Consider the following 112,212-nt stretch of genomic DNA (forward strand, 5'->3'; position numbering starts at 1 on the left):
AATGCTGAGTTGATCTTCCCGATCAGTTTCGTATTCCCCCGCTGTAGAAGGCGAATTTGCGGTGCTGTCTGGAGGGCCACCATGCGGGCCAAATCAAGATCATATACGCGTTCTTCCAGCGTTTGGATAGCACTCTTTAACGTATCGAGTTGCAATTGGGCCATCTGGTCCCCGTTCATCGCTTTTTGTTCATATTCCGGAAGCGTGTTCTTCAGTTCGTCCAATTTGATTTGACCGGCCACGACGTATTTTTCCAGCTCCATATAATATTGGATGTTGTTTTCATACATTTCTTCAAGCGTCATCGTCGAGCGAGTCATTTCATCTTTGTACTTCGAGATTTCAACGTGGACTTTCTCGATTTCGCCGCCCAGTGTCTGGTATTTGCCGAAGATCTTTTCGATCATGTCGTTTCCACGGTTGAACAGTTTCCCGAGCAATCCGCCTTTTTTCTCTTCGAAATCCTTCTTATCAAAGCGATCCATGATCTTGCCGAGCTGCTTCAGCATGGCTCCTGAGTCCGTCACTTCCGTCGTTCGCATCATGGATAGGATGCGGTCTGAGAACTGGGAGATCTGCACGGCCGGTTCTTTCCCGAACTCTAACAGTTCCATTTGGTTTCGTGTATCCACTTGCTGGGACAGGCGGATGACTTCTGGATCCTGGCGAAGCTCCTTGCGAATGTCCTCGGCCTTTTTCTCTGTGATCACTTCATTGTTCTCAAGAGTTGCAATGTTCGTTTCGTTTACCATCGTTTCTTCACTCCTATTTATGGGATTTGATTGTCTTGAAAATTCTTCTTACAATCGAAGGTTCTTTATACTCAAGCTCAAATGACATTTCCTCCAGCCAATGGGTATCGAATACCTTGGACTCGATAAATTGTTCGATGCAATTATGGCCCGGTGGATTATAGACGACGATATCCACTCCCAGTTCGTTAAAGAAGAGAAGCCTTGCTGCATCTGAGCGTGATAGCATACCGTTCATTTCATTATTGAACAGCACCAGCTTCGGAACATCCTGTGAATAATCAAACTTCTGGATGAGTTTCAAGTCTTCCGGGGAAAGATCCGTCGCTTGAGTGAATAGATAAAGTTTTACGTCCTCCAGTCGTTCATGATTGAACGGAAGCAGCCGGGGGCTTTCACACATTTTTGAGATGACATGGGCAATGGCACGCTGAACTCCTTCAGGAAGATGCTTATATTGCCACCAGTTGCCGGTCATCATTTTCTCTACATCCAGGGTTCCGTCACTCGCCAAGGAATGTTGATAATGGAAGGTATGATTGGCTTTCACTTCCGTCGTGAACGGAAAACGCTGGATCAATACCGCATTCTTGTCTTCTGCCAAACTATGTAAACGGCTCCAATATTCCTTGTGATTCTCTGAAACCCCCATAATTTTAGCGAAAATCGCCGGGATCTCGACTTTCTGCCTGGTGGCTTGGAAATTCGGACGGACGAATGCCTTCTCTTTACTGATTAAGAACAGTTCATCATACGTTGTTTTCAAGGTGACCGACGAAGGCAGACTGTTGCGGAATTGCCACGGTTTATACAGTTGGGATCCGTCATGGAACAATACATCATTCAGCTCCTGCGTTGCACGGTATGCGACAGTCGACTGACGATCCGGCTTCTCCGTCGGGAACGGTTCCAGTTCTCCCTTGCTTGATTGCTGAATAACCTTGGAGCATAACTGATCAGGGTCCAGATCCGCAAACTGATCTTCACCACCGGGATGGAAGATGAGGACATCACACCCGATGCTCATCAAGTAATAAAGAAAATACAACTGACTCTTCGTTGCGTCTCCGTACCAAATGACCCGGGGCATTTCAATTTCCGGATCAAGCTCTTTTAACCATGGGTCCAGGTGATTCCAAGACCATTTCACAATGTCCACTAACACCCTCCGGAAATCGGGACTTCCTAAACCGGCGGGATGTTTTTTCTCAAAAGTACCCAGTACCGAAATAAGGGATTGTCTCAGCAACCTGTGAAACTGCTGATTGCTGTGACCGGGAATGAGTTGCTCACCTTCCATGAACGCGACAATCCTGTTGACGGACAGCCCTTTTTCTTTTTGATTGATCATGATAATCTTCTGAACACGCTGAAACATTTCCGGTGTGATCTCTTTATTTAATTCCTCACTTAAGACGTGGATCCCATCGGACGTATAAAGTTCATAGAGGGACAGATAATAATCCGTTTCATCGTATCCAATTCCGACAATCCTCCCCGTGACCTGGCAAAAGCTTAGCTGTTCATCTTTCTCATAAGGAGTCCGTTCAGGGAGTTTTTTATATAATATTTGTTTCCATTTATCAGAGTCGATCTCTGCTTGAGTCATGTTGATACTGGAATAATCACTCATGATGTCACCCCTCACATACTTTTTTCAGCAGAGGTCATCAGCCGGTGACCTCCATGTAATGCATAATTCCTATTTTGCCTCTACGTTCCCATAGCGGCTTTGTACGAAATCGACGATTTCCACTGAAGCGTTGATTCCAGCTTCCCTCGTCTGATTGAGTATAGGAAATTTCTCCAGAACCTCTCCATGAAGGGGGGCAATCCCATACGTCCCGTTCGTAATCAGTTCAAAATCCAGGATGGAATCACCTGCTGTGCAAATATCATCTAATCCGAGCGCCACTCGTAAATAGCGAAGGGCGGTCCATTTCGTAAGGACCTTTGGAATAAAATAAAGTTTCCTTCCCTGAAGTGACACTTGCCATCCTAAATGATCCGCAAGTGCCCTTAACTCTAAGAATCGATCAGAAGAAAAACGGTCCGTATGGAGGATGATGTAAAAAAACACAGAGTCTCCCGGTTTGATTTTCTTGATCCAATTTGTGTCGTTAAGGGCTGTGACTTTCTTCATTATCTCTTTAAGGGGCGTGGAGTTCTGTAGCAGCTGCTCGACATGAATCGTCCATTCCTTCCACACCTCACCCCTCTTCAAGATCGTTCCCCCATTGCTGGTGATCGCATAGTCGGGCTTGATTGTATCTTGAAACAGCTGGATCCTCTTATACTGCTCGATTGTCCTTGTTGTCACCGGGATAAAAAGCATGTCATCATTGATCTGCTTCAGGATCGCTTTCGTTTTGGTTGAAATATAGGAAATGGGTTTCCCGTCGAGGAGCTCAATGCATTCCTCGTTGCCGTCCGACCCATACGCTGCGAGCATTCTTGGTGAGAAAATCAGGGTACGGTCCAGGTCACTTGCGAATGCGTTCATGTCTCTTTGTCCATCTGCTTGATCAGGCCGCAGCAGCTGTACGACATGTCATTATACTCTTCAACGGGAACCCCTCTGTCCTTTGCAAGCATGAGGATATGCTCTAGATAATGTTCTTTCTCCGTATTGATCAGAATCTTCCACGGCACCCTTCTTAACAGAACACGTGTCGTTTCCCCGACACCCGGCTTGATATGATTGATATCGGGAATATGAAACTCTTCCTGAATTCTCCTCACCGAATTCAAGCCTTCCCAATTCATGTCTGTATGGTTTTCCCGCAGCCCGGCAAGCTCTCTTTCCACTATTGATGATATCCCTTTAAATTCAGACGTAATCGTATCCACATAGAACAATGACAAGTCTTCCGGTAACAATTCCTTATAGTATTTTGCCCCGTGGAAATCATCAGGACCAATCAACGAGTCATTCAATACCGTACGGCTTACAAGACCGGAAACCGTCGAATTCAAGCCGGCACTGGGAATCAGGAAATCCTCCCGGGTGCCGTACAGATTAGAGCAGTGACCGGGATCGGCCAGGACGGCAAGCTCAGGGGAAAGATCCGTTCCATGCTTCTTGTTGTAGCGGTTGATAGATGATGTCAGCTCTTTCGTAATCGCACCCTTTCCGGTCCACCCGTCCACAAACACCAGATTCTCTCCAGGGTGTTGGTCCAGTATGAATGAAAGAGCATTTTCATCGATGCCACGGCCCCTGATGATCGATATACTGTAATGGGGGACCGTCACACCATATTTGTAGCCGATATACCTTTTCATCAGAACACCTATAGGGGTCCCTGCCCTGGCCAGACTGCAGAGGACGATATCCAGCCCACGTGAATGTACAATCTGTTCAGCGGCAAGGGCCACATATAAAGCGATGTCCTTTTTGGTTTTTTCCAATGAATCATGAAAAAGCTTGATGTATTCTTTGGAAGGCTGATATTCGACTGGAAGCATCTCGGAATAGTGGACTCCGTTCTGGATCGCCCTTTCCCGTTCAAGCGTACTTTTTTCAATATCGGCCCCAGACAGATCCTTTAGGAGGAAGGTAACGTCTTCCTTTGTGTAACTGCCCAGATTATCTATTGTTTTGACCATCATCATCACTCCTTTCCATAGTGGAAAACATAACGACATTCAAAGTCCCGATGCCCCTGTCCTTCGCCAATTGTTTAATTTCGTTCAGCGATTCCTCTGAAACCTCTCTTTCAAAGAAAATGAACAATTCATCATACTCATCCCGGGGGATATTGTAGATATAATGAACCACTGCATCGTCTTCTGGATTCTTGAATGAAAAACCGCTCTTTATCGCATACCCCTGCTTCTCTATGGGAAGAATCGGGCTCCTTGTGGTGGAGTGATAGAGTACTCCTTCTCCCATGAGTGAAGCGATCTTCATCGGGAGGTACATCATTTCACCGGTACCGAGACAAAGAGTCTTCTTATTAACCCGGTACTGTTTCAAATAATCTGCTGCCTTCCCGCAGGCTGCGTCCACGTCCTCTTTATGGTTATGGGCAATCCCGAATCTTCCTGTTTCTTTGATATATGGAATCCCGTCTTTGTTATTAACATATGGAGTCCGGGTGAAATACGGTGCGAGGTTGAACCTTTCTACGTGAAGTTCATTCCCCTGATCTATCGCCTGATAATCATACTCCGCTTCCCCGATGGTTTCTCCGGAAAATGTGATATGTCCCGACAAGAGGGATGTCGTATGGATCTTCACTTCTAATTCTCTTTCCAACTGGCGGAACTGCTTTCTATTGTCATCCGATCGCCAATCCAGAATCGATACGACAGTATACTGTTCACGTGGAAATTTGGAATGAATATCTCTGATGATATTCAAAGCCGTCTTACCCGTTGTCATTTCATCATCAATCAGTACGATCGGTTTATCGTTTCGTATGCTGTGCTCATCTAGATAGCAAAATTGGTTGACCGCATGTGAGTGTTCTTCTTTGAAATTCAACAGGGGAACGAGGTCCTTGATTTCTTCCCTTGTGGTATGGATATATTCAGCGTCCCCGATACTGTCAAAAAATGCATGTCCGAGCGAAGTTGCGGTTTCGGCAAACCCGATGATTAGGGGATTGTTTGGTAAACAGAGCTTTAAACCGGACAGTATATGATAGGCTTCCTGGATTTCCAAAGGTTCATCAGAGAAAGTACCTTTTATGATACAGTCTTTCTGTTTCACACTTTTGCCTGTGATTTGTTCGTAATATTCAATTGCCAATAAACCCGATGCAAGCAGTGACTGTGAAGGATTTAACGGTAAATGTTTTCCTAATAGTTTACTAACAAATAGAAATCCTCTCTTCTTATTCACCCTCGCTGCCATCAGGAATAAGTCGTCGAGCGTGAGGTTCAGGGGATTTTCCAAAACCTCTATTTCAATGGTCATATTAGGTAACAGTTGAAGTTTGTGCTGTGTCTGACAATAAGTCGATGTAGTTGTGATTTTCATTGTACACCCCATAAATCATTGATTTTCTCAAAACCTTCTGTGCCCATAAATAATGGGGTTTGATTTCGTTCATTTTGTTGGCGTATTCACTCTTTTTCACTCCAACATTTCCATTTGCACTCTCCGTGATAGACAGTGCATCCAAATAATCCTCTTTCGAAACGGCATTCAGACTTTCCACAATTTTGATGTGATCCGGATGGATGACCGTTTTGCCATTCAATCCATTGGCCAGGTCCAACAAGGTCTCCTTGATTAATCCATCATGATATTCACTCAATAACTGCGACCTGAACCGTAATCCTTCTTCTCCGTAAGATTCTTTAAAAGGAGACTGTCGCAACTCAGGCTTCAAGATCCTTGAAGAGGAATGCTCAAAATACTCCCACACAGGCCCGGAAATCGTGTAGTCCCTTCCGAAATAGTTCATCACATCCATCATAAAATCTTTCACGAGCGAAATATCATATATCGTTGTATGGCAGTTGCGTCTGACTCCGTAAAGCCCGCAAAGATCCGTGGCACCGATACGAATATTCAGTATGTACTGCTTATATTGATGAAGTAGCTTCTTTATATCGGATAGATGACTGTACCGGGTCTCTTTTTCGAGGAGGTCAGCTGTTTCAAAGATCGGCATCCCGTATAAATGAATCCCATTTTCCTTTCCAGCTTGAATCAAGTGATTCAAATAGGAAGAAGCATTACCAAGTGAAAACTTAGGAAATACGAACCCGGTTAAACAGGAGATCGCCTCTCCCAGGGCGCTGCTCATAGTGGAGATTTGCTCAGGTGATCGTACTCGAAGAAATATCAAGGGGAGATCTGTTGTAGACAGTCTTCCGTTTTGTAAAGACTCATAAATCGATTGAAGATGGTGGATCACCATTTTTTCCGCATGTGCTACTTCACTGTCACCAATGGCATCCTCGAGACATAGGACCATGGAACATAATTCAGGGTATTTCCTTTCGATGACCAAATCTGAAATATCTGCCCTTGTAGCCGGCATATATAATGTGGCTCCCAAGCTGTATTCCAGCAGGTCTTTCGGTGACTCTTTCGTAATGTCCGCCGGTTTAATATAAAAAACCCCTGCAGTCTGCAGAGCCGATAAATAACTAAAATGCCTCATCTATTACACCTCATATTTAGAAAAAAGAAGGAGAGTCAGAGTCTCCTTCTTTCCATTATTCTTCTTTGGAAGCTGCTGTTTGCTCGCTGGCAACCATTCTAGCCTTGTTAATATAATGAACGACGAATGTAGCAAGAAATGCCACAATCAATATGACAAAGAACACGACATGATCCAGATGGAATCCGAAGATACTTGCAAACATCTTCGCCGAAATCAATCCAATCAGAATGAACGCTGTGGTTTCAAACTCGGGAAACTTATCGATTAATCTCAAGAAGACACCGGCAACGGTACGCATCATAAGGATTCCTAGCATACCGCCAACAAGCAGTACCCAGACCTGATCTGAAATGGCAAACGCTGCCAGGATTGAGTCCACACTGAAGGTGATATCGACCATTTCAACAGTAAATACAGTTGCCCAAAAAACACCTATTGTACGAACCAACCAGCTGCCTTTATTGAATTCCTTCGTTTCTTCCTCATCATTCTCACTGTTCTTTTTGCGGAAGAAGTCAATGACGATCCAGGCAAGGTATGCCGCCCCAATCACCTTAACAAATGTAAATTTAACTAAGTAAACACCTACTCCGATAAATAAGAAACGGAAGAAATAGGCTCCAAACAATCCGTACATCAACGCTTTTTTCCTTTGTTTTTCCGGCAAGTGTTTCACTAATATTGCAAGGACAAGGGCATTATCCGCGGACAGTAACCCCTCAATGACGACAAGCGAGCCGATTAATCCCCATGCTACAGGATCGGTCAACACTTCTCCCCACATCTCAAAGTCAAAAAACATCGCATACGTTGAAAGTATTTGTTCTATAATTTCCAATTATTGATCCTCCTAAAGCTGAACCATAAGTTTCAGCCTGCTTTAAACCTGCAAACCATAATTTCGGCATAAGTCTGCCAATCCACCAGAAAAGCCACTGCCAATTGCACTAAACTTCCATTCATTCCCGTGTCTGTATAGTTCACAAACGACCACTGCTGTTTCAATCGAGAAATCTTCCCCTAAATCAAAACGGAGCAGTTCATTATCAGATGCATCATCCACCAAACGAACGAATGCATTGGACACTTGTCCAAAGTTCTGACGGCGCGCGTCAGCATCATGGATGGTGACAGTGATACCAATCTTATGAACATACGAAGGAATCTTCGAGAAATCCACGATTAACTGTTCATCGTCACCATCTCCCTCCCCTGTCAGGTTATCACCTGTATGTATAACAGACTCAGAAGGGTGGGATAAATTGTTGTAAAAAATAAAATCCTGATCATTTACACATTTATCATTCTCATCCACCAGAAAAGCAGACGCGTCCAGGTCGAAATCATGCCCGCCTTGATATTTATTAGTATCCCATCCCAGACCGATAACTGCTCTTATCAATCCAGGATTCGTTTTGGTCAAATCAATTCGTTGACCTTTCGATAACTGAATTGCCATTTTTATCTCTCCAATCATTATTCATAGAGTAGATGTTTTATTAGATTGAAAGACCATAATCTGTAGCGATTCGTGCTAAGCCGCCCTGGTATCCGGAACCGATTGCAGAGAACTTCCATTCTCCATTGTGGCGATATAATTCACCTACAATAATTGCCGTTTCAATCGAGAAATCCTCACCCAAATCATAACGGATGATTTCCTCATTGTTATCCTCATTCACGATTCTTACAAACGCATTAGACACTTGACCGAAGTTCTGGTTGCGCGCCTCTGCATCATGGATCGTGATGACAAATGAAATTTTTTCAACCGCTGCTGGAACAGCACTCAGGTTGACTTTCACTTGCTCGTCGTCTCCATCCCCTTCACCAGTAAGGTTATCACCAGTGTGCTCAACAGAACCATTTCCACCAATCAACTGATTGTAGAAAACAAAGTCCTTTTCAGAAGAACATTTACCGTTTGAATCAAGCAAGAAAATACTCGCATCCAAATCGAAGTCATTTCCACCATCGTACTTATTTGTATCCCAACCAAGACCAACCATTACTTTGGATAGACCAGGATTAGTTTTTGTTAAATCTACTTTTTGACCTTTTGATAATGTGATTGCCAAAATAATTCTCCCCTATCTTTAAGTTAAATTTTTTATCAGATTGTTTATTACGCAAACTTTTGAACGAGGTCTCCTACTTTCCCATCATTGGTCCCTGTTCCGACTGCAGCAAACTTCCACTCGTTTCCGTGTCTATAGATCTCTGCCACAATCAAGCTTGTCTTGCCTGAGTAGTTTTCTGTTAAATTAAACTTGATCAGTTCTTGCTTATCATTCATATTCACCACGCGAATAAATGCATTTTCAATCATACCAAAGTCTTGTTTACGTCTGTGGCAATCATAGATATTTACAACAAACACAAGCTTATTAATATGTTGAGGAACTTTTTGAAGGTCTACAAGGATTTGTTCATCATCCCCATCTCCAGCACCGGTCAGATTATCACCGGTATGATTGATACTTCCGCAATTACTTTTCAAGTTGCCGAAATAAATCAGATTTTTATTCTCAGTGAATCGATCATTCTCCAACATTAGGACAGATGCATCACAATCAATATCCGGAGTTCCACCGCCTAAACCGAAGAATCCGCTTTTCTTGACTTTAATAGGATCCCAACCAAGACCAACCATTAGTTTGGATAAACCGGCATTCCCTTTTGTTAAATCAATCCTTTGTCCTTTTTGTAAAGAAATTGACATTCCTCTTCACTCCTCTTCATTAGCAATACTACTAAACAATTTTTCGCTTTTTGTAGAATGATAGTGGTTTTTTTAGAAAATTGTAACACACACTATCCACATTCTACTAAAAACCTTTCATTAAATCTAGGATTCACTATATATAAATGAATCATGGGGACGGTTCTGTTGCTTCTTCGTTATGTAAAGGAAGTACGGAAACCGTTTTTAAATATGCGAATTGCCTGCTGATTCTTCGTAGACCTTCATTGAATTAATATAAAACTTCCTCCTCTTATTAGGCCTTACTATTATCTACGATTGAGACTGGGGTTGGTTTCATTATTTTTTATTGATTTGAAGATTGAGGGGATGCTGCGGATTTGGTAGATGGAGAAAAGGGTGGCTAATGTTCGTATTTAGAACTGTCTGAATTCATTCACAGGAAAGAATCCGTGTTGAAACTACAACACAAACAACCTCTTCTTTCCGAGAATGATATCTCCACTATTTCCCAAGCCTTCCTTGAGGCTAATATTACTGATCTTGAGGTCCGTGAAGAACACGTTCAGGCGTTAAAAGGCGCCACAACACCAAAATCAAATTGCGTCATCTGCCATAAAGCTGTGTCTGATAAAGTGAAAGCTTATTGTTTTGATCATCAGAAGAATATAAAAAAACTAGAATGAAAGTTTGGGGACGCTCCTTGTGAAAATAAAATATAGGAACCGTCCCCATATTTCTCACCGATGCCTCACCCTATAAATAACCGCAGCCAACAAATTTGCCAAAAAGAACAGCCCATTCCCCTGCATATTCTCATGAAGGACCAACTCGCCCGCATTCATCTCATCATACATCTCACCCTGCTTCTTCCCTTTCAACCTGTTCTTTTCTTCTTCCGCTTTCAATGCAACCAAGAAGCGGTACTGGATTGGTAAGATCAAGAGGGATATCAGTACATACAAACCGAAGACAGCTAAGAATATTGTCAATGTCATTTTTAACAACTCCTTGATTGAAATAATGATTCATATATGGATATACGTTTGACCTTGTAAAAAGTTCCAATACCAAAATATTTTTCGAGTTTGAAATTCTCCGTCTCAAAAAAAGAAGCACGGGAACCGTCCCCGCGCTCACTCCTCAATATAAGGCTGCTCCCTCAAATGGCTCGTGTGCTCCACCATCGCATAATAGAAGTGGTCATACTCGACCCATTTCAAAGGCACTTTCAATTGAAGCCCATTTTCTTTGTTGTAGACGCTGATATGCTTCTTATCATATGTCACTTTCTTGATGTCTTTCAATGGGATGCTTTCTTTCTTGGCTCCGCTCATTTTGATCAGGTCCCTGCCAACGATGGAGACGGTGCTCCTTTTATTCTTCCAAATTTCATAGATGGTGAGCATTCCGCCCAGCAGTGTGAAGGCGATGGAAATGAAGATTTCACCTGAGGTTATGCCATTGGTGAATGCCCGGATCCAGTGGCCGATAAGCAGGGCATAGAAGAACCACAGTCCTTTTGACAGCTTGGGAGAGCTGTCATAATAGACGGATTGTTCATGCTCCTGGGCGTTTTCTTCCCGTTTTTTCATGAACAGTTGTTTGTGCTCTTCGACTGAACGGCTGTTGAACGGTTCGAAATCAGTGTATGTTCCTTCCCACATGTCGGCACCGTCATCCTCTTCTTCCAGGACATAACCGCCGACCCACGCTGCCATTACTTCATCCCCGTTTGAGAAGCTCATGAGGAAGTAACGGAGGGGCTGGCCATAGGAATTCACGGTGTCGATGGAATCGACGACAGTGATTTCTTCCGGATAGAGTGTCATATGCTCCCCTTCCTCATCGGTCATGAATGCAAGATGACTGAACAGATGGGATTTGGCGAGGACCTGCTGTTTCGGTTCCACGGCAAAGACATGTTCTTTGTTATTCTCCGCCAAGCCCCAGTACAGCATTTCTGCACTTTCCACATTTGCAGAAAGAAATTGGAGCGTCTCCAGTTCGACCGGAATATTCTTATTCAGGCAGACCAAAGCAGCAATCGTGCTGATGCGTGGGTCCTTGAAACCGACTGCCTCTTTCAGCAGTGCTTCCGTCTCATCTGAATAATAGAAGTTCATCAGGTCTAGCAGCGTGTTGATCCGGTACCTCAGGGTGAAGTAGGAATCCCTCCACGAACGATACACGAATTCTGGCTTGTACTGTCTGTCATAAACAAGATATTCCTCACGGAGCTTCTGATAGTCTTCTATAAGGATCGGAAGGATGGTAGTTCTTTTGTAGCCGGGATCGACGCCTGAGTCGTTAATCGATGTCAGAAAGTCATAATACATATATTTATAATGAGGTGACTTCAGATTCTCCAACGTCTTCTCGACGATGCCCTTCACGAGTACCGGAAATTCACACAGCTCCTCGACTGGCAGATGGGCATCCCCTTCTTTCATCATGGAAATCGTCTTCTCTTGAAGCTCGTGGAAGATCCCCTCATCTTTCGTCGATAACAAACAGAGAAGGGCCCGTACCTTCGCATCCCTGTCCAATCCGTCGAAGGACTTCATGAGCTGGTCAATGATTTCCGGCATCGGGTAATCACAGACGAAATCAATCAGGGCAAGGGACGGATTATCCCAGCTGTCGACACGCTCCGGGAAAGGGGCAGCCGCCGACTTTACCATCTCCTCCAACAAATCAATCCGGATCTGCAGGTTGTCGTTTTCCTTCAATTCATACAAACTTCCTAAAGCATTGTACCGCTTTTCTTCATCAGGAATGTGCAGCTGCTTCATCAAACTTCTTATTTTCAACTCACTCATACGTTTCCCCTTCTCTAATAAATCCAGCATGTTTCTTAGTCATTTTATTATGGAAAAATACGGAGTACACGTGTCTTTGTACCTAGTAAACTAAAATATTTTTACAGTGGTACGAAGCGGTCTGAGGAGCATCAATCCTGCCTGCCATGCTACAATATGGTAGAAACTGTTCTTTCACACTAAAGGAGGAAATGATCATGTTCACAACCGTAAATGATTTCGTACAAGAATGGAAACGTGAAGCAGCCACAACCCAGAAAGTACTGGACGCACTCACCGATGAGTCGTTGAAGCAGGAAGTCGCTCCTGATATGTACAGCATCGGAAGCGTAGCCTGGCACATCACAGGTTCATCCTACTACTTCCCCGCTCAGCTCGGCATCATGTTCGAAGCACCGGACCTTCGCAAGGACGCTCCTGCTTCAGCTGCTGAAATCAGTGAAACATACAAATCTGTCAGCGACCGCCTTTCAGAAGCCGTTTCTGAGCAGGTAACGGATGAAAGAATGAACGAAATGGTGAACCTGTTCGGAATGGATATGCCGGTCCAGGCAGTCTTCCGCCTCTTGATCCAGCACCAGGCCCACCACCGTGGACAACTGACAGTCCTGATGAGACAGGCCGGAGTAAGAGTGCCTGGCGTATATGGCCCTAGTAAGGAAGAATGGGAAGCGATGAATGCCCAGAAGAGTTGATGGAGATGGGGCAGCCGGCTTTGGGCCGGCTGTTTTAGTATAACGATTGGTGATTGATGGATTCTCTTTAAGTTGAACGATGAACTTTTCATTGAAAGGGTGTATTCCATGGTTGGCTGCCAAACACATGAGAGCCTGGTGATTCTCATACATGAAATACATGGCGTTAATGATCACATGCATGATATAACCAAGAGAATAAGGAATTTAGGTGTAGATGTCTTGTGCCCGAATTTATATCCTTCTGGAACACCTGAGGGAGAAAGTGAAGAAGATCATTATAAGAGTTACTTTCAGCATATTGGAATTAAAAAAGCGAAAAATACCGTCATAGAGTTGGTCGACGAAAACAGAAAAAATTATAGAAACATTTATGTCATTGGTTTTAGTGTCGGTGCCACCGTTGCTTGGTTATGCAGTGAGCACCAGTATATTTCCGGGGTGATCTGTTATTATGGTTCGAGAATTAGAGATTATGTTCATATAAACCCAACCTGCCCCACACATCTATTCTTTTCTGATGTGGAAAAATCATTTGATGTACGCCATCTTTCAAAAGAAATTGAGCAAAAAGAGAATGACTATATCTCCCTTCATCTCTTTCATGCTTTCCATGGATTCGCAAATCCCTATTCACAAACGTTCTGCCAAAACGCCTTTCATCAATCATTTGCTCTATTAGAAAATGTATTAAATGGGCAAAAGATGCAAAAGTGATTTGGCAGAGATAAAATGAATAGTCGAAATGGCGATAAACCTTTTTCTTCTTCCTCGATGAATCCTAAGACATTTATGAATGTATTTCGAGCATGTTTCATCGTAAGTAAAGAATGCATAAAAGAACAAACCACCTAGAATGGTTTGTTTTTTATGGTTAATGTACTGAAGCAAACCCGTACATGAAAAAAATAAGAAATGAAACGTCAAAATGACTCCCTTAAAATTCTGTGCACTGCTGCTTTTTTCTTCCTTTAAATTTTTCAAAAAAGAAATGAAATTCACAAACCATAAAACTCCTAATATCGGAATCACAGCTAAGTATAAAAATAGCATATATAACCCCTTATTACCTGTTTATTGTCATAATCCCTGCCGGCCCCTCAACCCTCGCCATTTCCTCCCGAAGATCCCCAACCAGCAACTCTGCATCCTCCATATAAATCAACGCCTTCTCAACGATCTTCCTCTGTCCGAAATACCCTCTAGCGATCACTGGTTCCTTAAAGACGATTTCATACTTCAATTCATCCATCATCCCGAATACCCGGGTGAACACCCTTGGAAGCATGGCGACATGGAAGACGTTCTTTTCATGAATGATGGCCCCGCTTTCCTTATACTGCGTTCTGGCAGCCTGGATGAGAGCGATATCCTCTATATAAAAACGGAGTGACCTTCTTAACCCGATATCCATGATGACCTTATGTTTCAGGATCCTGATTGGGGAATTACGCACTAGGTTATAATCACCGAGCATATAAAGGACCGTGTAGACATGCAGGACGACCAGAATCTGCGCCCTTAATGGATCCACTTCCTTTAAGTAAATATGAAAGACGATGCCCTCGATGATTTGTTCGTGAAGTAGCGCGATGAACAGCCAGAAATAGTTCGATCCTTTATGGTAGGAATAGCTCCGGACTTCCGGGCTTCTTTCAGGTTTCACTTTCCACCTGAAGAGTGCATGGAAGAATACCAGTCCCTCTTTCTTCAGGATGGTCACAAACGGATTATGTTCCATATCTCCCCTTCTGTATTTCACGAACAGGATGACGGCACCTGCTTCAGCGAGAATGATGAGGATAACGAGTGAGATGATGAGTTGAGTGTCCATTGGCGGCTCCTTTGGGCTACTTTTTTTATCTGGAAAGCACTTGTTAAATATATTATATTATGTAATATAATGGTAGCACAAAAGAGGTATTTTACTAGTATTAAAGAAACGAGGACCAACACATGCCCATCGCAGAAAGAGACTACTGGAGAGACGACCGTTATCGCCCGAAGCCGAAGAAACCGTTCAAATGGTCATGGGGTGTAATTGGACTATTTGTGATCGCCCTGTTTGCCAGTGGATTGCAGATGAAAATTTATCAGGAGATCACCATCAATAAGGATCAGAACATCCGGAGCTACTTGCAGGAACGGGAGCAATACTTCAGCGCAAGTGATCAAAGTTATAAACAACTGCTCACGAAAGTGTACGCAGCGAAAGGCAACCTCTCTGCACTGATCGTGGACATAACGAAACGGATATGATGCTGACGGAACATGTTCTAAGACTGAAAGAACTGAATCCCCCGGGAGACTTCAAAGATCTCCATTTAAAAACAATCGAACTGTATGCCGTGAAACAGGCGGCGGTGGATTATTTGAAATCAGCTGCTTCCACAGGCTATCACCCTGAGATTCTCTCAACCTACATAGAAGAAAGCAATCGAAAGACAAGTGAGCTCCGGCCACTCATGATAGCTGGCCTGCAAAAAGCCGGCTTACGCTATCAAATCGAGCAGGATGGCACCCTCACCTATTGGGTGAAAGATCACCATGCCCGTTCCCTCGACTAATTGAATTTCTGCCAAAGAAAGGAGAGAGTTTATGAGAAACACAGGTGTCATCATCTCAAGCCTTGCCGTCCTCACCTTCTGTATCGTAAAGACAATCGAAGATGCAGTGAGTTATATAGCGATAGACGTATCTGTTTCCCTGAATTGGTTTACTTACGCACTGATATTCGCTGTCTTCCTCACGGGTGTCCTATTCATCCTCGAGGGACGGACCTCTAAAAAGGAATAGAACAAGAAAAACCGGACATCACTGATGCCCGGTTTTCTTATAGTTGGGATGGCAGCGTCTCTTTCAGACGCAGTGCCGCGACGATTCCTGCACATAGAGGCAGGCATGCCACCAGCCCGATTGCCCACGTCACGTTCAGCATATCGGTTAGGATCCCGGCGAACAATGCGCCGAATGCATAGCCGCTGTCTCTCCAGAATCGGTACACGCCCATGGAGGAAGCTCTCCACTCAGGCGCAGCCACATCGCTGATGGCCGCCTGCAGTGTCGGGTATACCATCGCCGTGCCGAGCCCGAGCAGAATCGCAGCCATTAGCCAAAGGCTGTAGTGATCCACCATCAGGATCAGCCACAGGGACACGGCCTGCAGCCACATCCCGCCGACAATCAGCCATTTCCGGCCGACTTTATCGCTTAAAGCCCCGGTGAACAGCTGGAAGAATCCCCATGAAGCAGGATAAACCGCGACCAGCACGCCGATCTCGGATACACTCAAGCCCACACCGGTAAAGAATAACGGAAACAGCCCCCAGGCCATTCCGTCCTTCAAATTCGTGCTCAAACCGGCGAATGTAAGGCTCGACAAACTTTTATTCCTGTAGGTCGTAGTCGTGAATACTTCCCTGGCAGACAGGGACGGACCTTTCTGCATCGATGCTTTTCTGTGAAGCGCCAAGTGGCCGCCTGTATCTTTTACCAAAAGAGATAGAATCAGACCGATCACGACAAGGAGGATGCCTATATAAAATGGCTCGGGACGGTTGGAATAGGTGGTGGCCACAAATCCGGATACAGCGGCCATGACTGCCACACCGGTGTAGCCTGCAAATTCATTCAGTCCCACTGCAAAGCCCCGCTGAGTCGGCTTTGCGACATCTATCTTCATATTCACCGTCATCGACCACGCCAGTCCCTGATTGATGCCGAGGAAGATATTCGCGACGACAATCATCCACCAGGACGCTGCAAAAATGACAAGCAATGGAACAACCAATCCGAACGCCCAGCCGATGAGCAGCACTTTCTTCCTCCCCAGCCGGTCGGCGATCGCCCCTGCGAAATAATTCACAACTGCTTTCGAGAATCCGAAACTGATGATGAATGATAATGCAGCACTTGTAGAAGCAAGTCCAAAGTCCGCTTCTCCAATGATCGGGAGGATCGTCCGCTCCAGGCCGACCATCGATCCGACGAAGAAATTCGTCACAACGAGGAGGATGAATTGCACGATGTTCTCTTTGATTCCCAGCTGTACGTTGTTCAATTGATTCATCTTCTTACCTCAATCCTTTTAACATCTTACATATTTCCGCTTGAATCCGATCCTCAAACGCTCCACCTGTTTCTGAATATCTTCATACGCATGCAGGACAGCGTTCTTTTTCCCTTCCCGCTTCATCTCCACCGGCCCGATCGCTTTCGCCGTCTCGAGGGCAGTCTCGTGGAGCGGGGCGTAGGAAACCCCGACAGTCGTGACAAAATTATTCATCGCTGATTTGGTCCTTTCCGGTGCGTCGTGGATCGATTCCTTCACCTGTTGAAGCATGCCTGCAAGCTTCTCCGTCGAAAACTCCTCATCCTTCCTGCTTCCGAGCAGCCAGCAATAACAGCTCCACCCTGCAGACATCTTCAGTTCTTCTCCGCTTTCGATCCATGCATCGGATACGTCCTGGGCAATGTCTGTTTCTGCCAAGGTGACCGCGACCACATAATCAGACAGCATGTAGAAATACGCCCCGTCGATCCAGCGCTCGAAGTCTTCAACGGTCATCGCTTTCGGATCGGCAATGACACCGGCAAAATACATGGCATCATAATTTCCCGTCGCATAGAGCTCCTCTGCCAACACCTGATCCTTCTTGATCTTTTTCGCGATCGGCTTCATCGCCCCTGTCGCAACCCCAAATACCGGCTCGCGGGCACCGTTCGATATGTACATCTTCTTGCTCCGTTCCTTGCCGAGTGCTTCAAGTTCTTCCATCACAGTTTCTTTGTTCACCGGGCACACCATCCTTTTCATACAATTGGCTTTTCCTTCTCATACTATATATCATATAACACCCCATAAAGAGAAACCAGCTTCTGAATCAGATGAAACCCCTTGTTTTGTAAGGATTCCGTAAAAATTCTCCATTCTCGACGCTTCATGCTTTCAATAAGAATTCTAATCTATTATAATAGCAGATAAGAATCATTATAATTATCACATAATTGTTAACTTTCGTGATAATGCATGCACCACCATTTTAAAACAGGAAGGTGATTGGTAAATGGAACACAATAATCGACCAGATCAAAAGGATCACACAGCTGCAGGTCAATGCCCTGTCACACATCACAAGGACAGCGCGATCACGACGACGACTGCTCCAGGCGGGACGACGAACCGTGACTGGTGGCCGAACATGCTCAACCTTAACATCCTTCGTCAGCACGACCGTAAGTCAAATCCGATGGGAGAAGACTTCAATTATAAGGAAGAATTCGCGAAGCTTGATTACGATGCGTTAAAGCAGGATCTTCATAATCTGATGACAGACAGCCAGGATTGGTGGCCTGCCGATTATGGGCATTACGGTCCCTTCTTCATCCGGATGTCATGGCACGCAGCAGGTACATACCGTGAAACCGACGGCCGCGGGGGAAGCTCAACCGGTGCACAGCGTTTCGCGCCGCTTAACTCCTGGCCTGATAACGTTAACTTAGATAAAGCAAGACGCCTTCTATGGCCGATCAAACAGAAATACGGCAACAAGATCTCCTGGGCCGACCTGCTTGTACTGACAGGTAACGTCGCACTTGAGTCCATGGGATTGAAAACATTCGGTTTCGGTGCCGGCCGCGAGGATATTTGGCATCCTGAAGAAGATGTATATTGGGGATCTGAGAAGGAATGGCTTGCAGACAACCGCTATTCCGGCGACCGTGAGCTAGAGAACCCGCTTGCTGCCGTGCAGATGGGTCTGATCTACGTGAATCCGGAAGGCCCTAACGGCGAGCCTGATCCACTTGGAAGTGCACGAGACATCCGTGATACATTCGGCCGCATGGGCATGAACGATGAAGAAACCGTTGCACTCGTTGCCGGCGGTCATACGTTCGGTAAAGCCCACGGTGCCGGTGACGCTTCCCTAGTCGGAGACGATCCGGAAGCAGCAGACGTCGAGCACCAGGGCTTCGGCTGGCAGAGTTCTTACGGAAAAGGAAAAGGCCGTGACACGATCTCAAGTGGTGTGGACGGCGCCTGGACGACGAACCCGACTACATGGGACAACGGCTACTTCGACCTTCTGTTCGGATATGAGTGGGAGCTGACGAAGAGTGCAGCAGGCGCATCTCAATGGGCACCTGTCGGCATGACGGAAGAACATATGGCACCTGATGCCGAAGATCCATCCATCAAAGTGAAGACGATGATGACGACTGCCGATATGGCGCTCCGCATGGATCCGGATTACGAGAAGATTTCCCGCCGCTTCCATGAGAACCCTGAAGCGTTCGCCGATGCGTTCTCACGTGCATGGTTCAAGCTCCTTCACCGTGATATGGGACCGAAAGCAAGATACTGGGGTCCTGAAGTGCCGGCAGAAGACTTGATCTGGCAAGATCCGGTCCCTGCAGTGGATTACGATCTTTCTGACGCAGAAGTTGCTTCATTGAAACAACAAATCCTTGAAACCTGCTTAACCGTCAGCGAGCTTGTGAAGACGGCATGGGCGTCTGCAAGCACTTACCGTGGATCCGACATGCGCGGCGGCGCTAACGGTGCACGTATCCGCCTTGCCCCGCAGAAAGACTGGGAAGCGAACGAACCTCATCAGCTTGAAAAAGTACTCGGCGTCTTCGAAGAACTGCAAAGCAAGCTCGACAAAAAAGTCAGCCTTGCTGACCTGATCGTCCTTGGCGGAAATGCAGCCATCGAAAAAGCCGCTAAAGACGCAGGCTATGATGTGACCGTTCCATTCTCCCCTGGCCGCGGTGATGCGACACCTGAACAGACCGATGCCGATAACTTCGGTGTATTGGAACCTGTATCAGACGGATTCCGCAACTACCAGAAGCAGAAATACGCTGTCAGCCCGGAAGAAATGCTTGTTGACAAAGCACAATTACTCGGCCTGACCGCCCCTGAAATGACGGTTCTGATCGGCGGTATGCGTGCACTCGGCGCCAACCACGGCGACTCGAAGCACGGTATCTTCACTGACCGTGTCGGCACGCTGAACAACGATTTCTTCGTGAACCTGCTTGATATGGGGATCGAATGGAAACCGGCCGGCTTCAACGAGTACGAAGGCCGCGACCGCAAAACAGGCGAAGTCGTCCGCACAGCTACACGCTTCGACCTCGTCTTCGGTTCCAACTCCGTCCTCCGTGCACTTGCAGAAGTGTACGCCCAGGATGACAACAAAGAGAAATTTGTGAACGACTTTGTTGCCGCGTGGGTGAAAGTGATGGATGCAGACCGGTTTGATTTGAGATAAATTGAATGGAAAAACGCCTCTTCGGTTTGGGAAGAGGCGTTTTCTTTTTGGGGTATTGGGTTTGGGTGGTTGGTTGCTGGTTGGTGCTGCGTGCGGATGGTGAGTTTTCGACAAAGAGATCATATATTTGAGAATAGGATCATATTTCAGGATTCGGGATCATATTTTAAAAATCACGCTCATAAATCTGAAATCAGGCTCATATATTTTTATTTCGGCTCATATATCGGGCCGGGACCCTCATTTTTCCAATATATACCATTTCTAGCAGTCTATTTTTCTCCAAAACGACCTGAAAAGACTAATTTCCCTTTTAAAACCTTTCAAAAAGACCAAAACTGCAGTCATTTCCGGTTCACAAGCAACATTTCCGTCCCCAACAGCCGCTCCATAAAAACCGGCAGAAACGATCACACCACGCTATCCCCCAACTATGCCCCAATCCGCTCCTCAACCGCAGCCTCTTCCACACTACCAGTTCGCTTCTCCAGCTTATACACCAGTACGCCGCCGATCAGCAAGCCGATGCCAAGGATTTTTTCCCAGGACAGGGATGAAGGCTCAAATCCGAACCATCCGCCTGTGTTGACGACAAATGCGATGGTGATCTGTGAGATGAGTGCGATGGAGATCGCGTACGCCGGTCCGATCAGGGTGACGCCCCGCATTAGGAAGAATACGATGCCGACGCCGAATACGCCGCTGAACAGGAAGACCGGGTTGACTCCGCTGAAGTCGAGGATGCTTTTGTCTTCCATTGTATAGAAAACGGGCAGTGAACAGACGAGGCCGAGGCCGAGTACGAGGCTCGTTGTCGCCCACGGGCCTGTTTTTTCACTGACACGTGCGTTGAATACGTTTTGTAAGCTGATTAAAATGCCTGCCATGATGGCAAGTCCTACTCCGTACATGTTGGACCCTCCTTATTCATAGATGTTTCCTTTAGCAAGGATGCTGAGTTTTTCAAGGTTTTTGATGGTGATGGAGCCGTTGACCCGGTCGATCAGGTCGTCTGAGGCCATCTTCTTCAGTACTCGGTTGAGGTGGCGGTAGCTTGTGCCGATCCATTCGGCGAGTTCCATCAGGTTGGATGTGTGCATTTCCTGATGAAACATCGTCCCTTCCCCTGCTTCTGAGATCGAGAGCAGGTAGCTTGCGAGCCTCACTTCAACCGGATATAGCATGTGCATGCTTGTTGCGTGGGACTCTGTGTAGAATTTATGGGCGACGGTATCAAACAGGAAGCGGATGATCGCCGGATGTTCACGTTCAAGCCTTGATAAATCCTTGAACGGGAGCGATATGAACACCCCGTCGGTCACCGCTTCCACCGAGTTGATGACTGCACTTCCCTTTGCATATTCCACATCGCCGAGCACCGCAAGCGGACGCTTGAACCGGTTGATGAGCATCTTGCCGTCCGGTGTATTGGTGAAGATTTTGATTTTCCCCTTCGTCAGGAAATACAGTTCATGAAATGCTTCCCCTGCAGAAAACAGCACATCGCCTTTTTCAAACCCGTACACTTTGATAAGGGATCGGAAATCTTCTGGAAAGTACCGCTCGAGCTCAAATTCTTTTAACATAGTATCGGGCTCTGCCCCTTGAATTTCTTTCATATCAGAACCTCTTTTCTACAATTGAAGCAGAATGACGCCTGCAAGCATCATTGAGAGACCGGCGATCTGCCTCTTTGTGACCGGGATCCGCTTTTCACCGAACCAGCCCCGTGATTCAATAAGAAAGGCTGTTCCGATCTGTGCCACGAGCAGGATCGCGATCGCGGCTGCGGGCCCGATCATATGGATGGCCGTCAGTTCAGAGAACACGACGAGCACGCCGAATGATCCTGCGATCAGGTATAGAAACGGGACCTGCCGGAAGCTCTTCCCTTTCCCGTCCCTTACTTTCATATAAATCGTTATGGCGATCGCGAAGGCGACAAGATGGACGATCGACGTCGTATGCCAGCCTCCGATCGCGTCACTCATTCTGGCATTAAAGATTCCCTGCATGGTGATACAAAGACCGCCAAGCAGCGCAAATAAAGCACCTTTCATCGTTTCTCCTCCTATTCTTCGTACTATTAAACAGGAGGGAGGAAATTTGTGAAAGGACATATGTCCTAAGCTTATACGTTTTTCAATGATGATAACCTTTTCATCAAAAAAAAGATAGAAATAAGGGATTTCCCCCTATTCCTATCCTGTCGGAAGCAGAATCGTCGTTTTCGTTCCGACCCCTTTTTCACTGGAAATCTGTACTTCCCCGTTCATCGCTTCAATGACCCTGAAGACCACCATCATGCCGAGGCCTGTCCCCTTTCTTTCCTTTGTGGAGAAATAAGGTTCACCTAGGCGTGTGATCTGAAGCGGGGTCATCCCGATTCCTTCATCTTGGATATGTATGCGCACTGTTTGATTATGTACTTCGGAGGTGATGTGAATTTCTCCCCCTTTCGGCATCGCTTCTATACTGTTTTTCATAATATTGACGAGTGCCTGTATATATAGTCCCGCATTCCCTTTCACCACTTCATTAGACATACGGGACGAAATCACGACATTATTCAGGTTGGCAAGCGGCTGCATCACATGGATCGCTTTCTCCATCATGTTCTTTGCAGATAGGTTCTCCACCTTATCAGGGGCAGGTTTAGCGAATGTGAGGTAATCATGAATGATGTCGGTCGCCCTGTCCATCTCTTGTATCGCAACGTCCAGGAATTGCTTCTCCTTCTCAGTAATATCAGCTGATTCCTGTACCATCTGCACAAAACCTCTCGAAGAAGTAAGGGGATTCCTGACTTCATGGGAGATGCTTGCTGCCAGGTGGCTGACTACCTCTACTTTTTCCATCCGGATAAGCTTCGTGAGGAGAAGGTGCTGTGTATGAAAATATTCTACTAAATAGACCGTTAGAAGCATCCCTAAAATGTGAGTGATGATGAATGAAAACATGAAGCCAAAGGTAAGAAGGTCATTGAATAATAGGTGTATGCTAAGCAGGACTCCTGAACAGGTAAGAAAAACTAACGTAGAGGTGAGCAACAGCCGGATCCGGATCTTGTTACGATTAAATAACGGGCGGGTCCACATACAAACCAAGTATAGGACAGGAATCGCAATGATCGGTATCCACATCCCCTCTCCCCCGTGTATTGCCCTGATCATGATTGTCAGTAATCCTAAGACAGCCGCTGTGAATGGATGGGCATAAAAACATGCCAGAATAAATGAAATAAAACGAAGGTCAAATATGAGGCCGGCACTGATTTTAAAAGGAAACAGCATGCATAACAGAATCGCAAATCCTAAAGAGATGAACATGACAAATTCATTTCGTCGATTGTATCTGAGCGGTTGGTTAAGCCAGAACTGCATAAAAAGGATGGATAAAAATATAACAAGTAAATTGATTAAAAAGTGCTGCATCCCCACATAAACGTCCCCCTTACTTCTGTAATCCCATTATATCGAATGTAGGACACGGCGACTACACTAATATCAAAACATTCACATTTTTCCGTATGACTCATGGGAATCCGGCACATACTACCATATTGACATAATCAAAGAGGTGGGCGCGATGGATGACTTGAAAGTAAGGGCAGAGAGACTTCTCGCCGGGATGCACGACAGCTCAGATGTGAAAACCAGATATTTGAAGCATCCGGGGGAGCACCCGTTTGCCTGCATCCTTTACATAGACGGGATCGTCGATACTCCCTCCATTCAGGAACATATCATCGAGCCGCTCCTGAATACGCCGGATGCGCCGTCCCTCCCTTCGTTGCTTGAGGTGCCTGAAATAGAATATGTAAACGAAGCCCAATCTGTCGAAAAACTGGTGAACGGTGCGACCATTCTCCTTTTCAGCGGAAACGCTGACATGATTGCGGCAGATACGTCTAAGTGGCAGGAACGGTCGATCACAAGCCCAAAGGGACAGCGGACGATTGAAGGGCCGGATATCGGATTCACCGAAAGCCTGGGCACGAACGTGGCCCTTCTCAGGAAATATATTAAAAATCCTTCCCTTCATGTGGAGACGGAGACGTACGGACAGCATACGGGGACGTCTGTTTCCCTTGTCTATTTGGAAAATATGGTCGACCCCGATATCCTTGCCAATATAAAGGAAAAGCTTGCAGAAATATCGATCGATTCCATCATCGGATCCAATTACATCGCAGAATATTTGACGAAGGAATCGAAAACGATCTTCCCCCTCGTCCTCAATTCGGACCGACCGGACGTTGCCGCTGCGGAAGTCGTCGAGGGACGGGTGTGCATCATCGTCGACGGGACACCGTTTGTTTTGATCGCACCTGCTGTTTTCATCCAGTTCTTTCAGTCTGCAGATGATTATTACATCAACTCGGCAGCATCCGGGCTTGTAAGGCCGTTCCGTTTTCTGTTTTTCTGGATATCCCTTTACATTCCTGGATTATACGTCGCATTTACCACGTTTCATAAAGGGCTGCTGCCGGTGAATCTGCTTGTCGGCTTCCTTGCCCAGAGGGAAGCCGTGCCGTTTCCAACTGTATTCGAAGTCCTTCTCGTCCTGCTGTTGACCGAGGCGATTTATGAAGCTTCAAGCAGGCTTCCCCAAAGCGTCGTCATCACGATTTCCTTGTTTGGGGCAATCGTATTCGGACAGGCGTCGGTCGAAGCACAGCTGGTGCAGCCGATTACCCTGGTGGTCATCAGTACGGCCTTCATTTTATCAAGCATCATCCCGATCGCGGCCATGGGCTATGCGACCCGCATCATCAAGCTCAGCCTGATATCTGTCGGCGCCCTGCTCGGCTTATACGGCATCGCCCTGTATACGTTGATATTACTGGTGCATCTCTGCTACCTGCGTTCGTTCACCGTTCCGTACCTTGCACCGATTGCGCCATTTACAGGCCGGGACATTTCGAAGGATGTGTTCTTCCGAAACCCGATCCCTGACATCAACAAAACGGTGCCTGCTTTTCATAAAGAAGAACCACTTGAGGAACAGCCGGATAAGGAGAAGAAGTCATGAAGCTGTCTAATATACGTCTCGTCTTCTTTGTTTTCATCATCCTGGGTGCCGTCGTTGTCGGCCATTTGCGGACAAACTCCCTGAATGAAATCGAACTCGTATCAGGCATCGGCATCGACAGGCAGGATGACGCCTACTCCGTCACCCTTCAAGTGTTCAACCCATCAGCCAACCAGAAGAATTCGGTCGATCCGACTGGCGGCTTCACCTATACACAGACCGGCAGTACGATTCCGGAAGCCATCCAGAAAATTAAAAAAGACAGCCTGAAAGAACCGATCCTTGATACCCTTCAAGTCGTGGCTTTGAGCGATACTCTGGCGAAAGAAGAAGGGTTGGAGAAGTCCCTTGACTTCCTGATCCGGGACCCCCGGGTGTCGTCCAATGTCAGCACCATCATCATCAGGGACGTGTCGCCTGAGGTGTACCTCACCCTGTTCACGCCGCAGCAGAAGCTTTCGTCACTCTACACGAACATCATGATCAAAAATGCGAAAGATGTGTGGGGAAAACTCGTGAACACTTCCTCTGAAAGGATCAAGAGCTATCTCGAAGACCACACATCCGATTTCGTCATCCCTTATGTGGAGATCCACGGGGATGTGGAGAAAGGCTTATCCAAAGCCAACATCGAAGATTTCACCCCCGACGTCCATGTGTCTCTCGAAGGCTTCGTCACGTTTAAAGGAGACAAGGTGCAAACCTTTCTGACGCAAGAAGAAAGCAACACGCTCGCACTGATAAAAGGGATCAACCAGGTAGTGTCGATCTCGACCCCCTGCCCCGATGCTGAAGAAGATTTCACCATTGATACGATCAACACCTCCTCCTCTCTAAAAGTGAAGGGTGACCATACCGTCTCATTGCAGGTCAAGGTCGAAGGAAATCTTGAACAGCTTTCCTGCAAAAAACAGCTTCCTGCAAATGAAATGAAAAAGGTGCTTCAGAATCAGTTGAAAAAAAAGCTCACCTCTGATATCGAGGCGCTGATCAAGAAAGCCCAGGAAGAAGGAACCGATATAGTCGGCGTGAAGGATGCCTTCTACCGGCAGGAACCAAAAGTGTGGAAAGAAAAGAAAACTGATCCCCACTTCTTTTCAAATGTGAAAATCGAGACCGATGTGAATGTCGTATTCATCCGATTCGGTCATATTAAGTAGTAAGGAGGTAGATACCATGAACAAAGCATTCATCTCACCATTTGAACTGGGCTCGATGATGCTTCTCTTTCTGACAGGAAGCACAATCGTCGTCGGCTTGAATTTCTCTGCCATGGAAGGGAGCATCCTCGCCATCCCGTTTGAGGTCGGATTCGGGATTGGCCTGTTCTACTTCTACCTCCTGATCATGAAAAAAAGCGGCTGGAAGGACTTCCTTCCTTTATTAGAAATGGGCTTCGGCTCGTTTTTATGTAAAATTCTTGCCGTTCTGTACAGCATGTATTTTCTCTACATCGCTGCCCGGGTGCTGAACGACTTCTCTTTTTTCACCACCCAGATCCTCTATCCCGATTCGTTGAAATGGGTCGCAGCCGTCCCGTTCCTCCTTGTCGCCGGCTACTGTGCGATGCTCGGGATCGAAGCGATTGCAAGAAGCGCCATCATCATGACCTTCTTTTCTTTTATCATCCTGATCGCCCTCTGGCTGCTCGGATTCCTGTCCGATGAATTTCAGGCAACCTATCTCATGCCCTTATTTGCACAAGGCTTCAAACCGATCCAGAAAATGATCTTTCCGACCGGGCTGACGTTCCCTTTCGGCGAGCTCGTCGTCTATCTCGTGCTTCTCCCCCTCGTCCACGGGAGAGAAAAACTGAAGAAAACCGCCTGGATCCCGATCACAATCGCAGGCGTCATTCTGATGATCACCATGGAGCTGGTCATCGGCATCCTTCATGCCCCTTTTGCCAACACCTACTATTTCCCGTTTGTGAAAGCGATGGAAATGGTCACTTATCTCGATCTCGTCGAACATCTTGAAATCTTCACCTACCTCCTCCTCATCGGCGGGGGCTTCATGAAGATATCCGTATTCCTGTACGCGGCGAGGTCGGTTCTCACCCAATTATTCCAGGTGAAACAAAAGAATTGGCACGTCATCCTGCTCCTCGTCGCCGTCTACCTCCTCTCCCTTCACCGGAGCAGTGACATCACCGATCCTCTGTATGTAGGGCTGAAGCTCGTCCCCTACTATCTTCATATTCCGATACAGTTCATCATTCCGCTTGTTCTTGGGGTGGTGGTGTTTTGGAGGGGGAGGAAGGTGGGGTGAAAGAAAAAGAGAGGCATATCCCGGACGGGGGATTTGCCTCTCTTTTTAATGATTTTGTCACTTCTGAGCAGGAGAATGTTTCACCATCAACCAAGCCAACGAAAGAAAACTCCCCGCAGCGATCACAAACAAAAATGAGATCGTCCACTTTTCATTCCCCTGTACACCAAGATAATACCCAAGTGCGGCGAAGAGAATTCCCGCAAGCAGTAAAAGCATTTTTTTCATCCATCATCACCCCTTCAAGAAAATGATTCCATATCCTCACTGACTCTTCAATCTTTTTCCACACCTAGTCCCCACGCCAAATACCCAATGATCCACTCGGTCTGTTCTTTCAGCTGGATGCTTTCCGCGTCGAGGATGGCATGGTCCATCGCCAATCCGTCGATGTGGGAGATGAGTGCCTTTGCCAGTACTTCAGGAGCATAACGGGGCTTGAACTCTCCTGCTTCCACCCCTTTTTCGATGATGTCTGTCATCCATTCGTATGCTTGTTGATACCTCTTCCTTGCATGTTCCTGCCTGCTGCTGTGATTCCTTCCGGTGATGAAATATTCCAGTTTGGAAGGAGCGAGGGGGTCCATTTCATCGGACGGCTCTTTGTTTTCACCGAGAAAACTCATCAGGAGAACGTCCCAGTAAGAGTCGTGATGTTTTGACATCTCATCGATGGCGTCGATGAACTGCTCCTGGATCACGGCTTCGAAGAGATCTTCCTTGTTATCGAAGTAGAGGTACAATCCGCCCCGGCTGACCCCGGCCTCATCCATCACGTCTTTCATCGTCGTATGTTCATAGCCTTTCTTGATGAATACCCGTCTGGCCGCATTTATCAGGTCAGAGCGACGCTGTTCCTTGTGTTCCCGGCTGACTTTCGGTGACATCGTTCTCCTCCTTTCCGACTTTGTTCCGCGCAGCGATCGATATGATGGAAATCAGGATGAGCAGTGAACTCGTCACGATAAATGAAGGGATGATCCCGATCACCGTGGCAAGGGCGCCGCCTGCGAGCGGCCCGATGATCGTCGCCGTTGTTGTCGTGCTGTTGACGACCCCGAACACCCTTCCTGTCATATGGACCGGCGTTTTTTCCTGTGCTGCCGCCTGGAAAGGGATGAACACAAACCCTGCCGATCCGCCTGCGATCAGCGCAAGAAACGGTACCCAAAGAATTGACCATCCTAGATCATAATGGGTCAGAATCGCCATCGGACCGAATCCCGCACTGATGCCGAGTACGCCGTAACACATATAAAGGAAGGCATTGTATTCGGTTTTCTTCGAAAGATAAATCCCCGTAAGAAGCATCCCAACACCGGCACAGGTTACTGCGTACCCGAACAGATCAGGTGAAACGTCCGTGAGCTGCCTGATCAGCACGATAATCTGAGAATCGGACAGTTGAAGGATCAATAAACTGACCCCTAAGAGAAACAACCCGTACAGCAAAAAGCTGCTGCTCCGGATAAACGTGAACCCGACCTTGATTTCCTCTTTGAATGAAGACTTTTCCCCTTTCTTCTCCTCTTCCCTCTCCCGTTCATTCACTGCTTTTGGCAGCAGGAAAATCAGGACCGCCGATAGGAAAAACGTAGCCGAATCGAGGTAAAACACATTGTACGTGCCAATCACCGAAACCAGAATCCCGCTCACAAGCGGGCCGATGATCTTCGTACTCGAATCGATCGTGGACGAAATCGACATCGCCCCTTTGATGTGCTCGTCTGAAACGATTTCTTTCAACTTCCCATTTTTCGCCGGAATGAACACGGATGAAAACATCCCGACAAGAAACAAACAGCCGTACACCATCCACACATTTGTCGCAAGCGTCAGAAGCAGGATGAGTACACCCCTTGTTACATCAGAAAACACCATCAATGTTTTCCGTTCCATCCTGTCTGCAATCGTCCCGGTCAGAGGTCCGAGCAGTGCCATCGGCAGCGCAAGGCTAAGGATGACCAGCGACATCTGCATCGGCGTCGCCTCCCATTTCAAGCCAACGAGCGTGATGATCGCGATGATGCTCAACCAGTCCCCCAGTCCTGAAATCGCCTGTGCCGTCATCAACGTGATGAACGGCTTATTTTTCTTCAAAGAACCTTCCATTTTCCAAATCCCCTTTTTAAAAAGACATGAATGTCGTTTTCCTATATTCATCATATCGACACCAGTGTCTTTTTACCACTGTTTTTTAAAATTTTCTAAATATATGTATAATAGTCTTATCATAGTTTGAAAGGAAGATAACAATGGCCACTCCAGTGAATATCGATGAACTTGCTCAGGAAATGCAATCGGGATTTGAGATCATGGTAACCTTCCTCCATCTCGAATCCGGATCGATCGTCATGATTCAAGAGGAAATCTTTCGTCAGGCGGCGGATGAGGAGCCGGTGGAAGAGCTCGAGGACTGGGAGCAGATCGAATACAGAGCAGCTCAGGATATTCTCCTCCACCCGGACCACTACATTGAATTCCCTGATAGAGATGAAATCAACGAATACCGCATGATGGAGCGCTTCTGTTTGTCGTTGGAGGAAGGACGTGCCCGTGATCGCCTGCTTTCCGCCATCCGCGGGAAAGGGGCTTTCAGCAGATTCAAAGACGGGGTGATGTCCATAGGAATGAACGATGAATGGCAGTCGTTCAGAACCGAGTGTTACCGTGAATTTGCGAAGAAATGGTGTGAGATGAACGGAATCCCCTATGAATAATGTGAAAGCCCTGCCCCAGTGAAGCGGAGGCAGGGCTTTCATCTTACATTGTATCTTTAAATTTCTGCGGCTTCGTTACATAGCTTTCAATGATAAAACCGCAGTCTGTACAGAGAATATGCTCAATTTCAGAGCCGAAGCTCAATTTCTTGTTCACAGGAGACATCACTGCATAGCCTGAATGCATCCCTTTTCCAAGGTCCGTCCCTCCGCACTTTGGGCAGCGCGCTGTTTGTTCTTCCATGGAGATCATATCCTTTCTATTGTTGAAGGCAGCCGTATTTGATCAGCTGGAAATATTGATCGATTTCCGGGAGCATTTCTTCGCTCAGTTGTTCGAAATCGATCGGTTTGTTTTGGTAGAGGGCAATATATTTCTTCGTGACATGCTCCAATGCCATCATCGTTAAGTTCATCACCGCTTCAGGGGAGGTATGGTCTTTCAGGAGCGCTGCGTCGAGCAGTTTCCCCAAGTACTGGTCTCCGTAGCTGTCTGCATTCTTCTGGAGCAGCTCCTGGATTCCCTCTTCAAGCCCCACCGGCGGATTCAGCATGGCGTTGGTGACGAGGTTCGTTTCCTGGCTGTATTGAAGCTGGACCCGTAGCTTGGTAAGAATCACTTCCCGGGTCCGCTCGAAGAAATCGTCTGCCTTCACACCTTCCAGCTCTTCCATCAGACGGTCTCCGATCAGGCGCCGGCAATGATCGACCACATAGAGATACAAGTTCTTTTTGTTTTTAAAATAATGAAACAGAATCCCTTTCGATATCCCTGCTTTTGACGTAATCGTATCAGTCGACGTCTTATCAAAGCCTGTTCGGCCAAATTCTTCTATGCAAATCGACAGGATGGCCTGCTTCTTTTCTTCTGGCAATTTCTCAAAGTTCGGGTACAATGTACAACCTCCACCATTACGATGCGATATCTTTCCTATTGTAATGAAGGAATGTGCCTACTCCACCGAGGAGGATGATTCCTGTCATGATCAATAAGTAAAGCGGACTGAGAGCCTGATCGGCAATAAGCTCCGGCGCATCGACGTATTTGAATACACTTATATATTTTAACATATCCAAATCCTCTGAGATGCCAGACATGATGCTTAAAATGTATGAAATGAATACAACACCGAGGGAAGCTGCCGTAATCGTACGGGATTTCTTCATCACCGCAGACAGCAGGAACGCGATTGCCGCGAACGTCAAATGAATCAGGATCGTTGCTCCGATGAATACAGCATGTATCTTAAACGGCATTCTTTCATCCGCAAACTGAAAGCCGATCAAGCTGATGATCACAATCACCCCATTAAGGAGCAGGATATTCGTGACGACCGCCATTGCCTTTTCCGCCACAATCCGTGCCCGGGAAACCGGCTTTGACAGAAGGAACTCTATCGTCTTTTCATTCTCTTCCTTGGCAATGATGTTCGACGACAGCATCACGGCGAACAGACTGCCTAGCAGCGTCGTATACATGTGAACCTGCATCCCGTAATAGCCGACGATCGTCCCGAGATCCAATCGGTCCATGCTGAATGCCTTTTTGAATTCCTCAGGATACGCATCGAGGAACTGAGTCATCGTTTCCTGCTCTTTCGAAAACTGGGGAAAAATGCTCAACGTCATCAGAATCAAGCCCCCGATGACCACACCCCAGATGATCAGTGACTTCATATTTTTCTTTAACTCACGTTTATACACCAACATTTCCTTCACCTCTCCTATTCATAAAAATGCATGAACACTTCTTCCAACGATGGTTCCTCAATCGTCACATCCACGATATCCATCCCGTGCAGGTGCCCGAGGAGTTCCTTCACTTTTCCGTTATAAAGTAGATTGATCTCCTTGCCGTTTTGCCTGCATTCCTTGATGCCGGCAAATTCAAGTTCTGCAAGATCTTCAGTTTCCACCACCATATGGATCCGCTTCAGATTATTTTTCGTGAGCGTCTCCACCTTTTCGACGGCAACCAGCCTGCCTTCCTTGATGATCGCCACCCTGTCACACAGCTTCTGCACTTCACTCAGAATATGTGACGAGAAGAAGATCGTCGCTCCTTTTCTGTTTTCTTCCTCCAACAGCTCAAAGAACACATTTTGCATCAACGGATCCAATCCACCGGTCGGTTCATCGAGGATCAACAGCTTCGGCTCATGAAGAATCGCCTGAATGATCCCGACCTTTTTCCGATTTCCGAACGACAAATCTTCAATTTTCTTATGAAGATCAAGCTGCAGCCTTGCTGCCAGTTCATGAATTCTGTCCGTGTTCTTATACTGATGAAACTTTGCCGAATACAGCAGCAGGTCGATCGCCTTCATATCATCGTAATAATGCACCTCTGACGGCAGATACCCAACCCGTTTCCGGATTTCCTTCGAGTCGGTCGTAATGTCCTTCCCAAACACCGTCGCGTGGCCGCCTGTCGGCTGGAGAAAGTTCAGAAGCGTCCTGATCGTCGTACTCTTCCCCGCCCCGTTCGGACCGATGAACCCGAAGATCTCCCCTTCCTGAATGGAAAAAGTCACATCTTCAATTCCACGACCCTTTCTATACGCCTTTGTCAGCTCTTTCATTTCAATTACATTCATCATCATGACCCCTTTTGAGGATGTATTGACTGGTTAGTCAATTTGATTATAAAAGTAGATTGACTCATTAGTCAATACTTTTTTCGCCACCTTCCTCAAATGAATATAGTTGACAGTAAACCGACCGGTATGGTTACATATTGATAAAGTATACCGAACGGTTTAATTAAGGAGGAATTATTTTGATAACTAAACAACAGAAACATTTCTTCGCTGCAGTTGGGTTCATTCTTATGTGGAGTTCTGGCTTTATTGGAGCCCGTCTCGGAACGGAGGAAGCCAATTCGATGACGGTTCTAATGTGGCGGTTCATTGTGGCCAGCGTGGTTTTGGCTATATGGTGGGGATGGACACAACGAAAAAGATTTTCCATCAAAAGCGTCATCACACAAAGCATGATCGGTTTGTTCGCTCAGGGAGGCTACCTATTCTGCGTATTTCTATCCGTGGAACAAGGGGTTTCGGCCGGGACATCAAATTTGATCACGACGCTTCAGCCGATCGTCGCAGCAGCCTTGGCCGGTCCCATCTTGAAAGAAACGACCACCAGCAAGCAATGGGTAGGCTTATTTCTTGGAATTTTTGGCGTCTTATTTGTGGTATATGCTGATTTAGGCGGAGGTCGTCACATTCCCCTGTGGGCTTATGGACTTTCATTCTTCGCCATGCTCTCCCTCGTGTTTGCCACTTTTTTCGAAAAAAGAATCCAGAATCCTGTTTCTCTTGCAGATGCACTGCCCATCCAAACGGTGATCAGCGCACTCCTTTTCACCGGTCTCGGCATATTCACAGATCAGGCAATGCCTCCTTCATCCCCAGATTTCTGGATGGCGATTGCATGGTTGGCGGGGTTTTCAACAATTGGCGGCTATGGATTTTATTGGTTCAACCTGAAAATAGGCAGTGTGACCAGGGTGAGCAGCCTCCTCTATCTCACGCCTCCCGTCACAATGATCTGGGCATATGTCATGTTCGGTGATACAATCGGTTTTCTTACAATTGCAGGAATGATAGTATGTATGATAGGTGTAGTGATTATTAGAAAAAGATGATATTACTTTTCGAAGAACTGTAAAAGGGTGTGAAGTGTATGGAAAACACCAAAATGACGCCTGCCGCTAAAAGGATCCTAGAGGCAGCTTCCGACTTATTTTATTGGAAAGGAATCCATTCAATCGGTGTCGAAACCATTGCGAATGAAGCAGGCGTGACAAAAAAGACACTGTATGACCGTTTCGGTTCCAAAGAGCAATTAATCGTTGCATACTTAAAAAACCGAGATCAACAATGGAAAAACCATCTTACCGGCTATCTACAAGCAGTTCCGGACCAAGAGCCCCTGCAGAAAATCCTCACCATATTCGATGCGCTGGAAAGTTGGTTGAACCAGCACAATCAAAGGGGATGCGCATTTGTCAATGCACTGGCAGAACTGACGGAAGACAACCATCCTGGAAAAACGGTTATCCTTGAAGAAAAACAATGGCTAAAACAACTATTCTCGTCATTCCTCCAGGAGTTGAATCTAACCGATGCTGAAGATATCAGCGAAAGATTGCTCATCCTTCATGAAGGTGTCACAGTCACTTTTTCCATGAACCTCTCACAAAGAGGTGTGCAATCAGCAAAAGAAACAGCTGTACTGTTGATAGAAGCAAATAAATAAATAGATAAGAAAAAGCCAGGGTGCGGCGTCACCCTGGCTTTTCTAGTATATCGGAATCCTTTATTTTATCTTATTCCCATTACAAAGATTCCTAGAGAAATCGGCGAAGCGACAAGAAATTGCATTTAAACCGTCTTAATAACATCCCCAACATATACAAGCCCAAACGGCAGGATCATCGTAAGCACACCGACGGAAATTGAATACCTGCCGAACAGCTTTGCAAGCTCCTCCCTGTCCCTCTTGAAAACGTCTTGTAAGACAGCAGGAACTCAAAAAGAGCCCAGGCAAGGGAATGAACAACCTGGCTGATTTAGTGGGGAGTATGAACTGGAAAACAACAGGCATTTCCCTGCTTCTGTTGATTTTGGGGACAATAATATTTTTACTGTGTTTTTAATGAAAATGTTATTCCCTCACATCTACTCCCTGGTGTTATTGGACCCTTCAATCTCTTTCGGTACATCCCACAAATCATAACTCTCCGAATACTGTCGGGTCTCAACCGTGACACGCCCACCATCCTTGACAAATACAAGCCCTGAACCGATTTGTTCTTTAAAAGCCCACCCGTGATTTTTCATAAAATCTTTAACAGGCCTATAAGGGTCCTGTTCCTTCGATCCGGAAACATATCTTATGTGGTATTGGTTTTCAACCACTTCTTTAAAGCTTACTCCGCTAAGTTCATATTGAATAATTGCCTTTAGATAAGGAACGGGATTTCCTTCTTGCGTCAAAGCACTGCCAAACTTTAACCCTATAAATCCAACAGTTAATACTAATATTACAGTTAAGATTGCCAATAATCTTTTCATCCTGTCACCTACATTCATTGGATGATCACGCCCTATTTTCTCTTCAGCGTAAACTCATCCTTCTTAGCGTCCCACTCAATCACTACTTGAAATTCATCATGTTCTCCCGGTTTGGCACAGCCTGAGCAGCCTGTAGAATGAGTAAACGTTTTTCCATCCACAACGATATGGCCGCTGTTTTCTCCAGAATGGGATATGATTTTATAGTCGAGCTTCCCCACTTCGCCTTCACCTGTGTAACCAAACCTGAATTCTCCATTTTCGGTGTTTTTCGTTTGATTGCTGACATACGTCCCTTCCCAATCGTCACCTTCCCCTTTATAGGTGTAGGTTGGTTGCCCGCATCCTGACATGGTCACCAGGAAGAAGCTCATACTGAAAAAGAGTAGTTTCTTTAAGACATTCATCCCTTCTCCTCCATTAGTTTTTTGCTCGGAGTCTGTATTGATTTAGCTACTTCAATCTTAGCATATTTTTCCAAACACAACTTATTAATTAAACATTTCCCTCCAAGCAGTGAAAACGCACTGTCTGTCAAGCACAGTGCGTTCCCCTGGTTATGTAGAGCTTATCCTGCTAGTGTCATCACAATCGAACTCAATCCGACCAGTAAACAAATAGAAATAACCGTGAACTGCAGCCGGTTACCATTTCTGTAGGCGGCTTGAGCGAATACGGCTGTAAAGAATACATACACGAACCGAAGCCAAAGCGCCTGCTCAAATGGACCGGTGTAAACCAGAGCCACGATAAGCAGGAAAGCGACTGGAATGATGATAAAAAATTGTTTATTCACTGAAGCACCCCTCTGCAACTCACCAACCTATTCATACACAATCATCTCTCCGACTTCTTCAAAGCCGAACCGCTCATAAAGTCTCTTCCCGTCCTGTGATGCAAGCAGGACAACCTCCTTATGTTTATCAGGCATTTCACTCAACAGGTGGCGGAACATAGTGCTCCCATACCCCTTCTGCCTGTGGCTCCCTGCCGTCATCAGATCATAGATTCCGTAACACGCTCCATCATCTATGAAGAGACCCGTTGAAACGACCTCATTCTCATGACGGCCGATATACATATGTACATTCTTTAAGAGTATGCCAGCGGATACCTGACGAAAGTACTGACCCAGGGCATTTCTTTCCTCTGTTCCTGCAAACAGGCTCAATAAAATGTCCGCATAATCCTTGAGTCCGTCCGGTCCGTTTACCTTCTCAATCAAAAGGTCCTCTTGTTTGACAGGTTGAATTCCCACCGTCTGCTCCAGTTTCATCATGGAAGAACGCTCGGCTTCTGCCAGATTGAATTCACCCAGTAATGCTTTCCAGTTGTCCGAGACGAAGCGGCTGTCGATCCACGCACTGAAGGGGAAGCCTTTCTCCCTCAATCTGTTCAGTCCCTCTTGGATGAAAGTAAGATTTTCAACTCTCGCTGCCAGTGACAGCAGGACATTATGTGTATCGGTCGGAATCCCGGTATCTGCGAGCAGGAAGTCTTCCTTGTGCAGAAGGGTCCCGCCTACCGCTCTTGTAAAAAGATTGATTTTATGTGCGAAATTATTGATGACGAGCTGTTGGTTGATCATGGCTGTTACCTCCTACACGCTTTATGACTTATATGAGACATATATTCAAATGCCGTCGTTCCGTACACACTTTTAAAATGTTTGTTCAGATGAGCAAGGTCCACAAATCCGCATTGTGCAACCGCTGAATAGATATCCCGTTCCTGCTCTATTAACCCTTTGGCCCTTTCGACTTTGCCATTGAGGAAATATTGGTAGGGTGAGACGCCTGTATGCTGTTTGAATAAGCGGATGAACTTGAATTTTGACATCTCAAGCTCTGCTGAAATCTCATCAAGCTTCAATACCCCTTCCAGACTCCCTTGCATCATGTCCTTTGCTTTCCCGATCAGGCCCGAATCCTTTTTATCAGGAAAAGTCAGGTTCGTTTCCGATAAACGATCAGTTAAAGAAAGAAAGTATTCATTGCACAGAGCTTCATCCTGCCCGCTTAGGATCGCCTCTGCAAGGGTGACGATCCTCCTTTCAATCGTGGAATCATAGACGAGCGGAACGCTGAAACGGATGAGTTCTTTCCTCCCGGTCGCTTCCAGCAGCAATTCAGGGGGAATGTAGAGCATCACATACTGCAGTCCCTCTTCCGTATGGGCCATCCCGTCATGTGCCTGTTCAGGGTTGAACAGCATTACGCCCTTTGGATGGGATAGGTGCAGGCTGCCGTCGAGGTGATAGTGCTGGATACCGCGGAGCGTGACCCCGATCGCATACTCCCGGTGGGCATGCTTCTTGTATGAGAAATCTGTCATCGTGGCAGAAAGTGCCGTAATGCCGGCTCCCTTCCGATACGTAAATGTGTCCAATTATCCCACCCCCTACATCCAAATCATCACTGCCGAATAACAAAGAAACAGCGCCATCAGAACATTCACCGTCTTCGTATGCCTTCTTAAAAAAGCTTTAAAAATCGTACCGAACAACACCCAAGTAAGAAAAGCGGCAAACCCGATGACCGTAATCACCAGCACCCCTGCCGTCACCTCGGGAAATGCCACATAGTGGGGCAGGATGAAGCTCGGAATGACCGTCATCGTAAACAGCACCACCTTCGGATTCAGAAACTGCATGTAAAATCCGGACCTGAACGTAGCCGGGAGCTCCACAGATTTCTTCCCTGCATCCTTTTTGCACACCTGATAGGCAAGATAAATCATATACAAGCTTCCGATGACCTGCATCACGATCAACAGCTTCGGGATCACCGTCATCAACAAGCTGTTCAACAATGCTGAAAGGGCAAGCAATAACCCAAACGCAATCGTTGCCCCGTACGTATATTCCATCGCCTTCCTCGTCCCGTACCGTTGAACCGTGGACAAAATGATGATATTCGTCGGCCCCGGCGTGAACGTCACAATCACACAATAAAACAGAAAAGATGCAGCATTCATGAAAAAAACTCCCCTCGAGGTATTCTCATGTAAGCATACATCTGAGTGGTGTGGGGGTTATAGTACATTATTGCAGCTTTTCCGCAACATTCCCTTCAATCCACCAAGCCATCCTCAACATAAGCTGGCTGAATCCCTTCCAAGATTCCCGGTAAGATGTAAGCGAATTTTCACCTCGCCCCCCACTACTACCCTACTCCCCTATACACTATTCTATCAAATGAGAAAAAATCCTCTTTTGAGGGACGGACCTCTGTATTGACCAGTCAAACCTATGAAAAACAGGAGCGTCTCTCTTATCACAATCTATCATTTTCCCAACATATACGTTTTATAGCCGCCGCTTAAGTTGCTTGCCTCAAAGCCGTTGTTGGTCAGAATTTTAGTAGCTAAATAGCCTCTCAATCCCACCTGGCAGTTCACGTAGATATGCTGGTTTGGCAGTTCCTGCAGTCTTTCCCTCAGTTCACCGAGGGGAATGTTGACTGCTCCGGTGATGAAGCCTGCTTCCACTTCTTCCGGTTCCCTGACGTCGATCAGGTAACCGCCTTTTTTCACGATCTCATCGATTTCATGATGATGAACAATGCTCAAATCACCGTCCACTACATTTCCTGCCACGTAACCGGCCATATTAACAGGATTGACCATTTGCAATTTCCATCGATAGGCGGCGTTGGATGCCGGGCGGGATATGCAGCTTCGCTTCATAGGGATAAATTCTAATCTTTTCAGCACTTTTTCATTATTACCGGTCGCTGCAACGGTCAAATCGAATACTTTCGCAACAGACGTGCCGAGGCTTCCATTATACGCTGCATCTTTGCCGTTTATATGGTCGGCCGCCAGACGCCCCTGACGATTCGCAGGCCAGGCAAGGGGGATCATAGCAGGAGTACCCTGTACAAAGTCTTTCACTTCAATCGCATCGCCGATGGCATAAATATCTGGATCATCTGTTTGAAGGTGGCTGTTCACCACAATGCCTCCCCTGTCGCCGAGGGACAATCCCGCTTTTTGCGCCAGTTCATTTTCCGGTCTCACGCCGATGGAGAGGATGGTCAGATCGCTCGTGATTTCCCTGCCGCTCTGGAGCACGATCGTCCGGCCGTCATGTTTAAATTCCTTCACACCGTCGTTCAGATACAGCTCGACTCCTTCGCTGCGCAGTTCACGATGAACAAGAGAAGCCATTTCGTAATCGATCGGTGCCATCACCTGATCCCCAAGTTCCACCACTGTCACGTTCACACCACGATGATGAAGGTTCTCGGCCATTTCAAGACCAATGAAGCCGCCGCCGATAATCACCGCGTCTTTCGGCGACTTCTCATCGACCCATGCTTTGATCCTGTCGGTATCAGGTACGTTCCGAAGCGTAAAGACATTCTCCGCTTCACTCAATCCTGCAAGTGGCGGGACAATAGGACGTGCACCTGGAGATAATATGAGTTTATCGTAACTATCTTCATAGATTTCGCCCGTTGCGACTTTCTTGATGGATACGGTGTTACGGTCGCGGTTGATTTCCACGACTTCGCTCAAATTCCGGATATCCAGGTTGAATTTTCTGCTCATCCCTTCCACTGTCTGAACGAGCAGTGCATCACGGTTCGTGATAACTTCACCTATATAATACGGAAGGCCGCAATTGGCGAAAGAAATGTATTCACCCTTTTCGACCAAAACAATCTCATCTTCCTCACTCAACCGGCGCAGCCTCGCAGCAGCTGTTGCTCCTCCGGCTACTCCACCAACAATCACGATTTTCTTCTTCATCTGACTTCCCCTCTTCCCGGCAACTAGTTTGTTAAATCTTTCACAATGTTTCTTACACCTTTATTATATGCCATTTGAACGATAAATCAATATACCCCCTTGTGTATATTTTGTGACAATGAAGAGGGACGGACCTCAAGGTAAAGAAGGTCCGTCCCTCTTATCAATCGAACTGTGTCACATACGCCATTCGACAATCTCGTTGAACATACTATTTGATAGCGTATCCCAGCTTGTTCGCATTTTTAAATAAATTATCAATACATTGGGACTTCCTCTCTTACAAAAATCTCTCTATTGTGTTAAAATTATGTATATTCAGACAAATTCCTTGCCTTTTCTACGAGAGGAGAGAATAATAATGTCAGAAAATCGTGAATTGCTTATCATGCTGCAAACGCTGCAAGCTTTTTCTGAATGTGATATCACCCATTCATTTTCTGAACATGATTCTGAAGTATTGCTGCTTTCATACTCCAAGGAATTGAACTCATTTGTCATCCTTCATCAGGACCGGGAAGAACTTTATCAGGACATCCCTTCTGCCATGTCTGTTCTGATGCTATTATTACCAAATATGAAAAGTACCTCCTAGAGGCTTTCATCTGAAAGATAGATGCAACACAAAAACACCTGCCGCTTTGTAGGCAGGTGTTTTTAGTTTTCTCTAAGTATATTGAGATTTAATTATTGGAGCTGTTTGAGCTGTTTGAGCTGTTTGAGCTGTTTGAGCTGTTTGAGCTGTTTGAGCTGTTTGAGCTGTTTGATCCGCCGGACTGGCTGCCGCCTTTCGCGCCGATTTCCTGATAGAATTTTTTGTTGTGATTTTCAGACGTCGCTTCTCCGCCTTTTTCACCAATTTCCTGATAGAATTCCTTGTCGTGGGTTCTCGCTGTTTTTTCCCCGCCTTTGCGGCCTGCTTCTTCGTAGCTCATCTTGTTGTTATTGTTGTTGTTGCTGTTATTGCTGTTGCTGTTGTTATTATTACTGTTTGCCATGATTTCTTCCTCCTCAAGATTGATTAGTTTGATTGGTTGGTTGGATGTTGAGCATGTACTGTGATAGATTAGTTGCTATTATTTGAATTGCCGGATCCGCTTGACTGACTTCCGCCTTTAGCGCCGATTTCCTGATAGAACTCTTTGTTGTGGTTTTCAGACGTCGCTTCTCCGCCTTTTTCACCGATTTCTTGATAAAATTCCTTGTCGTGAGTTCTCGCTGTCTTTTCCCCGCCTTTGCGGCCTGCTTCTTCGTAGCTCATTTTGTTGTTATTGTTGCTGTTGTTGCTATTACTATTATTCGTGTTAGAACTGCTATTGCTGCTGTTTGCCATGATACTTTCCTCCTAAATGTATGTGTTTGATCTTAAATATTTGAAATTTCATGCTGATTTTCTATAAAATGGGTTCATGCTTTTAATTGCTATTATTCGAGCTGCCTGACTGGCTGCCGCCTTTAGATCCGATTTCCTGATAAAATTCTTTGTTGTGGTTCTCAGATGTTGCTTCTCCACCCTTTTCACCGATTTCCTGGTAGAATTCCTTGTCATGATTTCTTGCTGTTTTTTCCCCGCCTTTGCGGCCGGCTTCTTCGTAACTCATTTTGTTGTTATTGCTGTTGTTGCTGTTACTGTTGTTACTGTTTGACATGAATAAATCCTCCTTATGGTTAGTGAATATGATGTTGTACGCTTGTACATTGGTAATATACCTTTCTCACAGAAACCCAAACCGAGTTTGGATGTTTTTAACATTTTTGTAATATTTTTTATACCGACTAGTGAGTTCCCTATTCTGTCAAACAATCGAGTAGTGATAGATTACCACTCTAAATGTTCGCTTCCCCAAGGGAGCCGGGCACTCACCGCTTTCAATTAAAAACCATTCCTCTAAATCTTTACTTACTGCCAATACCCCCTCTATCATCTCTTCCTTCTTCAAATCACAATTAATACGATGCAACTGAAAGTTTTCATCTCAAAATCTATTTTCATCCCTAAAGGAGGTTTGCTCAATGCATTATATAGAACGCGGGACATCCAGATTCACTTATGCAAACCTTGCCCTTTTTGCCGGGGGATTCAGTACATTCGCCATTCTGTGGGGCACTCAGCCGATCCTTCCGGAGATTGCAAGGGAGTTCAATCTGTCTCCGGCACAATCAAGTCTCAGCCAGTCATCTGCGACCATCGCCCTTGCGCTCAGTCTGTTGATCGCCGGCTCCCTTTCAGATGTTTATGGAAGGAAAGCCGTGATGACATTCTCTTTATTCGCTTCTTCCATCCTTGCGATTCTCACCGGATTCGCGTCTGATTTTCATCTCCTTGTGATTGGAAGGGTGCTCCAGGGTGTCACGCTTGCAGGGCTGCCGGCCGTTGCTATGGCGTATTTAAGCGAGGAGATCGAGGCAAGAAGCCTCGGTATGGCCATGGGGTTATACATCAGCGGGAATTCTGTAGGGGGGATGTCGGGACGGATCATCAGCGGTATTCTCACTGATCACTACAACTGGCATATTGCCCTGATTGGTGTTGGAGTGATCAGCTTGTTGTCTTCATTTATATTTGTCTCACTCCTTCCTCCATCGGCTCATTTTTCCCGGCGGCTCTTTAAATGGAGATCGCTGTTCAGTTCTTTCATTGGTCAATTCCACGTCAAAGGGCTTCCGTTTCTTTTTCTTGTCGGGTTTCTCTTAATGGGGGGATTTGTTTCCCTCTATAATTACATCGGCTTTGAACTGACCGGACCTCCTTACGAATTCAGTCAGACGATCGTCGGTTTTATTTTCATCGTATATATTGTAGGAACTTTCAGCTCGACCTGGATGGGGATGCTTGCCGATACATATGGTAAAGATAAAATCCTTCCCCTTTCTATTGTGATCATGCTCTTTGGTGTCATCTCAAGCCTGCATCCACATATCATTGTGAAGATCATCGGGATCGCCGTCTTTACTTTCGGCTTCTTCGCCGCACATTCGATTGCAAGCAGCTGGGTAGGTCGTCTGGCGGTCAAGGACAAGGCACAGGCCTCGGCTCTCTACCTGTTTGCCTATTATGCAGGGTCGAGCATCGGCGGCACAGCGAGCGGTATGTTTTATCATCTCTATGACTGGAATGGCGTTGTCATGATGATTCTTCTGGTCACGACCGTTTCGCTTGGCATTTCACGAAGTTTAGGTAAAATAAAGGTGTATTGAACGACTGACTTCCGTAAATACTTTAATGGGATGGGCATGTAATCCGGCAGCTCTTCCCTTCCCCGATTGTCGAATCTTTTAATATTATTCGGCATCTTTCGGCAAAAAATCCTAAAAACTTTGTTCTTCTTCTTGACAAAACTACCCTAATATATAATAATGAATATCGAATTAGAATTATTACAATCTGTTAATGATTCTCAATCAAACACTACTAGGAGGAATTTACATTATGTCATTAATCGGTTCACAAGTCGTACCATTTAAAGCAGAAGCATTCAAAGATGGTGAGTTCATCACTGTTACAGACGAAAGCCTGAAAGGTCAATGGAGCATCTTCTGCTTCTACCCTGCAGATTTCACATTTGTATGCCCGACAGAACTTGAAGACCTTCAAAATAACTACGAAACACTTAAAGAACTTGGAGTAGAAGTATACTCAGTGTCTACAGATACTCACTTTACACATAAAGGCTGGCACGACAGCTCTGAAAAAATCGGTAAAATCAAATACGCTATGATCGGTGACCCGTCTCAACGCATCACACGCGGTTTCGATGTATTGAATGAAGAAGATGGTCTTGCTGACCGCGGTACATTCATCATCGATCCAGATGGTGTTATCCAAGCTCTTGAGGTCAATGCAGGCGGAATCGGCCGTGATGCTGACATCTTAGTAAGCAAAATCAAAGCAGCTCAATACGTACGCAACAATCCAGGCGAAGTTTGCCCAGCTAAATGGCAAGAAGGTTCAGAAACACTTAAGCCAAGCCTTGATTTAGTTGGAAAATTATAAGGAGTGCCTCGTATGCTAGAAGCAGACATTAAAGCACAATTAGAACAGTACCTGCAAATGATGGAAGGCGATATCGTCCTGAAAGTCAGTGCAGGTGACGATGACACTTCAAAGGAGATGCTCGCTCTTGTAGACGAGCTCTCTTCGATGTCATCCCGCATCAGTGTTGAAAAAGCAAAACTGCCAAGAACACCAAGCTTCTCTGTGAATCGTCCTGGTGAAGAAACCGGTATCACGTTTGCCGGGATTCCTCTTGGACATGAATTCACATCCCTCGTTCTTGCCCTCCTCCAAGTGAGCGGCAGAGCGCCTAAAGTGGATCAAAGCGTCATCGACCAGATCAAGAGCGTCACTGGCGAACACCACTTCGAAACATATGTCAGCCTAAGCTGCCATAACTGTCCTGATGTTGTTCAGGCACTGAACATCATGAGTGTACTTAATCCGAACATCACCCATACAATGATCGACGGAGCTGCCTTCAAGGAAGAAGTGGAACGGAAGAACGTCATGGCTGTTCCAGCTGTCTACTTGAATGCTGAGTTCTTCAACGGAGGCCGTACGACACTTGAAGAGATTCTTGCCAAGATCGTAGAAGGTCCCGGTGCAGATGAGCTATCCGGCAAAGATCCGTATGATGTATTGGTTGTAGGTGGCGGACCGGCTGGAGCAAGTGCTGCAATCTATGCGGCACGTAAAGGAATCCGCACAGGAATCGTCGCTGAACGCTTCGGCGGTCAGGTACTTGATACAATGAGCATCGAAAACTTCATCAGCGTCAAGCACACTGAAGGACCGAAGCTCGTTGCAAGTCTTGAAGAACACGTGAAGGAATACGGCATTGATGTCATGAATCTTCAACGTGCAAGCCGTCTTGAGAAGAAAGACATGGTCGAGCTTGAGCTTGAAAACGGAGCAGTCCTTAAGAGTAAAAGTTTGATCATCTCAACAGGTGCACGCTGGCGTAATATCGGCGTTCCGGGCGAACAAGAGTTCAAAAACAAAGGAGTGGCATACTGCCCTCACTGTGACGGACCATTGTTCGAAGGGAAAGATGTTGCTGTCATCGGCGGAGGAAACTCCGGTGTCGAAGCAGCCATCGACCTTGCAGGAATCGTCAAACACGTAACGGTACTTGAGTTCAATCCAGAACTGAAAGCGGACGACGTATTACAAAAGCGTCTTCACAGCTTACCGAATGTGACGGTTTTAACAAACGTCCAAACGCAGGAAATCACTGGCACGGACAAAGTGAACGGTATTTCCTATACCGACCGTGACACTCATGAAATGAAACATATCGAACTTCAAGGCGTATTCGTTCAAATCGGTCTTGTTCCAAACACAGACTGGCTTGGCGACCTTGTAGAACGCACGAAATTCGGCGAAATCGTAGTCGACAAACATGGTGCTACCAACATCCCTGGCGTATTCGCGGCAGGTGACTGTACAGACAGCCCATACAACCAGATCATCATCTCCATGGGATCCGGAGCAAACGCCGCACTAGGCGCATTCGACTACCTTATCCGCAACTAAATAACACATAAAGGTCCGTCCCTCACTGCAGTGAGGGACGGACCTTTTGTATAGACTAATATTTTATTGTTTAACAGTACTTCCCTTCGCTGATACCCAAAGTAAATATCCCCCACTAACAGTTAAAATGCCTGTTAGGATCAACGGCATCATCCCCACTTCCCTAATCGCCGTTCCGAACACACCATACCTGGAATCCCATCCGAGTCCCCCTTCTTCCACCAGCCAACCTGAATAGACGGCTGCAGCGATCAGGGTTGCTCCATATAAAATGGACGCGATGAACAAACTCGACAATCCCAGTATCATAGATTTCATCTTACTTCCTCCATTTGGAGTCTGCTAGTTCTGTAGACTCCAATGAATCTCCGTTTTTTCATCACAAAAGAACCCCTCCAGATTACTTGCTTCAACCATCCTCTTAATCGTATCTTTTTCGCCGCAAATCATTGAAAAATGGCTGTCCCAGTGAGTCGTGATGAGAATCTTATGATCATGTGTGAACAGATTTCTGCATTCCCTGTCAAGAATCGTACCATTATCCTCCCGGCAATCTTCTATATATTCAAGCTTTCGTCTTGTGCAGAATTCATCACCGCACCATATCCATTCGTACCCTTCTTGTTGTAAGGCTGCCAGCAAATCGTTCACAGAATGATCCGGAAACAGGCCTTCTGCCGGGTACACAATCTTATGATCTTCACACGCCTCCAAGATGAGATTGGCATACGCTTTATTTTCATACTTTTTATTTAACCCACAGATGATTGTCCTGAGACCAATGTCCACTTCCGAAGTGGAAGATAACCCTGATTTTATCATAAACTCATTCCATGTCACTTCCCTGCAGTGCTCCAATACTGATCTTCTTAGCGGATAGGTATCTGGGTTAAAAAGTTCATAATCAATCGTGACGGGCTTAATGAACGGATGGAAAAAAATATAAACTTCCTCAAACTCACCTTTATAAAACTCTTTAATCGGCATACCAGCTTCCGCACATACCGCATATCGATAAGGTTCAGGCAGAATTCTCGTTTCCCCCATTGCAATCTCTCCTTTTCAAATCCTTGGATTCACTCTTTCACCAGTGAACGATCTGCATCCCCTCTTCATCTCTTCCTCAAATACTCAATTAACAGCCCCGACAGAATAAATGATACTCCTGCCAGTACAGGAATGACGAAAAACAATCCGATCAAATCCGTCTTGTAATTCCACGGCACAAAGGTATCCCAGAAGGAAATTACTATTTTAAACAAGATGGAAAAAATTAACGCTGTAAACACATAATATATCACTTTATCAATAATTCGCTTCAGCATAATAAACTTTTTCCCATTCAAATATATTTCTCTGTTTCTACCATAAATTGATCCAACGCTGCCTGTAACGGCTCTATTGACGCTTCCCAAAATGAGGCGTCCCGCAGGTCACTTTGGAGGAATGCTTCTCCCAGATCTTCCATCGTACGATTCCCTGATTGCCTCAAAAGCTTGTCATACCGCTCAGAAAAAGATTGCTTTTCTTGCTGGTAAAGTGAGTAGATGCCGTTGCTGAATAAATACCCGATTGTATACGGGAGGTTGTAAAATGCTTTTTCCGTATTAAAGAAATGGGCGATGGTCATCCAGTTGTACGGATGGACATCTTCTAAGGCATCCCCAAACCAGTCCCTTTCCGTTTTCTCCATAAGCTGAACAATCTCCCCGGCCGATAGCTTTCCGTGACTTCTTTTTTCATAAAACGCCTGCTCAAATTCAAACTTTCCAGTGATATACGCTATATATTTCAACCCGTTTGTGATTTTCATTTCAAGCAAAGAGAGACGGTCCTCCACAGTTTCCGCGGCCTCGATCGCAGCGTCCAGCACAAGGTTTTCCGCAAATGTTGAAGCCGTTTCAGCGAGCCCTGTACCAACATTGTGTGAAAAACCCGGTTCTTCATGAAGAAGAGAATTATGATAGGCGTGCCCGAGTTCATGGGCAAGGGTGACGACGTCTTGATAATTGCCTGTAAAAGAAAGCATCACCCTACTTTCCTTAGAACGGGGAAATGATGCACAAAATGCGCCGTGACGCTTGCAATACAGAGGTTCCGCATCCACCCATCCTTCTTCAAATGCTCTTTCCGCAAATTTCCCCAGTTTGTCACTAAAACCGTAAAATTGTTTCACCACAATATCCATTGCATCCTCGTACGTCAAGGTCGTTTTTGCCGTAAAGGTCGGCGCGTATAAATCGTACCAGCTCACCTTTTCCACACCGATAAGCTGCGCCTTCCTTTCTAAAAAGGACTGAACCATTCCTTTTTGCTTATGAAGAACATTCATCATACTGTCAATCGATTCTTCACTGATCCTGTTCTGTTCAAGCATTTCTTTCAACGGCTGTTCCCATCCCCTCAAACGATACAGCTCATTTCGATATCCGGCAAAATGGTTGAAGATTGATGCGAATCGCTCTGCATTTTCCTTACACACCATAGTCAATGTTGAAGCGATCTCCTGCCTTGTCCCACGGTCGTCGGCAAGCACAGCGGAAATATATGCCCTTTCGATTGGAATATGTTCTGTTTGCTCTCCATTCCTCACTGGTACTGTAAGCTTTGCATATTCCTGTTCATACTGATCGACCCAACCTTCAAACCCGTGAACCGATAAGGAATGGATCACTTTCTCTATCTCAGGTGCCAACAGATCTTTCACCCTCTGTCTCTTTTCGGTCAAAAACCCTTCCGTTCCTGACACCTCCGGATGTTGTATGAACAAATGCCACTCTTCTTCCGGTATGTCGGCAAGGAAATGTGAATACGCAAGCATAAGGGTATCCATTCTCGCCTTCATCCTGTTACCATGATCAGCAAGCGCTTGATTCTCAACGTCGTGCACATCTTCTGCATATAGGCAAAATAGATATTCGTCCATGTGGAATACCTGCGTATATAGATCCTGGATCCGGTTATTAATCATGACCAGCTCTTTGATTTCAGGACTTTCTATTCCTTCTATATGCTGTTGGGTTTGATCTATTTGTGAGATCATATCCAATATTTGTTTATAAAGATCTATGCCTTCATATCCAGGGCGTACATTTAGTAAATCCCATTTTCTCATTCTTAATTTCTTCAACAACGATTCCTCCCTTCTCTTTTATTTATTTTAAAGATATATGGAAAATATTTCATCCCTCTTAAGACTGAGAAAATGCTTTTACAATAAAAAAAGTCCAGAATGAATCTGGACCCGTACATTTAAATATCCTTCATTTCAAGACTGTGGCCACTCCTAAGGCATAATGCTCCCAGAGGATTTTCTCGACATTCTTACCATTCGTTTCATCACAATCTACTATCAGAATGACTTCGGACGGCTTTCCTTTTAAACGTTTATTATTAGATTTTAAGACTAGAAATAAGCGAATGACAAAGCCTATAAGAAAACCGCTCACCGCACCGATAAGCCCCCAATATATTGGTCCCCATTTAAGTTCAAAGCCAATGCTTGCAGTAATGACCGCAAATGCGGTTGCAAGAGGTAAGGCAATATCTATCATAGAAATCCCGTCAGACCTGTGAATCGTATCGAAGATCTTTCTGCTTTCTGTTGGATTATCCAGTGGAACAGCGAATATATCTTCCCTTTTAATCCCTATTTTCTCTAAATTGACGATAGCAATTTCTAAAAAAATTTGATTTTCAAAAGTTGAAAAGATCTGCATACTCATAAAACCTTTGTTCCTTTAGTAATAGAGAATGTCTTCGCTTGGTAGTTTTTCATTAGAAATCGTCTCTGTTCCTTTTCAAAAAGTTTGTTATTTTCAACAGTATTCATATATGCATCGAAAATCGCAAAACCATACAATGAAGGAAACATAAGAAGCCATTCTGGATCCAGGACTTCAGTCGCATGCTTGATCTCTCCGAGGAACAAAAGGGAGATCCCCTCCAGCATATGAGAATAATAAAAAAATATTACACTCCAAACGACCACGACAAAAGCTGTTATGATTCTGTGAATGTACAACTGCCCCAAACCAGGCATAAAAAATGACCATAAAGCCGCTAAGAACGGGTTCCTTTTATCCAAATAATTAATTTCCAATGCTCCCATGCTAAATGAATTGATTCGATGATCTTCCCTTTCAGATAATATATATATATTATTTAAATCTACCGTTGTCCTATAACTGTCCCAAATAGCAAATATGTAGACAGGAATATAAATCAATAGCCACTGTGTATTCAAAACCTCTTTCGCCATCGGTATATTTCCCTGGAACGAATAAATCATCGCCAAGTTTACATGGGCCTTTAAATTGATTATGACTTCCCATGCCAGCAATAGAAACCCCCTTATATATTTTGATAAAAGCAAGTGGCCGAAGCCTGGGAAAGATACGGACCACCACGCTATAATATAAGGGTTTCTTAAATGGATTTGGGTCGTGCCTAGAATACTGACGTGAGCTTTATACCGTCTGGCCGTGTTATCGTTTGAATAATTATCCACTAAGAGTTCGCCTCACCTATACTATGATAACCTTATCTTTCCACATTTCCATTTTTTTATCAGCACCGAATCAGTATAAATTGGTAGTTTCGCAAAAAATACCGGCCCCACAACCAAGGCCGGCACTCACTATCACTTATTTCTTCACCAAATGATCCTTCAACTGCTCCCTCAATGCCCGTTTCAAAAATTTCCCCACGGAAGTTTTCGGTATTTCTTCCATAAAGACAATATCGTCTGGAAGCCACCATTTCGCGAATTGAGGAGCGATGAAATCGATTAATTCTTCTTTCATGATTTTCCCTTTATACTCTTCTTTCAGCACAACGCAGGCAATAGGACGTTCCTGCCACTCTTCATGTGGAACCGCGACAATGCTTGCCTCAAAGACAGCATCATGGGCCATCAAGGCGTTCTCCAGGTCAACAGACGAAATCCATTCTCCCCCGCTCTTGATCAGATCCTTCGTCCGGTCGACAAGCTTGATGATCCCTTCCTCATCGACTGTTGCCACATCCCCCGTATACAGCCATCCATCCCGGAAAGCTTCTTCGGAACGTTCATCCTTATAGTATTCATCAGCAATCCACGGTCCACGGAGCAGCAGTTCTCCCATTTCCTCACCGTCCCACTTCACTTCGCCGTTTATGCCGACGACTTTCATTTCGAGGCCGGGGACGATCAGTCCCTGCTTGGAACGGATATCAAGGATTTCCTCTTCATCGAGACCCGCCTGATGACTCTTCAATGTCGATACGACCGCAAGTGGTGTCGTTTCCGTCATGCCATATGCGTGAAGGAAAGGAATATTGTACTTGGTTTCGAACGCTTTGATCATACCACGCGGCGCCGCCGATCCCCCGCAAATGATCGACCGCAGCGAAGACGTGTTGTACGACCCCTTTTCCAATTCATTCAGCAGTCCGAGCCAGATTGTCGGTACACCTGCTGTCAGCGTGACCCCTTCTTCTTCCATCAGCTCTGCCAGCAGCTTCGGCGTAAACTGAGGCCCAGGAAGCACCTGGGTAGAACCGAACCACGTCGCGGCGAACGGCATTCCCCAGGCATTCGCATGGAACATCGGAACGACAGGGAGGACGGTATCCTTCTCAGAGAGTGCCGCTGTATCAGCCAATCCGAACGCAAAGCTGTGCAGAACGATCCCCCGGTGGGAATAGACGACGCCCTTCGGCTTCCCAGTGGTGGCGGACGTATAGCACATGCCTGCAGGCTCGTTTTCGTCGATGTCCTTCACGAATTCGTACGCCGGGCTGTTTTCCTTTAACAGCTTTTCATAAGAATAAACCGGGTGAAGCGTCGTTTCCGGAATCTCATCAGAATCAGACATGACGATGTACGCTTCCACCGTATTGAACTGATCTTGGCATTTTTCTATGAGAGGCAGAAGGTCTTCATCAACCAATAATACTTTGTCTTCTGCATGATTCACGATATAAGTAATATGCTCAGGTGACAGGCGGATATTGATTGTATGAAGCACTGCCCCCATGCCAGGAGCGGCGAAATACACTTCCAGGTGACGGTGATGATTCCAGGCAAATGTCCCGACCCGGTCCCCTTTTTCCACCCCAAGCTTTTCTAATGCGCTGGACAACCTCCTTGTGCGTTCACCCATCTCTTTATAATTCAAGCGCTGAATCCCAGAAAGTGTCCGTGAAACAATCTCTTTCTTGGGAAAAAACTTCTCCGCCCTCTCAAGCATTGAACCTACAGTCAATGGAACGTTCATCATCGTAATCTTCCCCTCTCTCTTTCAATTTTTATCGTATGACGCCTTTATCCTGCCACTCCCTGATTTGTTCATCTGAAGAAGCAAGCCAGTCCTGAAGGATGCTATTGGTGTGTTCCCCTTTAGCCGGGGGAGGTGAGTCGGACATTCCCTTCAAGTCTCCGTGCATCTTCACCTGACCGCTCCCGATGAAAATCTCCCTGTCTTTAAAAAGTGGATGCTGTGACAGCTGACCTGTCTCAAGAACCGGCGTCAGACAGCAGTCCACCACTTGTCCGAATATAGACCATTCAGCTTGTGTTTTACTTTTAAACAAGCTGACCATTTCACTGAATACAGGGTTGTCAGCGTCAGGCATCGAATAATGGGCAGTCGTCCATTCCTCCCTGTCAACTCTATGACAGAAGTTCCGCCAGAATTTCGGCTCGAGGGCAGCGAGGCTGACAAACTTTCCGTCACTTGTTTCATAAAGGTGATAGGAGATGACGGTGCCGTTCAATACCTGCACGCCATGGGCATAACCCTTTTCCTTCTCGATCAGGGCATGGTTGCACATCATCGACGCCATGGTGTCGGCAATCGAAATGCAATGGTAACCGCCTTCTCCCGTCACGCCCCTGCCGACAAGCGCTGCAAGGATTCGTTCACTTGCGGCGAGTCCCCCTATGTAATCGGAAAACGTCTGGGTGGGATGGACCGGTCGGCCATCCCGGTCCTTCATTTGGGAAAGTGCTCCGCTGACGCTCATATAATTCAAATCATGGCTCCCGAGGCCGGCCATGTCTCCTCTGTCCCCGTAGCCTGTGATTGAACAGTAGATGATGCCTGGATTGACTACCCTGACTGATTCGTAGCCGAGTCCGAGCTTATCCATCACACCGGGACGGAAGCTTTCGACTACGACGTCGGCCCTTTTGATCAAATCGAGGGCAAGATCCCTTCCTTCTTCATGTTTCAGGTTCATTGATAAGCTTTTCTTGCCACGGTTATGCGCTTTAAAAACAAGTCCTCCACCGCTGTGCCGGGCCGGGTCCCCATCAGGTGCTTCCACCTTGATGATCTCGGCTCCGAGCTCTGCCAGCCGGAGTGTCGCAAATGGGCCTGGGATGTAGTTCGTGAAATCGATGATTTTGATGTCATTCAGCATGGCAGGATATCATCCCTCCCTTAATTCAACCGCTCGATGATTGTCGCATTTGCCATTCCGTGCCCCTCACACATCGTCTGCAGCCCGTATCGGCCACCTGTTCTTTCAAGCTCGTGCATCATCGAAATCATCAGTCGCGCACCGCTTGCGCCGAGTGGATGACCGAGGGCAATCGCCCCGCCGTTCGGGTTGCACTTGGCAGAATCTGCGCCTGTTTCCTTCAGCCACGCCATCGTCACCGGCGCGAACGCTTCATTCACCTCGAAGACATCTATTTCATCAAGTGACAGGCCAGATTTCTTCAATACTTTCTCCGTTGCCGGGATCGGCCCCGTCAGCATCAGAGTAGGATCTGATCCCACCACTACACGGGTGTGTACTTTGAAGCGTGGTTTTAAGCCCAGTTCTTCCGCTTTCTCACGGCTCATCAATAAAAGGACAGCCGCTCCATCGCTGATCTGGCTGGAGTTCCCGGCATGGATGACCCCGTCTTCTTTAAATACCGTCTTCAATCCTGAAAGCACTTCCTCGGTCGTCCCTTCACGTGGGCCAGAGTCCTCGGTCACCGTAGTCGTCTCCCCATTTTCAAGCGTCACCTCAAGGGGCATGATCTCCCTTTTGAAATACCCCTCTTTCTGGGCTCTCAATGCACGACGGTGGCTTTCAGCGGCGAATGCATCCAGCTCTGCCCGGCTGAATCCGTATTTCTCTGCGATCCGTTCTGCAGACAATCCCTGGTGGATGACTTCATAACGGCTTTTTAGCTTCGGGCTGAACGGGACGGCATCCTGATAATTCGATCCCATCGGCACCCTCGACATATTTTCGACACCGCCTGCAATGACCACGTCCATATCTCCTGCAAGAATCGCCTGGGAAGCGAAATGAACGGCCTGCTGACTCGAACCGCATTGTCTGTCAATCGTCGTACCAGGCACCTCGATCGGAAAGCCTGCAATCAGCGCAGCCACACGGGCAATATCCCCTGCCTGTTCGCCTGACTGGGTGACGCATCCGAGTATCACATCTTCGATGAGCGCCGCATCGATGCCCGCACGCTTCACAAGTTCTGCCAGCACCTCTCCAGCCAGTTCATCCGGCCTCATATCGTTTAACAATCCTTTTCTTCTACCAACGGGGGTCCGTACCCCTTCCACAATCACAACTTCCCGCATGCTTCCTCTTCCTTTCTATAAACCTAAGTTCTTGGCAATGATCGTTTTCATGATTTCATTCGTTCCTGCATATATGCTTGCGACGGGAATATCCCTGAATCGCCTTGCAATCTCGTATTCTTCCATATAACCGTAACCGCCGTGTAGCTGCATGCACTCACCGGCGATTCGCTTCGCACTGTCGGTCAGCTTCCATTTTGCCATCGACACCTTCGTCACGATATCCTCCCCGTCAATGTGCGCCTTGATCAACTGATCGAGGAAGCTTCTTCCCATTTCGATATCTGTCGCCATTTCGGCAATTTTGAACTGGGTATTCTGGAATTTACTCACCGGCTTACCGAATGCATCCCGGCTTTTCACATATTCAATCGTCTGCCCGAGCATCACTTCAGACGCCACCTGTGCAGCAATTGCCACAAGCAGGCGTTCCTGCTGCAGCTTATCCATCAGATAAAGGAACCCTTTTCCTTCTTCTCCAAGAAGGTTCTCTTTCGGTACGATACAGTCTTCAAAAATCAGTTCCGCTGTATCCTGAGAGTGAAGGCCGACCTTATTCAGCTTCCTACCCCTCGAAAATCCGGGAGCATCCCGTTCCACAACCAGCAGACTGACTCCCTTATGTTTCGGATTCGCCTTCGGATCGGTTTTACAGGCAACAATGATAAGGTCTGAATGGATCCCGTTGGTGATGAACGTTTTCGCACCGTTGAGCACGTAATGGTCACCATCGAGGACAGCGGTCGTCTTGATATTCGCAAGATCCGATCCGGTACCGGGTTCTGTCATCGCAATTGCCGTAATGAACTCCCCGGTGGTGCATTTCGGCAGCCAGCGCTTCTTTTGCTCCCCGGTCCCAAACGCGGTGATATAAGGAACGACGATATCATTATGAAGTCCGATTCCGACAAGGCCTGAGCCGACCCGCTCAATCTCTTCGTTGATGATGACCGAGAATCCCCAGTCAACCCCGCTCCCCCCGTATTCTTCGTCTATATCCGGGCAAAGGAATCCCTGCTCCCCCATCTTTGTCCAGAAGGAGCGGGGAATCATCCGCTCCTCCTCCCACTGATCATAGTAAGGGTAGGCCTCTTTCTCTAAAAATTTCCGTAATGACTTGCGGAAGATTTCATGATCATCCGTTAAATATAAATGTTCCATAAATCCTTCTCCTCACTGCTTCACATTTATTGTCCGACTGTATTCAGCGACTGCCGCAATTGATATTTTAATATTTTCCCTGATGCATTCCTCGGAAGTGATTCTTCGACGAAGATCCTTCTTGGAATCTTGTATCCTGCAAGCTTCTGACGGCAGAAAGCTTTCATCTCCTGTTCATCGATCGAAGCCCCGGGCTTTGGCACGATGACTGCGCATACTGCTTCTCCCCACGTATCATCAGGCAGTCCAATAATTGCTGCCTCAAGTACGGATGGATGCTCATACAGCACTTCCTCGACTTCGATGGAATAGACATTTTCACCGCCTGAAATGATCATATCCTTCTTCCGGTCCACGAGGGTGATATATCCTTCTTCATCAATGGTCGCTAGGTCGCCTGTATACAGCCAGCCGTCTTTCAGCGTTTTCGCCGTTTCTTCCGGCTTCTTATAATACTCCTTCATGAGGGATTCACCCTTTACGACGAATTCGCCGACCGCACCCGGGACAATGTCTTTCCCTTCTTCATTCACAACCCTTGCTTCTGTCAGGAACGCCGCTTTCCCTCCTTTGCCAAAATGGGTACGGTGCCCTTCAGGATCGAGGAGAATCCCGCCTGGACCTGCTTCTGTCAAACCGCAGAGGTTGTAAAATTGATCGGTCTTGAACAATTCCATCGACTTCCTGACGATTTCCGGTGCCATAGGTGCCGCACCGTATCCGCATCGTTTAATGGAAGAAAGATCATAGGAAGAAGCATTCGGCACTTGCAGCATGAAGTTATACATCGCCGGCACCCCGAAGAAATGGGTGATGCGGTGCTTCTCTATCGCTTCAAGCGTGGTTACCGGATGGAAGTCACGGTGGATGACGTGGGTCGCGCCTAACACAACCCCTGAAATGAGGAACAGATTCAACTGGGCTGAATGGAATAATGGGGCGATATGAAGGATCGTCTCTTCTTCATTAATGCCCATGCTGATCATCATCGTCAATCCGACATTGAATATCCGCTTATGGTCGAATAAAGCCCCCTTTGGTCTGCCGGTCGTTCCTGATGTGTAGAGGATTTCCAGGTCATCATCGTCCCTGACTTCTATCGCAGGATTTTCTCCGTTATCACTCACGATTGAGTCAAAGGCGTGATGACCGACGACACCCGGAGCGCCCGTGGTGATCACATGCAGAACCGAAGTCCCTTCCCTTGCAGATGTGACGGTTTCTTCGAATTCCCCGTCACAGAACACGACTGCTGCTTCCGACTGTTCGAGAATATAATGAACCTCAGAAGCCGTCAGCCTGAAGTTGACCGGGACGACGACTGCCCCGATCTTCGCACCGGCGAAGAATGCGAGAACATACTGATCGGAATTTTTCATCATCAGGGCCATTTTGTCCCCTTTTTCAATGCCGAGTGCCAGGAGTCCATGTGCCAGTTTATTCACTTCTTCATTGAACTGCTTATACGTGTACGTTCTGCCCTCACACTTGATGGCCACCTTGTCTTTCTTCTTTCTCGCATTCTGCTCCAAATAAGAACCGATATCCATTTCCATTCCCCCTATTGAACATTTTTGAAAACGCATTCAATATTATCCATGCAAATATTGTGCCAACTTTCAGAAAATATACCACACACTGATTCTAAGCATTTGTGGCTATGGAGAATATAAAGGTGTCTAGAAACTGGACACCTTGTTTAGACATGGTAACTCTGTTTAGACAGCTGATATTTCTTTAATTTTTCATACAAGCCTGACCGGCTGATGCCAAGCAGTCTTGCGGCCTGTGCTTTATTACCGTTCGATTGGGTCAAAGCCTTCTTGATCGCGCCGAGCTCTGCGTCCTCTGCCAGGCTGACCGGCTGAACGTGTCGATTCGGGAGGTTCGAGATCAAGTATTCAGGCAGATCCTCCATCTGGATATAGCCGTGCTCTGCAAACGTTATGGCACGCTCAAGCACATTCCGGAGTTCCCGCACATTCCCCGGCCAATCGTATTGAAGCAAAGCCGTTTCCGCTTTCTCTGAAATACCGGTGATGCTTGTGCCAAGCATGGTATTCAGCTCGATCATCAGCTTTTGGGTGAGGTGCTCCACGTCCCGGACCCGCTCACGCAGCGGTGGGATATTCAAGGAAATCACGTTCAGTCTATAATAAAGATCCTCCCTGAACTGCCCCTCCTTCACCATCTCCTCAAGATGTCGGTTGGTCGCTGCGATGATCCGGACATCCACCTTGATGCGCTCATTCCCCCCGACACGGTAAAATTCCCGTTCCTGAAGGACCCGAAGCAGCTTCGCCTGCAGGGAGATCGACATATCGCCAATTTCGTCGAGAAACAATGTCCCGCCATTGGCAAGGTCGAATTTCCCCACCTTTCCCCGCCGGTTCGCACCGGTGAATGCCCCTTCTTCGTAACCGAAGAACTCTGACTCCAGTAAATCCTCCGGGATGGCCGCACAGTTGACGATGACAAATTTTCCGTCGCTTCTTGCAGAACTGTTATGGATCGCATGGGCGAACAGCTCTTTCCCTGTCCCGCTTTCACCCCTGATCAATACAGTCGACCTTCCCTTTGCTGCTTTCGCTGCACTTTTCTTCAGCTTGTCCATATAAGGGTATTCACTGAGGATATGATCCCATGTGAAGCGGGCAGACTCGGTTTTCTGCAGCTCCCGGTGATAAAAGCTCGCCTTGCTTTCGGCCCTTTGCAGCTTCCGGAACAGCTCGCTCACTTCATTCAATTGACGGAACATCACTTTCCCGATGGCCCCGATCACCCTTCCTTCTCTTATGATCGGGATTCTGTGAACGATGTATTTGATGCCCTTCCGTTCGTTGAAATCACTCACTTCGGCACTTTCCGACTTGAATACCCGCTCCAGTTTCAACTCCGGGAGCACTTTCGCTGCATCCTGATGGAGCACGTCCTCCCTTTCCAGATTGAACAGCTCAAGCATCGGCGGGCTGACCATCGTAATGATATTCCTTTCATCGGTCATCAGGATGCCGTCAAAGGCATGGGCAAGCGACGTTTCAATCGTCAGCTTCAGTTTCTTCACCGTCTCGAGTTCTTCTGCCATCTTCTCGATTTCAGACAAATCCTGTAGCAGGATGATTTTCCCCTGCTGATGATTCACCGTTTCATAAGAGGACAGGTGGAGCACCGACTGAATCGCCGGCTCATGATGTGACCCTTCCAGGCCGGTTGGCAGCTCCGGGAACACATCGTGCAGTTGTCGCGTCAGAACGCTCTCCACAGGGCGCCCGGTAATCCGTGTGAATGATTCATTCGCATACCTGATGGAGAGATGTTCGTCGGTCATCAACACCCCCATGTTCGAATGGGTGAGAATCGTTTCCAGCTGATCTTTCAATGTGTTCGCTGACTTTAACAGGGCCATCACCATTTCTGTTTTGGTCAATAATCCGATCACCTTGTCCTCTTCGTCCACCACGACACCGGTGCCCGCCTTGCTCGTTTTCACCAGATCCTCAATTTGTTTATACGGCGTATTCACGGGTATGGTTTGTGTTTCTCTTTTTATGTATGCTTCGATCGGTGTGTTAAGCGGTCGTCCGTCAAGGATCATCTGATACAGCCCGCTTCTGGTGAACACACCTTGTATATGTCGATCTCCGTCCGTGATAGGAAGGAGATTCCACTTCTTATCCTTAATCATTTTCAACGCTTCTTCCAATGTGCTTTGCTCCGTCATCACACAATCGACAGGCGTGACAATCTCCCGGAACTGAATCATGTCAATCCCCCTTCAACATTAATCAGAAAATTCAAACTCATAGTTCTATTATACTGTTTAATGAGTGAAAGGTCACTGACAGATTAGGAGAATGAAAAAAGCCAGGGGGTCACTTCCCCTGGCTTTCCGTCATCTCTTCGTCTGTTCTACATTCAGCTCAACCAGGTTTCCATCCGGGTCGGCACAGAAAATCTGCATAAAACCGCTCTTCGACTGAGGTTTGTCAAGAACTTCCACGCCTTTGTCCTTCAACCACTCAAGCGCCTTGTCATAGCTCTCGACGCGGAGGGCAAAGTGACCTTCCCTGCTGGAGAGGTGCTTATCTTTACGGATCGTCTGTGAGGATGGATCCACAATCAGGTGGAGCTGCTGTTCCCCTATTTCATACCATGCCCCTGGAAAACCAAAATCCGGACGGTCAATTTCCTTTAAGCATAACACGTCAGAGTAAAACGCTTTTGCTCTCTCAAGGTTGGTCACTGTCAAGCTGACATGATGGAGACTGTGATAGGTGATCATTGTGTATCCTTCCTTTCAAATCTATCTGGTCACTTCATTTTATCATAGTCGCGTCTGGAGCTAATAAAAAGCCCCTCCAAGAAGGAAGGGCAAAAATGTTATTTCGGCTGCATGCGGATGGCTCCGTCTAGGCGGATCGTTTCTCCGTTTAGCATTGGATTTGTCAGGATGCTTTCAACAAGTCGGGCATACTCCTCAGGTAGACCGAGACGCTTAGGGAACGGTACCATTTTCCCTAAGGAATCTATGGCTTCATCCGGGAGTGATTCAAACATCGGTGTGTGGAACAATCCTGGCGCGATCGTCATCACCCTGATTCCAAATGAAGCTAGCTCCCTGGCGACCGGAAGTGTCATCCCGACCACCCCTCCTTTGGAAGCACTGTACGCAGCCTGTCCAATCTGTCCTTCAAATGCCGCCACAGAAGCGGTATTCACAATGACGCCTCTCTCACCGTCCTCATTAGGTTCATTCTTCGTCATCTGTTCACTTGCAAGGCGGATGACGTTGAAAGATCCAATCAAGTTAATCCCAATCACCTTTGAAAACAGTTCCAGGGAATGAACCCCTTTCCGTGACAGCACCTTGGATGCGATCCCGATCCCTGCACAATTGACGACCGTATTGATGGAGCCGAATGCCTCCACGCTTGCTTCAATCGCTTTCGCCACATCTTCCTCACTGCACACATCCGTCTTGACGAAAATCGCACTCTCACCTAACTCTTCCGACAGCGCCTGGCCCCTTTCCTCTGACAAATCGAGGATCGCTGCCTTTCCGCCACCTTTCACGATCTGTCTTACCGTCGCTTCCCCTAACCCTGATGCCCCGCCTGTGACAATGGCGATTGATTCACTGCTTCTCATACTATGACCTCCAGTTTTATCTATTCACACAGGGATATTGCAAGAATTGTGCCAGTTCTCCAGATCAGTCACGACCCGAAATGGTGTGGGCCACCTGTCCAAAATCCGGACACTCTGGACAGGTGCATCCCTACATTACGTGTGGACCTGTCCAACCCCACCCCATATTTCCTCAGGGTAGATTCCCTTCAAAACCGTCACCAATTTGTCAGTCGTCTCATCCACGAACCGGGTCACTTCCTCAGGCGTCAAATACTCGAAACGGTAGTCAGGCTCCAAAGTTTCTGCATAATAGGTGCCGTTATAGAAGTCTGAAATCCGCTTGATCTGCTTCATGATTTGATTCTCCGGGAAAATATCAATATAATCCGGGAAATCTGTAATATGTTGAAAAACCCGATGAAACACATGCTCCGGATGCTCCTTTAAATAAACAAAATCCGTCCCGTACCAGTCCCGCTTGATGATCCTCGTATAGTCCTCGGAACCGAGAATCCCTTGATACACCGGTTCCTTCTTCTTCTCCCTGTGCAGCTTCGTCCATTCCACATCGGTTACGAGGTGAAGATAATACCCAAGATAGAATGAGAACACTTTATCACATGCAGGTCTTTCCCTCTTCAAGTACTGATTGAAAAACAACTCAGGACAGATGATGTTATGTTCTTTAAAGTGTGTCACCACTTTTCCTGGATAAAACACCCCTGTTTCACTGTCCGGCAGCCCGCAATCCGGACCGATATTTCCGACGACAAACTCTCTTTCTACTACTTTCAAACCTTTATTCAATAGATTTTCAGCTAGCCTGAAATGTACCATCCATGTTGCCATGTCTCTCTCCCCCTTGTTATCACTTTTCTCTATTCCACACGCATAATTCCAATTATTTCAAATTTTGTATTTTTCCACAATGTTTTTTCAAAAAAAAGAAGCTTATCATAATGAAGTGATAAGCCCCTTACCTGTTTAGTTCACCTTTTCGAATTTTTCAATTGTCTGATCGAATGAACGTTTCGTTTCTTTGACGAGCTTTTGCAGCTCTTCTGTGATTCTGGTCACATTTGAAAGCTCCTTCGTGATTTGCTCGATGTTCGAATTCACTTCCTTGATCGCTTCATCGGCATTCCCTGACAACTTACGCACCTCTTGGGCCACTACGCTAAAACCCCTGCCATGTTCTCCTGCCCTCGCAGCTTCAATCGCAGCATTGAGTGCTAGGAGGTTGGTTTGAGCAGAAATATTTTTAATCAGCTTCGACGTTTCTTCAATTAAACTGATTTGATTTTCGAGTGAGTCAACTGCTTTCTTTTTCTCTGACGCATTTTCGATCACAACCTTCACCAGCTCATTCGGCATCTGCTTCAGCTGATCGATTAAATCCAACGTGAGGTCTTCCCGTTTTGTTATATCCGTAGCTATTTTCAGTACAGCCTTTACGAGTCCATCTTCATTCACAACAGGAATATAGGTTGCTTCAAGCCAGAGCCGTTCCCCCTGCTTGTTCACCCTTTCAATTTTCTCCTGAAACTTTTTCCCATCTCTCAGGTCGTTCCATAATGCCGCATATTCGCCACTTTTCCTATACACAGGAGTACAGAATTCCTGATGATCCATTCCAATAAGTTCCCTTGCATCGTATCCAATCGCCCCTGCGAAATGTTCATTCACCCATATGACTTTCCGATGCGTATCAAACGCAATCATGGCCAAGTTGTTTTCAAGGGAAGCCACTATCGATTGCGGGTTCAACACCCCTGTACTTTTACTGATCGTTGATTGATTCATCGTACCACCATCCCCTAAAAATAGTAAATTATACCTACACCTTACTTAATGTTCCTATCGGATACATTTGGGGATTTTCAATGGATATTCACTTCCAATTGCACATCCACTTTGAAATTCACTTTTTATCCCTTGATTCTATACACAACATCCGCCTTCCTCAACGGATCTTGCGTCTTCACATAAAATTCTTCCGCAGGCCAATATCTCTTCTCATACTTCTCCACCCTCGCATCATACCCGCCGAGATACGAATCCCGTTGCAGTACCCTCGCCACCCTTTCTTCAAGAGGGCAGTCGAGAAAGATGGAAAAATCATAAAAAGTCCGCCATTCCTCCCTCTGAGCAAATACCCCTTCGATCATCAGGATGGCAGAAGAAGGAACTTTTAATGCTTGAGGCGAGACAGAGTCTGTCTTCTGGTTATATAAAGGAAGGATGACCTCTTTATTCCCCCATAGCCTTTCAAACAGCTCAGCCTTTAACGATTCTACATCCCATTGGTGCAAATAGTATTCCTTCCAGGGCTCATACCCTGTGCCGTACCGTTTCGACGACTCGACGATAAAGTCATCGAGATGAAGTAGGAAGACCTCGTTGTTCACATTCTTCAATTCAAGCTCAAGTTCTTTTGCCAGTGTTGTCTTACCAGCTCCGCCCAGACCGTCGATGGCGATGAGGAATGGTCGGTTTGTGTGACGGGATAAGTGGAAATGGGATTGTATAGATGATACCAATGAGGTGATGGACATGCTCAATGGGCCTCCTTTATTTGATAGAATCATAACAAAGCTGAAGATCATGTTGACCTTCAGCAGGTGTTCATATTAGCCTTCTTTCGGTTTTCCTGATGAATGCTTTTCATTCCTTCATAAAAAGGATATTCCTCCCGCAAAAACGCTTCGATATCTTCATGGTTTTCAGATAAGCTTGTTAAGTAATATGTAGATTTGACTACCCTGCTTTTGATTTCCTCTGTATGATCTGTCACATTACCATGTCCAGGAACATGAAGTGAGATTGCGTGGTGATCCAATATGCTTTCGACTTTTTCAATTGTCGAGACATAATCTTTATACTTGCCGAAAATAAATGGAAATTCGACGTCAGAGAGGTAATCACCAGAGAGGAAGATGACATAAGGTTCGATCACGGTGAACAGGCTGTCATCTGTATGACCCGGCGCAAGATAGAATGTCAGGGTCACAGAACCGATTTCAACACGCTGCCCGTCATGAGTGACCTCAATATCAACGGAAGGATATACCGGTTTGTAGTTTCTCGTTACATAATACTTTTGATCAAACTGATAAATCTGGTTCATTATTTCTTCCTTGAATTCATGATGTTTCAAACCGCTTGATGCGATTACCTTGGCTTCTGGAAAAGCTCCTGAACCAATGATATGGTCAAAATCACTATGGGTGTATATGATATAAAGCTGTCTGTCTCCCAAAATTTTGTCTATGTACTCCCTGATCTCTTCCACCTCAACCGACAGCCAGTTCGGATCCGTCATGATGACAGCCTCTTCAGTCTGTACGACAGCTGATGTTGTCATGTATAAAGAGCTTTGAAAAACGGTACAATACCCGTTTTGAAATTGAATCATCTATTCTCCATCCCCGCTATTTTTTATTCCTCACAATCGAAAATACCAAAAACGATACCAGACCTAAAAAGACCAGTCCTACACCAACTAATAAATCATAGATCATTTGCATGAAAGCAACCTCCTCTATGCGGTTTCCGTGATGGCTATGATTGTAAAGGTTGACCTGAAACGATGTGCCAGTGAAGGTGTTTCGAATCTTGATAATCGCCCATATTCGTGATCACCTTGCATGCCCCGTGTTCATCCTGAACCTGTGATGCGACCTCCCTGATCACACCCATCATCTCCAACAACAGAGTATCATCCTTCTTTTCCAAATGGAGGAGAGAAGGAATATGTTTCTTTGGGATGACGACAATATGTAACGGGTAGAACGGCTTCGTATGATGATAGGCCAACACATTTTCTGTCTCCCTCACCCGATCCACCACGGTTTTCCCGCTTAACACTTGATCGCAATAAAAATCTTCTGTCACCATCAGCTTCCTCCTTAGAATATATTTTGCACAATCAGTCCTGAAAAGCAGATGACTGCGGCCAACAGATACACATATGCCAGCGTCTTCCCTTTTTCAACCCTCTTAGCCATTTCGATTCCATGGAGCATATACATCATGCCCAGATAGAAGATGACAAGATTCATTTAAAAATCAACAATGCCCCAAAAATGACAGGCTGCTCCAATGACGGCCACCACTCCGATCATGACATTCATTTTTCTTAAAACCTTCAATCCAAGACCTCCCTTTGTTCCATTAAAAAAGGGACGCCAGTATGTACCGGTTCCCTTCTTGTAGCTCACGGGGCTATTGACCGCCTCCGCCCCACCAGCTGCCGGCCTTGACCCGCTCCTCTTCCTGGATTTGTCTTTCATGCTTATTGCTCGCATCAAAGCTTTTCCTTCTAAAGAGCGCACTGACTGTTCCCGCTACAATTCCAATTCCTATAATCCACCACAACATCGCTTTTCCCCCCCTGAATATTCAGTCTATTCATTCTATACCAATTATTTCAAATAAATGTGGGGAATACAAGCTTTTCATGAAGTCAGCTTCACGAGTTGCGTAACTGTGAAGGTGATGGAGAGAACCAAGGTGATGATGCAGAATAATGTATTAGTCAAGATGTCCGGGTTTTGGACAACAACAAAAATGACAATACCCCAATACACAATGAGAGAAATGATTCTGTTTACCTTATCTGATTTGAACAAAGAAGTCACTCCTTTTCACGATGATATTCACACCAAAATCGTTCCACACCAGGATACTTCTCTCCCAGACTGGTGATCTTCCAGCCGATCTTCCTGTAAAAATCAACTGCTTCCTGATCAGTTTCTGCGCCAAGATACGTGAAGGAACAAGTGTCGACCAAGCGATCAATCATTTCCCTTCCTATCCCCCTGCCCCTTGCAGACGGGGATACGGCGATATGTTTCACTTCACAGAAGTAGTCATTCTTCCATTCTATAACGAGGCAGCCTACATATGTTTCCTCTTGAAGCATCACATACAACGCCCTATCCGGAGAGTCGATACTCTTCTTATATTCTTGTTCCCAGTTGTGAGTTGAATAGCTTAATAACATCTTGATTGAATTGTGTTGATTCTTTGATTCCACTTTCTTCATAGTCCATCACCTTCATTCTCTCCGGTCAAAAATTGATGGATTTCTTCAGTGAATTTCTTTGTTTCTTCCAGGTCAGGAAAATGAGCACTATTCTCAAACAGAACGAGCTTGCTGGCCGCCAGATTTCTGTGAATCATTGTTGAGATCGGCACGCCCGTATTCCGGTCATGGATACCTGTCAGGATGAGTGTAGGCTGAGTAACCCTGTCCAGGCGTTGTTCTAAGGGAATCAATTGGGGCTCTCTGTTCAATGCTTCCATCATTAAACCTGTGTTCTCAAGTTTGCTCCTCTCCCACATATCCCGGTTCCGCCTGGCAATCTTCTGATCTTGAAACAACAATCGATCAACGGTGTCCGCATCCACAAGATTCCACACCTTTTCATACATCTCTCCAATCGACAACCCTTGTTTGTACACCGGTGAAAGCTTATGATACATCTCATCCTCCGCTACTGAAAGGAACCCCGTCAGCTGAACCATCCTCTGAATTTCAGTCTTCATCAAGCTTGGACCAGACAGAACAATCTTATGAATGTCAGAAGGGATATGAGAAGCGATTTCCAGGGCCAACTCCCCGCCAAACGAATATCCGAGTAAATCCACTTTGCCGACACCCAGCCACTGCTTCAGTGCAATAAAGTCCCGGATCAATACATTCATGCTGTACTCCTTTTCCGATTGTGGTGATGAAGATCTTCCACACCCCCGTTGCTCGTAATAAACGACTGTCCTCTTTGCTGACAGGGCTGGACCTGCATTCCGCTCAAACACATAATGATTTCCTCCCGGCCCGCCGTGGATTACGATCAGGGGTACAGTTCTGTATTCACTGCCTTCCACCTTCACCCAATGAACAATCCCGTTCAGCTCGGGAGCATACTCCCCATCCTTCCATCTCACCCTTCCTGCACACCGCCGTTCTTCTTCCTCCACATTACTGCAGCAAGAAGCACACCCGTGCCGATACCGAACCCAATCATTTGGCCTACTAATAGGTCACCGCTTTTGACAAATTGGATAACAAACGTCCCGCCAAAAATGATAAGGATCATGAGTGAAATTCTGATTATAAAGGCGTTTAGTTTCAATATTTACTCTCTCCTTCACTATTTCTTACTCTAGAAAAAACTGGTCTACTTTTGTCTCATCTTCCAAATACGGCTGCACAAACTCACTCAGCTCATCTTCGTTTGAAAATTCGCTGATGTCTTTTCCATACCAGTTCTCCAGTGATTCCCTCGTTACCGTATTGGAACCATCAAGGTAATTGAACTGAACCCAATCTGCATTTTTGACCAGCGCCAGGATCATTGTTCCATTTGAAAGTGTCAGTTCATGATATTTCGTGGTAATCCCCTCACTTTCTGCGCTTGTGTAATTCAAGATAATCCCATACGGTTTCTCTGTTGTTTTGAGTTCAATGCCCTCGAGATGCTCTCCGTCTGGACGCGGGAGTCTTCTTGTAATATTGCCCAATGCACCGCTGTCTCCTACATAGGAATCCTTATAATGGAAAAGTTCATCCTCCTGACCTGTCGTCTGCTGACATCCAGTGATCATCAAAAAGGCAGCAGGGATCAGGAAACGCAGCATTTTTTCAACGTAAATTCCTCCTGGTATCAACTCAACGCTTTTTTCAATACTCTCTCAATGAACGCCGTTTTGCCCTCTGTATATTGGGTCCTGCTGATGAACGATTCTGCAAGCCTCTTTTTTAAATCACTGTATTCTTCGACCGCGCTCCAATTGCTTCTTAAATAATCTCTAAAAGCGAGGTGCCGCGCCAGTTCAACGCTGTCGGTCGGACATACATATAAATGATGATTCATCCATGTGGTGTCCTTCCCGTCCCAGGGTGTGAACGGGTCCCGCCTGCCAAACGCGTCCCTTCCTTCAAAACTCCATTGAGGTTGATAGAAATATCCGAGCTTTTCAAGGTCTTCACGGACGGTACGAAAAAGCTCCACAGTTCCTATCACAAGATCAATATCCAATATTGGCTTCGCTGCAAGCCCTTTAACCGCGGTGCTGCCGATATGTTCTGCCACAACATGTCCGACCTTCCCTTCAAGAATACTCTTTATATTCAGGAATTCGATTTCCCATTCTTTCCTATACTCACATACCTGTATCCGGTTCATACTCATTCCCAAACTTAAAACTCTACATAAAACGGATGAGCACTTTCATCAAGACAGGATTCAATCCGCTGCCTGAAATTTAGGAACGTCACCATCTCCAGCGCTTCTTCAATCGGAAAATAACCGACTTCCTCACTTTCATCGGACGTGGCGAATGCACCGCCGACAGGTTTTGCAAGGAAAAGCGTATTGCAAATCGACGCGCCTACATTCTGGAAAATTCCGCAAAACTTCACGATTTCCACATCAATGCCAGATTCCTCTTTCGTCTCTCGTATCGCCGCATCTTTCAAAGACTCTCCCTCTTCCACCTGACCACCAGGCATTCCCCAGCCGTTCCGGGGACTTTTGATCAAAAGGATTTCGTTCTCTTCATTCAGGACAATCGTTGCTGCCGACACGATATGCTTGGGCGGCACGTGAATTTCATTCGTATTCGTTACCATGTGTATTCCTCCGTTCATATTTATCACCCCTCCAATTATTTCAAATATTGGTTATTTTCTCAATCTTTTTCCGTTACTAATTGCATTTATTTTCCATAGCTAATACACTCATTTTATACAGGAGGCGATCGAGATGAAGCCCAACTCAGTATCTTCGACATTAGTTCAATACAGCGATAATTTCCAACAGGCACTTTCGAACTTTGAACTGCCCGATGACCAGCTCGAATTCACCAGTTACCCATTGAAAAAAATACAAGACCCGTTCATCTCACCTGACACCGTCCACGTCATGATTGTGGCCGAAGAGAAACCTGTCGGCTAATTTGCACTGGAAAAAGGTGAGAAACTTCATAGATACACGAACAGGACAGACGCCAGATTATTAACATCATTTTCGATTGATTTTCAGCATCAAGGGAAAGGTTTTGCTAAACAGGCGTTGACTTCATTGCCAGACTTTTTGCGGGAGCATCTCCCGGATACAAAGGAGATCGTACTCGGCGTAAACAAGCGGAATGCCGCTGCGATCAGCCTTTATTTGAAAACGGGTTTTGTTGATGAACATGAGGTGTATGTGGGGCCTAAAGGACCGCAGCATGTGCTGCATTTGCGCATTTGAACAAAAATCAGGGACTTATCCTATGATAGATAAGTCCCTGATTTTTGTTCTCCATGTTATTCTTTGATTTTGACGACTGTTCTTCCTTTTGCTTTTCCTTCAAGAATGTCATTCAGCGTGCGAGGAAGATCTTGTAATGACACTTCATTTTCCATATTATCCAGTCCTTCAGGTTTTAAGTCAGTAGCCATCCGTTCCCATAGCGTTTCTCTCAACTCTTTTGGACAGTAGACCGAATCTACACCCAGTAAACTCACGCCTCTAAGAATGAATGGGAAAACCGTTGTCGGAACATCTACGCCCCCTGTCAGTCCGCTTACTGCAACAGCTCCTCCATATTTCGTATTGCTTAATACCGATGCCAATGTTTTTCCACCAACAGGATCGACAGCACCTGCCCAGCGCTGTTTCCCGATTGGACGGATCTTCTCCGGCGTTACTTCTTCCCGGGAGATCACATCTTTCGCCCCTAGTTCCTTCAGGAAAGCATATTCTGATTCTTTCCCGGTACTGGCAATCACATCGTAGTTTCGTTTGGCAAGCATTGAAACGGCCATGCTTCCCACGCCGCCGGTTGCCCCTGTCACAAGTACCGGCCCATCTTCAGGTTTCAACCCGTTTTCCTCTAAATGATGGATGGAAAGGGCCGCCGTAAATCCTGCCGTCCCGAATACCATCGCTTCTTTCATCGTCATCTGTTTAGGTAACGGCACCACCCACTCAGCTGGTACTCTGGCAAATTCACTATATCCTCCATAATGGGAAACGCCAAGCTCATAACTTGTTACAATCACCTTTTCTCCTTCATTGTAACGGTCGTCGTTTGAAGAAACGACGATCCCCGCAAGATCGATTCCAGGTACAAACGGATATGACTTTACAATATTTCCATTCGGGATAGAGGCAAGACCGTCTTTATAGTTCACACTTGAGTAATGGACCTCTATTAACACATCCCCCTCAGGAAGGTCATCCATTGATAATCTCTGAACCTCTACGGAAAAGTCTTCTTCTGTTTTATTCACTACTAGCGCATTAAATTGTTCCTGCATGGTAGATTGTCTCCTTTCACAAACATTGATTTCCCGTTCATCGTAATACATTTTATACTGACCGGTCAAATTATTTTGTCCGGTCAGTATAATTCAGGGTCGAATATGTCTACACTTTTTAGTATACTAATCCTAGGTATTCACTGGAGGTTGCAATCAGATGTCAAACAAAGCACAACAAAGAAGGAAACAAATCCTTAGAGCAGCATTTCAGGCCGCTACTGAAAAAGGCTATGAATCTGTCACATTACAGGATATCGCCGATTACGCAGACGTGAGTAAAGGCGTCACCAATTACTATTTTGAAAATAAAGCAGACGTGTTCGTTCACCTGTTTGAATGGATCACTACAAGAATATATGCAAAAGAAGCCGAATCCATCCGTGGGAAAGATACGGCGATCGAAAAGCTCGAAGCCTATATCAAACAGGTGTTCATTTCCCCGGATGAAAATAGAAGCTTTTATCGTGTTTACCTCGACTTCTTGGCACAGGTGAAAAATGATCACCGTTACGGGGAAATCAACCAGCAATTCTACCACAATTGCCGCACTGTTACGGAGGAAATCATCTCACAGGGAATCGAAGAAGGTGTTTTTACAGTCGATAACATCGAACAAAGCGTCATCAGCATCCGTTGTATAATCGATGGAAGCCTCATTCAGTGGCTGATGAAAGATGACGACAACTTGCATGATTTCTATCGGACACTGTGTTTCGAATCAATTCTTCGTCTGTTAAAAAAGTAGAAAAAACGGACCAGTGATGGCCCGTTTTTTTCGTTGTGAATGGTTCATTTTCGACAAAGAGATCATATATTTGAATAGAGGATCATATATCAGAATTCCCGCTCATAAACTAAATTTTCGGATCATAAAAATTGAAAACCGGCTCATAAGCGGTCTATCAGACGGGTATTGGCTGTTCGAGTGACCTTAAAAAGTCTTTTACACAGTTAGGATAGCCCCAAAATGAAGGTTGCTCTTACATTTCTATCTTCCTTTTTCTCATTTCAAGCTAAAAAGTGGATTTCACCTTCAATAATACCCCATTTAGTATACCCACCACTCTCCCCATACACATACTTACCCCCTTCTCTTCCTCCTCGATAAAACTAAAGCGACCACCATCAACATCCCAGCCACCAAAAATGTCGTACCCGAAGCAATCGGTGTTAAAAATCCAACTATTATTAGTAAAATGGCAAAAAGAATGAGTGCAGTTATCATATTAATCTCCCTTTTATATAGAGGTAGGAGTACTCGAATACGCCATGAACGTAAGCACTGTCAATATAATCGGCAGAAGTATCCCGATCACACTGCAAATGATCCCTGCAAGAGCCATTTTTCTTCCCTCTTGCTGGAAGCGCTTGATTTCTTTTCTTCCGAGTATGCCAAGAATGAGTCCGGTGACGCCCAGGATCAGGCTTGCAATAGGGATGATGATCGAGACAATCGATAGAATCCCCAGTATCATCGCGGCTGTTGCCTTTCCATTTGTTATCTTGGTTTCTGCTGTGTTTACATTCGCCATGACTTCATCCTTCTTTCTTGTACTGAATTGTTTTTACGTGTACGTTGCCACAGGCTGATGAGGGTGGGTGCGGCCCCGATATTTGATCATTAAACCTTTCCAATATATACGAAAGAAATATGGAAAAGTTTCAATTAATATCCAACTGTTCAGTCAGCAGGCTCGGGCAGAAGCATCGCCTTTTCGTCATAACTACTTTTTCCATAAACGTGACTCATGCATCCCTATTAGAAATATCACCATATAGCTCCACCACAGCCTCATCATCTGAAAACCCATCCTTGATAATGTCCTTCAACTTGCTACCCCAAACGATTGTGATGATAAATAACACAATGACAATCAGTATGATGCTGCCAAACACGATGGAAGCAACTTTACCTCTCTTTTCAACATTCATCCCTACTCCCCCTTAATACCAATTATTTCAAATAAGGAAGTAAATCTCAATCAAAAAAAAGGATGACTACAGTGACTGTAATCATCCCTTCACTACTATGAACCATCCTGAATTAACCCTTCCAATTCAGCTACGATTACGTCCTCCACAGACTTCCCTGATTTCTTCAGGTTGTCCACTGAATCTCGGATCAATGTGTTCCCTTCATAGAAAAAGATCAATTCATCTGCGACACTCTCCGCAAACGATAATTCGTGGGTGGAGAAGATGATCGTCTTGCCTTTGGCTTTCTCCCGAAGCAGTGATTCCTTCATCCATTTGATCCAGTAGGGGTCAAGTCCGTTCGTCGGCTCATCGAGGATGAGGACTTCTTCGTCTGACAGAAGGGCCTGGGCAAATGCGAGGCGCTGTTTCATTCCTTTTGAAAACGTCCCGATTTTCTCATGGCCCACGTTTTCAAGACCGACATAGCGCAATAACCGCTGGCAGGCATCCCGATCGACATTCTTCAATGCACCGAGTAGCGCCAGTGCTTCGAATGCCGTCAGTACTTCCGGGAACTCCAGGTCGTCAGGCATATAGCTGAAGCGCTGACCATGCCAGTCAATCGACCCTGCCGTTGGCTTGATGATCCCTGTGAGCATCTTGATGAGCGTGCTTTTCCCTGCACCATTACCTCCTGTCAGCGCAACAATCGTTCCTGATGGAATCTCATAATGAAAGGAATCCAAACCAGTCCTGCCTGTTGGATAAATCTTAGTCAGTTCATTGCAAACGATCATTATCTTCCCTCCTTCTTCTTAAGGATGATATTGCTGCCGATCAGCGGAAGGACCACCCAAAGGACGGAAACGAGCACATATGCGGCTTTCCCTGCTACCGTCAGGAAAAACGCAGAGAAGTCATAATACACCGGACCAAGAACCGTTGCGTTTCCCGAATATAAAATATATCCTGTCCGTATCCATTCGACTGGATTGGTAAATGTCAGGATGATGACCAGATTTTTCAACAATGTTCCTGACAGAAAAGAGCCTGCAGCCATGATGAAATATTCATAGATCAGTAAAAAGAATGCCCACACCCCAAGGGCGAGGGATAAGCTTTGAACCCGGCTATTAGATAAGCTTCCGATCAGAACCGAGAGTGCCGAGAAGACGCATACGGCAACAACTGACAGGGACAGCATCAGTACATCAATGGTACTCCCCCTGCTCACGCTGCTCACGATCAGCACGAGGCTGTATCCTACCGTCAGCATGATCAAAAATGAACTCACAAGGGCAACGAATTTCCCCATTGTATACGTCCCTATTCGCATTGGATAGGTCCTTAACAATGAAAACCATCTTGACTCAATATCAGACGAAATCGACAATGCCCCTATCGTCAACGTGAATAATGGCAATAAAAATAGCAGGACGTTTAAAAATGAAGCCGAAAACCGTGTGAACGAGGAAGTGACCGGCATGGCAAACATTTGTACCAGCGTAATCGAGAGAAGTAATAGTGTCAGAAGGCTCCCGAATATGAACAGTGACTTCGTCCGCACCATTTTTTTCATTTCCGCTGTGATGAATGACGATAATTTATTCATGGGCATGAACGCCCCATTCGTGCTCCGATAAGTCTTCCGGAGTCATCAATTTCCCTTTGCCTTCCTCTTTCATGAACGCTTCTGCACCATTTTTCGTGCTGAATGCAAGGACGCCGTAAGACATTGGTGTCCAAAATTCCTGATCATACACAAAATAGGCTGTGTTTGAGTCGATCCATTTGTCCGTCTCGTATTCCTTCACATAGCTAGCCCCGACCGCATCCTCCTGTTGTTCGATCGCATATTGAACGAGGCACCCAATATCATCGAAAATGAGCTTGTCACCGTTTGCCAACACGGCCTGTGCGGCATAATCTTCGTGAACAATGCTCATATTGCATACAATGCACGTGTCCACCTCCGGATTGATGTCCCGGGGGCTCATGTCTTTTTTGCCACATCCTGCACCGATGATCCATATACATGCAATGATGCTTGTGAGGCTCATCCATTTGAGCCACTTAATTTTCTCCATACAAACCAACCTCCTGCAAACCCTGCCGACCCGAGAATCAGCTGGAAGACATTCATCCCCCACTCGACGTTGCTCCCTGAACCTTGGAGCAACGGTTTTTCATCCCGTACGGCATTCTTATCCTTCAATGAAAGCTTCTTTTCCATTTTCCCCAAAGTAACGACCGCCGGGGACTCGAAGAAATATTGATAAGCCTTCTGTTTGACCATCAATCTTCCGAAAGAATCGTTGGACTGGTAAAACGTATCGCCGAGACCGTCCCCGTCAACGTCCATTCCGCTATATTCATCCCAGTAATTCCTTTCCAGCACTGCACCGATCCGGTCGGATGAAACCGACATGATGTTTCCGTATACTTCATTCCCAGCGAACTCATTCGATTGTGCATACTGGATGAACTGAAGCCCTGTTTGATTCGAAGAAATCCTATTGCCTTTAATGGCAGAGTGGGCTACATTTTGCAGCGTCATGCCGACGCCATTGTGTGCCACCGTATTTTCTTCCACCTCAATGCTTCCCCCATTATAAAGAACCATCCCGGATCCGTTATAACCCGTTTGATGTTCCACTATATTACGTTTAATGCTTGTTCCATCAGACATCATGTGCATCAGGCCGGTAACATTTTGACTCAGATGATTTTTCACCAAAGCGGTTCCGTCCGAATACATCAGGTGAATTCCGTAACGTGAATGTGACACGAGGTTGCCAATCAATTGACTTTGATGATCCTCTTCCACGTAAATCCCATCCTGCACATTCCGGATCTCTGCACCTTCAACCTTGATTCTATTCGTTTTATAAAGCGTCACACCATTTAATTTTTTTGAAAAATGTCCTTTCTTTCCTTCAATCGTAACGTCAGAAATTTCACTGTTTCCAACATTAAAAAGTTCGATTCCGGAATTGAAATGACTGAGCTTTACGTCTCTCATCACCAAGTACTTACTGGCGTTTGCCTGGATTCCCACCGAATCCTTGTCGCGACTGGACAATTCTATATTCTCTATCGTAATGTCACGGGTATGATCGATGGAAATGACCGGTTCGTTACTTGTACTTTCGATGATGACATTCCCTTTGCCAATCAGCGTAAGCGGCTTATCCAGCACAATGTTTTCATGATAGGTACCTGATTCGAGATATACAGTCGAGCCTGGATCTGCTTCATCAATGATCGATTGAATGGATTTCTCTGCCATCATCACGCTCGGAAATAACGGGGAAAGGAGGCATAATACAGCCATGACGCCTAGCCATTTCTTCATGCTATCACCTCCAAATCGGAAAAAGGGCTAAATAAGCAAATGCCTTTAGCCCGGTTTTCTTATGAATGAGAGTGTTCACTGCTCTCTTCTTTGTCTTCATGCTTCATGCCGTCATCCTGATGGTCATGATTCATGTCCATGCTCTCACCGTTTTTCATTTTCTCCATCTTTTTCATATGACGATGACTTGCTACTTCATCAATGTCTTCCAGGGATGAAAGACTTGCTTGATCGCTTCCCTGCTCCTCAATGAAGTGTTGTGCACCTTCGTCATCCTTAAAGAAAGCATAACCGTAGTTCATCGGCGTCTTGATCTCACCCTTCACAATCACGGCTTCGTCAAGCTTCACCCATTCATCTGTATCATAATCCCTTACATACTTATCAAGGGTTATCCCGTCTTTACGCTCCTGATTCAGCATGCAGCCGATATCATCAAAGAAATAATTCTTTCCATCTTCTCCAATACCCTGTGCCGAAAATGCACCCATTTCTTGATCTTTCGGGTAGACTGTCATATTACAGTACTCACACACCGTATGTTCATCGGGCTCAGCAAGTGCCACTTCCATTCCAGCTGTTTCATCACTATTCTCTGTTTGTTGTGATGCTTCTTCTTTCTTCTCTGTCTGTTTTTCATCCGTCGTCCCACAAGCAGCCATAGTCATAACCAACAGGCCGAGCAGAAGCGACAACCACATTTTTTTCATTCTAATCTCTCCCTTCACATAAAAAATAGCAGACAATTGTGTTGAAAAAATGAAGGAATCTCGCTAAATATAAAATTCAAGAGAGATTTGGACCAGTTTTCAAAAAGGTGTCATATCAGGCTTACCCTTCCGCCCATTTCCTTTATAATAAAATCAGTAACCAATATGAAAGAAGGCAGCTTATATGAACACAAAAACGAACTATCAAACGTGGATACGCATGAAGGCGCCCACCCCCTGAGATTTTTCGACAACATGCTCATATATTGAAAAACAGGATCATATAAAAAAATTCCCGCTCATAAATTTTTAAATCGGCTCATATATTTCAGATCCAGCTCATAAGTTGTGGAAACCGGCTCATATATTGGTAGATTCCCCGTCCCGAGCAGATCCCTACCCAATTATAATTGTAAAATTTTCTATTTTCTTCCAAAAAGCAGGAGTTTTCTTAAAAACGGCGAACTATTTGATTAAATAACGAGCAAAAGGAGTGATTTTTTGATTGCAAAAGAAAGGGAAACCCCTCAGAAACTTGTAAAAACCGAGGCCCTCATAAGAAGACTTCAACCCTTGAACCATCCGAAAAGACCAATCATCGAGCAGGACTTGAAGAAAAGGAAAGCCGGGTTCAATGGTGAAAAAGCAGTTGATTACCACCTCTCATTTCTGTCTGATAAGAAATATATGATATTCAATGACCTCAAGCTGCCAATGACCCCGGATTTCTTCCAGATTGACACCCTCCTCTTAACCTCACATTATACGCTCCCGATCGAAGTGAAAAACATTTCCGGCACCCTCACAATCAATCCCGAATTCAATCAGTTCTCAAAAATCTATCAAGGGATAGAAACGGGCTATCCTGACCCGATTACCCAGGCAAGGCGGCAAAAGCTGTTTCTCCAGAGATGGTTTTATAATCAGAAGCTTCCCTGTCCTCCCATCGAATTCCTCGTCGTCTTCAGCAACCCGGCAACGATTTTGAAAATGGCAAAAGGGCATGCATTGATTCCGCCCTTCGACAAAATCATTCATGCCCAGAACCTGGTGAATGAAATTAGCAAACTCAACCAAAAATACAGCCAGAAAGAACATGAACCCTACGACCTTAAGAAAATAAAGCGACTGCTGTTGACTCAGCATCAGGAAGACAATTCTTCCATTCTGCAAACCTATCAATTGAATGCTGCCGACATTCGTCGCGGGGTTCTGTGTGAAAGGTGCAATGAGGTGATGATCAGGATGACAGGGTTTTGGCACTGTCCCTTCTGTCAACACGGTTCCAAAACAGCTCACCTCCAGGCGATTAAGGATTACTTCCTACTGATTAAGCCAACCATTACGAATCAGGAGCTAAGAGACTTCCTTCTCCTTCCTTCCCGTAAAACGGCAACCATCATCCTTCAATCCCTCCCCCTCACTCAAATAGGAAATAGAAAAGGCGTTTATTATATACAATCACCTTGAGCAGCTTCCACCTTTTTCACAATCCGATCCAGTACCTCATCTTCCGATAATTCAGCCCCTATAGCAGTCTCTCCCTGTACGCCAAGAAAATCTTTCGGAATCCACCACCGTGCCAGTAATTCCTCACCGAAGTCTGCACCTTTTGTACGGTGGCGCCTGAGAGTTTCCTCAAATGTTAAATCAAAATAATATACGAGTGCCCTCCCATTAAAGTATTCAATCAAATCCTTCAGCATGTCGCCGTAGCGGGCACTGCTTAAGATCCCTTCCAAAATGACAACCTCACATTTTCCTTTTCCATACTCAGTAATTTGTCTGATCAACTCGATGGAAAGGTTACCGTCCCGGTCATGAACCTTCAACATATTACGACGGACGGTATCCTGGGAAACGAGCAGTGTTCCGTGACCGTAATGCTCTTGTAATCTGTTTGCGATGGTCGTTTTACCGCTTGCTGAATTTCCTCTTAATATAATGAGCGTAGATTTCATGTCATCTTCCTTCCTCCGTGCATCAGTCGGCACCGGCACCTCCGCCTCCACCGCCACCGTCTCCTCCCCCTCCAGAGTAACCACCATCGGAGAAACCTGAAGATGGACTCGGAGGCGGAACGCTCCACTTCCACGAGTTTGTGAGGAATTCCTGGGGATTTTGATTGGTTAGGATCAATGCTGTAAGAGGGGCAGTTGACAGAAGAGAAGAATCAAGATCTTTGACCCATAACTTCTTCAATTTCCGCTTCCTTTCTAACAACATGGAACGGATCATCCACCTGTCCATATCACCTTCGACCTCTTTCTTCCTTACCTGTTTCCTAAACGAGCGAATCCCGGCTTTCAGATCAAGCCCCGGTACAGATAGTGTGTGTCGTGGCACCAGGATACAAAGAATCAGGGTCAGCATGATGGAAAGGAAAAGATAAAGTACAGCTGTTTCATTTACAATCTGTAAGGAGGCGAATACAGAAATCAGGGTCCAGATGACAACCGGCCACTTCTTCTCTTTCTTTACCCACATGAGGATGAGTCCTCCTGCACCAACAACGGCATACATCCATAGAGCAAATGATGACTGCTCATCAAAATACAAAGCAGCCAGGATTCCGATGTAAACCAGTACGGGAGGTACTTTCGTGATGAAATGGAACAAGCGGGCGTGAAGGAGATTGGCACTTTTTGCTTCTTTTAACAGTGCTTGAAACCATTCTCTCTCCTGTTCTTTGAGAAGTTTCACTTTCGTATGGTAGGTTTTCACATGACGCTTCAGGTCTTTCTCTTTCTTTGTCGCCCCGGCGAGATCTGTCATTGCAAATGAGGCTGATCCATTTCTCCCCTTCCTTTTAAACACCCAGGAAACAAATTGCCGTTCAATCGGCGTTAACTCGTTATCATCGCTTGTAAGTGTAAAAAATAGGGTTTCATCAGGTGATCGGGTATCAGTTAAAAAGCGGGTCGTCGTTTTCTGTTTGCGGACGGTTGCCTTTCCTGCTTCAATGAGTGAATATAGGCCGGCCATCAGGGAACCGTGTGTAAATCGTCCACGATGATGGACCATGTATAGAAGGAGAGGATCTGCCTTCAGGACATCAGAAACATCCCCCTTCCCCCTTATCCTGCCGATCAGGGAACCTAAGAACATCACAGCACCGAGTAAGACAAGGAAGATTGTCAGCCCAGCAAGGAACTTATTATGTGTGTCCAATTGCTCTTTTCTCCGTTCCGCCAATTCCATCCGTTCTTCTTCTTTTTGAATCACATGCTCTAAGGATTGTGGCGCTGCCGCCTTTTCCTGTTCTTTCATGATGGAGGAAGGAAAGAGCACCCGTGTTTCGGTTAGGCTGTGCATTTTAGATACCGGCGTGATAAAACGGACCACTTCAGGACCCTTTTGTTCCACGTGACCTTCTCGATCGTGAATAAATGCCTCATATTCCTTTGGATCGATTTTCTCAGGGAACACAAAATCTATCGTGACATGATTAAGATCGACATCATGATTGCTCCCACTTTGAAAAAATGGGACGGTAACATCGCTGTACGTTTCATAAGAGCGTACGGCGTTTTCAAGTTCATATACATATAAAAATGTGGCGCTGTCATCCTCTACGGGGTATGAAGAGCGAAAAGTATTTCCCTCCTGTTCGACATTCAGCGGCCGCACATCATCTTCATTCAAAAACCCGAGTTCCCCATCCTGATTCAGCAGCTCATAGGACTTAAACCATTGAACCTCGTCATGATTGTCCTCATGGATGGAGCGTGACACTCTCTTAAACTTCCCATCAAACGAATAGGTGAACATTTCATTCACCAGGAGATTTCCATTCGGTTGAATCCATGCCCTGATCCGGACCTCATCGATGGTGAAGGATTTCCCGTAAGCCGTCTGACTCACTGAGAAAAATAAAATAAAGATGAGGAGCAGTTTTTTTATCATAGGGCACTCCTTCAGCTGATTTGTTCAGCTTTCTTTTTATCGCGCACATAATAAATCAGTGCAGTCATATGTAAAATAAAAATCAAGGTACCGCCGACACCATGAAAATAAAATGAAACCATCATATCTTCAATCAGGCTGTTATATGCTTGTGCAAAATTTATGAAGGAAACAATGAAGGCCATTATGATTGTAAAGAGATTCATATTCTTTAGCATGACACTCCCCCCTCCTGGCCACTCCACAACCTGGTAACTCCCACTAACTTCTGACCGTCAAATTCCATTTTGTATATGTCCGGCTTAGTGGTTTGCAGCAGAAAGTTCAGGCCGTATTGCTTGTCATATGCGTTCATCATCAGGGTCATGACGGTCCCGTGGGTTCCGAACGCAACTTTTTTGCCTCTGTAATTATGCAACAACTCATTCAGGACATGTATGGCCCGCTTCTGACAGGCCTCATTGGATTCTGCACCCGGTAATGTATAAAGTGGATCGTCAAAGGATTTTTTTAACAGAAGGGATAAATCTGTATCTGGCATCCGTGTTTGCTGGGCAGCAAACACCCTTTCCTTAAGATCTTCAATGATGATGACTTCTTGACCGATATCAGCTGCAAGCTTTTCCACTGTGAGGACCGACCTGCTGTAAGGGCTTGACAGGACGAGGTCAATTCCTTCTTCTTTGAGGATGTCGGTTACAAACTGTGCATCCCTTTTTCCTCTTTCCGTCAGCCCCCGGGATCTCTCATCACCGTTTTTTGGAGACTCTCCGTGTCTTACCAAATAAACATATGTATGCATGGGACCTCCTGACTTTTCCATCATGTTTCTATACCTCACTGTCAATTATTCCAAACTCACCCAGTACCCTCAATCTTTTTTTGAAAAAAGAAAGCCTATCCCTTCGAATAAACTTTCCCGAAACTACCTAGACAGGTTCTTCTCCACCTCATATCCATGATTTGAATTTTTGACCACGATATCAAAATTCTTATGCAGGGGATGCATGAACAGGTCGTATTGTATTCTCCGTTCATCATGGGTTTTTCTTAAGTATCCGATGTCCATGCCCCTCTCTGTGACGTCCCGGATCCCCCGGCGGTTGAGTTCCGTTTCACCGTCGGTATAGAAGTAGATCAAGATGTCGAATAAGCCGGGATGACAAAAGGCAACCGACATACCTTCCACGAGCGTTATGTTGTTTTCAGGCGTTATGAGTCTGCTCCTGTCATAGTGGACATCCATCGTATAAAGGGGCATTCTCTCCCTCACCATTTTCAGATCCCGTTCCAATGCAAAGAGGTGGTGGGCATCCGGGTGGCATGCGGTCATCTTCGCCTGATGGGTCTCCCTGTTGTATTCGTACTGAATGGATGAATGCTTACGGAGATGAGAACTGACGATATATGGGTCTGTATTGATGTAATTTACGTTAACCCCTTCCAGTTCCGTCAATAGATTTTTAACGAATGTGGTCTTACCGGATCCACCGTGTCCGGATACCCCGATGATCATATGTTCATTCTGTTTTCTCAATAGATTTGCGATTTGATGCAGGATCTTTTCCATGGTTCGCTCCAACCTCACTTCTTTAGACGGGCTGCCAACTTTATAAACTCCTCACTGTCCTTCAAGCACAGCTCCATTCCTTTTTCCCAGAAACGTTCTTCAGTAATGTCTTCTCCCAGATGCTTCATGACGAGGTCTTCAGCCGTCATGCTACCGGAATCCTTCAGCAAAGCCATGAAACGCTCTTCGAATGTATCTCCCGCATCTTTGGCTTGTGCAAAGAAGTTCAGGGCGAGCAAATAGCCAAAGGTGTATGGGAAGTTATAAAAAGGCGCTTCGGTTTTGTAAAAATGGGGTGTCCATATCCATGTGTGAACCGGCCACTCTTCAAGACTTCCATCGTATCCCCGTTCAAGCGCAGACTCCATCAATTCATTCAGGCGGGAAGACGATACAAAACCTTTTCTCCGTTCTTCATGAAACTCTTTTTCAAAAATGAATCTTGCATGAAGGTTCATGAAGTTCATGACGCTTCTTTTTAATTTTTCATCAAGGATGAACAGCCTTTCTTCATCGGTTTCTGCGTTGTTGAAGGCTTCTTCGAGCATGACCATCTCGGCGAATGTTGAAGCAGTTTCCGCGAGGCTCATGGGGTATTGCCGGTTTAGGATATCCACTGATTTCATGGCATGATTATGGAAGGCATGACCGAGTTCATGAACGAGGGAAAGTACCCCTTTAAAGGTGTGGTTAAAGGTAAGGAATACCCTTGATTCATTTGTCTTTGGAAAGCCTGCGCAAAATGCGACTGCCTGCTTGTCCGGGCGGTTTTCCGCGTCTACCCAGCCGTCATTGAATGCCTTCTCGGCGAATTGCCCCATCTCTTGTCCGACTGAAGCAAATCGCTCCTTGATGAGTGAAACAGCTTTATCGTACTCAATATGCCGGTTCGGGGAATCCAGAAGCGCCCCGAAGTGGAAAGACTTCATTTTCGTGTCCCCAAGCATGGCTGCCTTTGCGTGCAGATAGTCAGCAAACGGTTTCTTATTCTTTTCAATCACCCGCATCATTGCGTTCAATGTTTCTTCCTTCATCCGGTTTTGGGCGAGGGGCGTGGTAAGTACGTCCCCGATCCCTGCGCTTTTGTACATACCCAAGCGGAAGCCGGCAAGATGATTGAGAATCTGGGCGAACATCCCTTCATGTTCCGACCACTTCTCCACGAGTGCTGAATGGGCCTCTTCCCGGACCGCCGGATCAGAATGGGAACGAAGATTGATTGCCTGTCCAACAGACAGCTCATCGCCCTTTACAGTGACGGTTATGCTGCTCATGAAAGATTGATAGATTTGTCCCCATGCATGATACCCGTCAGCCATAAGATCAGACACTTCCTCCCCTGGTTCCAGGTCTGCCTCTTCCCTCCATTCAGTAAGGATGAAACGATGCGCGGGAGAATGAGCCAGGATTTCTTCCCACACGTATTCAGGGGTTCTTGATAACTTCTTCTTCACCATACTTTTGATGGATTCATAGCGTGAAAAGAGTGCAGTGATTTCCCCCCTGATCGATTGGGCTCTCCTGTTTTTGTGGTTTTGTGCCAACAGGCAAATGATATAGGACCGGGCTTGGGATAAACTCCTCCTGATCTCCTGAAGGTCATGAATGATATCGATAAATGGGCCGCTGTCCTCCACGCTCCACGTCTTCACCTTTTCATCCAGATCCTTTAAGTGTACCTCTGTCGTCTTCATATGTTTGTGAAGTTCCGCGGATTCGCTTCCCCCGTCAAAGATGCTGTGAAGATTCCATACTGGCTGATATGTAATGTGATTCAACAAAAACTCCCCCTTCACCGTATAAGAACGGAACGTATGTTCTAATTTTACATCACGCTGTACGATTTTCCAACATTTTCTTATCGGAAAATTCAAAAATCTCACCGCAAGGGCATCCAGACGTCAACTCTCTTTATTTCCTAAACCAATAAACGTCACCGACACTATGTAAAAAGGATACGTCATCAGAATCCCGATGAGCACAAGGCCTGCACCCGGTCCCGGATTGTCCACTGGTGATGTTGACTGAATCAGAAGACTGGAAGCAAATATTAGCATCAGAAATATGGCAACCACAGCAGCGCCGGCCAGTAGCTGGATTTCTTGTCATCCAGCCACTTTTTTGATAAATGATAGAATAAGAGCGTCGCAACGATAAAATCCAATAGTATAAGCAATTCAAGTGGAAACTCCCGGCCGGTCAGTCTGTTGGTATTCACGATGAGTTCAATCGGAACATACACAGCGATTGCACAAAGGAGGCTCATTCCATTGATTTTCAGGAAAAGCTTTATGATTTTCCTCCTTCCTTCATCAGTCTATTCCTAGCTGAAGTTCACCCGCCGAAATCAATTTCATATATTCAACCTGTATCTGTTGGTAATAGGATGAGCCGTTTCCTTCTCGATACCCGGATTTCCTTTCACCCGATGCATCTAATGGGACCCAGGCAAATGTAGAATATAGGTTTGTATGAAAGAAAGCGTTGGATGAACCATTTTCATCAAATGCTTCTTTCGTCGCTTCCATCCAATTCTTTGGGATCTTCAAAACTCCATATGACTTTTTCTTGAGAGACACTTCCCTTTTCATTTGGATGTTGGGGTAATAGCGTTCCTTCTCCCCGTCACCGAAATATCCCCTCTCCTTTATATAGTAAAATGCCAGTTTGCTCACCTCTTCCTCCGGATCGATGTTCCAGACGATGTGGTAGCTTGAAGGGTCCTTTTGGTGCACTTTCCATAGTCGTGGTTCCCCTTTGGTGGTATATCCTTTCAGCTTCCATCCGGTGATCGACCATTTCCAGTAGCTCATTCCATACTCTCCTGTGTCTGTTCGGAAGGGGGCAGCCCCGTGGCGGGAATCTAGGAGCAAGAAATCCTGGATGTCATTTACGGAAGCTTCATGCATTTCTCCATTGATTTCAGCAAGTATCTCATCATTTCCTGGAGGCGATCCTGCATGAGAGACGAGCAGTGAATACACTCCGATTCCCATAATGAGGATGCTGGCGATCAGAATGAAGAGGCGTTTCTTATTATCCTTCATGGTCTCCCCTCCTCAAACACAGATTGGCGTGAACGGAAATAATATTGTTCCCTGGGTGTTGTGATCAGCAGTCCTTTTCCATCCTGCTCCAAAAAGATGACAGGGTCCAATCCGCTCCCCCACTGGGATGACGTGCCGGTCAGCATGTACGGAAACCGTTCATTGCTAGTCTTGCTTCCCTCTGAATCCAGGTACATTTCTTCATACCAGCGGGATCCTTCAACGACTTCCTGCTTCATGGATGGAATTTGCTTCTTCAACACTTCTTTATTTAAGGTCACGTTCCCCGCCCCCTGGTGGATGGAAAGGATTGATGCACCATCCAAATCTGACAGGTAGGTGCCCGCCTGATCTTCTGGATACACCATCCCGTAAACCAAAGAACCGATCAATGCTCCGGCAAGGACGAAGGCATTCCCAAAGAATCCGATCCAGGCATACGGACGATAGGTATCCCACCTGTCTTCCTTACGGTTGAGCACCCCATATAAAATCCACACGCCAAGAGGCAATACGGGAATTTTCACCGGTGTATCGAACCATTCAACATCAATTGTAAAGGCAAATAACCCGACAAAGATGGCAACCATCACTTTCCATACTTTAGGATTCACCGTACGTTTCTTATAGGTTTTATAAGCAAGCAGGCCAATGACAGCCCACTCGAGGATATTGATCATGATGGCTATACTGTTAAAGGAGCCGTTCATATTCATATGGATCATCACTTCCCACTCCCTTTTTTGTCAGTTTATTCTTCATCCCACCATTGTAACATCCATTCCCATATTTTGGACCCTCTTATCAATAAAAAAGACCACCTTTTAAAAGTGGTCTTCTTCACAGTGTTAGATTATACGTTTAGGATGGCGTCTTGAATGTCTGCATCACCTGAAACAAGGTCAAATCCCTTGTTGAAAGTTTGTTTCGCTGTAAGAGAAGCGACGATCGTTCTTGCCACATCCTCACGGGGAATTGAGCTTCTTGAGAGGTTTTCGCCTGCTGAAACCTTCCCTGATCCCGGTTCATTCAATAAGCCTCCCGGACGGATGATCGTATACGTCAGGCCACTCTGTACAAGGGCACGGTCTGCAAAGTGCTTCGCCACATAATATGGCTTGAGCGATTCATTCCAATTCTCCCTGTTGTGAGCTTGAAGGGCGCTGACCATGATGAAGCGGTCGATTCCTGCCTGCTTGGCTGCTTCCATCGTTTTCACTGCGCCGTCGAGGTCGATGAGCAGGGTTTTGTCGGCACCAGTACTTCCGCCTGAACCGGCTGTGAAGATGACTGCCTCCGCATCTTTCAACCCTTCCGCAATCTCATTGACCGTTCCTTCCAGGTCTACAAGAGAGGCATTCACGCCTGCTTCCTCAAATTCCCGGACTTGTTCTTCCTTTCTTACAATCGCCCTTGGGGTGTGGTCCTCCTTCAGGAACCGGATGACTTGCTTCCCGATTTGTCCGTTTGCTCCAACTACGGCTACGTTCATCTCAACATCTCCTTCTTTGGAAATTTTGACTATGAGATTATTTTTGCATGAGCCGTGGCCGTTTTCAAATCATCTGTTTGAGGCGTGCTTTTCATTTATGATTCCGTACAAAACTAAATCTTCAAATCTATCATTCTTAAATAAATGATCTTTTAAGGTGCCTTCATACTCCATCCCGCATTTTTTCATGATTGCCCCGGAAGCAGGATTCGACCCGAAATACCGGGCGTAAACCCGGTGATAGTCCTTCTCCTTGAAGACAAACTGGATCACGGCTTTGGCAGCCTCTGTGCCATAGCCCTTTCCCCAATATTCCTCACCAATCCAGTAGGCAATCTCTCCGTTTTTGTCCCGTGCTTTATTCGAGATCCCCACAGCGCCATACAGCTTCCCGCTTTCTTTATCAGTCACGGCGAACTCATACATCCGGTCCTGATCAAAGTTCTCTTCATGGCCACCGATCCAGTAGCGGGCATCTTCCTCCGTATAAGGATAGGGCAAATTCAATGTACTGCGATAAAGATTATAGTTATTGCATAACCTGCTGACTTCGCAGGCATCCGACTCATTGAACATCCTCAAATATAATCTCTCCGTTATGATTGCTTTCTCACTTTTACACTCATTCAAACGACCCCAACCCCTCCACTGTTTTTTGGAAAATAATGATAATATAAATGTATCAGGTTTTCTTACTTCAGAACATCTTTTTATGCATCATGAAGGGTTGTTTTAAAATATGGTGGATAAACTATATCAAAGAATAGCTCAATGCAAAGAAACTGATAGAAAGCAGTAATGAGGTTGCCGCCTTCTGTTTCAATAAAAGGTTTTCGATCCCGCCAAGCAAGTGCATCAGCCCGAAAGCCACCATCGCCCAGGCTATAGAACCCCCTGATCCCCACGCGATGAAAAAAAGAGCCGCTCCAACCAGCCCTAATGCGATATGTAACATTTTCATCCATTGAATTGACCGTTTATTTTCTTCCTCTTGAAAGAACAACCGGAATACCCGATTCATTGTTTCAGCACCCCTCTTATGACTCCCTATCTTTCATTTCCTTTAAAAGTTCGACAATACGTTCATTTGTTTGATTCAATTTTCTCAACTGCAATTCCACTGCAAATAATATAATAATGATTCCGATTCCTATGATAAAATACAAGATTGATTCTCCCTATCTATTCACTCATTTTCTTTACATCCATTTAAAAAGCGATTCATACAGCTTGTCATAACCAAACGGCAAAGAAACAGCAAGTACTGCGCCGATCAAAATAGATCTCCTCACCAGCATTTTATGCTTCGCAATCGTGATTTCTTCTCGTTCCACGGCAATCCGAAACACCTTTATCAACGACCCTACCGTTTGACATATGATCATGACTGAAAAGAAACTGATGATCCATACAACCATAATCTTCCCTCCCCGCATCCTGATTTTACCACATGAAAGACACTCCCTACATATAAAAAGCGCCACAATTCATATCGTGGCGCATTCATCACATATTACTTTGCATCTTTATCAGGCTGGTGGATGCCGAAGACATTGCCTTCTGTGTCTATGTAATATCCTTGCCAAGCCATTCCCGGCAGTGCATACTTCGGCATGGCCACCTGTCCGCCATTTTCGAGGATCTTTTTCTCTGTAAGGTCGTAATCCTCTACACCCATCGTACATGCATATCCGTTCACAGGTTGATTCGCCTGAGGAGGAGGACCCTGCCGCTGCATCAGGGCACCGTTGATTCCCATATCATTTTCATCGCCGGTTACCGCACCGAAGTATGGCATCCCCGCAAACTCACTCCAGTCATCAAACTGCCATTGAAACACTTCACCATAAAACGCCTTTGCTCTTTCCATGTCATCTACATGGACTTCGAAATGAACCACTCTACTCATCGTATACCCCTTTAGATTTTAGATTTTTCTGAAATATCCTCGCTGTTACTTAAGCTTATCCATTTTCCTAAGGAAGTTCAATAGGTTTCCAGATAAAAAAACAGCCATCGTAAGTCTTATTCCAACTTGCGATGGCTTTGCTCAGTTCTTTATAATTTGCCGTCAACCTCAGAAGTATCTACATCTTCGCCGAACCAGTCCTGCAGTTTCGCCCTTGCCTGTGCTTTTACATCATCATCAATATACATGGCAACCTGAATCAGTGCCAGTCCAAGTGCACCAAAGTCATCGGTGAACCCGATCCCTACAGCGAAATCCGGGATGAAGTCTGTCGGCAGAATGAAGTACCCCAGCGCGCCGATAATCACCATTTTGGCTTTCTTAGGAACGTCAGGTTTTTGCAGCACAAAATAGAGGAGCAATGCTGTGTAGACCACAGAATGGCCTGCTTTGACGCCGTATTTCTTTAGTTTCCCCCAGAATTTTTCGTCTGAGTAGTGTTTTTCTGTGTTGTTCATTTCTGCCTTTCCTCCTTCAAAAAAAGTATCTCAGCGTACTTTTCTATCTCTGACTTAATACTATTTTAAAAGTTTTATGGAAAATAGACAAATTCCTGGGTACTGAAAATACCTCAGCTCTTTAGCCAAGCAACTAATTCAGGAATCCTATCCGTATACCCCTTCAACTCACCTATCGTCCCAATCACTTCATCCGTCCCCAGTTTCTGTTCTGCTTCATCCGCACACTCAATCCCCAACGACCGTTTCAAGCTGTATTCCAGCCATGCTAATTTACTTTGGAATCCAAGAGATAAGACATTTTCCCAGTCAGCATTAATTTCTCCTCGGATTCTTTTATACCCGTCAAGAAAAGCGAGGAATCTATCTTGGTCAATGTTCCCCCTGTCCGTCGCCCAGTAAACGGCTGTTTCGATTACATCAAGTGATGGATTGATCATGCCGGCTGACTCCCAATCAATGATGATGGGACTGAACTCACTTCTCCAAAGCACATTTTTCGGATCAAGGTCCCGGTGGCTCATAATCTGTTGCTTGGAAAGAGCCTTGGAAGCTTTGACTGCTTCATGATTCCAAAGGATTAATTCATCCATATAATCACTGAGCAGCGAAGTCCATTCAGTCCCCTTCTCAAGTCCGATAAGGAGATATTGATGCCAATCCACGACTTCCACATGGTTAATATTTAAGTGATGACTTTCAAAATCATTGTTATGTATGTCAGCAAGGATGCCGCCTATCATTTCCGCATGCTTAGGTGAAATTTCATTGGATGTTAAACTTTTACCGTCCACCCAATCAAACACTTGATACATCTGTTGATCGATTTCATGGAGGGTTGAACCATCCCACTCTTTTGCCGGAAGGCTTGGAATTTTCACAGCAAGGGACTGGGCAAAACGTTCCGAACGTGTATAATTCTGCAGTGCGTCAGGCCGTGAGGTGATGTTGGGATTCAATGCTTTCACTGCGAATATGTCTGAATGGGTTTCCACACGAAACATTTTGTGCAGCAGTCCGCCGGGGATTGGTTCTGCTTCGCTTACCATCTTTCCAAGTTGTAATGTCTTACACAGTGCGTCCAGTTTGATATTGTACTCTTTTACGCTCATTTTCTTCACTGCTTTCGTTTTTACTAATTTTACCACGAAGTTATGAAGTTCTATGGAAAAATAAAAAGACTCTCCTGTATGAAAGGAGAATCTCCAGCCCTTATTTCACTTCCACTTTAAACATATAACTTCCGTCGCCCTTTCCCCAGTACACCATCAGGTGGTAAACATAAATCCCTTTATGTGCGGGAGCATAGATAGCGTGGTCCTTCAGTTTCACTTTTTCTACTGAGCCGTCGTCCATCCTTGTTTCCAGCAGAACTGTGTCAGGCTCCATATCAAATTTCACTTTCATGACTTCGCCCGGCGATACGATGATGGGCGCCGCTGTATCGGCACTCATATATTCTTTCTCAACGCATTCTACAGAAAAGAGTCCGTCCCAGCAATAGGAACCCTCTGTAACGGGGATCACCACTTCACCTGCCGTCACATGGGGTGTCGGGGGCTCGGTTCGGAACGGTTGGAGAATAAAGAGGACGATTGCGATTAGTCCAATGATATTGAGGACGGTTAATACTTTATTCATCTTACTCACCTCTTAAACGGGTTACCCTTTCCATCTTACCGATCATCCCCATTGGAATATAGGTCACTAGAAAGACGACAAGGGCTGCAATTTCAAGATTCATATAATACGTGATGCCGGATCCGAAGAAGGACAGTATCGTTTTGGACTCGGTAGGATTTGCAAGATAGAAGAAATTTGTATGGAGGAACAGATTCAGGAAGTAGATCGGGACCGCGATCAGGTTGACCGTGAGAAAGCCGGTCCATACAGCTCTTAGAGGAACACGGTATCTTTCATAAACGATGAAATACAGGACAGACCAGGCGATCGCTGCATGATGAAGGAAGTATTTAAGAAAGCGGAAATGGGGGAATTGGTATGCCATTTCAGGTGTAACCATACTTAGGATCGGAGGAAGGAACCCGATAAAGTACAACAGATAAAAAGCCTTCCTGTTCGGTTTTAGGAACAGGTAGAGGGCAATAAAGGTGCTGATGGAACAAAGCTGCAGGGGTAAATCCCCCACCTGCCACGTGCCGGTAGCGAGAAGCCATACATGCCATGACACTTCACTCAATGCAAGCATGGAGAAAAGAAACCACTTCAACAGGGGTTGATAGTGCTTCAACATATGTCTAAACGACACCATCCAACAAGATAGGGCGAAAAACAGCAACATGACCGTGCTATGAGGAGCAGAAAAAATCTCAAACGTTCTCATCTCTGTGACGGAAAACATCATGCCACCCCTTTTACTCTGGAGTTGGTTATCATGAATAGTTTATTCCGCTACCCGTGAGATAAGACTTCCTGACTGAAAATATATGAGCCCCCTGAAAAACAAGGGGCCCTCTCCTTATACAGAAAATGGCGGGATGTAGCGGCCGTCCACATCCGTAAATCCGTATTCCTTTGCCAGATCTCCGGCTTTGAACACCTGACCTGATTTCTCCATCACATCAGGATCGGTTGCTAGTGCAGTGATCCCACGCCCAATATAGTAGGGTGTTTCGGATTTACTCAATTCTTCTGTCTCCTGCCAGTGATCCTCATCAACCCCCATATGATCAAGGACCAGTTCAGTCCTCATAAATCCTGGAGATACAGCAAGAACTGCAATGCGGTCTTCTTTTAATTCTGCAGACAGCCCCTGGGCCATCCGAACGAGGGCATTCTTTGCCAAATCATAATAGAACTGTCCTATATACTTGCCATCATCCCAGAAAGTTGTGTGTATGATCAAGGAACCGGGATTTTCACGAAGCAAAGGAACAGCATAGTGATTTGTCGCTAGCTGTGCCCGTACACCGGCAGTGAACATCGTATCCCAGTTCTCAAGTGGCAGCTCCCAGAATTTCCCCGGATGTACACCAATGTCATGGGCACCCCAAACGTTGTTGATCAGAATATCAAGTTTCCCCTGTTCTTCCCTGATCTGACGGATGACCGCTTCTGTTTCCCGATCGATCGTATGGTCACAACGTATGGCAATCCCCTTGCCGCCTGCTTCGTTGATTTGAAGCGCAGTGTCATCGATTGTCCCTGGAAAATCCTTTGTTGAATCCCCTTTTATACTCCGGCCCGTGACGTAAACCGTCGCACCTGCTTTTCCAAGTTCGATTGCAATGGCCTTTCCTGCGCCCCGGCTTGCGCCTGTTACGAGTGCTGTTTTTCCAATTAATGATGTCATACTCTTCATCCTTTCATTGATCAATAACATTAACTGCAATGATTGACGATCACTGTTAATTTATCAATTTCCCCTCTTTACTATTAATTTCTATAGTATAAGAATCATCTTGAATCAACAAGCTTACCTTTTCTGATTTTAAGTAATCCCGTATTCTGTCTTCGAGCTGTTCAGCAAATTTTTTTGCTCCTACATCTCTACTCGAAATAGAAAGCGTCACCATAATCTTTGGTTGGGGGTATACTGTATATCCGACAGTTTGCACTTTATACTCTTTTTTACCTATCAAATCCTGGTGCAATCCTGTCAGGACCTGTCCCCATCTTGTTTCCTGTATTTGTTTTGAAACATTCACTTTCTTTATTTTGACTGGTTTTTCTTCAAGGTGATGAGTGGTCATGATATTTGTTACGATCTCTCTAAGTTCTTTTGTTCTACTTTCCGTGTCCGGAATTTCAATCAAAATGGATTTGGGTTTTCCCCTAAAGTAGATGGCCTGAACATCAATATTAAGTTTCGCGGCTGCTTTTCTCGTTTCAGAGTCGATCAGGGAGTCATTTTCACTTCTCTTCTGGACTTCCTCGCTCTTAACCGGTGTTTTCTCAGCCCTTGCGCGGACTACTTTCCAAGTATAAGCATCGTATCCGTTTGATTGAAGAACATCCGAGACGATCGTTCCAATCTTCTCTTCAATCAATTCAAAGTTATTTACGTGCCCTTTGATTCCAATCTGAATTTCTTTTTCTTGCGTGATGCTTATATTGAAATGATCTTGATTGATCCCTTCTTCTATAAGTCTCTCGGAAATAGAGGCTGAAACCCCTTCATCTTTAAATAATATCTCACCGAAAAAAGGAATTTTCGAAACGACTGTCCCCATTGCCGGGGATACTGCTCCTGAGCCAAGAAAAAGTCCTACAAGTAGCACCGCAGTACTCGAAGCATATATCCATTTTCTTCTCTGCTTTTTCTTGTGTCGCATCCCTTTCTCAATTGCCTGTTCAATTGCATGATTTAATTTATGTTCCGGAATAGAAACCTCGTCGATCTTTTGTTTTAACCGATTAGATAAATCGTTCATCAGATTCACCTCTTTCAAGATCCGTTTTCAACTGTTGTATGGCTCTATGTATTCTTGTTTTAACCGTTCCCTGGGGACATTTTAATAATGCTGCTATTTCCTTGATCGGGAGGTCATGATAATACCTCAAAATGATAGCCGTTTTATAATGGGGGTCCAAACGCTCAATTGCTTCACCCAAATCTAACTCATCTTCCACTCTAATATGCTGAGAATTTGGAAAATCCCCCATGTCCTCAAAAGGGACAACCTTATTTTTCTTTTTCATATAATCCAGAGCAGAATGAATCAGGATTCTTGTTAACCAGGTTGAAAAATACCGTGGTTCCTTTAATTTTTTGATTGAGATAAAAGCCTTATAAATTGTATCTTGTACGATATCAAGCGCATCATCTTCATTTTTTACATATATATAGGCCATTCGATAGAGCTTGTTTTTTTCTTCTTCAATAAGCTCCTGGAATGCCTTGTCATCACCTTTTTTTGCTCTGCGGACCTTTTTCTCCTCCATCAATGCCTCACCTCTTTTTCTACACGTTAGACTGAGGCAATCAGTAAAACGTTTCATAAATATTGAATGTTTTCTAACTGACCTATACAAATATTGATACACACAAAACGAGAAGACCCGTCAATCGTGACGAGTCTTCATCATTCTACTCTCAAAATAAACCTGCAGTGATGTACTTTATTTCCTCACCAACAACTCCACCAACCCATGATAATGAGGCTCCCCGTGGCCAACGTCCAATTGTAATGACTGAGAAGTCGATATAATCTCATATCCTTGAAAGAATCCTTCAAGCTCTTCTTTCGTAAAATAATGGGTGTAGTTCCGTGTTTTCGGATTGAATACCGTATTCGACTCGGCATCCACCTTTAGATGGCTCCTTCTTTCAAAGCTCGGATCATTGGTATCAAAGGCGTGAATGTAAATCATGCCTCCCTCCATCAACCCTTTCTTCACTTTGGTAATAATGGCTGCGATCCCCTCGTCATGGAAGAAGTTCAGGACGTTGGATAGGATGATCAAAGAGCACGAACCAGCCGGAATATCGTACTCGGTCAGGTCTGCCACCGTAGTTTCTAAGTCCACTCCGGCAAGGGAAGCATTCTCCCTGCACCGGGCAATCGCCTCATTCGAGACGTCGACTCCTTCCACATCAAAACCTTTGCTGGCAAAGTAAATGGCATTTTTCCCTTCACCTACTCCAAGGTCAAGAACTTTTCCGTTTAGTGGTATCACATTCTCATAGCGAACCAGTGTGTCTTTTGGCTGACACCCCCAAAGAGTTTGGTTTTCTTTATACTTTTTATTCCAATACATCTGTGCTTTCCTCATGTGTCCCTCCTCTTAGACGTGCTGATCAAGTACAGAATGATAGCGGACAATACAATTGAAATAATTGAGACAATGGCTGAATATCGGGTGATGGTAAAAAAGAAGTCGGGATAGGGAGTGGATGTGACCGTATATACCCCGTCCCCCTCCGGTTCCTTCCATACTCTTTTCGTACCGATCAATAAGAGTAAAAATGTTAGAATAAAAGAGTACATACCCGTTTTGACGATGATTTTCTCCATTCCAATCCCCTATTCCTTTATCATTTTTTGTACATTCATTTTTTTTATAGCTGATGTCTCTCGTACTACGAGTATACTAAACGTTGGATAATACTTCCATACCCAACAACAAGATATGGAAGAGCTGATATAATAAAGCTTAAAGGAGGAAAGCGGCTATGATCATACGGGAAAGGGAACATTCATTTATCATGATCGAACAGCATCACCACGCATTTATTTCAGGTGAAATCATTCAGCATATCGACAGAAAGTTTCTGCAATCAACTGATTACTTCGAATCTCTCACTCTGTCTGCTTACCAACACGACAGAAGCTGGATCGGACTCGATGCATGCCCGATTTGGAATGACAGTGAGAAGAAACCCTTCTCTTTCTCTGACTTTCCCCTTTTGCTGAAGCTGGCCTTTTACCAGAAAGGGGTAGATGAGATCGAAAAGATGAATCTGTATGCCGGCCTCCTATGCAGCATGCATTTCTATTCATTCTTCACACAATCATCAAACCGTGATTGCCTGGCATTTATGGATAAAGAGGATGAGAGACAAACACGTATCAAAAAGGAGCTGCCTGAACTAGATAAAGAACTTCTTCAGCAACATTTCACACTGCTGCAATTTTCTGATGATCTCTCTTTATATCTTTGTTTAAACGAACCGGGTGTGGAAAAAAGTAAAGAGCATCCCTGGTTCATCAAAGGATTCAAGCATACAGACATGTTTTCCAAAACTCAAAAGCTCCTCAACGCCCGCTGGCTTGATGAGGTTCACGTCGGACTGGATCCATTCCCTTTTGCAGATGAATGCAGGGTCCACCTGCCGTATAAAAAAGTCTCTAAAGAAAAGATTGAGAAGCTTGGAATTGCGAAAGCTTATGAAAACAGTGAGAGAAAGGAACATAGCTTTATTTTTACTGATTGAAAAAGATCCGGCTCTCTTCCGCATCCACCAACAGGTCGAGCGGACTAAGAGCCTCATCCCTTTTAAAGGGCCAAATCGAAGTAAGCCTCACTGACTAACATCGAGCAAATGGATATGCTCAAAATCCCCCTTGAAATTCTGTTCCCCGTATCCAATCTATTTAAAATAGAAGGCTGTTTTCGTAAACTTTGTTGTTATGTTAATAGATTTTCGGACTTTGTGCTATTTTATATTTATATAGGAACTTTCTGAAACTTAATATTGGTTGAACCGTATTAAAAGAGTAGAGATGAAAGGAGATGGTTCTATGGCCCAATGCACAAATTGTGATTATAAGTGGAAAGCCAAAGAAATATGGTCACTCGGATTTTCAAAGAAGGGAAAAGACTGTCCTAACTGTGGGGTTAAGCAATATATTTCCTCTGAAACTCAACGGACATTTACTTTAGGGTATCTAAGTCTTGTATTTATTGTGATTTTCCCTTTCATTATTAAGTTGAGCGATAAAGACGAACCTTTATGGTAGGTTCTCAATAAACACAATTGATAATCTCAAAAGGCAAAAGGCTAGTAATTGCTATCCTTTTTTTATGTCCTCACGCAATCTTTCTAAATGAATTTACAGTTGCATAATTAGATTTTTGACACACAGAAACAAGCATTTGCTCTACTCGTTTATCAAATGCTAAATCCTTTCCTAATTCGAGCCAACGGAACCAATAAAGGTAATTGTCCAAATAATGTGTACCCACACCTTGGAAACGCCCGAACCACCCTTTTAAGCGGTTGTGAAAATTATTAACGTGTTGTATGTGGTAGATACCCTTCTTAACACGTTGTTTTTGTCGTTCATTAACTGTTTCGTGCAATAGTCCTTTGAGTTTGGCAAACTTCTTGTACTTAGTGGCTGTATCTGTGCATAACAAAGCAGACGGGTGAATATACTCACCTATCACAGTGTCAATTTCTCCGGATTTAATACGCCCTGTTCCCGCTTTTCGAGCAACCATATTGCCATTTCTATCTTGTGCTACTACAACAGCAATTTTAAGGTTAGAAATACCTCTTTTCTTGTCTTTTTCACCACGTTTCTTGGCTTTTCTGTGTGTAATTTCACGACAACCTTTTAAAGACTCACGAAAGAAGGTTTCGTCACTTTCTATGATACCTTGCAATTGATTAAAACCAAGTCTTCCTAATGCGTTCAAGATTTTATGTCTCCAATAAAATGCAGTAGAAGTGTGTATTTGAAGTTTTTCAGCGATTTTGGGTAGAGTAAATCCATCCACCATTAGTTCAATGTATTTAACCCATTTTTCAGGATAGCGTGAGCCTGAAAATGGCGTATTGGTCATATCATTGGATGTTTTATTGCAATCCTTACATAGATAGCGTTGGCGAGTACGATATTTAGCATTACGTTTAACAGACGTACTTCCACAATGAACACAAGCCATACCTGAAGCAAAACGTGCTTCACGAATAGTTTTGAGTAATTTTGTTATTTTTATCTGGCTCTTCGGGAAACAAATCCTGTTTCATAGCGTCAAATAAAGCCATTTGCTCTGATTTCGTCAATTCTCTGAATTCTTCATATACATCTTTCCACATACTCGAACGCCCCGTTAAACTGCATTATATAAACCTTTATACTGTATGGTCAAGAAAGCAACAATCTATACGAAAACAGCCAAATAGAAAAATCACTTCTCCCCCCCTATTTGTGTGGTAAAAAGAAAGTTTATATGGATATTTTGTTACATCACAACTTTTTTTCAATTCTTTTCATTCACAATCTATTGTTTCATCATTGCCCTTTATCTATCATAGAATCTATCACTCTTGAGTAATGAAGATGATCTCAGTTACAACTATGAAAAGAGGAATGAAGAATATGAAAAACAATTCACCCTATCGAACGATCTGGAGGTGGCATTTTTATGCGGGAATCATCATAGCCCCCTTCTTGCTCATACTCGCTGTCACAGGCTCCATTTACTTATTCAAACCACAAATTGAACACACTCTTTATAAGGACTTCTATGAAGTGAAGGCACAAGGCGAGATACTTTCCCCTTCCGAGCAAATCGAAATAATCAAAGGTCTGTATCCAGATGCCCAGATCACTAAATATCGGCAAGGTGAAAATCCCGAGCGTTCAAGTGAGATCGGGATCATTACAGACAACGGTTCTACAACAGTATTCTTAGACCCGTACTTCGGTAAAGCATTGGGGGAATTAAAGCCGGAAGATAAAATCATGAATAAAGTTGAGGAAATCCACGGCGAATTGATGGCCGGCACGTTCGGAGACCGAATCGTGGAACTTGCTGCATGCTGGACAGTCGTGCTGATCGTTACTGGCCTGTACCTTTGGTTCCCACGTAAAAAAGATAAGCTCCATGGTGTATTTTTCCCACGTTTCCGAAAAGGAAGAACCATTTTGTTCAGGGATCTCCACGCCGTACCCGCTTTTTGGATTACAACCGGCATGCTTTTTCTGATTATGACTGGATTGCCTTGGTCAGGATTCTGGGGTGCGAATTTCCAAAATATCATGACAAATACCGGTGCGGGGTATCCCCCTTCCATCTGGTCTGGTGAGCCGCCTGAGTCCGCATTGAAAACAAAGGAAATCGCAGAGGTACCATGGGCCGCCGAAAATCTAGAGGTCCCGGTATCCGCATTGGAGGGGTTCACTCCCCTGTCATTGAATGATGTGGCAGCTATTGCAGAAGGAAAAGGAATCAAGCCAGGCTATACCGTATATATCCCACAGAATGAAAATGGAGTCTACACTCTTTCAGCTTTCCCAGACAGGGCTCAGGATGAAGTCACGATGCATCTTGATCAATATACAGGAGCGGTACTGTCAGATTACCGTTATGTCCATTACGGTCCCGTTGCTAAAGCCGTAGCCCTCGGCATCACGCTTCACACCGGAAAGCAATTCGGGTTGATCAACCAGTTGTTCAGCCTATTCATCTGCCTTGGGATCATTTTGGTCGTCGTAAGCGGATTCTACCTATGGTTGAAACGGAAACCGAACACAGGAATGGGTGCACCTAAAGGGCCTGGCATCTTAAAAATGAAACCTTTCCTTTTGTTGATGATTCTGTTAGGAATCCTGTTCCCGCTTGTTGGACTATCACTCATTGTTGTATTGATTCTCGATTGGCTCGTCATCAAAAGAATCCCTGCCTTGAATCAGTTTCTAGGTGGGGAATAAGAAAGGAAAGTATGTATGAAAATCTTGATAAAATCTATCAGTCTTTTATTCCCTTTCATGATACTCGGTGCTTGTTCGCTGAACGAGAATGCAGCCGACCTCTATCATCAGGAATCCCCTCTTCAGGCAGAAGTAAGCATGCCAGAAGATTTTTCCGGAAGTGAACCAATAAAAATTTATCTTGAGCAAGACGGGCATCCGGTTGAAGAAGCTGATTTCGCCCATGTGGAAATATGGAAGGGTGACGGAAAAATCCATGATGAAATGAAGGAAGCAAGAAACGTAGGACAAGGAAACTATACATTCAGCAGGAAGCTGAGCGATGATGGATTGTATTACATCAAAGTTCATGCAGGAAACAACGGCTCGATCATCATGCCGACGCTTCCTTTTGCTGTAGGGGAGCTGTCTAAAGCAGATATCGAAGCATTAAATGCCCAGACGACCGTTGAAAGTGACACTCACAGTGGCCATCATTAAAAAAGTATGTATGAAGAAGACCGGATGAAGGGTCACCCGGTCTTTTTTTGCTATTTTTCGGCTGCAAGATAGGGTGTCTGATGAAGATATCGGCGGAATTTTAATTTTAACGGCGATATCTCACGTTTATCGGCGAAATCCCAGATATAACGGCGGTTTCTCACTTTTATCGGCGAACATCACTTTCCCCCTACCTTAAGAAGAAACCGATGCCTTTACTTCCTCCACCACTTCTTTCCTTTCCAGTGTTGTCGTAATCACATAATATAACACGGTTCCGGTCAATCCCAGCACAAGCAGGATACCTCCCATCGTCAGCGGGCTGACCCATTCTCCTACGATAATAAGAAGTGATGCGATGATCATCGCGCCATAAAACGTCAAACTGTAAAAGGCCATGTATGTGCTTCGGGCGTTTGAAGGTGCAAGGTCTCCGATCATCGCCTGTTTCACAGGTACGTACATCAACTCACCGAATGTGCCGATAAAGGCCAGTAGGAACAGAAACAGAATGTTGTTCGTGAAAGCAAAGGCACTGAAACAAAGGGTAAAGATGAACATCCCCGTCACTAACGTCCACTTGTCCTTCCACTTTCTAAACAGGAACAGCACGACCGCTGATAATACAACGACGAGAATCGTATTCTCGGTTCTCAGGAAGCCGAGCATCCTAGTTCCGTCAAGCATAAAAGAGAAGCCAAACAGCGAAGTGGTTTGTTCAGGGATATCCCTCTCCAGCCTGATGCCGACATAGTTCGTCAGGGATTGCTCGAGTGTGAAAATGAAGACGGCCCCGATGATGTAGAACATGAATAATTTATCTTTTAATACGGTTGAATAGCTCTGAACCATTCCTGCGGATGAAGTCTTGCCCTCTGATGTAGAAGGTTCTGGTGTGTAGGTTTCTGAGATGAAGAGAATTGTCATCAGGACAGAAAGGAGCGTGACCCCTGATATGCCAAGAAACAATTCGAAGAGATAAGACTTGAAGAGAAATGCTCCAATGATGCCCCCGATGGCTGTTGCAAGGTTTCCAAGCCAGTAGCTGATCGTAAATACAAGTTTCCTTGATACAGAATCTGTCACATCAATGATCATCGCCTGTGCAGCCGGTTGGAACATGCCGCCTGCGAACATATTCAAAACGAAAAATGCTGCCGATACATACGGAAGATCAAACCATGGTGAATTGCACAGTGCAATGAAGAGGTATGTTACCATGATCCCCAGTTCTGCATAAATCATGATTTTTTTGCGACCGATTTTATCCGAGACGTGCCCCCCGATAAACCCGCCGATAATGCCGCTGATCACGATCAGGACGAGGATGATGCCTGTCTGTGTTGCCCCGATTTTCTGTGCAAAATAGATGGCCATGAACGGGATGACAGCCATGGATACAAGTCCCCCAAGAAACTGCATCGCGAGCCGCAATTTAAGGTTCGGGTGAATATCTCTTATTCTCACAGTGGACCACTTCCCTTCTTATCCGGTCCGAACAGCCTCAGCGCCTGCACTTTCATATTGTGCCAAATCGGATTCGAGTGATCATCGATGAATGTTAACCTCAACCCGTTCAGCAGGGATATGTATGATTGAGCTATCAAGACAGGTGAACCTTCGTAAAATTCCCCGAGCTCCTGCCCCGCTTCTATTACAGGGTGGATGCGCTCGACAAACACATCGACGAATTCACTTAATTCATTAAACAATACCGGGTACCGGTCCGGCCTTGCCAGCACCTGCTGTGACAGGCGAAGGAAGTCTTTATTCCGTGCAAACACATCGAGCTGACAATCGATCATATTCTTTACAATTTCCATGGGCGTACCCTCATACCGACCTTCAATCTCAATGAAGTATGGCTTGATTTCCTCCAACGGCTCAAGTATCGCTGCTTCAAATAGCACTTCCTTTGTAGCGAAGTAAGTGAACACCGAACCAAAGCTGACTCCCGCTTCCTTTGCTATGGTGGAGATTGTTGTTTCAGCAAACCCGTTTTCACTGTATACCTTCACGGCGGCTTCAAGAATCGCTGCTCTTTTTTTCATTTTATTTTCCTCACGGGACATGCGTTTCCCTCCTCTTTCAAAATTGATTGATTAATCAATCTTTATTCTAATCGCAACAAATTCCATATTCAACCAATAGTTTTCGACAAAAAAACCGTTTATTGACGTGTGCACCCATCAATGAACGGTCATCATTTCATTCCAAAATTACAGGTTTTTGTGTTTGTTTTTCATACACTCTTTGTCCTTGTATACTTTCACAACGACTACTTCCCTATCAAGGGTTTCATTATTACGGGCATCCTTCAGCTCCACGTAAAAGTAGTACGTCCCCCGCCGGTTGTACGTAGAGACGATACTGCCACATGAGTTTATTATCACTGGTTCAAATATATGGACACCGACTCTATTAAAACGAATCGCTTCTCCATTACTGAATGAAAATTCGATGTCATGTCTCTGATCGCTGTCTCCGAGCGTCACTTGTATATACGTCGGGATCTCTGTTTCCTCCGTTGAAAGTGCACACACCTGGATAGGCTGCTGCTGACCGACAACAGTAAAAGCAGGTACGCCTACTAACTTTACCGCATATGCCATACTGATCACCTCCTTTATGAGAGGATGGAATAGTATATGAAAATAATAGAGAAAGTGGTTAGATGTTTAACTAGAGAAATGAAAAATTAGAATAAATGAAAGAGGAACCCGACACATGGCCGGGTCCCTCTTCTTTTGTCCTTTACTCTATTCAGTTAACTGAGAGCATTCTCTCAAAAATAATCTCGTAGTCGGTCGGCTTACCATGGCCATTATACTTCAATGGCAGGACCTGCACCAATCTCCAACCTTCAGCTGCATACTCCTCTATGATTTCCCGATGCTTCGGTTCGGTGAAAAATCCTCCTAAACTTGTCTGGACGTATGTGTATTCATACATGATGACCCCTCCGTTTCTTTCTATATATACGGACGGAGCTGATAATCGGTTTCATGTTTCTACTGTGCTAAAAAACACAAAGAAATCTTCAAACGTGTCGATGATGACTTGGCATACTCCATCATTGCGGCTCAGTCTTTTTGTGTGTATCAAAATTGTTATGAAAAAAGGAACATCACGCGTCACTCCCCCATTTCGATGCACCTAAAAAACAGCCCTGCATCGACAGGGCTGTTTCTACATCTATTTAACTATACGCTACCTCTTTATCCCTCAACCCCAACGCTTTTGCCGTCGACGTATGGATTTCTCTGAAGAGCTCAGGGTTTTCACCAAGCGCTATCCCATAAGAAGGAATCATTTCTTTGATCTTCGGCTCCCACTCTTTCATATGCTGCGGGAAGCATTTGTCCAATACTTCAAGCATGACATGAACGGCAGTGGATGCGCCTGGAGAAGCTCCCAATAGGGCGGCGACGGATCCGTCGGCAGCGCTCACCACTTCTGTACCGAACTGAAGTGTTCCCTTGCCTGCATCTGTGTCTTTGATCACCTGAACACGCTGGCCTGCTACGACGATATCCCAGTCCTCGCTCTTGGCGTTCGGGATGAATTCACGCAATTCTTCCATGCGCTTTTCATTGGACAGGAGTACCTGCTGAATCAAATACTTTGTCAGTCCCATCTCCTTGACGCCGGCTGCTAGCATGGTGAAGAGATTATTCGTATTCACCGATGTGATCAAGTCCAAATTCGAGCCGGTTTTCAGGAATTTTGGTGAGAATCCGGCAAATGGTCCGAATAGAAGGGATTTCTTTTTATCGATATAACGTGTATCCAGATGGGGCACCGACATCGGAGGCGCTCCGACCTTCGCTTTCCCGTATACCTTTCCGTGGTGCTTTTCGATGACTTCAGGGTTGTTGCACACCATGAAGAGTCCACTTACCGGGAATCCGCCGATCTGCTTGGATTCCGGGATGCCGGTTTTTTGAAGCAACGGCAGGCTTCCCCCGCCTCCACCGATGAAGACGAATTTCGCCGTGTGGTATTCCATTTTAATGCCGTCGATGTCATGGACCTTCACTTCCCAGGAACCATCGGGCTTCCGCTTAATGTCTTCCACACTGTGTTGATAGTTGATTTCGACGCCTTTCGTCTCTAAGTGATCGAACAACATACGTGTCAGTGCACCGAAATTGACATCGGTACCTGAATCGATTTTCGTCGCCGCGATGGGATCCTCCGATGTGCGCCCTTCCATAATGAGGGGGATCCACTCCTTTAATTTCTGTGGATCATCTGAAAATTCCATGCCTTCAAAAAGAGGGCTGCCTGACAGCGCTTCCAATCGTTTTTTCAAAAATTCAACGTTTTCTTTTCCCTGTACCATACTCATATGAGGAATCGGCATGATGAATTCTTTCGGGTTGCTGATCAGATTCTGATTAACGAGATAAGACCAGAATTGACGTGACAGCTGGAATTGTTCGTTTACTTTGATTGCTTTTGTAATATCGATCGAACCGTCAGGCTTTTCGGATGTATAATTGAGCTCACATAGAGCAGAATGGCCCGTGCCGGCATTATTCCATTCGTTTGAGCTTTCTTCGCCTGGACTTGCTAGTTTTTCAAACACTTTGATTTCCCAATCCGGTGCCAACTCTTTCAGCAACGCACCTAACGTCGCACTCATGACTCCGGCTCCGATTAAAATAACGTCTGTTTTCGTCTGTAAGCTGCTCATAATAACCTTCCTCATCCACTATATTTGCAGGCGCGAAATACAGGCACCTTCATGTGTTCATATAAAATCGATTCTTATACCATTATACTTATTTACTGGGTAAATTATCTAGTATTATCTGATAATTATAAACTATTTTAAGAAAAAACAAAAGTGAGAATACTATATCTTTTCAATCATATACAGAGGTAAACAGAGGCCGCGCGCCTCTATTGAGCCATTCAGGCATCAAAATATCGATGATGAATCTTCCTGCAGGATAAAGGTAAGAAATCGTTTTGCAGAAAAATATTTATTATGCTTGGAACACTTTCTCAGTCATTCCTCAGGTGATCCCTTGCCTCTAATCACGGTACCCTTTTCCTATTACCTTTCCATTTTCTTTAGATATGTACACATCGATATCCCCCCTTGAATGGTTCCCTGTATAAAACACGACGATATAGACAAACTGTCCTTCATACTTCATATCATTTAAGCGTCCCATCCTGCCGTCGATTCTCTCCTCCTTGATCGAAGCATTCTCCCACTTCCCTCTGAGTTCTTTCTTCTCAAAAGAGGAAAGGGAGTTATATGCCTGGATGATGATTGGATTGATGTCATCATTCCCTTCCACTGAGCCGCACCCAGCCAAACATACAATACACGTTACTGCGATCAACCAACCTTTTAACATGATGAATCCCTGCTTTCATCTTTAATAGTGAGAATCGACAAATAAAATTTCAGAATATATTGACAAAACACGTTATGGGAATCATATAATGGTAATACCATAATCATTATTGGTAATACCAATTTGGAGGTGTTGATTGTTGAAAGAACGTTCATCCGACATCATAGCCCGGGACATTTCCCGTTCCATCTTACAGGGGGAACTGAAATCCGGAGACTCCCTTCAGGCGGAAAGGGAAATGGCCGCCCGCTATAAAGTGGGAAGGCCGACGATCCGTGAAGCCCTGCATCGACTTGAAAGCGATGGATGGATTACAAGCAGGAAAGGAATGCCTGCAACCGTGAATGACTACTGGAAACAGGGAAATTTAATGACCATCGTCACCATCCTTCAACATGAAGATGAGATTCCTGACGAATTCATCGTTCATATGCTTGAGCTGCGGATTTCACTTACCCCGGCATACTTCAAGGATGCGATGGAACATAACAGATTAAAGATCATCTCTTTATTCATTCCGATTGAGGAAGGGTTAGATACTCCACAATGGTATGCAGAGTTTGATTGGCGTATTCAGCAGGAGGTGGCCATGCTTTCAAACAACCCCATCTACTTCCTCATCCTGAACAGCTTCAAGGACATCTATTTAAGAATGGCTGAAAAATACTTTCAGGACCCGAAACACCGGGCAGCATCCCGTGAATATTACGATATTCTGCTTAAGAGACTGTTGGATGGTGATATTAAAAAGGCTGAACACACGGTCCAGGACATGATGGAAAAAAGTCTGGAACTTTGGAAAAAGAAAATGAATGGAGGCAGTGACGAATGAAAGAAAATCGTTTGTACCGGGATTTCTTCCTTCACTTCGATATTTTGGTCATGGTGGGGATATTTCTTGTTGTTCTTGGGTTCCTAATCTCAATGGAGCTCACATTATTCAGTGTGCTGTTTTTTCTGATAGGAATTGTAACCTATATGTTCAGCGAGTACCTTACCCACCGATTCCTCTTTCACATCAAATCACCAAAGAATCCTTTTCTACTGAAATTAATCAAACGCTTACACTATGATCATCATAAAGAACCTAACGACTTGAAGCTGTTGTTTCTTCCCATCTGGTATAGCGCCCCCAACCTGTTTCTGCTCTGCTTGATATTTTATTTTGTGACCGGGTCCATTACCGCAACTCTCGCCTTTACCACGGGCATCCTGTTTATGTTCTTTGTGTATGAATGGAAGCACTATGTCGCTCACCGGCCTTTCAAACCGAAAACAAGATTCGGCAAATGGCTGAAAAAAACGCATATCCTGCATCATTACAAAAATGAAAATTATTGGTACGGTGTTTCCACGCCTTTCATCGACGTTTTGTTCGGGACCCTGAAAGACGAAAAAGAGGTGGAAACGAGCCAGACTGCAAAGGATTTAGAGAAAAGAGCATGATAAAGAGTCCAGCCTGGCAAACCCTGTCAGGCTGGACTTTCTTATTATTCCCACTTAAACACATAGCTGGCAAGTGTGAAACCGACAACAAGCCAGGCACTTAAAATAAAGGTTTCCATACCCAGTTCCATAAATGGTGTGCCAAGGTTCATCGTTTCCCTGAGCGCTGAACTCAGATGAGCGATGGGAAGGATTTTCACAACAGGCTGGAGGAGTTCCGGCATATTGTTGATGGGGAAAAATACGCCCCCAAGGAATAGCATCGGAAACGTGACGAATCCGGCAATCGGCCCTGCACTTTCCGGGTTCTTCGCGAGTCCTGCAATGATGAATCCGAGAGCCATGAATGCAAGCGTGCCAAGGACGATAAAGAATATCATCGCAAGCCATGAGCCTGCTACATTGATATCAAAAATAAGGTCGGCGATGAGTACGACGAGCAGTGCCTGTGTGCCATTCAATACCAGCCTGGCCGATATCTGGGCCGCGATGAAGGTTGAAGCCTTCAGGCGCGTCCCCTGCATCCTCCGCAATATGCCCCTTTCTCTCCAGGCGGAAATTTGTCCCGCCACCCCGTTCATATTGTTGCTCATGATCATCATGGCAACGATGCCTGGTACAAGGAAATCCACATAGCGCAGGTTCAACGCGTCGATCCCTATCTTTTCGATCGTGACGAGGGGCTTATAACCGGCGAGGTCTTTGCTGTATTGATCAATGATCCCATTCACGACCGTCAATCCAAGTTCTGAAGAGGCCAAATTTTTCTCATTGAAATAAACTGGCAGGGAAAATGCGGCATTTTCATCGTTCACGTTCTTTTCATATCCTTTAGGGATGTCAATCAAGAGCTGGATGTCTCCATTTCCAACTGCATCTTTCCCGGCTGAAACTTTACTGTATGTAGCCGCTTCGATTCCTTCATGCTCTAGGAATAATTCCGTGATTTCCTTTGAAGCGTCTGACTGATCATTGTCGACAATCCCCACTGTGAGCGAAAGGGAATTTCCTCCGCCGGCAAATGAACCCAGTGCCACCATCAAGATGACCGGGAAAAGTAATGTGAAAAACAGGACCTGCTTGTTCCGTCCAAAAATCCGTAGTTGTGCCAATGTCAGCTGCCAATAAGCTCTCATGATTCACGGAGCCTCCTTCCTGTCATGGAAATGAATACGTCTTCCAACGTAGCTTGCCGGGTCACGAGATCCTGTATGGTCATGTTCCCCTCTGTCGCTGACTGGATCAGGGAAGTAAGTGTCTGCTGAACGTTATTTGTATATAACTGGACAAACCTATCCTTGATCGAAGCTTCCTCTACCCCGTCCAATCCCAGAAACCACGATTGCTCCGGTGGATCTGAAAGATGGAATTCAATCGTACTCGTCGACTGAAGGGTCTTGACGAGATTCATAGGCGTATCAAGTGCGATCAGTTCACCTTGATCCATAATCCCGATCCGATCACAAAGCACATGGGCTTCATCCATATAGTGGGTGGACAGTATGACGGTTTTCCCCCTTTCCTTCAATCTCAATACAATGTCCCAAAGGGTCCGCCTCGCCTGAGGGTCAAGCCCTGTCGTCGGCTCATCGAGGAATACGATATCCGGATCATGAATCAGTGCAAGGGCAATCGCCAATCGCTGCTTTTGTCCGCCTGACAATCCTTTCACCCGGTCTTTCTTCTTTTCGGTGAGAAGCATGTCCTCAACCAGCCCGTCTATATCCACATGACTCGGATAAAAGCTGGCGTACAGCCTGAGGATTTCATCCACCTTCAATAATTCAAACAAGGAAGTGGATTGAAGCTGGACCCCGATCACCTCTTTCACCTGATTCACTTGAGTCCGCACGTCAAACCCGGCCAGACTCGCCGTTCCTTCATCAGGCTTTCTAAGTCCGACAAGCATTTCGATCGTGGTCGTTTTACCTGCACCGTTAGGCCCGAGCAGCCCGAAGATTTCCCCTTTCTCCACCTGAAAACGGACGCCATTCACTGCTGTAAATCGGCCGTAGGATTTCACAAGATTCTTTACATCCACCATGACTTCATTTGGCATAGTCTTCCTCCTTTAAAAAGAAATGTGACCGCCCATAAAAGAGCGGTCGTCTTCTGCTGCTTATACGCGATGATGATCCCCACGCCAGTTCTGCACTGCAAGCTTAATGTCGTTCGGACTTAGTGACTCTGACACAGCTCTTTCAACCAGTGCAGGAAATTCTTCATCCGGTGCGAATCGCAGCGCAATGATTTGCTTCAATTCAAGCCGTGAATCGAGCTCTTTACCTGTCAACCTGTAATAACGGAATTGTTCCTCTGTCCTGATGACCCGGTCCTGCACCTGAAGTGCATATGTCCGCACCTTTACCCCGATCATGATGACCGTGAAGACGAGAAACAGTACAATGAAACTGATTAACGTCTCATCCCCAACATTCTTCACAAAGAATACGACAGTCAGAATAAGAGTAATGAGTGCCGACAGACCGATTCCAACATGATAGACAGGATCCAACTTTCTGTGGTTTTCATAATTTTGTTGATTCATATAGGCCTCCAATGGTTGATGTATTCATTATATACTAGAAATAGATATTATTGGGCTTTCTGCAACTTAATATCATATTCCCCTAGGACATATAGAATTCATAAAGACAGGTGTTTTTTTATTATTCTATATTTTCCCATTTGTTGGTGATATTATTAAAGATAGAAACAATCTAATCGGTGTCTACTTCATATTTTATGACTGGAGGTGTTTCACATGGTTTGGTTATTCGTCCTGATTCCTTTTTCATTTATGTGTGGGGTTGTCATTGTAGGAAGTATCAAAGAGACCATTTTTGGTCAAGGCTACCTGAAAGGAGACTGCTACGACACATACAAAAATGAAGGGTTTGAAGCGCACTGCAGGGGGCAATCCAATCATCTGAAGTTCTGGACGGGTGGACGATAAAACGATTATTTAGGAATAATGCCGGGACATAAATAAAAGCACCTCACTCCAAAGACCCACCATTCCCTGCTAACATTATCCAAATTACCTGTAGGGGCCCTGGTGAATTCCGCAGAAGGCTTCGCTTTCCGCGGAATTTGGGGTCTCACCTAGCCCGCTTCTCCTGTAGGATCCTTGGCCTTGCATTCCAATCAACAACGGGAGACCGTTTGAACTTTATTCCAAATGAAAACAAAAATGTATTTTCTCAAACCTACTTGCTATATCCCCCACCAATTCTTAATCTACTGCATGCCACTTCAGATCTTCATCTCTGAAAACATTTGTGTTTTCAGGATATCCAAAGAAATACAGCTTATTTCCTTCCTGATCATATGCACCTGCACCAAGGTCATCCAACTGCGGGGTGAAGGGAAGCAGAAACGAAACCCTCTCTCCCTTGGTTATGGATTTTCTTTTCCCGGCTTTTATTCCTTGAGGGCATTTTTATAACGTAAAGCCCTTTTGATTACGAAGAAGAGAGAGAAGACAATCACTGCACCGTACATCAACTGCTTTGTCATATACCCTGCGTAAGTCTCAGGCTGATACCCAAAGTTCACCAACAATAGTATTAGAATGACGCTGATACTGAATGATTTTTTCATTATTCCTTCCCTCCTTCCCACCAACTGTCAGCCTACCACACAAGCTGATCTCGTGACAGGGCTCATTGGTTTTTCATTGAAGCCCTCACCTTGTTAATCTCATACTCCGATACCTGCACCAACCCGATGGCGGCACTTTCACCATCACAGCCCTGCAGCGAAATGAAACCACTTTTTTCTTCCACCCCGTCACAAGTTGCACTGTTTGTTTCTTCCCCTGTTTCTGATGTCACCATATAGTTCACCTGGTTGCCGTCATATTTCAATTCATTGATACTGATTTGATTGTTATAAAAGTTGGAAACCGTCACTTCAACCTCATTTTTGTTTCCTACCATATCCACAAATGTCAGTAGTTTATTCAGGTTCGTGACATTCCCTTCCTCATCCACAATCGTATCCCCGTTTTCAGTCGCTTCCTTCAATGTGTAATGATTACCCTCATCTTCCTGGGAACATCCTGTGAATAGGACTGATCCTGTCAGCATCATCAACGCGATTCTTTTAAACATATCCCCATCTCCCCATCATTCTTTTATATTGAGTATAGCGGATACATGATGGGAATGAATCTTCCCCATATTTTTGTTTTCCATATTTCTCATAGGAAAAGCTTCTTTTTTCGCGCTTAACCTTATCAAAATATTAATATTGTAATAATGTAGGGATCCCTTTTTACTCGTATACGTCTTCCCTTAAGTGGAATCCATCGGCGATGATCGTTTCATCAATATTTGATCTGTCTACAGATATGGGTTCGAGCAGGACTGAAGGCACCTCGATTTTGCCATTGTTGATTTTCTTATCCGTGTCGATGTATTCGTTTTTTGCAAGGGCGATGGCGAGAGAGGCCGCTTCCCGGGCAAGGGTGTTGATTGGTTTGTATACGGTCATGGTCTGGGTACCATGTACGATCCGGCGGGCAGCGGCAAGCTCTGCGTCTTGACCTGCGATGGGGATTTTCCCTTCAAGACCCGCTTCCTTCAATGCTTTCAGCGCCATGCCTGCAGTTGCATCGTTCGCTGCAATAACGGCATCAATTTCAAGTTCATTCGCCTGCAACGCTTCCTTCATGTTGACGTAGGCATTTTCCGGGAGCCAGTTTTCTGTCCACTCATCGTATACGATTTGGACATCCCCTTGATCGATTGCTGCATTCAACACGCTGAACACACCTTTTTTCATCAAATGCGCATTATAATCGGTATCCGCCCCGCCGATATAAACATATTTCCCTTGAGGGACAAGGTCCTTGATCGCCTTGGCCTGAAGTTCCCCAACCCGTTCGTTATCAAAAGATACGTACAGGTCGATATCGGCATTTCGGACGAGACGGTCATAGGAAACCACTTTGACCCCTTCACGGTGGGCTTTCTGGACAATCGCCGCTGCTGCTTCCGCATTGTAAGGTACAATGACGAGCACATCGATCCCCTGACTGATCAATGTTTCTGCCTGCATGACCTGGAGCGCGTCGTTCCCCCTCGCTTCCATAATTTCCACTTCTGCACCCATCTCTTCAACGGCTTGTTTAAAAAGGTCCCGGTCCCTCACCCACCGCTCCTCCTCGAGTGTATCCATCGAGAATCCAATCTTTACGACCTCTAAAGAAGCTTTCATTTCTTCCCTTTGTATCTGCTCGACTGGATTCTTTTTCTCACAGGAGAAGAGAATCAGAATCATGACCAATACGAGGGTTGCGTATATCCTTTTCTTCCAATGAAACATGGCGTCTATTCCCCTTTATGCATGTGATCCAAGTAAATTCTTTCGATACTCTTTCGGAGAAAGGAGTGTGACTTTCTTAAAGACCTTGCTGAAGTAATTCGGGTCATGATAGCCGACTTCAAAGGTGATTTCCTTGATGCTTTTCTCCATATCCGTCATCAAAACCTTCGCCTTCTCCATCCGGCACTCAGTCAGGAAATCGATGTAATTGATCCCTTGTTTTTCTTTAAACATTTTACTGATGTAAATAGGGCTTAAATTTACTTTTTGAGCGAGGGATTCCAATGAGATGTCTTCATGGGAATGCTCTTTGATGAATTGCTTGATAAGATGGAACGTATCGCTCTCGACATGTGTGAATCGATTAATATAGGCTTCCTTCATCCGGGTAAAGAGCCGTTCCGTTTCCAGCCAAAGCCTCCGCGTATCACCGGGCTGTATGTAGAATAGGGGCGCCTCTGTCTCCACCCCGCATTCACTCAACGTCCAGGATATCCTCCAGAGCACCTCTTGTGTCCGCTGCTGGATGTATGCCGGCGTCCGTTCTTTCTCCATCAGTGTGAATGCCGCTTTCATCTGGGAAAGGACCTCGTCCCATTTTCCGGTTCTGATTTTTTCCATTATGTCTTTTCGGTCCATCATTTCTTCATGCCGTTTACCAGAAGCGTTCGAGTGGTGATCAAAGAATGTGTATGTATGTCCCAAACCGGCTTCGGCAGTAGCCAGCAGCGCTTCCTCGTAAGATTGACGCACCATGTCCATAGAGTCGTACACTTTACCGATTCCGATGGTCCATGCCTGCCCGCTCCCCATACCGATCGAGAGCAGCTCCCTTGCAAGGGTGGTTGCCTGGCTTCGATAGGTGACACCCGGTTTCCTGAATACAATGATCGGAAGCTGCCTTCCGTACAGTGCCCCAGTCCATCCATCCTTCATGACTCTCTGCCTGATGGATGAGTAATGGTTCTCACCTGCTTCAGGGATGGAGATCACCATGACGAACATGTGATGTGAAGCACGGAAGTCCATCATGTCCATCAGCATATCGACATGAACCTCATGTACGTGATC

At 45.4% G+C, this 112,212-nt stretch carries 131 protein-coding genes and 6 pseudogenes (2 of these 137 only partly in view); 29 read left to right on the forward strand and 108 right to left on the reverse strand.

Going from position 1 to position 112,212, the window contains the following annotated elements; all coding sequences use genetic code 11:
• The 10 genes from KH172YL63_RS11380 to KH172YL63_RS11425 form a co-directional block, all read right to left on the reverse strand.
• A protein-coding gene (locus tag KH172YL63_RS11380; protein ID WP_173106210.1) for a toxic anion resistance protein crosses the window boundary here: on the reverse strand, positions 1 to 752 show its 5' portion. The gene continues 340 nt to the left of window position 1, outside the view; 752 of the gene's 1,092 nt are visible here — the first part of the coding sequence; it begins with the start codon at positions 750 to 752; its stop codon lies beyond the left edge, outside the window.
• Between the two features lie 13 nt (positions 753 to 765).
• Entirely contained in the window at positions 766 to 2,385 is a 1,620-nt protein-coding gene (locus KH172YL63_RS11385) for a YceG family protein (RefSeq protein WP_173106211.1), read from the reverse strand.
• A 69-nt stretch (positions 2,386 to 2,454) separates the two neighbouring features.
• Complete coding sequence (locus tag KH172YL63_RS11390; protein ID WP_173106212.1) at positions 2,455 to 3,255, reverse strand: HAD family hydrolase; 801 nt, start codon at positions 3,253 to 3,255, stop codon at positions 2,455 to 2,457.
• On the reverse strand, positions 3,252 to 4,361 hold the full coding sequence (locus KH172YL63_RS11395) for a cysteine protease StiP family protein (RefSeq protein WP_173106213.1): 1,110 nt from the start codon (positions 4,359 to 4,361) through the stop codon (positions 3,252 to 3,254). Before KH172YL63_RS11395 ends, KH172YL63_RS11390 begins: the two co-directional genes overlap by 4 nt.
• A complete protein-coding gene (locus KH172YL63_RS11400; RefSeq protein ID WP_232066002.1) occupies positions 4,342 to 5,739 on the reverse strand; it encodes a phosphoribosyltransferase family protein in 1,398 nt (465 codons plus the stop codon). Before KH172YL63_RS11400 ends, KH172YL63_RS11395 begins: the two co-directional genes overlap by 20 nt.
• Positions 5,678 to 6,874, reverse strand: coding sequence for an HpcH/HpaI aldolase/citrate lyase family protein (locus tag KH172YL63_RS11405; RefSeq protein WP_173106214.1), 1,197 nt, complete (start codon positions 6,872 to 6,874; stop codon positions 5,678 to 5,680). Before KH172YL63_RS11405 ends, KH172YL63_RS11400 begins: the two co-directional genes overlap by 62 nt.
• Before the next feature lie 55 nt (positions 6,875 to 6,929).
• Complete coding sequence (locus KH172YL63_RS11410) at positions 6,930 to 7,715, reverse strand: TerC family protein (protein ID WP_173106215.1); 786 nt, start codon at positions 7,713 to 7,715, stop codon at positions 6,930 to 6,932.
• A 42-nt stretch (positions 7,716 to 7,757) separates the two neighbouring features.
• Positions 7,758 to 8,336, reverse strand: coding sequence for a TerD family protein (locus KH172YL63_RS11415; RefSeq protein WP_173106216.1), 579 nt, complete (start codon positions 8,334 to 8,336; stop codon positions 7,758 to 7,760).
• Between the two features lie 40 nt (positions 8,337 to 8,376).
• The gene (locus KH172YL63_RS11420) at positions 8,377 to 8,955 is read right to left on the reverse strand and encodes a TerD family protein (RefSeq protein WP_173106217.1); all 579 of its coding nucleotides are present in this window, start codon (positions 8,953 to 8,955) and stop codon (positions 8,377 to 8,379) included.
• A gap of 47 nt (positions 8,956 to 9,002) precedes the next feature.
• The gene (locus KH172YL63_RS11425; protein WP_173106218.1) at positions 9,003 to 9,599 is read right to left on the reverse strand and encodes a TerD family protein; all 597 of its coding nucleotides are present in this window, start codon (positions 9,597 to 9,599) and stop codon (positions 9,003 to 9,005) included.
• 434 nt (positions 9,600 to 10,033) lie between these two features.
• On the opposite strand from KH172YL63_RS11425, the gene KH172YL63_RS11430 reads away from it, so the two are divergent.
• Positions 10,034 to 10,267, forward strand: coding sequence for a hypothetical protein (locus tag KH172YL63_RS11430; RefSeq protein WP_173106219.1), 234 nt, complete (start codon positions 10,034 to 10,036; stop codon positions 10,265 to 10,267).
• A 54-nt stretch (positions 10,268 to 10,321) separates the two neighbouring features.
• Here KH172YL63_RS11430 and KH172YL63_RS11435 read toward each other — a convergent pair whose 3' ends face one another.
• On the reverse strand, positions 10,322 to 10,579 hold the full coding sequence (locus tag KH172YL63_RS11435) for a DUF3949 domain-containing protein (protein WP_173106220.1): 258 nt from the start codon (positions 10,577 to 10,579) through the stop codon (positions 10,322 to 10,324).
• Between the two features lie 138 nt (positions 10,580 to 10,717).
• Positions 10,718 to 12,403: a hypothetical protein gene (locus tag KH172YL63_RS11440; protein WP_173106221.1), complete on the reverse strand. Its 1,686-nt coding sequence runs from the start codon at positions 12,401 to 12,403 to the stop codon at positions 10,718 to 10,720.
• Between the two features lie 197 nt (positions 12,404 to 12,600).
• Here KH172YL63_RS11440 and KH172YL63_RS11445 point away from each other — a divergent pair, with 197 nt between their 5' ends.
• The gene (locus KH172YL63_RS11445) at positions 12,601 to 13,098 is read left to right on the forward strand and encodes a DinB family protein (RefSeq protein WP_173106222.1); all 498 of its coding nucleotides are present in this window, start codon (positions 12,601 to 12,603) and stop codon (positions 13,096 to 13,098) included.
• Between the two features lie 72 nt (positions 13,099 to 13,170).
• Positions 13,171 to 13,815: a dienelactone hydrolase family protein gene (locus tag KH172YL63_RS11450; protein ID WP_173106223.1), complete on the forward strand. Its 645-nt coding sequence runs from the start codon at positions 13,171 to 13,173 to the stop codon at positions 13,813 to 13,815.
• 349 nt (positions 13,816 to 14,164) lie between these two features.
• Here KH172YL63_RS11450 and KH172YL63_RS11455 read toward each other — a convergent pair whose 3' ends face one another.
• Positions 14,165 to 14,932, reverse strand: coding sequence for a hypothetical protein (locus KH172YL63_RS11455; RefSeq protein WP_173106224.1), 768 nt, complete (start codon positions 14,930 to 14,932; stop codon positions 14,165 to 14,167).
• A gap of 122 nt (positions 14,933 to 15,054) precedes the next feature.
• Between KH172YL63_RS11455 and KH172YL63_RS11460 the strand changes: the two genes are divergently transcribed.
• Genes KH172YL63_RS11460 through KH172YL63_RS11470 form a run of 3 tightly spaced genes read left to right on the forward strand, consistent with a single transcriptional unit; the run spans position 15,055 to position 15,894 of the window.
• A complete protein-coding gene (locus KH172YL63_RS11460) occupies positions 15,055 to 15,357 on the forward strand; it encodes a hypothetical protein (RefSeq protein ID WP_173106225.1) in 303 nt (100 codons plus the stop codon).
• Positions 15,357 to 15,665 (forward strand): hypothetical protein, encoded by a 309-nt coding sequence (locus tag KH172YL63_RS11465; protein WP_173106226.1) that lies wholly within the window; start codon positions 15,357 to 15,359, stop codon positions 15,663 to 15,665. The genes KH172YL63_RS11460 and KH172YL63_RS11465 overlap by 1 nt, the downstream gene beginning before the upstream one ends.
• Positions 15,666 to 15,696: 31 nt before the next feature.
• Entirely contained in the window at positions 15,697 to 15,894 is a 198-nt protein-coding gene (locus KH172YL63_RS11470) for a hypothetical protein (RefSeq protein WP_173106227.1), read from the forward strand.
• A 37-nt stretch (positions 15,895 to 15,931) separates the two neighbouring features.
• Here the strand turns inward: KH172YL63_RS11470 and KH172YL63_RS11475 are convergent, their stop codons facing one another.
• Together KH172YL63_RS11475 and KH172YL63_RS11480 are read right to left on the reverse strand one after the other, a co-directional pair.
• Positions 15,932 to 17,167 carry an MFS transporter gene (locus tag KH172YL63_RS11475; RefSeq protein ID WP_442858726.1) on the reverse strand — a complete coding sequence of 412 codons (1,236 nt, stop codon included), beginning with the start codon at positions 17,165 to 17,167 and terminating at the stop codon, positions 15,932 to 15,934.
• 18 nt (positions 17,168 to 17,185) lie between these two features.
• The gene (locus KH172YL63_RS11480) at positions 17,186 to 17,893 is read right to left on the reverse strand and encodes a DNA alkylation repair protein (RefSeq protein ID WP_173106228.1); all 708 of its coding nucleotides are present in this window, start codon (positions 17,891 to 17,893) and stop codon (positions 17,186 to 17,188) included.
• Positions 17,894 to 18,164: 271 nt separating this feature from the next.
• Here KH172YL63_RS11480 and katG point away from each other — a divergent pair, with 271 nt between their 5' ends.
• Positions 18,165 to 20,378, forward strand: a complete 2,214-nt coding sequence (gene katG, locus KH172YL63_RS11485) for a catalase/peroxidase HPI (RefSeq protein WP_173106229.1) — start codon at positions 18,165 to 18,167, stop codon at positions 20,376 to 20,378.
• A gap of 431 nt (positions 20,379 to 20,809) precedes the next feature.
• Here katG and KH172YL63_RS11490 read toward each other — a convergent pair whose 3' ends face one another.
• The 4 genes from KH172YL63_RS11490 to KH172YL63_RS11505 all read right to left on the reverse strand — a co-directional run bounded on the left by KH172YL63_RS11490 (position 20,810) and on the right by KH172YL63_RS11505 (position 23,812).
• On the reverse strand, positions 20,810 to 21,289 hold the full coding sequence (locus KH172YL63_RS11490; RefSeq protein WP_173106230.1) for a DMT family transporter: 480 nt from the start codon (positions 21,287 to 21,289) through the stop codon (positions 20,810 to 20,812).
• A gap of 12 nt (positions 21,290 to 21,301) precedes the next feature.
• Positions 21,302 to 21,997: a Crp/Fnr family transcriptional regulator gene (locus tag KH172YL63_RS11495; RefSeq protein ID WP_173106231.1), complete on the reverse strand. Its 696-nt coding sequence runs from the start codon at positions 21,995 to 21,997 to the stop codon at positions 21,302 to 21,304.
• A gap of 15 nt (positions 21,998 to 22,012) precedes the next feature.
• Positions 22,013 to 22,438, reverse strand: a complete 426-nt coding sequence (locus KH172YL63_RS11500) for a DMT family transporter (RefSeq protein ID WP_173106232.1) — start codon at positions 22,436 to 22,438, stop codon at positions 22,013 to 22,015.
• Between the two features lie 141 nt (positions 22,439 to 22,579).
• Positions 22,580 to 23,812 (reverse strand): ATP-binding protein, encoded by a 1,233-nt coding sequence (locus KH172YL63_RS11505; RefSeq protein WP_173106233.1) that lies wholly within the window; start codon positions 23,810 to 23,812, stop codon positions 22,580 to 22,582.
• A 154-nt stretch (positions 23,813 to 23,966) separates the two neighbouring features.
• Here KH172YL63_RS11505 and KH172YL63_RS11510 point away from each other — a divergent pair, with 154 nt between their 5' ends.
• From KH172YL63_RS11510 to KH172YL63_RS11525, 4 genes are read left to right on the forward strand one after another with little or no spacing between them, the layout of a single operon-like run.
• Positions 23,967 to 25,412 (forward strand): spore germination protein, encoded by a 1,446-nt coding sequence (locus KH172YL63_RS11510; protein ID WP_173106234.1) that lies wholly within the window; start codon positions 23,967 to 23,969, stop codon positions 25,410 to 25,412.
• Positions 25,409 to 26,572 (forward strand): Ger(x)C family spore germination protein, encoded by a 1,164-nt coding sequence (locus tag KH172YL63_RS11515; RefSeq protein ID WP_173106235.1) that lies wholly within the window; start codon positions 25,409 to 25,411, stop codon positions 26,570 to 26,572. Before KH172YL63_RS11510 ends, KH172YL63_RS11515 begins: the two co-directional genes overlap by 4 nt.
• 16 nt (positions 26,573 to 26,588) lie before the next feature.
• Positions 26,589 to 27,683 carry a GerAB/ArcD/ProY family transporter gene (locus KH172YL63_RS11520; protein WP_173106236.1) on the forward strand — a complete coding sequence of 365 codons (1,095 nt, stop codon included), beginning with the start codon at positions 26,589 to 26,591 and terminating at the stop codon, positions 27,681 to 27,683.
• A complete protein-coding gene (locus tag KH172YL63_RS11525) occupies positions 27,680 to 27,937 on the forward strand; it encodes a hypothetical protein (protein ID WP_173106237.1) in 258 nt (85 codons plus the stop codon). Before KH172YL63_RS11520 ends, KH172YL63_RS11525 begins: the two co-directional genes overlap by 4 nt.
• A gap of 21 nt (positions 27,938 to 27,958) precedes the next feature.
• Here KH172YL63_RS11525 and KH172YL63_RS11530 read toward each other — a convergent pair whose 3' ends face one another.
• Together KH172YL63_RS11530 and KH172YL63_RS11535 are read right to left on the reverse strand one after the other, a co-directional pair.
• A complete protein-coding gene (locus tag KH172YL63_RS11530; protein ID WP_173106238.1) occupies positions 27,959 to 28,570 on the reverse strand; it encodes a TetR/AcrR family transcriptional regulator in 612 nt (203 codons plus the stop codon).
• Complete coding sequence (locus KH172YL63_RS11535) at positions 28,524 to 29,795, reverse strand: MFS transporter (protein WP_173106239.1); 1,272 nt, start codon at positions 29,793 to 29,795, stop codon at positions 28,524 to 28,526. The genes KH172YL63_RS11530 and KH172YL63_RS11535 overlap by 47 nt, the downstream gene beginning before the upstream one ends.
• Before the next feature lie 143 nt (positions 29,796 to 29,938).
• On the opposite strand from KH172YL63_RS11535, the gene KH172YL63_RS11540 reads away from it, so the two are divergent.
• Positions 29,939 to 30,403: a UPF0158 family protein gene (locus tag KH172YL63_RS11540; RefSeq protein ID WP_173106240.1), complete on the forward strand. Its 465-nt coding sequence runs from the start codon at positions 29,939 to 29,941 to the stop codon at positions 30,401 to 30,403.
• Positions 30,404 to 30,446: 43 nt separating this feature from the next.
• Here KH172YL63_RS11540 and KH172YL63_RS11545 read toward each other — a convergent pair whose 3' ends face one another.
• The 4 genes from KH172YL63_RS11545 to KH172YL63_RS11560 are packed head-to-tail and all read right to left on the reverse strand — an operon-like array spanning position 30,447 to position 33,000.
• A complete protein-coding gene (locus tag KH172YL63_RS11545) occupies positions 30,447 to 30,647 on the reverse strand; it encodes a transcription initiation factor TFIIIB (protein WP_173106241.1) in 201 nt (66 codons plus the stop codon).
• Positions 30,648 to 30,663: 16 nt separating this feature from the next.
• Positions 30,664 to 31,299 (reverse strand): TetR/AcrR family transcriptional regulator, encoded by a 636-nt coding sequence (locus KH172YL63_RS11550; protein ID WP_173106242.1) that lies wholly within the window; start codon positions 31,297 to 31,299, stop codon positions 30,664 to 30,666.
• Positions 31,300 to 31,315: 16 nt separating this feature from the next.
• On the reverse strand, positions 31,316 to 32,113 hold the full coding sequence (locus tag KH172YL63_RS11555; RefSeq protein WP_232066003.1) for an ABC transporter permease subunit: 798 nt from the start codon (positions 32,111 to 32,113) through the stop codon (positions 31,316 to 31,318).
• A 14-nt stretch (positions 32,114 to 32,127) separates the two neighbouring features.
• A complete protein-coding gene (locus KH172YL63_RS11560) occupies positions 32,128 to 33,000 on the reverse strand; it encodes an ABC transporter ATP-binding protein (protein ID WP_173106243.1) in 873 nt (290 codons plus the stop codon).
• A gap of 182 nt (positions 33,001 to 33,182) precedes the next feature.
• Between KH172YL63_RS11560 and KH172YL63_RS11565 the strand changes: the two genes are divergently transcribed.
• The 3 genes and pseudogenes from KH172YL63_RS11565 to KH172YL63_RS21620 form a co-directional block, all read left to right on the forward strand.
• Positions 33,183 to 34,052: a DMT family transporter gene (locus KH172YL63_RS11565; RefSeq protein ID WP_173106244.1), complete on the forward strand. Its 870-nt coding sequence runs from the start codon at positions 33,183 to 33,185 to the stop codon at positions 34,050 to 34,052.
• A 38-nt stretch (positions 34,053 to 34,090) separates the two neighbouring features.
• Positions 34,091 to 34,666, forward strand: coding sequence for a TetR/AcrR family transcriptional regulator (locus KH172YL63_RS11570; protein WP_173106245.1), 576 nt, complete (start codon positions 34,091 to 34,093; stop codon positions 34,664 to 34,666).
• Between the two features lie 268 nt (positions 34,667 to 34,934).
• Positions 34,935 to 35,066: pseudogene (locus KH172YL63_RS21620) on the forward strand (DUF6366 family protein); the annotation flags it as partial.
• Positions 35,067 to 35,088: 22 nt separating this feature from the next.
• Here the strand turns inward: KH172YL63_RS21620 and KH172YL63_RS11575 are convergent.
• From KH172YL63_RS11575 to KH172YL63_RS11605, 7 genes are all read right to left on the reverse strand, one after another.
• The gene (locus tag KH172YL63_RS11575; RefSeq protein WP_173106246.1) at positions 35,089 to 35,502 is read right to left on the reverse strand and encodes a hypothetical protein; all 414 of its coding nucleotides are present in this window, start codon (positions 35,500 to 35,502) and stop codon (positions 35,089 to 35,091) included.
• A gap of 14 nt (positions 35,503 to 35,516) precedes the next feature.
• Complete coding sequence (locus tag KH172YL63_RS11580; RefSeq protein WP_173106247.1) at positions 35,517 to 35,891, reverse strand: hypothetical protein; 375 nt, start codon at positions 35,889 to 35,891, stop codon at positions 35,517 to 35,519.
• Positions 35,892 to 36,052: 161 nt separating this feature from the next.
• Positions 36,053 to 36,280, reverse strand: coding sequence for a hypothetical protein (locus KH172YL63_RS11585; RefSeq protein ID WP_173106248.1), 228 nt, complete (start codon positions 36,278 to 36,280; stop codon positions 36,053 to 36,055).
• 27 nt (positions 36,281 to 36,307) lie between these two features.
• Positions 36,308 to 37,072 carry a GNAT family N-acetyltransferase gene (locus KH172YL63_RS11590; RefSeq protein WP_173106249.1) on the reverse strand — a complete coding sequence of 255 codons (765 nt, stop codon included), beginning with the start codon at positions 37,070 to 37,072 and terminating at the stop codon, positions 36,308 to 36,310.
• 5 nt (positions 37,073 to 37,077) lie between these two features.
• Positions 37,078 to 37,872, reverse strand: a complete 795-nt coding sequence (locus KH172YL63_RS11595; protein ID WP_173106250.1) for an AraC family transcriptional regulator — start codon at positions 37,870 to 37,872, stop codon at positions 37,078 to 37,080.
• A gap of 12 nt (positions 37,873 to 37,884) precedes the next feature.
• On the reverse strand, positions 37,885 to 38,460 hold the full coding sequence (locus tag KH172YL63_RS11600) for a LysE family translocator (protein ID WP_173106251.1): 576 nt from the start codon (positions 38,458 to 38,460) through the stop codon (positions 37,885 to 37,887).
• A 309-nt stretch (positions 38,461 to 38,769) separates the two neighbouring features.
• On the reverse strand, positions 38,770 to 40,239 hold the full coding sequence (locus KH172YL63_RS11605) for an FAD-dependent oxidoreductase (RefSeq protein WP_173106252.1): 1,470 nt from the start codon (positions 40,237 to 40,239) through the stop codon (positions 38,770 to 38,772).
• A 361-nt stretch (positions 40,240 to 40,600) separates the two neighbouring features.
• Between KH172YL63_RS11605 and KH172YL63_RS11610 the strand changes: the two genes are divergently transcribed.
• On the forward strand, positions 40,601 to 40,834 hold the full coding sequence (locus tag KH172YL63_RS11610) for a PIN domain-containing protein (RefSeq protein WP_173106253.1): 234 nt from the start codon (positions 40,601 to 40,603) through the stop codon (positions 40,832 to 40,834).
• Positions 40,835 to 41,021: 187 nt separating this feature from the next.
• On the opposite strand, the pseudogene KH172YL63_RS11615 reads toward KH172YL63_RS11610, so the two are convergent.
• From KH172YL63_RS11615 to KH172YL63_RS11625, 3 pseudogenes are all read right to left on the reverse strand, one after another.
• A pseudogene (locus KH172YL63_RS11615) lies at positions 41,022 to 41,237 on the reverse strand (KGG domain-containing protein); the annotation flags it as partial.
• Positions 41,238 to 41,335: 98 nt separating this feature from the next.
• A pseudogene (locus KH172YL63_RS11620) lies at positions 41,336 to 41,572 on the reverse strand (KGG domain-containing protein); the annotation flags it as partial.
• 91 nt (positions 41,573 to 41,663) lie between these two features.
• A pseudogene (locus tag KH172YL63_RS11625) lies at positions 41,664 to 41,888 on the reverse strand (KGG domain-containing protein); the annotation flags it as partial.
• Between the two features lie 364 nt (positions 41,889 to 42,252).
• On the opposite strand from KH172YL63_RS11625, the gene KH172YL63_RS11630 reads away from it, so the two are divergent.
• The 3 genes from KH172YL63_RS11630 (at position 42,253) to ahpF (ending at position 45,772) form a co-directional block, all read left to right on the forward strand.
• The gene (locus KH172YL63_RS11630) at positions 42,253 to 43,437 is read left to right on the forward strand and encodes an MFS transporter (RefSeq protein WP_173106257.1); all 1,185 of its coding nucleotides are present in this window, start codon (positions 42,253 to 42,255) and stop codon (positions 43,435 to 43,437) included.
• Between the two features lie 232 nt (positions 43,438 to 43,669).
• Positions 43,670 to 44,233: an alkyl hydroperoxide reductase subunit C gene (ahpC, locus tag KH172YL63_RS11635; protein WP_173106258.1), complete on the forward strand. Its 564-nt coding sequence runs from the start codon at positions 43,670 to 43,672 to the stop codon at positions 44,231 to 44,233.
• A gap of 12 nt (positions 44,234 to 44,245) precedes the next feature.
• Positions 44,246 to 45,772 (forward strand): alkyl hydroperoxide reductase subunit F, encoded by a 1,527-nt coding sequence (gene ahpF / locus KH172YL63_RS11640; protein WP_173106259.1) that lies wholly within the window; start codon positions 44,246 to 44,248, stop codon positions 45,770 to 45,772.
• Positions 45,773 to 45,835: 63 nt separating this feature from the next.
• Here the strand turns inward: ahpF and KH172YL63_RS11645 are convergent, their stop codons facing one another.
• From KH172YL63_RS11645 to KH172YL63_RS11775, 28 genes and pseudogenes are all read right to left on the reverse strand, one after another.
• Entirely contained in the window at positions 45,836 to 46,090 is a 255-nt protein-coding gene (locus KH172YL63_RS11645) for a phosphatase (RefSeq protein ID WP_173106260.1), read from the reverse strand.
• Between the two features lie 24 nt (positions 46,091 to 46,114).
• A complete protein-coding gene (locus KH172YL63_RS11650; protein WP_173106261.1) occupies positions 46,115 to 46,819 on the reverse strand; it encodes a DUF2711 family protein in 705 nt (234 codons plus the stop codon).
• Positions 46,820 to 47,114: 295 nt separating this feature from the next.
• Positions 47,115 to 48,902, reverse strand: coding sequence for a M3 family oligoendopeptidase (locus KH172YL63_RS11655; RefSeq protein ID WP_173106262.1), 1,788 nt, complete (start codon positions 48,900 to 48,902; stop codon positions 47,115 to 47,117).
• A gap of 133 nt (positions 48,903 to 49,035) precedes the next feature.
• Positions 49,036 to 49,491 (reverse strand): hypothetical protein, encoded by a 456-nt coding sequence (locus tag KH172YL63_RS11660; RefSeq protein WP_173108148.1) that lies wholly within the window; start codon positions 49,489 to 49,491, stop codon positions 49,036 to 49,038.
• A gap of 2 nt (positions 49,492 to 49,493) precedes the next feature.
• Positions 49,494 to 50,282: a hypothetical protein gene (locus KH172YL63_RS11665; RefSeq protein WP_173106263.1), complete on the reverse strand. Its 789-nt coding sequence runs from the start codon at positions 50,280 to 50,282 to the stop codon at positions 49,494 to 49,496.
• A 136-nt stretch (positions 50,283 to 50,418) separates the two neighbouring features.
• Positions 50,419 to 52,035 (reverse strand): long-chain fatty acid--CoA ligase, encoded by a 1,617-nt coding sequence (locus KH172YL63_RS11670; protein ID WP_173106264.1) that lies wholly within the window; start codon positions 52,033 to 52,035, stop codon positions 50,419 to 50,421.
• 28 nt (positions 52,036 to 52,063) lie between these two features.
• Positions 52,064 to 53,179, reverse strand: a complete 1,116-nt coding sequence (locus KH172YL63_RS11675) for a CaiB/BaiF CoA transferase family protein (protein ID WP_173106265.1) — start codon at positions 53,177 to 53,179, stop codon at positions 52,064 to 52,066.
• A gap of 20 nt (positions 53,180 to 53,199) precedes the next feature.
• Positions 53,200 to 54,354 carry a thiolase family protein gene (locus KH172YL63_RS11680; protein WP_173106266.1) on the reverse strand — a complete coding sequence of 385 codons (1,155 nt, stop codon included), beginning with the start codon at positions 54,352 to 54,354 and terminating at the stop codon, positions 53,200 to 53,202.
• A gap of 15 nt (positions 54,355 to 54,369) precedes the next feature.
• Positions 54,370 to 55,515 carry an acyl-CoA dehydrogenase family protein gene (locus KH172YL63_RS11685; RefSeq protein ID WP_173106267.1) on the reverse strand — a complete coding sequence of 382 codons (1,146 nt, stop codon included), beginning with the start codon at positions 55,513 to 55,515 and terminating at the stop codon, positions 54,370 to 54,372.
• Positions 55,516 to 55,541: 26 nt separating this feature from the next.
• On the reverse strand, positions 55,542 to 57,065 hold the full coding sequence (locus KH172YL63_RS11690) for a class I adenylate-forming enzyme family protein (protein WP_173106268.1): 1,524 nt from the start codon (positions 57,063 to 57,065) through the stop codon (positions 55,542 to 55,544).
• Between the two features lie 149 nt (positions 57,066 to 57,214).
• The gene (locus KH172YL63_RS11695; RefSeq protein WP_173106269.1) at positions 57,215 to 59,278 is read right to left on the reverse strand and encodes a sigma-54-dependent Fis family transcriptional regulator; all 2,064 of its coding nucleotides are present in this window, start codon (positions 59,276 to 59,278) and stop codon (positions 57,215 to 57,217) included.
• Positions 59,279 to 59,407: 129 nt separating this feature from the next.
• The gene (locus tag KH172YL63_RS11700) at positions 59,408 to 59,797 is read right to left on the reverse strand and encodes a VOC family protein (RefSeq protein ID WP_173106270.1); all 390 of its coding nucleotides are present in this window, start codon (positions 59,795 to 59,797) and stop codon (positions 59,408 to 59,410) included.
• 98 nt (positions 59,798 to 59,895) lie between these two features.
• Positions 59,896 to 60,663, reverse strand: coding sequence for a 3-hydroxyacyl-CoA dehydrogenase (locus KH172YL63_RS11705; protein WP_173106271.1), 768 nt, complete (start codon positions 60,661 to 60,663; stop codon positions 59,896 to 59,898).
• A 135-nt stretch (positions 60,664 to 60,798) separates the two neighbouring features.
• Positions 60,799 to 61,494: a zinc dependent phospholipase C family protein gene (locus KH172YL63_RS11710; protein WP_173106272.1), complete on the reverse strand. Its 696-nt coding sequence runs from the start codon at positions 61,492 to 61,494 to the stop codon at positions 60,799 to 60,801.
• 135 nt (positions 61,495 to 61,629) lie between these two features.
• Positions 61,630 to 62,019: a methyl-accepting chemotaxis protein gene (locus KH172YL63_RS21865; RefSeq protein WP_442858783.1), complete on the reverse strand. Its 390-nt coding sequence runs from the start codon at positions 62,017 to 62,019 to the stop codon at positions 61,630 to 61,632.
• Positions 62,020 to 62,061: 42 nt separating this feature from the next.
• A pseudogene (locus KH172YL63_RS21870) lies at positions 62,062 to 62,448 on the reverse strand (PAS domain-containing protein); the annotation flags it as partial.
• Positions 62,449 to 62,573: 125 nt separating this feature from the next.
• Positions 62,574 to 63,200, reverse strand: a complete 627-nt coding sequence (locus KH172YL63_RS11720) for a kinase (RefSeq protein ID WP_173106274.1) — start codon at positions 63,198 to 63,200, stop codon at positions 62,574 to 62,576.
• Between the two features lie 59 nt (positions 63,201 to 63,259).
• Positions 63,260 to 64,060, reverse strand: a complete 801-nt coding sequence (locus KH172YL63_RS11725; protein WP_173106275.1) for an MBL fold metallo-hydrolase — start codon at positions 64,058 to 64,060, stop codon at positions 63,260 to 63,262.
• A gap of 146 nt (positions 64,061 to 64,206) precedes the next feature.
• Positions 64,207 to 64,542, reverse strand: coding sequence for an HIT domain-containing protein (locus tag KH172YL63_RS11730; RefSeq protein WP_173106276.1), 336 nt, complete (start codon positions 64,540 to 64,542; stop codon positions 64,207 to 64,209).
• 11 nt (positions 64,543 to 64,553) lie between these two features.
• On the reverse strand, positions 64,554 to 64,706 hold the full coding sequence (locus KH172YL63_RS11735) for a hypothetical protein (RefSeq protein WP_173106277.1): 153 nt from the start codon (positions 64,704 to 64,706) through the stop codon (positions 64,554 to 64,556).
• 163 nt (positions 64,707 to 64,869) lie between these two features.
• Positions 64,870 to 65,025: a hypothetical protein gene (locus KH172YL63_RS11740; RefSeq protein WP_173106278.1), complete on the reverse strand. Its 156-nt coding sequence runs from the start codon at positions 65,023 to 65,025 to the stop codon at positions 64,870 to 64,872.
• A gap of 77 nt (positions 65,026 to 65,102) precedes the next feature.
• Positions 65,103 to 65,276 (reverse strand): hypothetical protein, encoded by a 174-nt coding sequence (locus KH172YL63_RS11745; protein WP_173106279.1) that lies wholly within the window; start codon positions 65,274 to 65,276, stop codon positions 65,103 to 65,105.
• Positions 65,277 to 65,281: 5 nt separating this feature from the next.
• Positions 65,282 to 65,692 carry a GNAT family N-acetyltransferase gene (locus KH172YL63_RS11750; RefSeq protein WP_173106280.1) on the reverse strand — a complete coding sequence of 137 codons (411 nt, stop codon included), beginning with the start codon at positions 65,690 to 65,692 and terminating at the stop codon, positions 65,282 to 65,284.
• Complete coding sequence (locus KH172YL63_RS11755; RefSeq protein ID WP_173106281.1) at positions 65,689 to 66,594, reverse strand: alpha/beta fold hydrolase; 906 nt, start codon at positions 66,592 to 66,594, stop codon at positions 65,689 to 65,691. The genes KH172YL63_RS11750 and KH172YL63_RS11755 overlap by 4 nt, the downstream gene beginning before the upstream one ends.
• A complete protein-coding gene (locus tag KH172YL63_RS11760) occupies positions 66,591 to 66,782 on the reverse strand; it encodes a hypothetical protein (protein WP_173106282.1) in 192 nt (63 codons plus the stop codon). Before KH172YL63_RS11760 ends, KH172YL63_RS11755 begins: the two co-directional genes overlap by 4 nt.
• A 25-nt stretch (positions 66,783 to 66,807) precedes the next feature.
• Positions 66,808 to 67,287: a DUF4825 domain-containing protein gene (locus tag KH172YL63_RS11765; RefSeq protein WP_173106283.1), complete on the reverse strand. Its 480-nt coding sequence runs from the start codon at positions 67,285 to 67,287 to the stop codon at positions 66,808 to 66,810.
• Positions 67,288 to 67,313: 26 nt separating this feature from the next.
• The gene (locus tag KH172YL63_RS11770) at positions 67,314 to 67,841 is read right to left on the reverse strand and encodes a GrpB family protein (protein ID WP_442858784.1); all 528 of its coding nucleotides are present in this window, start codon (positions 67,839 to 67,841) and stop codon (positions 67,314 to 67,316) included.
• 8 nt (positions 67,842 to 67,849) lie between these two features.
• Positions 67,850 to 68,299: an NUDIX hydrolase gene (locus KH172YL63_RS11775; protein ID WP_442858727.1), complete on the reverse strand. Its 450-nt coding sequence runs from the start codon at positions 68,297 to 68,299 to the stop codon at positions 67,850 to 67,852.
• Positions 68,300 to 68,414: 115 nt separating this feature from the next.
• Here KH172YL63_RS11775 and KH172YL63_RS11780 point away from each other — a divergent pair, with 115 nt between their 5' ends.
• A complete protein-coding gene (locus tag KH172YL63_RS11780) occupies positions 68,415 to 68,606 on the forward strand; it encodes a hypothetical protein (RefSeq protein ID WP_173106285.1) in 192 nt (63 codons plus the stop codon).
• A 6-nt stretch (positions 68,607 to 68,612) separates the two neighbouring features.
• On the forward strand, positions 68,613 to 68,903 hold the full coding sequence (locus KH172YL63_RS11785; protein WP_173108150.1) for a GNAT family N-acetyltransferase: 291 nt from the start codon (positions 68,613 to 68,615) through the stop codon (positions 68,901 to 68,903).
• Between the two features lie 56 nt (positions 68,904 to 68,959).
• Here KH172YL63_RS11785 and KH172YL63_RS11790 read toward each other — a convergent pair whose 3' ends face one another.
• Positions 68,960 to 69,955 (reverse strand): NADPH:quinone oxidoreductase family protein, encoded by a 996-nt coding sequence (locus KH172YL63_RS11790; RefSeq protein ID WP_173106286.1) that lies wholly within the window; start codon positions 69,953 to 69,955, stop codon positions 68,960 to 68,962.
• 160 nt (positions 69,956 to 70,115) lie between these two features.
• Between KH172YL63_RS11790 and KH172YL63_RS11795 the strand changes: the two genes are divergently transcribed.
• On the forward strand, positions 70,116 to 70,703 hold the full coding sequence (locus KH172YL63_RS11795) for a TetR/AcrR family transcriptional regulator (RefSeq protein WP_173106287.1): 588 nt from the start codon (positions 70,116 to 70,118) through the stop codon (positions 70,701 to 70,703).
• Between the two features lie 493 nt (positions 70,704 to 71,196).
• Here KH172YL63_RS11795 and KH172YL63_RS11800 read toward each other — a convergent pair whose 3' ends face one another.
• The 7 genes from KH172YL63_RS11800 to KH172YL63_RS11830 all read right to left on the reverse strand — a co-directional run bounded on the left by KH172YL63_RS11800 (position 71,197) and on the right by KH172YL63_RS11830 (position 75,940).
• Entirely contained in the window at positions 71,197 to 71,490 is a 294-nt protein-coding gene (locus KH172YL63_RS11800; protein ID WP_173106288.1) for a DUF4190 domain-containing protein, read from the reverse strand.
• A 214-nt stretch (positions 71,491 to 71,704) separates the two neighbouring features.
• Positions 71,705 to 71,890: a hypothetical protein gene (locus tag KH172YL63_RS11805; protein ID WP_173106289.1), complete on the reverse strand. Its 186-nt coding sequence runs from the start codon at positions 71,888 to 71,890 to the stop codon at positions 71,705 to 71,707.
• Positions 71,891 to 71,985: 95 nt separating this feature from the next.
• On the reverse strand, positions 71,986 to 72,672 hold the full coding sequence (locus tag KH172YL63_RS11810; RefSeq protein WP_173106290.1) for an ABC transporter ATP-binding protein: 687 nt from the start codon (positions 72,670 to 72,672) through the stop codon (positions 71,986 to 71,988).
• On the reverse strand, positions 72,672 to 73,487 hold the full coding sequence (locus KH172YL63_RS11815; protein WP_173106291.1) for an ABC transporter permease: 816 nt from the start codon (positions 73,485 to 73,487) through the stop codon (positions 72,672 to 72,674). Before KH172YL63_RS11815 ends, KH172YL63_RS11810 begins: the two co-directional genes overlap by 1 nt.
• Positions 73,480 to 73,962, reverse strand: coding sequence for a nitrous oxide reductase accessory protein NosL (locus KH172YL63_RS11820; RefSeq protein ID WP_173106292.1), 483 nt, complete (start codon positions 73,960 to 73,962; stop codon positions 73,480 to 73,482). Before KH172YL63_RS11820 ends, KH172YL63_RS11815 begins: the two co-directional genes overlap by 8 nt.
• Positions 73,932 to 75,230 (reverse strand): right-handed parallel beta-helix repeat-containing protein, encoded by a 1,299-nt coding sequence (locus KH172YL63_RS11825; protein ID WP_173106293.1) that lies wholly within the window; start codon positions 75,228 to 75,230, stop codon positions 73,932 to 73,934. Before KH172YL63_RS11825 ends, KH172YL63_RS11820 begins: the two co-directional genes overlap by 31 nt.
• Before the next feature lie 59 nt (positions 75,231 to 75,289).
• Entirely contained in the window at positions 75,290 to 75,940 is a 651-nt protein-coding gene (locus KH172YL63_RS11830) for a nitrous oxide reductase accessory protein NosL (RefSeq protein WP_173106294.1), read from the reverse strand.
• Positions 75,941 to 76,441: 501 nt separating this feature from the next.
• Between KH172YL63_RS11830 and KH172YL63_RS11835 the strand changes: the two genes are divergently transcribed.
• Positions 76,442 to 77,410, forward strand: a complete 969-nt coding sequence (locus KH172YL63_RS11835) for a nuclease-related domain-containing protein (protein ID WP_173106295.1) — start codon at positions 76,442 to 76,444, stop codon at positions 77,408 to 77,410.
• Here the strand turns inward: KH172YL63_RS11835 and KH172YL63_RS11840 are convergent.
• The 23 genes from KH172YL63_RS11840 to KH172YL63_RS11950 form a co-directional block, all read right to left on the reverse strand.
• Positions 77,392 to 77,901, reverse strand: a complete 510-nt coding sequence (locus tag KH172YL63_RS11840; RefSeq protein WP_173108151.1) for a kinase — start codon at positions 77,899 to 77,901, stop codon at positions 77,392 to 77,394. The genes KH172YL63_RS11835 and KH172YL63_RS11840 overlap by 19 nt on opposite strands.
• A gap of 22 nt (positions 77,902 to 77,923) precedes the next feature.
• Positions 77,924 to 79,846 carry a DUF2207 domain-containing protein gene (locus KH172YL63_RS11845; RefSeq protein WP_173106296.1) on the reverse strand — a complete coding sequence of 641 codons (1,923 nt, stop codon included), beginning with the start codon at positions 79,844 to 79,846 and terminating at the stop codon, positions 77,924 to 77,926.
• 11 nt (positions 79,847 to 79,857) lie between these two features.
• Positions 79,858 to 80,064, reverse strand: coding sequence for a hypothetical protein (locus KH172YL63_RS11850; protein WP_173106297.1), 207 nt, complete (start codon positions 80,062 to 80,064; stop codon positions 79,858 to 79,860).
• Complete coding sequence (locus KH172YL63_RS11855) at positions 80,058 to 80,648, reverse strand: histidine phosphatase family protein (RefSeq protein WP_173106298.1); 591 nt, start codon at positions 80,646 to 80,648, stop codon at positions 80,058 to 80,060. The genes KH172YL63_RS11850 and KH172YL63_RS11855 overlap by 7 nt, the downstream gene beginning before the upstream one ends.
• A gap of 123 nt (positions 80,649 to 80,771) precedes the next feature.
• Complete coding sequence (locus KH172YL63_RS11860) at positions 80,772 to 81,416, reverse strand: uridine kinase family protein (protein WP_173106299.1); 645 nt, start codon at positions 81,414 to 81,416, stop codon at positions 80,772 to 80,774.
• A gap of 14 nt (positions 81,417 to 81,430) precedes the next feature.
• The gene (locus KH172YL63_RS11865; protein ID WP_232066004.1) at positions 81,431 to 83,194 is read right to left on the reverse strand and encodes a M3 family oligoendopeptidase; all 1,764 of its coding nucleotides are present in this window, start codon (positions 83,192 to 83,194) and stop codon (positions 81,431 to 81,433) included.
• Positions 83,195 to 83,472: 278 nt separating this feature from the next.
• Positions 83,473 to 83,682 carry a hypothetical protein gene (locus KH172YL63_RS11870; RefSeq protein ID WP_173106300.1) on the reverse strand — a complete coding sequence of 70 codons (210 nt, stop codon included), beginning with the start codon at positions 83,680 to 83,682 and terminating at the stop codon, positions 83,473 to 83,475.
• A 46-nt stretch (positions 83,683 to 83,728) separates the two neighbouring features.
• The gene (locus KH172YL63_RS11875; protein ID WP_173106301.1) at positions 83,729 to 84,463 is read right to left on the reverse strand and encodes a hypothetical protein; all 735 of its coding nucleotides are present in this window, start codon (positions 84,461 to 84,463) and stop codon (positions 83,729 to 83,731) included.
• Positions 84,460 to 85,188 carry a hypothetical protein gene (locus KH172YL63_RS11880; protein ID WP_173106302.1) on the reverse strand — a complete coding sequence of 243 codons (729 nt, stop codon included), beginning with the start codon at positions 85,186 to 85,188 and terminating at the stop codon, positions 84,460 to 84,462. Before KH172YL63_RS11880 ends, KH172YL63_RS11875 begins: the two co-directional genes overlap by 4 nt.
• A gap of 128 nt (positions 85,189 to 85,316) precedes the next feature.
• Positions 85,317 to 85,955 carry an SDR family oxidoreductase gene (locus tag KH172YL63_RS11885; RefSeq protein ID WP_173106303.1) on the reverse strand — a complete coding sequence of 213 codons (639 nt, stop codon included), beginning with the start codon at positions 85,953 to 85,955 and terminating at the stop codon, positions 85,317 to 85,319.
• 69 nt (positions 85,956 to 86,024) lie between these two features.
• Entirely contained in the window at positions 86,025 to 86,585 is a 561-nt protein-coding gene (locus tag KH172YL63_RS11890; RefSeq protein ID WP_269475145.1) for a GNAT family N-acetyltransferase, read from the reverse strand.
• A 121-nt stretch (positions 86,586 to 86,706) separates the two neighbouring features.
• Entirely contained in the window at positions 86,707 to 86,976 is a 270-nt protein-coding gene (locus tag KH172YL63_RS11895; protein WP_173106304.1) for a hypothetical protein, read from the reverse strand.
• Between the two features lie 178 nt (positions 86,977 to 87,154).
• Positions 87,155 to 87,373, reverse strand: a complete 219-nt coding sequence (locus KH172YL63_RS11900; RefSeq protein ID WP_173106305.1) for a hypothetical protein — start codon at positions 87,371 to 87,373, stop codon at positions 87,155 to 87,157.
• A gap of 95 nt (positions 87,374 to 87,468) precedes the next feature.
• Positions 87,469 to 87,864, reverse strand: coding sequence for a VOC family protein (locus KH172YL63_RS11905; RefSeq protein WP_173106306.1), 396 nt, complete (start codon positions 87,862 to 87,864; stop codon positions 87,469 to 87,471).
• 149 nt (positions 87,865 to 88,013) lie between these two features.
• Complete coding sequence (locus KH172YL63_RS11910; RefSeq protein ID WP_173106307.1) at positions 88,014 to 88,382, reverse strand: YkvA family protein; 369 nt, start codon at positions 88,380 to 88,382, stop codon at positions 88,014 to 88,016.
• Between the two features lie 113 nt (positions 88,383 to 88,495).
• On the reverse strand, positions 88,496 to 89,494 hold the full coding sequence (locus KH172YL63_RS11915; RefSeq protein WP_173106308.1) for a phosphotransferase: 999 nt from the start codon (positions 89,492 to 89,494) through the stop codon (positions 88,496 to 88,498).
• 100 nt (positions 89,495 to 89,594) lie between these two features.
• On the reverse strand, positions 89,595 to 90,023 hold the full coding sequence (locus KH172YL63_RS11920; protein WP_173106309.1) for a hypothetical protein: 429 nt from the start codon (positions 90,021 to 90,023) through the stop codon (positions 89,595 to 89,597).
• 1 nt (position 90,024) lies between these two features.
• Positions 90,025 to 90,747, reverse strand: coding sequence for a YwaF family protein (locus tag KH172YL63_RS11925; RefSeq protein ID WP_332066845.1), 723 nt, complete (start codon positions 90,745 to 90,747; stop codon positions 90,025 to 90,027).
• Positions 90,748 to 90,861: 114 nt separating this feature from the next.
• Positions 90,862 to 91,695 (reverse strand): SDR family NAD(P)-dependent oxidoreductase, encoded by an 834-nt coding sequence (locus KH172YL63_RS11930; protein ID WP_173106311.1) that lies wholly within the window; start codon positions 91,693 to 91,695, stop codon positions 90,862 to 90,864.
• A gap of 55 nt (positions 91,696 to 91,750) precedes the next feature.
• Positions 91,751 to 92,776, reverse strand: coding sequence for a DUF4030 domain-containing protein (locus KH172YL63_RS11935; RefSeq protein ID WP_173106312.1), 1,026 nt, complete (start codon positions 92,774 to 92,776; stop codon positions 91,751 to 91,753).
• Positions 92,760 to 93,344 (reverse strand): sigma-70 family RNA polymerase sigma factor, encoded by a 585-nt coding sequence (locus tag KH172YL63_RS11940; RefSeq protein ID WP_232066005.1) that lies wholly within the window; start codon positions 93,342 to 93,344, stop codon positions 92,760 to 92,762. The genes KH172YL63_RS11935 and KH172YL63_RS11940 overlap by 17 nt, the downstream gene beginning before the upstream one ends.
• Positions 93,345 to 93,464: 120 nt before the next feature.
• Entirely contained in the window at positions 93,465 to 94,118 is a 654-nt protein-coding gene (locus tag KH172YL63_RS11945) for a class I SAM-dependent methyltransferase (RefSeq protein ID WP_173106313.1), read from the reverse strand.
• Positions 94,115 to 94,360, reverse strand: coding sequence for a hypothetical protein (locus KH172YL63_RS11950; protein WP_173106314.1), 246 nt, complete (start codon positions 94,358 to 94,360; stop codon positions 94,115 to 94,117). The genes KH172YL63_RS11945 and KH172YL63_RS11950 overlap by 4 nt, the downstream gene beginning before the upstream one ends.
• Before the next feature lie 158 nt (positions 94,361 to 94,518).
• Between KH172YL63_RS11950 and KH172YL63_RS11955 the strand changes: the two genes are divergently transcribed.
• Positions 94,519 to 95,280 (forward strand): DUF3891 family protein, encoded by a 762-nt coding sequence (locus KH172YL63_RS11955; protein ID WP_173106315.1) that lies wholly within the window; start codon positions 94,519 to 94,521, stop codon positions 95,278 to 95,280.
• A 596-nt stretch (positions 95,281 to 95,876) separates the two neighbouring features.
• Here the strand turns inward: KH172YL63_RS11955 and KH172YL63_RS11960 are convergent.
• Positions 95,877 to 96,891, reverse strand: a pseudogene (locus KH172YL63_RS11960) (IS1595 family transposase).
• Between the two features lie 274 nt (positions 96,892 to 97,165).
• On the opposite strand from KH172YL63_RS11960, the gene KH172YL63_RS11965 reads away from it, so the two are divergent.
• Entirely contained in the window at positions 97,166 to 98,509 is a 1,344-nt protein-coding gene (locus tag KH172YL63_RS11965; RefSeq protein WP_442858728.1) for a PepSY-associated TM helix domain-containing protein, read from the forward strand.
• A 15-nt stretch (positions 98,510 to 98,524) separates the two neighbouring features.
• The gene (locus KH172YL63_RS11970) at positions 98,525 to 98,989 is read left to right on the forward strand and encodes a FixH family protein (RefSeq protein WP_232066008.1); all 465 of its coding nucleotides are present in this window, start codon (positions 98,525 to 98,527) and stop codon (positions 98,987 to 98,989) included.
• A gap of 195 nt (positions 98,990 to 99,184) precedes the next feature.
• On the opposite strand, the gene KH172YL63_RS11975 is transcribed toward KH172YL63_RS11970, so the two are convergent.
• From KH172YL63_RS11975 to KH172YL63_RS12000, 6 genes are all read right to left on the reverse strand, one after another.
• Positions 99,185 to 100,456, reverse strand: a complete 1,272-nt coding sequence (locus KH172YL63_RS11975; protein ID WP_173106317.1) for an MFS transporter — start codon at positions 100,454 to 100,456, stop codon at positions 99,185 to 99,187.
• Positions 100,453 to 101,061 (reverse strand): TetR/AcrR family transcriptional regulator, encoded by a 609-nt coding sequence (locus KH172YL63_RS11980; protein ID WP_173106318.1) that lies wholly within the window; start codon positions 101,059 to 101,061, stop codon positions 100,453 to 100,455. Before KH172YL63_RS11980 ends, KH172YL63_RS11975 begins: the two co-directional genes overlap by 4 nt.
• 147 nt (positions 101,062 to 101,208) lie before the next feature.
• Positions 101,209 to 101,601 (reverse strand): hypothetical protein, encoded by a 393-nt coding sequence (locus KH172YL63_RS11985; protein ID WP_173106319.1) that lies wholly within the window; start codon positions 101,599 to 101,601, stop codon positions 101,209 to 101,211.
• A 151-nt stretch (positions 101,602 to 101,752) separates the two neighbouring features.
• Positions 101,753 to 101,941 carry a DUF4177 domain-containing protein gene (locus tag KH172YL63_RS11990; protein ID WP_173106320.1) on the reverse strand — a complete coding sequence of 63 codons (189 nt, stop codon included), beginning with the start codon at positions 101,939 to 101,941 and terminating at the stop codon, positions 101,753 to 101,755.
• Between the two features lie 247 nt (positions 101,942 to 102,188).
• Positions 102,189 to 103,688, reverse strand: coding sequence for a malate:quinone oxidoreductase (locus KH172YL63_RS11995; RefSeq protein ID WP_173106321.1), 1,500 nt, complete (start codon positions 103,686 to 103,688; stop codon positions 102,189 to 102,191).
• A gap of 343 nt (positions 103,689 to 104,031) precedes the next feature.
• A complete protein-coding gene (locus KH172YL63_RS12000) occupies positions 104,032 to 104,364 on the reverse strand; it encodes a hypothetical protein (protein WP_173106322.1) in 333 nt (110 codons plus the stop codon).
• A gap of 136 nt (positions 104,365 to 104,500) precedes the next feature.
• Between KH172YL63_RS12000 and KH172YL63_RS12005 the strand changes: the two genes are divergently transcribed.
• Together KH172YL63_RS12005 and KH172YL63_RS12010 are read left to right on the forward strand one after the other, a co-directional pair.
• The gene (locus KH172YL63_RS12005; RefSeq protein WP_173106323.1) at positions 104,501 to 105,196 is read left to right on the forward strand and encodes a GntR family transcriptional regulator; all 696 of its coding nucleotides are present in this window, start codon (positions 104,501 to 104,503) and stop codon (positions 105,194 to 105,196) included.
• Entirely contained in the window at positions 105,193 to 105,810 is a 618-nt protein-coding gene (locus tag KH172YL63_RS12010; protein ID WP_173106324.1) for a sterol desaturase family protein, read from the forward strand. Before KH172YL63_RS12005 ends, KH172YL63_RS12010 begins: the two co-directional genes overlap by 4 nt.
• Positions 105,811 to 105,854: 44 nt before the next feature.
• On the opposite strand, the gene KH172YL63_RS12015 is transcribed toward KH172YL63_RS12010, so the two are convergent.
• From KH172YL63_RS12015 to KH172YL63_RS12025, 3 genes are read right to left on the reverse strand one after another with little or no spacing between them, the layout of a single operon-like run.
• Complete coding sequence (locus KH172YL63_RS12015; protein WP_173106325.1) at positions 105,855 to 106,946, reverse strand: ABC transporter permease; 1,092 nt, start codon at positions 106,944 to 106,946, stop codon at positions 105,855 to 105,857.
• Positions 106,943 to 107,869, reverse strand: coding sequence for an ABC transporter ATP-binding protein (locus KH172YL63_RS12020; protein WP_173106326.1), 927 nt, complete (start codon positions 107,867 to 107,869; stop codon positions 106,943 to 106,945). Before KH172YL63_RS12020 ends, KH172YL63_RS12015 begins: the two co-directional genes overlap by 4 nt.
• A gap of 60 nt (positions 107,870 to 107,929) precedes the next feature.
• On the reverse strand, positions 107,930 to 108,358 hold the full coding sequence (locus tag KH172YL63_RS12025) for a DUF6526 family protein (protein ID WP_173106327.1): 429 nt from the start codon (positions 108,356 to 108,358) through the stop codon (positions 107,930 to 107,932).
• Between the two features lie 216 nt (positions 108,359 to 108,574).
• Between KH172YL63_RS12025 and KH172YL63_RS12030 the strand changes: the two genes are divergently transcribed.
• Entirely contained in the window at positions 108,575 to 108,766 is a 192-nt protein-coding gene (locus tag KH172YL63_RS12030) for a hypothetical protein (RefSeq protein ID WP_173106328.1), read from the forward strand.
• 467 nt (positions 108,767 to 109,233) lie between these two features.
• Here the strand turns inward: KH172YL63_RS12030 and KH172YL63_RS12035 are convergent, their stop codons facing one another.
• From KH172YL63_RS12035 to KH172YL63_RS12050, 4 genes are all read right to left on the reverse strand, one after another.
• Positions 109,234 to 109,413, reverse strand: a complete 180-nt coding sequence (locus KH172YL63_RS12035) for a hypothetical protein (protein WP_173106329.1) — start codon at positions 109,411 to 109,413, stop codon at positions 109,234 to 109,236.
• Positions 109,414 to 109,475: 62 nt separating this feature from the next.
• The gene (locus tag KH172YL63_RS12040; RefSeq protein ID WP_173106330.1) at positions 109,476 to 109,925 is read right to left on the reverse strand and encodes a hypothetical protein; all 450 of its coding nucleotides are present in this window, start codon (positions 109,923 to 109,925) and stop codon (positions 109,476 to 109,478) included.
• 163 nt (positions 109,926 to 110,088) lie between these two features.
• Positions 110,089 to 111,141: a sugar ABC transporter substrate-binding protein gene (locus KH172YL63_RS12045; protein WP_173106331.1), complete on the reverse strand. Its 1,053-nt coding sequence runs from the start codon at positions 111,139 to 111,141 to the stop codon at positions 110,089 to 110,091.
• 15 nt (positions 111,142 to 111,156) lie between these two features.
• Positions 111,157 to 112,212: the 3' portion of a response regulator gene (locus KH172YL63_RS12050; protein ID WP_173106332.1), read on the reverse strand. Its footprint extends 468 nt past the window's final position; only the last 1,056 of its 1,524 coding nucleotides appear in the window; its start codon lies beyond the right edge, outside the window — the gene reads right to left on this strand; it ends in the stop codon at positions 111,157 to 111,159.

Source organism: Bacillus sp. KH172YL63 (assembly GCF_011398925.1).
Lineage (GTDB): Bacteria > Bacillota > Bacilli > Bacillales > Bacillaceae_B > Rossellomorea.

Coding starts and splice junctions, on each gene's coding strand:
- KH172YL63_RS11385 (WP_173106211.1), bottom strand. CDS start 2,385: ATGAGTGATTATTCCAGTATCAACATGACTCAAGCAGAGATCGACTCT.
- KH172YL63_RS11390 (WP_173106212.1), bottom strand. CDS start 3,255: ATGAACGCATTCGCAAGTGACCTGGACCGTACCCTGATTTTCTCACCA.
- KH172YL63_RS11395 (WP_173106213.1), bottom strand. CDS start 4,361: ATGGTCAAAACAATAGATAATCTGGGCAGTTACACAAAGGAAGACGTT.
- KH172YL63_RS11400 (WP_232066002.1), bottom strand. CDS start 5,739: ATGAAAATCACAACTACATCGACTTATTGTCAGACACAGCACAAACTT.
- KH172YL63_RS11405 (WP_173106214.1), bottom strand. CDS start 6,874: ATGAGGCATTTTAGTTATTTATCGGCTCTGCAGACTGCAGGGGTTTTT.
- KH172YL63_RS11415 (WP_173106216.1), bottom strand. CDS start 8,336: ATGGCAATTCAGTTATCGAAAGGTCAACGAATTGATTTGACCAAAACG.
- KH172YL63_RS11425 (WP_173106218.1), bottom strand. CDS start 9,599: ATGTCAATTTCTTTACAAAAAGGACAAAGGATTGATTTAACAAAAGGG.
- KH172YL63_RS11435 (WP_173106220.1), bottom strand. CDS start 10,579: ATGACATTGACAATATTCTTAGCTGTCTTCGGTTTGTATGTACTGATA.
- KH172YL63_RS11440 (WP_173106221.1), bottom strand. CDS start 12,403: ATGAGTGAGTTGAAAATAAGAAGTTTGATGAAGCAGCTGCACATTCCT.
- KH172YL63_RS11445 (WP_173106222.1), top strand. CDS start 12,601: ATGTTCACAACCGTAAATGATTTCGTACAAGAATGGAAACGTGAAGCA.
- KH172YL63_RS11455 (WP_173106224.1), bottom strand. CDS start 14,932: ATGGACACTCAACTCATCATCTCACTCGTTATCCTCATCATTCTCGCT.
- KH172YL63_RS11460 (WP_173106225.1), top strand. CDS start 15,055: ATGCCCATCGCAGAAAGAGACTACTGGAGAGACGACCGTTATCGCCCG.
- KH172YL63_RS11465 (WP_173106226.1), top strand. CDS start 15,357: ATGCTGACGGAACATGTTCTAAGACTGAAAGAACTGAATCCCCCGGGA.
- KH172YL63_RS11470 (WP_173106227.1), top strand. CDS start 15,697: ATGAGAAACACAGGTGTCATCATCTCAAGCCTTGCCGTCCTCACCTTC.
- KH172YL63_RS11475 (WP_442858726.1), bottom strand. CDS start 17,167: ATGAATCAATTGAACAACGTACAGCTGGGAATCAAAGAGAACATCGTG.
- katG (WP_173106229.1), top strand. CDS start 18,165: ATGGAACACAATAATCGACCAGATCAAAAGGATCACACAGCTGCAGGT.
- KH172YL63_RS11490 (WP_173106230.1), bottom strand. CDS start 21,289: ATGTACGGAGTAGGACTTGCCATCATGGCAGGCATTTTAATCAGCTTA.
- KH172YL63_RS11495 (WP_173106231.1), bottom strand. CDS start 21,997: ATGAAAGAAATTCAAGGGGCAGAGCCCGATACTATGTTAAAAGAATTT.
- KH172YL63_RS11500 (WP_173106232.1), bottom strand. CDS start 22,438: ATGAAAGGTGCTTTATTTGCGCTGCTTGGCGGTCTTTGTATCACCATG.
- KH172YL63_RS11505 (WP_173106233.1), bottom strand. CDS start 23,812: ATGCAGCACTTTTTAATCAATTTACTTGTTATATTTTTATCCATCCTT.
- KH172YL63_RS11510 (WP_173106234.1), top strand. CDS start 23,967: ATGGATGACTTGAAAGTAAGGGCAGAGAGACTTCTCGCCGGGATGCAC.
- KH172YL63_RS11515 (WP_173106235.1), top strand. CDS start 25,409: ATGAAGCTGTCTAATATACGTCTCGTCTTCTTTGTTTTCATCATCCTG.
- KH172YL63_RS11520 (WP_173106236.1), top strand. CDS start 26,589: ATGAACAAAGCATTCATCTCACCATTTGAACTGGGCTCGATGATGCTT.
- KH172YL63_RS11530 (WP_173106238.1), bottom strand. CDS start 28,570: ATGTCACCGAAAGTCAGCCGGGAACACAAGGAACAGCGTCGCTCTGAC.
- KH172YL63_RS11535 (WP_173106239.1), bottom strand. CDS start 29,795: ATGGAAGGTTCTTTGAAGAAAAATAAGCCGTTCATCACGTTGATGACG.
- KH172YL63_RS11540 (WP_173106240.1), top strand. CDS start 29,939: ATGGCCACTCCAGTGAATATCGATGAACTTGCTCAGGAAATGCAATCG.
- KH172YL63_RS11545 (WP_173106241.1), bottom strand. CDS start 30,647: ATGGAAGAACAAACAGCGCGCTGCCCAAAGTGCGGAGGGACGGACCTT.
- KH172YL63_RS11555 (WP_232066003.1), bottom strand. CDS start 32,113: ATGTTGGTGTATAAACGTGAGTTAAAGAAAAATATGAAGTCACTGATC.
- KH172YL63_RS11560 (WP_173106243.1), bottom strand. CDS start 33,000: ATGAATGTAATTGAAATGAAAGAGCTGACAAAGGCGTATAGAAAGGGT.
- KH172YL63_RS11570 (WP_173106245.1), top strand. CDS start 34,091: ATGGAAAACACCAAAATGACGCCTGCCGCTAAAAGGATCCTAGAGGCA.
- KH172YL63_RS11575 (WP_173106246.1), bottom strand. CDS start 35,502: ATGAATGTAGGTGACAGGATGAAAAGATTATTGGCAATCTTAACTGTA.
- KH172YL63_RS11580 (WP_173106247.1), bottom strand. CDS start 35,891: ATGAATGTCTTAAAGAAACTACTCTTTTTCAGTATGAGCTTCTTCCTG.
- KH172YL63_RS11590 (WP_173106249.1), bottom strand. CDS start 37,072: ATGATCAACCAACAGCTCGTCATCAATAATTTCGCACATAAAATCAAT.
- KH172YL63_RS11600 (WP_173106251.1), bottom strand. CDS start 38,460: ATGAATGCTGCATCTTTTCTGTTTTATTGTGTGATTGTGACGTTCACG.
- KH172YL63_RS11605 (WP_173106252.1), bottom strand. CDS start 40,239: ATGAAGAAGAAAATCGTGATTGTTGGTGGAGTAGCCGGAGGAGCAACA.
- KH172YL63_RS11610 (WP_173106253.1), top strand. CDS start 40,601: ATGTCAGAAAATCGTGAATTGCTTATCATGCTGCAAACGCTGCAAGCT.
- KH172YL63_RS11630 (WP_173106257.1), top strand. CDS start 42,253: ATGCATTATATAGAACGCGGGACATCCAGATTCACTTATGCAAACCTT.
- ahpC (WP_173106258.1), top strand. CDS start 43,670: ATGTCATTAATCGGTTCACAAGTCGTACCATTTAAAGCAGAAGCATTC.
- ahpF (WP_173106259.1), top strand. CDS start 44,246: ATGCTAGAAGCAGACATTAAAGCACAATTAGAACAGTACCTGCAAATG.
- KH172YL63_RS11645 (WP_173106260.1), bottom strand. CDS start 46,090: ATGAAATCTATGATACTGGGATTGTCGAGTTTGTTCATCGCGTCCATT.
- KH172YL63_RS11650 (WP_173106261.1), bottom strand. CDS start 46,819: ATGGGGGAAACGAGAATTCTGCCTGAACCTTATCGATATGCGGTATGT.
- KH172YL63_RS11660 (WP_173108148.1), bottom strand. CDS start 49,491: ATGCAGATCTTTTCAACTTTTGAAAATCAAATTTTTTTAGAAATTGCT.
- KH172YL63_RS11670 (WP_173106264.1), bottom strand. CDS start 52,035: ATGATGAACGTTCCATTGACTGTAGGTTCAATGCTTGAGAGGGCGGAG.
- KH172YL63_RS11675 (WP_173106265.1), bottom strand. CDS start 53,179: ATGCTGAATGACATCAAAATCATCGATTTCACGAACTACATCCCAGGC.
- KH172YL63_RS11680 (WP_173106266.1), bottom strand. CDS start 54,354: ATGCGGGAAGTTGTGATTGTGGAAGGGGTACGGACCCCCGTTGGTAGA.
- KH172YL63_RS11685 (WP_173106267.1), bottom strand. CDS start 55,515: ATGGAACATTTATATTTAACGGATGATCATGAAATCTTCCGCAAGTCA.
- KH172YL63_RS11690 (WP_173106268.1), bottom strand. CDS start 57,065: ATGGATATCGGTTCTTATTTGGAGCAGAATGCGAGAAAGAAGAAAGAC.
- KH172YL63_RS11695 (WP_173106269.1), bottom strand. CDS start 59,278: ATGATTCAGTTCCGGGAGATTGTCACGCCTGTCGATTGTGTGATGACG.
- KH172YL63_RS11700 (WP_173106270.1), bottom strand. CDS start 59,797: ATGATCACCTATCACAGTCTCCATCATGTCAGCTTGACAGTGACCAAC.
- KH172YL63_RS11705 (WP_173106271.1), bottom strand. CDS start 60,663: ATGAGAAGCAGTGAATCAATCGCCATTGTCACAGGCGGGGCATCAGGG.
- KH172YL63_RS11710 (WP_173106272.1), bottom strand. CDS start 61,494: ATGGCAACATGGATGGTACATTTCAGGCTAGCTGAAAATCTATTGAAT.
- KH172YL63_RS21865 (WP_442858783.1), bottom strand. CDS start 62,019: ATGCCGAATGAGCTGGTGAAGGTTGTGATCGAAAATGCGTCAGAGAAA.
- KH172YL63_RS11720 (WP_173106274.1), bottom strand. CDS start 63,200: ATGTCCATCACCTCATTGGTATCATCTATACAATCCCATTTCCACTTA.
- KH172YL63_RS11725 (WP_173106275.1), bottom strand. CDS start 64,060: ATGATTCAATTTCAAAACGGGTATTGTACCGTTTTTCAAAGCTCTTTA.
- KH172YL63_RS11730 (WP_173106276.1), bottom strand. CDS start 64,542: ATGGTGACAGAAGATTTTTATTGCGATCAAGTGTTAAGCGGGAAAACC.
- KH172YL63_RS11735 (WP_173106277.1), bottom strand. CDS start 64,706: ATGAATCTTGTCATCTTCTATCTGGGCATGATGTATATGCTCCATGGA.
- KH172YL63_RS11740 (WP_173106278.1), bottom strand. CDS start 65,025: ATGTTGTGGTGGATTATAGGAATTGGAATTGTAGCGGGAACAGTCAGT.
- KH172YL63_RS11750 (WP_173106280.1), bottom strand. CDS start 65,692: ATGAAGAAAGTGGAATCAAAGAATCAACACAATTCAATCAAGATGTTA.
- KH172YL63_RS11765 (WP_173106283.1), bottom strand. CDS start 67,287: ATGCTGCGTTTCCTGATCCCTGCTGCCTTTTTGATGATCACTGGATGT.
- KH172YL63_RS11770 (WP_442858784.1), bottom strand. CDS start 67,841: ATGAGTATGAACCGGATACAGGTATGTGAGTATAGGAAAGAATGGGAA.
- KH172YL63_RS11775 (WP_442858727.1), bottom strand. CDS start 68,299: ATGAACGGAGGAATACACATGGTAACGAATACGAATGAAATTCACGTG.
- KH172YL63_RS11780 (WP_173106285.1), top strand. CDS start 68,415: ATGAAGCCCAACTCAGTATCTTCGACATTAGTTCAATACAGCGATAAT.
- KH172YL63_RS11790 (WP_173106286.1), bottom strand. CDS start 69,955: ATGCAGGAACAATTTAATGCGCTAGTAGTGAATAAAACAGAAGAAGAC.
- KH172YL63_RS11795 (WP_173106287.1), top strand. CDS start 70,116: ATGTCAAACAAAGCACAACAAAGAAGGAAACAAATCCTTAGAGCAGCA.
- KH172YL63_RS11800 (WP_173106288.1), bottom strand. CDS start 71,490: ATGGCGAATGTAAACACAGCAGAAACCAAGATAACAAATGGAAAGGCA.
- KH172YL63_RS11805 (WP_173106289.1), bottom strand. CDS start 71,890: ATGAATGTTGAAAAGAGAGGTAAAGTTGCTTCCATCGTGTTTGGCAGC.
- KH172YL63_RS11810 (WP_173106290.1), bottom strand. CDS start 72,672: ATGATCGTTTGCAATGAACTGACTAAGATTTATCCAACAGGCAGGACT.
- KH172YL63_RS11815 (WP_173106291.1), bottom strand. CDS start 73,487: ATGAATAAATTATCGTCATTCATCACAGCGGAAATGAAAAAAATGGTG.
- KH172YL63_RS11820 (WP_173106292.1), bottom strand. CDS start 73,962: ATGGAGAAAATTAAGTGGCTCAAATGGATGAGCCTCACAAGCATCATT.
- KH172YL63_RS11825 (WP_173106293.1), bottom strand. CDS start 75,230: ATGAAGAAATGGCTAGGCGTCATGGCTGTATTATGCCTCCTTTCCCCG.
- KH172YL63_RS11830 (WP_173106294.1), bottom strand. CDS start 75,940: ATGAAAAAAATGTGGTTGTCGCTTCTGCTCGGCCTGTTGGTTATGACT.
- KH172YL63_RS11840 (WP_173108151.1), bottom strand. CDS start 77,901: ATGAAATCTACGCTCATTATATTAAGAGGAAATTCAGCAAGCGGTAAA.
- KH172YL63_RS11845 (WP_173106296.1), bottom strand. CDS start 79,846: ATGATAAAAAAACTGCTCCTCATCTTTATTTTATTTTTCTCAGTGAGT.
- KH172YL63_RS11850 (WP_173106297.1), bottom strand. CDS start 80,064: ATGCTAAAGAATATGAATCTCTTTACAATCATAATGGCCTTCATTGTT.
- KH172YL63_RS11855 (WP_173106298.1), bottom strand. CDS start 80,648: ATGCATACATATGTTTATTTGGTAAGACACGGAGAGTCTCCAAAAAAC.
- KH172YL63_RS11860 (WP_173106299.1), bottom strand. CDS start 81,416: ATGGAAAAGATCCTGCATCAAATCGCAAATCTATTGAGAAAACAGAAT.
- KH172YL63_RS11870 (WP_173106300.1), bottom strand. CDS start 83,682: ATGAGCCTCCTTTGTGCAATCGCTGTGTATGTTCCGATTGAACTCATC.
- KH172YL63_RS11875 (WP_173106301.1), bottom strand. CDS start 84,463: ATGAAGGATAATAAGAAACGCCTCTTCATTCTGATCGCCAGCATCCTC.
- KH172YL63_RS11880 (WP_173106302.1), bottom strand. CDS start 85,188: ATGATCCATATGAATATGAACGGCTCCTTTAACAGTATAGCCATCATG.
- KH172YL63_RS11885 (WP_173106303.1), bottom strand. CDS start 85,955: ATGAACGTAGCCGTAGTTGGAGCAAACGGACAAATCGGGAAGCAAGTC.
- KH172YL63_RS11895 (WP_173106304.1), bottom strand. CDS start 86,976: ATGAATCGGGTATTCCGGTTGTTCTTTCAAGAGGAAGAAAATAAACGG.
- KH172YL63_RS11900 (WP_173106305.1), bottom strand. CDS start 87,373: ATGGTTGTATGGATCATCAGTTTCTTTTCAGTCATGATCATATGTCAA.
- KH172YL63_RS11905 (WP_173106306.1), bottom strand. CDS start 87,864: ATGAGTAGAGTGGTTCATTTCGAAGTCCATGTAGATGACATGGAAAGA.
- KH172YL63_RS11910 (WP_173106307.1), bottom strand. CDS start 88,382: ATGAACAACACAGAAAAACACTACTCAGACGAAAAATTCTGGGGGAAA.
- KH172YL63_RS11915 (WP_173106308.1), bottom strand. CDS start 89,494: ATGAGCGTAAAAGAGTACAATATCAAACTGGACGCACTGTGTAAGACA.
- KH172YL63_RS11920 (WP_173106309.1), bottom strand. CDS start 90,023: ATGAATAAAGTATTAACCGTCCTCAATATCATTGGACTAATCGCAATC.
- KH172YL63_RS11925 (WP_332066845.1), bottom strand. CDS start 90,747: ATGATGTTTTCCGTCACAGAGATGAGAACGTTTGAGATTTTTTCTGCT.
- KH172YL63_RS11930 (WP_173106311.1), bottom strand. CDS start 91,695: ATGACATCATTAATTGGAAAAACAGCACTCGTAACAGGCGCAAGCCGG.
- KH172YL63_RS11935 (WP_173106312.1), bottom strand. CDS start 92,776: ATGAACGATTTATCTAATCGGTTAAAACAAAAGATCGACGAGGTTTCT.
- KH172YL63_RS11940 (WP_232066005.1), bottom strand. CDS start 93,344: ATGAAACGTTTTACTGATTGCCTCAGTCTAACGTGTAGAAAAAGAGGT.
- KH172YL63_RS11945 (WP_173106313.1), bottom strand. CDS start 94,118: ATGAGGAAAGCACAGATGTATTGGAATAAAAAGTATAAAGAAAACCAA.
- KH172YL63_RS11950 (WP_173106314.1), bottom strand. CDS start 94,360: ATGGAGAAAATCATCGTCAAAACGGGTATGTACTCTTTTATTCTAACA.
- KH172YL63_RS11955 (WP_173106315.1), top strand. CDS start 94,519: ATGATCATACGGGAAAGGGAACATTCATTTATCATGATCGAACAGCAT.
- KH172YL63_RS11965 (WP_442858728.1), top strand. CDS start 97,166: ATGAAGAATATGAAAAACAATTCACCCTATCGAACGATCTGGAGGTGG.
- KH172YL63_RS11970 (WP_232066008.1), top strand. CDS start 98,525: ATGAAAATCTTGATAAAATCTATCAGTCTTTTATTCCCTTTCATGATA.
- KH172YL63_RS11980 (WP_173106318.1), bottom strand. CDS start 101,061: ATGTCCCGTGAGGAAAATAAAATGAAAAAAAGAGCAGCGATTCTTGAA.
- KH172YL63_RS11985 (WP_173106319.1), bottom strand. CDS start 101,601: ATGGCATATGCGGTAAAGTTAGTAGGCGTACCTGCTTTTACTGTTGTC.
- KH172YL63_RS11990 (WP_173106320.1), bottom strand. CDS start 101,941: ATGTATGAATACACATACGTCCAGACAAGTTTAGGAGGATTTTTCACC.
- KH172YL63_RS11995 (WP_173106321.1), bottom strand. CDS start 103,688: ATGAGCAGCTTACAGACGAAAACAGACGTTATTTTAATCGGAGCCGGA.
- KH172YL63_RS12000 (WP_173106322.1), bottom strand. CDS start 104,364: ATGTTAAAAGGTTGGTTGATCGCAGTAACGTGTATTGTATGTTTGGCT.
- KH172YL63_RS12010 (WP_173106324.1), top strand. CDS start 105,193: ATGAAAGAAAATCGTTTGTACCGGGATTTCTTCCTTCACTTCGATATT.
- KH172YL63_RS12015 (WP_173106325.1), bottom strand. CDS start 106,946: ATGAGAGCTTATTGGCAGCTGACATTGGCACAACTACGGATTTTTGGA.
- KH172YL63_RS12020 (WP_173106326.1), bottom strand. CDS start 107,869: ATGCCAAATGAAGTCATGGTGGATGTAAAGAATCTTGTGAAATCCTAC.
- KH172YL63_RS12025 (WP_173106327.1), bottom strand. CDS start 108,358: ATGAATCAACAAAATTATGAAAACCACAGAAAGTTGGATCCTGTCTAT.
- KH172YL63_RS12030 (WP_173106328.1), top strand. CDS start 108,575: ATGGTTTGGTTATTCGTCCTGATTCCTTTTTCATTTATGTGTGGGGTT.
- KH172YL63_RS12035 (WP_173106329.1), bottom strand. CDS start 109,413: ATGAAAAAATCATTCAGTATCAGCGTCATTCTAATACTATTGTTGGTG.
- KH172YL63_RS12040 (WP_173106330.1), bottom strand. CDS start 109,925: ATGTTTAAAAGAATCGCGTTGATGATGCTGACAGGATCAGTCCTATTC.
- KH172YL63_RS12045 (WP_173106331.1), bottom strand. CDS start 111,141: ATGTTTCATTGGAAGAAAAGGATATACGCAACCCTCGTATTGGTCATG.